The sequence below is a fragment of the Curtobacterium sp. MCBA15_009 genome, assembly GCF_001864895.1.
Lineage (GTDB): Bacteria > Actinomycetota > Actinomycetes > Actinomycetales > Microbacteriaceae > Curtobacterium.
In genome coordinates this window covers 395,730-505,711 of record NZ_MJGO01000037.1, presented here as the reverse complement: position 1 = coordinate 505,711, position 109,982 = coordinate 395,730, and the positions used below count along the sequence as shown (strand labels likewise).

Below are 109,982 nucleotides of genomic sequence, written 5' to 3'. Positions count from 1 at the left end.
CGCGCTCGACCTCGGCGACGACCTGCTCGGCGAGCACCCCGTAGTGCACGGTGGCGTCGAGGTCGTCGCTGCCGGAGGCGGCTCGGGCGTCGAGCTCCACGGCGACGTCGACGACGAAGTCCTGGCCGTCGGTGCGTTCGTGGTCGAAGACGCCGTGGTTGCCGCGGGCGCGGACCCCGACGAGGCGGATGGTGTCGTTCACGAGCGAGCTGCCCTCCAGGCGTCCCAGACGTCGAGCACGGCACGGGTCGGTGCCGGGTCGTGCACGCGCACCCCCCACGCGCCCCGTTCGGCGGCGAGCAGGCTGATGGCGGCGGTGGCGAGGTCGCGCTCGCGCGGAGCTGCTCCCTCGGGGCTCCCGACTCCGTCGAGGAACCGCTTGCGCGACGCGGCGACGAGCACCGGCAGGCCGATCGAGGCGAACCGCTCGTAGCCGGCCAGGATCTCCCAGTTCTGCGCGCCCTGCTTCGCGAAGCCGAGGCCCGGGTCGATGACGACCTGCTCCTGGCGGACCCCGAGGACGATGAGCTCGGCGACGCGCATCTCGACCTCACGCCGGACCTCGTCCACCGCGTGCGTGTACTCGGCGTTCCGGTACATCCGGTCGCTGTGCCCGCGCCAGTGCATCACGACGAACCGGGTGCCGGTGTCCCGCACCACGCGGACCATCTCCGGGTCGGCGAGTCCGCCGGAGACGTCGTTCACGATCGCCGCGCCGGCCTCGACCGCGCGTTCGGCGGTGGCGGCGTTCATCGTGTCGATGCTCACCGGGATGCCCTCGGCCACGAGCTGCCGCACCACCGGCAGCACGCGTTCCTGCTCGACCGCCAGCGGCACCCGTTCGGAGCCCGGACGGGTGGACTCGCCACCGACGTCGACGATGTCGGCACCGGCGGCCACGAGGTCACGGGCGTGGGCCACCGCGGCGTCGTACGCCTGGTGCAGCCCGCCGTCGCTGAACGAGTCGGGGGTGACGTTGAGGATGCCCATCACCCGGGTGCCGGCCGCGCTCGGCACCCGGGTCACGGGTGCCGAGCGCGGACGGCTCACCTCGGCGAGCCGACGTGCGCGTCGCGTCGGGAGGTCGGACATGCCGGCCGCCTAGGCGGGTGCGATGCCCGGGTTGCCGAACGGACGGTGACGCGGGGCCTTCGACGGCTCGCGGTCATCCGGCTCGACGGCGGTGTTCGCCGCCTTGCCGGAGGCGATGGCGGGCAGGTCGCTCACCGGGCGCTTGTCGCTGGAGAGCCACTGCGGGCGCTCCGGCAGCTTGCGGACGTCCTTGAAGATCTCGACGAGCTCGGGGGCGTCGAGCGTCTCCTTCTCGAGGAGCTCACCCGCCAGGCGGTCGAGGATGTCGCGGTTGTCGTTGAGCACCTGGTAGGCCTCGTCGTGCGCGGCCTCGAGCAGGGCACGGGTCTCGGCGTCGACCGTCTCGGCGATGTTCTCCGAGTAGTCGCGACCGGTCCCGCCGCTCATGTCGCGGCCGACGAACGGCTCGCTCGACCCGGAACCGAGCTTGACGGACCCGACCGCACGGCTCATGCCGTACTCGGTGACCATCTTGCGTGCGGTGCCGGTGGCCTTCTCGATGTCGTTCGAGGCCCCCGTCGTCGGGTCGTGGAAGACGATCTCCTCTGCGACGCGACCACCCATGGCGTAGGTGAGCTGGTCGAGCAGCTCGTTGCGGGTGACCGAGTACTTGTCCTCGAGCGGCAGCACCATCGTGTAGCCGAGGGCACGGCCGCGCGGCAGGATCGTGATCTTCGTGACCGGGTCCGTGTGCCGCATGGCTGCGGCCGCCAGGGCGTGTCCGCCCTCGTGGTACGCCGTGATGAGGCGTTCCTGGTCGGACATGATCCGGGTGCGGCGCTGCGGGCCGGCCATCACGCGGTCGACGGCCTCGTCGAGGGCACGGTTGTCGATGAGCTGCGCGTTCGAGCGGGCGGTCAGCAGCGCGCCCTCGTTGAGGACGTTCGCCAGGTCGGCACCGGTGAAGCCCGGCGTCTTGCGGGCGAGCAGCTCGAGGTCGACGCTCGCGGCGAGCGGCTTGCCCTTCGCGTGCACCTCGAGGATCTGCTTGCGGCCGGCCAGGCTCGGTGCGTCGACGCCGATCTGACGGTCGAAGCGGCCCGGGCGGAGCAGGGCGGGGTCGAGCACGTCGGGACGGTTCGTCGCGGCGATGAGGATGACGTTCGTCTTGCCGTCGAAGCCGTCCATCTCGACGAGCAGCTGGTTGAGCGTCTGCTCGCGCTCGTCGTTGCCACCGCCGATGCCGGCACCGCGGTGGCGGCCGACGGCGTCGATCTCGTCGATGAAGACGATGGCCGGCGAGTTCGCCTTGGCCTGCTCGAAGAGGTCACGGACACGGCTCGCACCGACACCGACGAACATCTCGACGAAGTCCGAACCGGAGATCGAGTAGAACGGCACGCCCGCCTCGCCGGCGACGGCGCGCGCGAGCAGGGTCTTGCCGGTGCCGGGAGGGCCGTACAGCAGCACGCCCTTCGGGATCTTCGCGCCGACGGCCTGGAACTTGGCCGGCTCCTTGAGGAACTCCTTGATCTCCTGGAGCTCCTCGATCGCCTCGTCCGAGCCGGCGACGTCCGAGAAGGAGACCTGCGGGTTCTCCTTGTTGTTCATCTTCGCCTTGGACTTGCCGAACTGCATGACCTTCGAGCCGCCGCCCTGGGCACTCGAGAGCAGGAACCAGAACAGGGCACCGATGATCAGGAAGGGCAGCAGGATGCTGATCAGCGACAGGAACCAGTTGCCCTGGGACACGTGGTCGTTGTAGCCCTTGGGCAGGTCGGCGTCGTTGACGGCGGTGACGACCTCGTCGCCGCGCGGCGTGGAGTAGTAGAACTGCTCCTGCTTGTCGCCGTCCTTCAGGGTGAGGTCGACGCGCTGCTCGGTCGAGTTGATGACTGCGGACGAGACCTTGCCGTCGGCGAGCTGCTCGAGCCCCTTCTGGGTCTCGATCTGCGACGTGCCGGCCTGGCTGAGCAGACTCCAGCCGATGAAGATGCCCGCCAGCGCGATCAGCACGTAGAGGTACGGGCCGCGGAAGATGCGCTTGAAGTTCATGTGATCCGGGCTGAGATGCCCGACACCTTTCTCTGCCGAAGTTGCGTGCTGATCAGCATACGGCTGCGATTCTGTGGCGAGAATGGGTGTCCTCTGCGGGCGAACTCACCGTTCGGCGAGTGTCCGCGGCGCGAGACCGCGCGGCCCGGACCCGCTCAGCTGTAGACGTGCGGGGCGAGGACGCCGACGCCGCGCAGGTTCCGGTAGCGCTCGTCGTAGTCGAGGCCGTACCCCACCACGAAGGCGTCCGGGATGTCGAAGCCGACGTACTTCACGTCGACCTCGACCTTGGCGGCCTCGGGCTTGCGCAGCAGCGCGACGATCTCGACGCTCGCGGCCCCGCGGGACTGCAGGTTCTGCTTGAGCCACGACAGGGTCAGCCCCGAGTCGATGATGTCCTCGACGATGAGGACGTCGCGCCCGTGCAGGTCGGTGTCGAGGTCCTTGAGGATCCGCACCACACCCGACGACTTCGTGCCGGAGCCGTACGACGACACCGCCATCCAGTCCATCCGCGCCTGCATCTTCAGGTGTCGCGAGAAGTCCGCCATCACCATGACGGCCCCCTTGAGGACCCCGACGAGCAGCGGGTCGCGCCCCGCGTAGTCGGCGTCGACGACCGCCGCGAGCTCGGCGAGCTTCTCGTCGATCTGCTCGGGGGTGAAGAGCACTTCGGACAGGTCTGCCTGGACGTCGGAGAGTTCCACCGCCCCAGCCTAACCGGCGCTGAACGCGATGCGGTCGCCGATCCGCGCCGCACGGACGCCCGGCAGGTCGATCGGCCCCTGGCCGCTCCAGTCCGTCACGAGCCGGCAGACCTCGAGCGTCTGCACGCGGGACAGCGTCACCCCGAACTCGCTCCGCACCGCGAGCCGGACCAGCCGCTGCCGCAGCGCCGGCGGGTTCGCGGCGAGTCCCGGCACGGACAGCGAGATGCCCGCCTCGGAGTGCTCGGCCAGGTCCTCGGCGATCTCCTCCGCGAAGTGGTCGAGCGCCGCGGCGTCCTCGCGCAGTTGGTCGGCCGTCCGGGCGAGCGCCTCGGGCACCCCGGCGCCGAGCTCCCGTTCGAGCACCGGCATGAGCACCTGCCGCACCCGCACCCGGGCGAACGCCGGGTCGTCGTTCTGCGGGTCCTGCCAGGGCGCGAGGCCCGCGGCGGCGCACGCCTGCCGGGTGGTGTGGCGCCGCACCGCGAGCAGCGGCCGGCCGTAGGCCGGGCCCTCAGCACGCCGGACGAGCGGCTGCATGCCGGACAGGCTGTCCGGCCCGCTGCCGCGCACCAGGCCGAGCAGCACCGTCTCGGCCTGGTCGTCGAGCGTGTGCCCGAACAGCACGAGGGGTGCGCCGACGGCGGACGCGACCTGCGCGATCGACGCGTGACGGGCCTCCCGGGCGGCGGCTTCCGGACCGCCGTCGGAGCCGACGGCGACCCGACGGACCGTCACCGGGTCGAGTCCCAGCTCCGCGGCCTGTCGGGAGGCACGGGTCGCCACCGCCTCGGAGTCCGCCTGGAGCGCGTGGTCGACGACCACCGCCCCGGACCGGAGCCCCTGCTTCGTCGCCTCGAACGCGGTGGCCGCGGCGAGCGCGAGCGAGTCCGGTCCGCCGCTCAGCGCGACGAGCACCAGGTCGCCGTCGGCGACGACACCCTGGTCGCGGGCGTCGGCGAGCAGCGTGCGCACCGCTCGACGGGTGTCGGCGACCGCGGGGTCCAGCCGGGGGCGCGGAGAGTTCACCCGGTAACGTTAGCCGCGCTTTCGGAACCACCGACAGCCCGTTCGACAAACCAGGAGTGCAGACATGGCCGCGTACGACGTCGTCGTCGAGATCCCCAAGGGCAGCCGCAACAAGTACGAGGTGGACCACGAGACCGGTCGCGTCTACCTCGACCGCGTGCTGTTCACGTCGTTCGTCTACCCGACCGACTACGGCTTCTTCGAGAAGACCCTGGCCGACGACGGCGACCCCGTGGACGCACTGCTGCTGCTCGAGTTCCCGACGTTCCCCGGTGTGGGCGTCAAGGTCCGTCCGGTCGGCGTCTTCAAGATGAGCGACGAGGCCGGCAAGGACGAGAAGGTCCTCGTGGTCCCCGCGAAGGACCCGCGCTGGGCGCACATCCAGGACATCTCCGACGTCGACGAGCAGACGAAGGCCGAGATCGCGCACTTCTTCGAGCGCTACAAGGACCTCGAGCCGAACAAGTGGGTCAAGGCCGAGGGCTGGGGCGACGCCGCCGAGGCCGAGGCGATCGTGCAGGCCGGCCAGGCCGCGTACGTGCCCGCCGGTCACTGACGCGCCGGTGACGCTTCCCTGACGACGAACGGCGCCCGCTCTCCATCCGGAGGGCGGGCGCCGTTCTGCGTCGTGCTGCGTCTACAGGGCGCCGCTCGGACGGGCGACGTAGGGCAGGAGCTGGCTCGGGGTCCAGACCGCCCGCTCGACCACGCCGACGCCCGGACGGGCCGCCTCGACCATCATCCCGTTGCCGGTGTAGATCGAGTCGTGGTAACCGCCTGAAGCGGTTCCGTTCGACGAGTAGAACAGGATGTCACCGGGCTGGCGCTGCGACAGCGGCACGAGCCGTCCGATCGAGGCGAAGTGGTTGTACTGCCAGACCACGTTGTGACCGCCGGTCGGGATGCCCTGCGAGCCGTAGGCCATCATCACGAGACCGGAGCAGTCCCAGGTGTTCGGCCCGGCGCCGTTCAGCACGTACGGCTTGCCGAGCTGGGCCCGCGCGTAGGCGATGGCGCCGGCGGCCTTCGACGGGCCGCTCGGGACGGTGGGCGTCGGAGCGGGGGCGGGGGCCGGTGCGGGCTTCGGCTTGCTCGGTGCTGGGGCCGGTGCCGGGTTCGCTGGGGAGGGCTTCGGCTTGCTCGGCGCCGGCTGCGCGGGTGCCGGGTTCGCCGGGGTGCTCGTCGAGGGGGTGCTCGTGGACGGCCTGCTCGTGGACGGCGTGCTCGTCGACGGGTCGGAGGTGCCGGTGGACGCGCCCGGGCGGGTGCCCGTCGCTCGTCCGTCACCGTCGTCGTCGCGTGCGGTCTGCGCCGCCAGGGCGACCTCGGCGGCCTTCGCCTGTTGTGCCGTCCAGTACGCGGTCTCCGTCGCGACGCTCGTGCCCTTGAGGTAGGCGAGCTGGCGCAGGACCTCGTCCTGCTGCTCCTGCTGCTCCTGCACCCGGGACTGCGCGTCGGCGGACACGTCGTTCGCCGTCGTGAGCGCCGTCTCGGACGTCCGGGTCGCCGCGCGGAGCGCCGTGGTCGCGGCGTCCTGCTGGTCGGCGAGGGAGTCGACGGTCTTCTGGTCCGCCCGCGCCTCGGCGAGGACGGTCGCCGACCGCTCGGACAGGTGCGACATCGTGCCGACGCGGTAGAGCAGGTCCTCGGAGTCGGACGCGTCGACGAGCATCGCGGTGGACAGGTCGCCGCCGCCGGTGCGCGACAGCTCGACCACGAGGCCGGCGACCTGCCCGGCGGAGTCGTCGGCCTTCGCCTTCGCCCGCTTCGACTGCGCGGCGAGGTCGTCGAGGGTGTCCTGCGCCTGCTGCTGCTGCGACACCGCCATGGCGTACGCCTGTCCCGCCTGCTGCTCGACGACACCGGCGCGGTCGGCGGCCTCCTGCAGCGTCGTGAGCCGCGAGCTGAGCTCGTCGACGGTCTGCTGGGCGTCGGCGGCGTCCGACTTGGCGGCCTTGACGTCGTCCCACGAGGGGCCCGACGGGGCAGCCTGGGCCGGGCCGGCGACGACGAGCGACAGCCCGAGGCCGAGCACGGCGACGGTCGCGATCCCGCAGGACAGGGAGCGGGCGGACAGGTTCATGACGTGGGCCGGGGCCTTCCGACGGCGCTGATGCTCAAACCGAGATCCCCCGCGCTGCCATGAAGGGGACCGGGTCGACGGCGGCACCGTTGATCCGGGTCTCGAAGTGCAGGTGGCAGCCGGTCGACCAGCCGGTCGAGCCGATCTTCGCGATCTGCTGCCCAGCGGTGACGTGTTGCCCGCTCGTGACGAGGATGCCCCCGTCGACGACGTGCCCGTAGGCCGTCGAGATGCCGCCGCCGTTGTCGAGCACGACCTCGTTGCCGTAGCCGCCGCCGTTGCCGGCGAAGGTCACGGTGCCGTCGTGCGCCGCGTAGATCGGCGCGTAGCAGGCGGGGGCCAGGTCCACCCCGGCGTGCAGTGCCGTGTAGTGCGTGTACGGGTCGACGCGGTACCCGTAGCCGCTCGTCTGGAAGCCGCCGGACGGCCGCACCCAGCCGGCCGAGTTCGCCGTGCCACCGCCGGTGCCGCCCTGGCTCGTCGCCGCGGCCTTCGCCGCCGCCCGGGCCGCCGCGGCCGCGATGCGCTCCTGCCGCGCCTTCTCGGCGGCCACGCCCCGCTTGTACGCCGACTCGACGCCGCGTTGCTTCGTCGTGAGCGCGGTGAGCTGCGCCTCGAGCCGGGTCTCGTTGTCGTTCTGCGCGTCGACGGCCGTCTGCGCCGCGTCCGCCGCGCCCTGCGCTTCCTGCATCGTCGACTGCGCGGCGTCGGCGAGGTCGCCGAGGGCGTCCTTCGCGGAGTCGGCCTTGTCCGCCTGGGCCTGGGCCGTCCCGCGGTCCTGCGTGGCCTGCGAGTAGATGCCGTCGGCCTGCTCGCTGAGCTTCGACATCGCGCCGAGCTCGTACAGCAGGTCGCCGGAGTTCGACGGGTGGGTGAGGATGTCCGTCGTCACGTCGTTGGCGCTCGCCCGCCCGAGCTGCGCGGCGAGCTGGCCCGCCTGCTCCTCGGACTGCGTCGCGGTCTTCGCCGCGTCGTCGGCCTGCGCCTGCAGCTTGTGCTGCGCGAGCGCGGCGGCGTCGTACTTGGTCTGGGCGGCCTGGTACGCCTCGCCGGCGGCCTGCGCGGCCTTCTGCTTCGCGGCGGCCTCGGTCTGCAGCGACGAGATGAGCGACTTGATCTCGGAGACCTTCGCCTGCTGGGCGCTGGTCGACTTCTTCGCCTGCTGCACCTCGCTCCACGACGGGTAGGACGCAGCACTGGCCGACGTGGTGGGCGCCAGCGCGGCGAGCGTGCCGGCCGTGAGCACGACGGCGACCGCAGCGGCGACGAGGCGGCTGCGGGAGCGGAGGGAGGACTGGGCTGAGGTCGACATGTATCTCGATTTCGTAACAGCGCGGCAAGGCTCACGCACGTAACACTGTTAACAGAGGCAACAGTAACAACAGGAGACGCAGGCTCGACAGCCCCTCGGACGAGGGATGCCGGCCGCCGACGATGCTCGCACCACGGCCTCCGACGAGCCTGCGGCGACGGCGCGACACGCCGGGGATCACGGGCGAACAGGCCTCGATTTGTGAAACCCGCGGGGCATCCGTATGCTTGTCCATCGGTAGCGCGATGCACTGCTTGCGGCCCTATCGTTTAGTGGCCTAGGACACCGCCCTTTCACGGCGGCAGCACGGGTTCGAATCCCGTTGGGGTCACTCTCCGAGTGAGCGAGCAAGTAGTACTGAACAACACCACAGCAATTCAACATGGCCCTGTAGCGCAGCTGGTTAGCGTGCCGCCCTGTCACGGCGGAGGTCGCGGGTTCAAGTCCCGTCAGGGTCGCCACGGCTGGATAGCTCAGTTGGTAGAGCGTTCGACTGAAAATCGAAAGGTCCACGGATCGATGCCGTGTCCAGCCACCGGTGAAGGCCCCCTGCTTCGGCAGGGGGCCTTTTCGGTTGTCTGAGGGGTGTTCCTTCGGGGGCCTTCGGCGGCGGGCCGGTTCGGTCACGCGCCGGTTCGCTTCCGCCTCGCACAACGGCAGTCACCCCGAACCACGCGAGTGTGCGGTTCGGGGTGACCCCGGTTGTGCGGACCGATCGGGCGATCAGGCCTCGCGGGTCTTCGGGCTGCTGTCGTTCGTCTTCGCCGGGTCGCGCTCGACCACGGAGCCGAGCACGTCGTCGATCCGGGTCAGCAACTCGGCCGGGATCGTCACACCGGCGGCGCCGGCGTTGTCGTGCACCTGCTCCGGACGCGAGGCGCCGATGATCGCGCTCGCGACGTTCTCGTTCTGCAGCACCCACGCGACGGCGAGCTGCGCCATCGACAGGTCGAGCTCGTCGGCGATCGGCTTGAGCTCCTGGACGGCCGAGAGCACCTCGTCGTTCATGAAGCGCTCGATCATCTTCGCGCCGCCCTTGTCGTCCGTGGCCCGCGAACCCTCGGGCAGGGGCTGACCGGGCTGGTACTTGCCGGTGAGCACGCCCTGGGCGATCGGCGACCAGACGATCTGCGAGATGCCGAGCTCCTTCGAGGTCGGCACCACCTCGTCCTCGATGACGCGCCACAGCGCCGAGTACTGCGGCTGGTTCGAGATGAGCTGGAAGCCGAGGTCCTTCGCGAGCGCCGCACCCGCACGGAGCTGGTCGGCGGTCCACTCGCTCACGCCGACGTACAGGACCTTGCCCTGCCGCACGATGTCGGCGAAGGCCTGCATGGTCTCTTCGAGGGGGGTCTCGTGGTCGAACCGGTGCGCTTGGTACAGGTCGACGTAGTCCGTCTGCAGCCGCTCGAGCGAACCGTCGATCGACTCGAGGATGTGCTTGCGGGACAGGCCGGTGTCGTTGTGCCCCTTCGGCCCGGTCGGCCCGAACACCTTCGTCGCGATCTCGAGGGACTGGCGCCGCTCCCCCTTGAGCGCCTCGCCCAGGACGGTCTCGGCGCCGGTGTTGGCGTAGACGTCGGCGGTGTCGAACGTCGAGATGCCGACCTCGAGCGCTGCCTTGACGCAGGCGATCGCCGCGTCGTTCTCGACCTGTGAGGCGTGGGTGAGCCAGTTGCCGTAGGTGATCTCGGAGACCTTGAGGCCCGAGTTGCCGAGGTAGCGGTACTCCATGTGCGTGTCACTCCTGTCGTGGCCGCGTCGGTGCGGCTCGACCCGTGACGGTAGTCCTCGGGTCGGTGCCAGAGCACAGCGGCCGAAGTCGTCCACACGACGAAACCCCGGCGATGTGGCCTGAGCCAGGGATCGTTCCGGGGTCTTCGCTGTCCATCCTCGCATGTCTCCGTCGGCGCGTGCGATTGCGGACGAGCGCGGCGCACAGGCACTCACATGAACCAGTTGTTCCTTCAGTCGTTCGTCCAGCTGCTGTCCGACGAGGTGCCGTCTGCGCTGATCCAAGCCGTGGTCTTCACAGGCGTATCGATCGCCGCAGACTTCGTCCGTGGTCGAAGGCTCCGTGAGCGGTCCGGTCACGGAGGCAGGATGCCCCTGCGCCGCACTGTCCGCTCGGGCCACGGTCGCGCCCGGTCCGTCGATGAGGTGCAGGATCGAGGAAGCGCGGCACGGAGCGGTGCCGCCAGGAGCGAGGGAGCACCCATGACCGGAGCGAGCGTGTTGTTCATCGGCGGGAGCGGCGTCATCAGCGCCGCCTGCGTGCGGGAAGCCGTCGAGCAGGGGTTCGACGTGACCGTGCTCAACCGGGGGACCACCGGGGGCAGGCCGATCCCGGAGGGTGTGACGCGCCTCCAGGCCGACGTGTCCGACCGCGGCGCACTGGCGGACGCACTCGGCGACCAGCGCTTCGACGTGGTCGTGAACTGGATCGCCTTCACGCCGGACCAGGTGCAGGCGGACGTCGACTTCTTCGCGGGGCGGACGCGGCAGTACGTGTTCATCAGCTCGGCCTCGGCGTACCAGACGCCGGCGACGCACCTGCCGATCACGGAGTCGACGCCGCTGAAGAACCCGTACTGGCAGTACTCGCGCGACAAGATCGCGTGCGAGGAGCTGCTGGTGCAGGCGTACCGGGAGCAGGACTTCCCGGTGACGATCGTGCGGCCGTCGCACACCTACGACGAGACGAAGCTGCCGCTGACCGGCGGGTGGACCGCGGTGGCGCGGATGCGGGCCGGCAAGCCGATCATCATCACGGGTGACGGGACCTCGCTGTGGACCCTGACGCACAGCCGAGACTTTGCGGTCGGGTTCACGGGGCTGCTCGACCGGGCTGCAGCCATCGGGGAGGCGTTCACGATCACGAGCGACGAGGCGCCGACGTGGAACGCCATCGCGCACGAGATCGCGGCGGCGGCCGGGGTCGAGGACCTGCGGATCGTGCACGTGCCGGCGGACGCCATCAACGCGGTGGACCCGGAGTGGGGTGCGGCGCTGCTCGGGGACAAGGCGAACAGCTCGGTGTTCGACAACAGCAAGGTCCGGTCGCTCGTGCCGTGGTACCGGCCGCGCACGACCTACCGGCAGGGGGTGCGCGAGGTCATCGCCTGGTACGAGGCCCACCCCGAGGAGCAGGTCGTGGACGAGCGACTCGACGCGCTGATGGACGAGTTGGCGGCGCGCTGGGCGGTGTGAGCCGCACTGGGTGAGCAGAAATGGTCGGGTGCCGTGTGGCGACCCGACCATTTCTGCTCACGAAGCGAACGCGTGGAGCGAACCCGTCAGGCGCGCGCGGCCAGGACGTCCGACAGCGTCCCGATCGCGGTGCGCACCTCGTCGTCGGTGACGACCAGGGGCGGCGCGAAGCGGATCGTCGACCCGTGGGTGTCCTTCACCAGGAGCCCGCGGTCGGCGAGGTCCTTCGCGATCGCCTTGCCGGTGCCGAGCGCGGGGTCGATGTCGATCCCGGCCCAGAGTCCGGCCACGCGGTGCGACACGACGCCGTGCCCGACGAGCTCGTCGAGCAGGCCGCGCAGCAGCGGTTCGCCCTCGAGGGCCCGCTGCTGGAACGTGCCCTCACCGAGCATCGCCACGACCTCGGCGCCGACGGCCGCGGCGAGCGGGTTGCCGCCGAAGGTGGACCCGTGCTCACCGGGGCGCAGGACGCCGAGGACGTCGCGCGAACCCACGACCGCCGACACCGGCACGATGCCGCCGCCGAGGGCCTTGCCGAGCGTGATGAGGTCGGGGCGCACTCCGACGCGCTGCACCGCGAGCGTGTGCCCGGTGCGACCGAGGCCGGACTGGATCTCGTCGGCGACGAACAGCGCACCGAACTCGTCGCAGACCTGCCGGACGGACGGGAGGTACGACTCCGGCGGGATGACCACGCCGCCCTCGCCCTGGATCGGCTCGAGCAGCACGGCGACGACGGTCTCGTCCATCGCCGCGCGCAGGGCCGCAGCGTCGCCGTACGGCACCGTGCGGAAGCCCGGGGTGTACGGGCCGAAGTCGTCGCGGGCCGAGGGGTCGTCGGAGAACGAGATGATCGTCGTGGTGCGGCCGTGGAAGTTCCCGGACGCGACGATGATCGTCGCCCGCTCGGCCGGGACGCCCTTGACGCGGTAGCCCCAGGCGCGGGACACCTTGATCGCGGACTCGACGGCCTCGGCTCCGGTGTTCATCGGCAGGACCATCTCGGTCTCCGTCAACGCCGCCAGTGCCGTGGCGAACGGGCCGAGCTGGTCGTTCACGAACGCGCGGCTCGTGAGCGTCACGCGGTCGAGCTGTGCCCGTGCGGCGGCGAGCAGCCGCGGGTTGCCGTGGCCGAAGTTCACCGCCGAGTACGCGGCGAGGCCGTCCAGGTACTGCTTGCCGTCGACGTCGGTGACGGTCGCTCCGGCACCCGACGCGATGACGACGGGCAGCGGGCTGTAGTTGTGCGCGAGGGCGCGGTCCTCGACGGCGAGCGCCGCCGCGGTGTTGACCCCGAGCGACGCTGCCGCCGACATCAGCTGACCCCGAGGGAACGCGCGACCGAGGTGCCGGTGCCGACCGGGTGCAGGTCGAGCGTGCAGCACTTCACACCGCCACCGCCGAGCAGCAGCTCGGACAGGTCGACGCCGATCGGGTTGTAGCCCTTCTCACGCAGCTGCGACGCGAACGTGGTCGCGCGCGACGCGATCACGACGTTGTACCCGTCCGAGTACGAGTTCAGGCCGAGGATCGCGGCGTCCTCCTCGGTCGCGATGATCGCGTCGGGGAAGCGCTCGCGCAGGATCGCCAGCGACGGCTCGTCGAAGGCGCTCTCGAGGTAGGCGATGTTCGACCGACCCGAAGCGTCGGGCTCCGGGTCGAGCACGGCGATGGCGGTGTCGAGGTGGTAGAAGCTCGGGTTGATGAGCTTGAGCGTGACGACCTCGCGGCCGTAGATCGTCGCGAGCTCGTCGTGCGAGGTGCTGTCCGACCGGAAGCCGGTGCCGGCGAAGATGGTGTCCCCGATGAGCAGGAAGTCGCCCTCGCCCTCGTTGGTCTGCTCCGGCTCGGCGACGGTCAGGCCGGCCTGGCGGAACCAGTCCATGTACGCCGGGCCCTCAGGCTGGCGCTCCGGGTACTGGAACTTCGCGCCGTAGGCGATGCCGTCGAGGACGAACCCGCCGTTGGCTGCGTAGACCATGTCCGGCAGGCCGTCGATGGGGTCGATGTACGAGATGTCGAAGCCGAGCTGCTCATAGACGGCGACGAGCGACTCCCACTGCTCGACGGCCTTCGACGTGTCGGTCGGCTCCTCCGGGTGCATCCAGGGGTTGATCCGGTAGCTCACCGTGTAGAAGTCCGGCTTGCACATCAGGATCGTGCGCTTCGTGGCGACACGGGCCGGAGCGGTGGGAGTGGCGGGTGCGGTGTTCGACATCAGTCCTCCGAGGACCGGGGTCCGAGCCTGCCAGGAACCACCACTGAAGAGATGCTCCGGCGAGATGCAGGCTCACTCGCCGTAGCGGACCAGGTCGACGCCGCTCCGATCCTCGCACAGACCGTCCGAGCCGTGCAGTGCTCCGTGCCGAACCGCGTGGCACCCGTTCGGGTGACGCACGATTCGTGCGTGGAACCCGTCGGGCTCGCAACGACCCCGCGTACGATGGGAGTCGATGGACACACTCGATCACCGCATCCTGGACCAGCTCCGGGACAACGCCCGTGCCGGCTACGGCGACATCGGGTCGGTGGTCGGACTCTCCGCGTCGGCCGTCAAGCGCCGGGTGGACCGACTCGTGGGCGACGGGGTGATCCAGGGCTTCACGATCAAGGTCGACCCGGCGGTCGAGGACCGCGGCACCGAGGCCTGGGTCGAGCTCTACTGCCGCGGCACCGTCTCGCCCGACGAGCTGCGGGCGCTGCTCGACACCGTCCCCGAGGTCGTCGACGCCGGCACAGTGACCGGCAGCGCCGACGCCGTCGTGCACATGCGCTCGAAGGACCTGTCCGCGCTCGAAGAGGCGCTCGACCGCGTCCGCCTCGCGCCCCAGGTCGACCACACGCGCTCGGCGATCGTGCTCTCCAAGCTCGTCAGTCGCGAATCCGCGTAACGTCCCACGCATGGGACGGATGACGACGGCCAGGAGGCCCGGATCACCGCCCACGGGATCGCGTCCCGCCCGTCGGCTGGTCGCCGCTGCGAGCGTCGCCTACCTCGCGAACTGCCTCTGGGGCACCGCGGTCGCCGTGCGGCTCATCCGCACGAAGAAGCTCCGCGTCGTGCACCACGGGCTGTTCGTCGTCACCGCGACCCTGACCGGCGTCGCCGCGACCACCCCCGTCTGGACGCGCGACCGGACGGCGCTGTTCCTGCTGCCGGCACTCGTGCCCCTGGCGGTCGCTCCGCGCACGGACCCGCGCTCCCGAGCACACTGGAGGGTCGCGGTCGCCGCCGCACCGTCCTACCTGGCAGCGGTGCTCGCCGGCCGACGACGAGAGAGGTGAGCGGTGGAGCTGTTCGAGGCCATCCGACGACGACGCACGACGAACGGGGCGTTCCTGCCCGATCCGGTGTCCGAAGAGCACCAGCGGCTGCTCCTGGAGCTCGCCGGGCGGGCACCCTCGCAGCTCAACAGCCAGCCGTGGCGGTTCGTGGTGATCGAGGAACGCGCCACGATCGACCGCGTCGCCGAGATCAGCGGGCGCTCGATGACCCGGACCATGGCCGAGGGCACGTTCTTCGAGCGGTACAAGCCGTACTTCCGGTTCTCGCAGGCCGAGATGGACTCCCGGCGCGACGGCATGCTGTTCGACAAGCTGCCCGCACCGCTCCGGCCCTTCACGAAGCAGGTGTTCACCAAGCGTGGGCAGGTGCTCATGAACGCCCTCCGGGTGCCGCAGACGCTCGGGGCGGAGAACCGGAAGCTCGTCGCCGGGTCGCCGCTGCTGCTCGGCGTGCTGCTCGACCGCGACGAGTACCGCAAGGAGGCGCGGAACGCGTTCTACTCGGTGTTCAGCATGGGCGCGGCGATGGAGAACGTCTGGCTCGCCACCACCGAGCTCGGCCTCGGGATCCAGTTCGTGTCGTTCCCGATGGAGATCGAGGAGGCGTGGGCCGAGGTCGAGTCCCTGCTCGAGGTGCCGCCGGAGCTCGAGCTGATGGCCGTGTACCGGATCGGGTACCTGCCACCCGAGCGTCGTCGCCCCGCGATCGACTGGGTGTCGAACGAGCGGAAGCGACCGTCGCAGTACGTGTTCCGCGGCACGTGCGCGACCCCGCAGACCGGGTGGGACGACCTGCCCGCCGTGAGCACCGAACCGGAGGCGACCACCCCGTGACCGACACCCGACCCGCTCAGAGCACCCCGGGCCTCCAACCCGTCGCCCCCGGCCTGACCGGCCGCCCCTGGATCTCGCAGGACTGGCTCGACGTCGTCTTCGTGCACTGGCGCGTCGACGTGTCGGCGGTGGCCCCGCTGCTGCCGACCGGCACGCGACCCGACACGATGGCGCCCGACGGCTCCGACGACGGGGCGACCACCTGGGTGGGCCTCATCGCGTTCCGGTTCGAGGACACCCGGTTCCCGCCGTTCTCGACCGGCAGCATCGGCGACTTCGTCGAGCTGAACGTCCGCGTCTACACGGTCGACGAGCAGGGGCAGCACGGGGTCGTGTTCCTGTCGCTCGACGCCGGCAAGCTCCTGCCGACCCTCGGCGCACGCGTCGCGACCGGCCTGCCGTACCGGTGGGCGGTGGCCGAGGCGCGGAGCGGTGACGGTCGCGTCGGGTACGCGATGCGGCGGCACGGCACCCACCTGCGGTCGATGGTCGACGTCCGTGTCGGCGACGCCGTCGCCGAACCGACGGCGCTCGAGACGTTCCTGACGGCGCGGTGGGGCATGCACGTCCGGCGGGGTGGGCGCACCCGGTTCTGGCCGAACGAGCACGAGCCGTGGCCGTTGCACCGCGCCTCGGTGGTGTCGCTGCGCGACGACCTGGTCGGGGCGGCCGGACTGCCGTTCGGGCTCACCGAGCTCGAGCCGGACTCGGTGCTCTACTCGCCGGGGGTCACGACGCGGTTCGGTCGGGGGCGCTGACGGCGCACCGCTCGGGGGACACCCGCTGAGTGGCCGGCACGGCGCGGTGGGTACAAGGGAGCCATGACTCGAGTGGCAGTGGTGACCGGTGGATCCGCAGGACTGGGACGGGCGACCGTCCGCGAGCTGGCCGCCCGGGGGTGGGACGTCGCAGTCCTGGCCCGGGGGGAGGACGGCGTCGACGCCGCCGTCGCCGAGGTCGAGGCGGCCGGCCGCCGCGGGCTCGCCCTGGTGGCGGACGTGTCCGACCGGGACGCCGTCGAGGCGGCGGCCGACCGGGTCGAGCAGGAGCTCGGTCCGATCGACCTGTGGGTGAACGGCGTGATGGTCGGGGTCTTCGGCCGGTTCATGGACACGGCGCCGGAGGACTTCGAGCGCGCACTGCACGTCACGTACCTCGGCTTCGTGAACGGCACCAGGGCCGCGCTCTCGCGGATGGTGCCGCGCGACCGCGGTCAGGTCATCCAGGTCGGCTCGGCACTGGGCTTCCGGGGCATCCCCCTGCAGTCGGCCTACTGCGGCGCGAAGCACGCCATCGTCGGGTTCACCGAGTCGGTCGTCTCGGAACTCCTGCAGCAGGGCAGCAAGGTGAAGGTGTCGCGGGTCGACATGCCGGCGCTCAACACCATCCAGTTCAGCTGGGTGAAGTCGAAGCTCCCGCACCACCCGCAGCCGGTCGCGCCGATCTACCAGCCCGAGGTCGGCGCGCGGGCGATCGCCGCCGTCGCGGAGCACCCGCGCCCCCGCACCTGGGTCGGCGAGTCGACGGTGTACACGATCATCGGCAACCGGATCGGCGGCCGCTTCGCCGATTGGTACGCGGCGAAGACCCTGGTGTCCGGGCAGCAGGCCGAGGCGAAGGACGGCGAGGAGATCGGCGTCAACCTGTACGAGCCCGTCCCCGGCGACCACGGTGCGCACGGGGTGTTCGACGAGAGCGCGCACGCCTGGTCGCCGCAGACGTGGTGGATCGAGCACCGCCGGCTCGGCCGGTCGATCGTCGGCACGGTCCTCGGCGCCGCCGGTGCCGTAGCGCTCGTGGCGGGACGACGACGATGACCCGGCGTCGCGGGGACACGACCGCGTCGACGGTCGTCGAGGTCGGTCGCGCGGTGCTCGGGGTCTGGCACCTCGGTCGTGCGCTGCGCGGGCGTGACCAGCGGGTGCTGCACGCGGTGCTCGGCGTGCGGCAGCTCGCGCAGGCCGGCGTCGTCAAGCGCGCCGGCGGGCCGGACGCGCACACCGCCAGTGCCGTCGTCGACGCCCTGCACGGCACGACGATGGTGCCGCTCGCCCTGCTCGACCCCCGCCGCCGCCGGTTCGCCGTCGAGCAGCTGTGGATCGCGGCGGTGCTGACGATCGCCGAGGTCGGGCTCGTCGGGCGCGGACGACACTGAGTCCCGGCCCCCGTCCGCCCGCTGAGGTCGCACTTCCGCCCGTGTCGCCGATGCCGTCGCGGGCCGGAGTGCGATCTCAGCACCGCGCCGCCGCCCGCCCGCTGCCCGCCGGGCGGTGCGCAGCGTCCGCGGCGTAGCTTCCTGGACATGAGCGACAACGAACAGACCGAGCCCGTCATGGACGGCGCCACCGAGGCCACCAACCACGAGAAGCTGCACGGCCTCATCGAGCAGGTCGACAACGACCACCGCGGCGAGGGCGCCGGCGCGATGGCCGACCACCTGCGCGACCGCATGGACGAGACCGGTGTCGAATCCGAGGACGGCGGCGACGTCGAGGACTGAGTCCTCCGGGGGCGGGGCGCTGCGCGCGCGGCCTTCCGACGACGCGCTGCGCTGCGCGCGGCCGATCGTGAGCAGAAGAGGTCGGGTCGCCGTCGGGCACTCGACCCTTTCTGCTCACGAAGTGCGGCCCCGCCGCCCCGCCGGCCCCGCCAGGCCCGGACCCGGCCGGGCGCGCTAGACCCGCAGCTCGGCGAAGTCGCTGTCGAGGTCGCCGAAGCGGTGCGCGGTGATCGTCACCGTCTGCTCCCGCAGGTAGGGGAGCATCTCGATCAGACCGGCCTCGACCACCGGGGCGTCGTGGACGGCGACGTCGATGCTCGCCCCGAGGGCTTCCTCGAGGGCGGACGCGTCGCCGCCGATGAGCCGGATGCGCGCTCCGGGTCCCCCGAACGCCGTCGGCGCCGGACGGTCCTGTCCCTGGGACAGCACGGCCTCGAGCGCGTCGACCGGGGCGTCCTCGCCGTTCGACCAGTCCGGCCGGAACACCGCCCCGGACGACGCCCGGGCGTGGAAGTCCTGGTCGGACTCCACCAGGTGGTCGACGACGTGCAGCGGTGACCGGCTCGACGCGAGCAGCTGCGTCAACGGCCCCGGCAGCGGGCGCGCGGTGCTCAGCAGCACGTGGGCGCGGGCGGCCGTGGCGGCGGCGAGGCTGCGCACGAGGTCGCCCATCGAGGCGTCCTCGGCCTGGCGGACGACGACGGACTGCGGCCGGTAGCGCAGGACGTTCCGCTGCACGACGAGTCCGGACGGGTCGTGCGACCGGCCGTACTGGTCCTCGCGGGCGCGGACGTCGCTCAGGGCGCCGGCGCGCACCTGGTCGAACTCCTCGAACGACAGGCCGCTCCGAGCCGCTTCGATCAGGGCGGTCACGCGCGGCGGCAGCCCGTGCAGCTGGATGCTCTTGTGCACGGTGCGGGGCACCGGCTCCCAGCGGCCGAGCGTCGCGACGTACAGCGGTCCGCCGGCCTTCGTGCCGGTGCCCACCGACGAGCGCTTCCAGCCGCCGAACGGCTGGCGACCGACGACGGCGCCGGTGGTCGCGCTGTTCACGAACAGGTTGCCGGCGCGGACCTGAGCGAGCCAGTCGGCGACCTCGTCGGCGTCGAGCGAGTGGATGCCCGCGGACAGCCCGTGGTCGGTGCCGTCCTGGATCGCGACGGCCTGCTCGAGCGTCTCGGCGCGCATGATCCCGAGCACCGGACCCGGGTACTCGGTCTGGTGGAAGTCGCTGCCGGGCCGGACCCCGTCGCGGATGCCGGGCGACCAGAGCCGACCGGAGTCGTCGAGCGGCGTCGGCTGCACCAGCCAGGACTCCCCCGGGCCGAGCTCCGTCAGGCCCCGGCGAGCCGCCCCCGCGGGTTCCGAGGTGACCGGGCCGACCTGTGCGCTGGGGTCGTCGGGCCACGCGACCCGGAGCGTCCGGGTGGCGTCGACGAGCTGCCGACGGAAGCGCTCGCTCTCGCCGACGGAGCCCACGAGCACCACGAGCGACGCCGTCGAGCACGGCTGCCCGGCCTGCCCGAAGGCGGACCGCACGACATCCTGCACCGCCAGGTCGAGGTCGGCGCTCGGCGTGACGACGATCGCGTTCTTGCCGCCCGTCTCGGCGGTGAGCGGGAGGCCCGCACGCCACCAGCGGAACGAGCGCGCGGTCTCGGCGGAGCCCGTCAGGATGATGCGGTCGACCGCGGGGTGGCCGATGAGGTCGCGGCCGAGTTCGTCCTCGTCGAGGTCGACGAGCTGCAGCAACGAGTGCGGGACGCCCGCGTCCCAGAGGACGTCGGCGAGCAGCGCACCGCTCCGACGTGCCTGCGGAGCGGGCTTCAGCACCACACCGCTGCCTGCGGCGAGCGCCGCCAGGACACCACCCGCGGGCACCGCGACGGGCGAGCTCTGCGGGGGGACGACGACCGTCAGGCGCGGCGGGACGAACCGCGCGCCCTGGACGTCGCCGAGTCGTCGGGCGCTCTCGGCGTACCGGTGCGCGGCGTCGACGGCCGCGGTGACCTCGGCGTCGGCCTCGGCGAAGGTGGCGCCGGTCTCCGAGGCGGTGACCTCGATCAGGTCGGCACGCCGGGTCTCGAGCTCGTGGCCGATGAGGTCGAGCAGCTCGGCCCGGTCGCCCGGGTCCTGCCGACCCCAGTTCACGCCGGCCTGGGCGGTCCGGGCCGTGATGCGTTCGAGCTGCGAGCGGTCGGTGACCCGTGCACCGCGGATGGTCTGCGCGCCGAGTTGCGAACGCGGGACCCGGCGGAGCACGTCGAGGGCCCAGGAGCGGTTCGCGGCCACGGACGGGTCGGTGTCGGGAGCGTTCCGGAAGGCGTCGCGCAGGACGGGCTCGCCGAGGGCGCGGTGGCGGTCCTGGGTTCGGTGCGTCGGCACGACCGGCTCGTCGAGCGCGGCGACGGACGCCAGGTACCGACCGTGCTCGCGGTCGAAGACGCTCGCGTCGCGGTCGATCTCGGACGCGGCGGCGGCGAACCCCTCGGGGTTCGCGCTCTCCTGCAGCCGACGGGCCAGGTACGCGGTCGCGGAGTCGGGGTCGTCGGGGTGCACGACCGGGGTGTACAGCACGACGGAGCCGACGTCGGCGCGGACGGCGTCGACGTGCCCGGCCGCCGTGCCGAGGAGCATCTCGACGTCGACCGCGTCGGTGACACCGCGGCGCTGCGCGAGGGTCCACGCCGTCGCGAGGTCGAACAGGTTCTGACCGGCGACGCCGATCCGGACGGCGTCGGTGCGCTCCGGGGTGAGCGCGGCGTCGAGCAGTCGCAGGTGGGCGGTGTCGGTCTCGCGCTTGCTGCCCCACGTGGCGAGCGGCCACCCGTGCAGGACGGCGTCGACGTGCTCGGTGGCGAGGTACGCGCCCTTGACGAGCCGCACGGTGATCGGTGCTCCACCCGCCGCACGACGCTGCTGCGCCCACCCGGTCAGCGCGTCGAGCGCACCGGCGGTGTCGGGCAGGGCGGTCTGCAGCGTCACGCCCGCCGGCAGCGCGACGAACTCGTCGCGGTCGAGCAGCGCCCGGAACACGGCGAGCGTGCGGTCGAGGTCGCCGGACGCCTCGGCGTCGAGGGTGATCGTCTTCGCCGGACGGCCGGCAGCCGTCGGGGCCGCCGCCAGTCGGTAGAGCGGGAGGAGCCGCTCGACGGCGCGCTCGACCGCCTGGTCGAGACCCCACGGGGACGCCGGCGGGACGACCGAACTGAGCTTGACGGACACGCGCTCGACGTCGTCGCGCGCGAGCAGGTCCGTGATCCGCTGCAGGCGTCGGTCGGCCTCGGCAGTGCCCTGGACGGCTTCGCCCAGCAGGCTGAGGTCGAGCCGCGTTCCCGGGCCGCCGAGCTTGGCGAGCGCCTGACCGGTCTTCGCCGGGGCGGCGTCGACGACCAGGTGCCCGGTCATCCGACGCAGGATCCGGCGCGCGGTGGGGACCACGGCCCACGGGGCCATGGTCGCGAAGCCGCCGCCGAGCGTCACCGCGCCGCGGAGGTACCAGGCGAGGAAGTCGGGGACGTCGCGGCTGGCCCGCTCGAGGTTGCGTGCGGCCACCCGGGGGTCCTCGGGGCGGACGACCTTGTCGACGAAGCCGCGGGCGAAGTCGAGACCGCGCTCGTCGCGCAGGGTCCGGGCGAGACGCGCGGCGCCGGGGTCCGGCTTCACGCCGGCGGACGCCGCCAGCCACCGACGGACCAGCGCAACGGCGTCGTCGGTGCAGTCCTGGAGGCGGGCGCTCGGCATGGTCCGATCGTATGCCGCACCCCCGACGCCACCTCGGAGCGCGCCGAGCGTCAGCCAGGAGTCATCCGGACGGATGAAACCCGTGCACCGACGGCCCCGGAACCCGGCCGGTCGGTACGCTGGGCCGCATGTCGACGCAGGGCAACGACGGCCACGACTGGGCCACGTGGGACGCCTTCCACGACGCCTGGCGCCGGCTCGACCGGGCCCTCGACCGCGCGGTGCAGTCGGGTGCCGGCATCTCCGTCCCGGAGTTCGAGATCCTGATCGGCCTGCACCGCGACCCGGAGCACCGGCTCCGCGTCCGGGACATCGCGAGCGGCATCGGGTGGGAGAAGTCGCGCGTCAGCCACCAGGTCACGCGCATGGTCTCCCGCGGCCTGGTGGAGCGCGCCGACTGCCCGACCGACGGCCGCGGCAGCTGGGTCGTGATGACGACCGACGGTCGCCGCGCGGTGCTCGCCGGCATCCGCGCGCACACGGCGGCACTGGAGGACCTGTTCTGGAGGCCCGTGGGGACCGACGCGGCCACGCTGCGGTCCGTCAGCGGCCGGATGGACGACGCGATCGGCCCGGACGAGCACGAGACGGAGCGCGCCGGAGCATGACGCGACCAGAGCGAGGACAGCGCCGCACACCGGTCTGGCTGTGGGTGCTGTTCGGGGTGGGCATGGCGGTGTTCAGCACCGGCTCGTACATCGGTCGGGTGGAGCACCAGCTCGTCGGCGTGCCGATCCTCGCCGTGGGCCTGGCCATCGTGGTGACCTTCGTCGCGCTGCGCGGTCGGATCACGCGGGACGACCGGAACGGCGACGGTCCGGACGGAGGCAGCTCCCGCTGACGCCTCCGCTCAGGCAGCGAGGTCGGCGAGCACCTGCTCGGCCGTCCGTGGCGCGTGCCCGAGCAGCTCCGTGAGGACCGGGTCGGTGCCCGCGAACCAGCCCTGACCGGCAGCCTGGTACATGCCGAGCAGGAAGCGCACCATCGGTTCCTGCTGCCCGGCGGCGACGGCGCGGTCCACCCACTCGTCCTCGTCGACCACCTCGAGACCGACGGTGGTGCCGGTGATCGCGGACGCCGACCGTGCGAGCTCCGCGAAGGTCGGCGCCTGCTCGGCGGTGATCGTGACGGGACCGTCGATCGGCTCGTCACGCAGCAGGATCGCCGCGGCACCGGCAGCGGCGTCCTCGCGGGCGGTCCACGACACCGGGCCGTCCGCCGGCACGGCGACGACCCCGGTCTGCTGCCACGGTCCCATCAGCCACTGCAGGCTGTGGGCGTAGAAGCCGTTCCGCAGCGAGGTCCAGGGCAGGCCCGACGCCGCGAGCATCGCCTCGGTGGCCGCGTGGTGCTGCGCCGGCACGAAGGGCGACGCTGCTCCGGCACCCTGGTGGCTCGTGTAGAGCACACGCCCCACCCCGACGGCCGCCGCTGCATGCACGGCGTTCCGGTGCTGCGTGACCGTGTCGCCGTGCGGGTCGTTCGAGGACACGAGCAGCAGCTGGTCGGCGCCCTCGAACGCCGCCCGGAGCCCGTCGGGGTCGTCGTAGCTGCCGGTGCGAACGGTGACGCCGCGGTCCGCGAACCGGGACGCCCGCGCCGGGTCGCGAGTGACGACGGTCAGCTCCGAGGCCGGCAGTCGTCGGAGCAGGTGGTCGGCGGTCGCGCCGTTGAGGGCGCCCGTCGCGCCGGTGATCGTGATCATGGGTCTGACCTCTCTGTTATCAGTGGTAACAACTGGACAGTATCACCGGAAAATCGGTGGTAGCAACGGGTTGTTATCGTTGTTCCGTGACCGAACCGATCGCGCCCCTCGCCGCCGACGTCCGCCTCCGCGTGGTGGAGGCCGCCGCCGCCCTGCTGCACGACGACGGCGCGGCCGCGGTGACGACCCGGGCGGTCGCGCAGCGCGCCGGGGTGCAGGCACCCACGATCTACCGGCTCTTCGGGGACAAGGACGGCCTGCTCGACGCCGTCGCCGAGCACACGATGGCCTCGTTCACCGTCACGAAGGCCGCTGCCGTGCAGGCCTCGGCCGACGACGACCCCGTGACCGACCTGCGGAGCGGGTGGGACGCGACGATCGGGTTCGGGCTCGCCAACCCCGACCTCTTCGTCATCATGAGCGACCCCCGACGCGGTCGAGGGTCACCGGCCGTCGCCGTCGGGCTCGAGCTCCTCGCAGCCCGACTCCGCCGCGTCGCGGCTGCCGGCAGGCTCGCGGTCCCCGAGCACGAGGCGATCCGGCTCGTGCACGCCGCCGGCACCGGAGCCGTCCTCGCCCTGCTCGACGAGCCGGAGGACGAACGGGACACGCACCTCGCCGACGTGGTCCTGGAGACCGTGCTCGCCCGCATCCTCACGCCGGGCCCGTCGGACGGCGCCGGGGACGACTCGTCGGCACTGCGAGCCGCGGCGGTGACCCTGGCGGCGGCCGCACCGGACCTCGACGTCCTGTCGCCGGGGGAACGCGCGGTGCTCGGCGAGTGGCTCGGTCGCATCGTCGACCACCCGAGCGGCGCGGCAGCAGGGCGAACGCCGACTCCCTGAACGCCTGCGGGCGCATCCGCGGTGCGTCCCTGCGGACCGGAGGCGACCCGTCGGGGCCGAGCCGGGCCTCCTGTCCGGGGCTGCACCGGGACCGACGCGCGAGACTGGACAGGTCTTGTACATGTATGCTCGCTGCCATGCCCGTCTCATCGAAGCGACGCCTCGTCGCCGACGCCCTGCGCGACGCGATCGCGACCGGGCGGCTGCTGCCCGGGCAGCGCCTGCCCGGTGAGCACGAGCTCGCCGATCGGTTCGCCGTCAGTCGCGGCACCGTCCGCGCCGCACTCGCCGACCTGGCCGACGAGGAGTACATCGCGACGCACGGCGGCGTCGGATCCGTCGTGACCTTCGACGGCGCGGCCCTCGACCCCCGCGGCGGCTGGGCCCGCTCGATCGCCGCCACCGGCGTGCAGGTCGCCACCCGCGTGCTCCGCATCGCCCGCATCGAGGACGTCGACCTCGCCGAGCGCGTCGGCGCCAACTCGGCGGCCTTCATCGCCGTCGACCGGGTCCGCCACGTCGTCGGCGGCACGCCGGTCTCGCTCGAGCGCAGCCGGGTGCCGCGCACCGGCGCGCTCGACCGCGCGGTCGACGACGGTCTCGTCGACGACTCCCTGAGCGCCACCCTGGCGGCGGCCGGTCTCGTGCCGGCGGTCGCCGAGCAGTGGGTCGACGTGACCCCACTCGACGCCGAGGACGCCGCCGTGCTCGGACAGCCGGTCGGTGCCACCTTCCTGCACAGCCGACGGATCTCGCGCACGGTCCACAACGGCTTCGTCGAGCAGGTCGACAGCCTCCTCGCACCGGACCGGTTCCGGCTGCACATGCGATTCGGAACGACGGAGCAGGCACGATGACCACCACCACCATGCACGCACTCGCCGCCCTGCACGGCCTGGCGATCGGCGACGCCCTCGGGATGCCGACCCAGTCGCTGACCCTCGCGCAGATCCGGCAGGACCACGGCGTGATCACCGACTTCGTCGACGCCGGGCCGCACCAACGGATCGCCGCCGGGATGCCCGCCGGCAGCATCACGGACGACACCGAGCAGGCGGTCCTGGTCGGCGAGCTGCTCGTCGAGGGCGGCGGCCGACTCGACCCGGTGCGCTTCGCCGAGGCGATCATCGCCTGGGAGCGCACGATGGAGGCGAAGGGGTCCCTCGACCTGCTCGGACCGAGCACGAAGACCGCCGTCGAGCGGATCCTGGCGGGCGTGCCCGCGGCCGAGGCCGGGTCCACCGGCACGACGAACGGCGCCGCGATGCGGATCGCCCCCGTCGGCATCGCGACCCGAGCGACGGACCTCGACGCCCTCGTCGACGCCGTGCAGGACGCCTGCCGGGTCACCCACGACACCGGGCTCGGCATCGCGGGGGCCAGCGCCGTCGCCGCCGCGGTCAGCGTCGGCCTCGACGGCGCGACCCGCGCAGAGGCCCTGGACGCCGCGGTCGCGGCCGCCGCCATCGGTGCGACCCGCGGCCACTGGGTCGCCGGTGCCGACATCGCCGAGAAGACCCGCTGGGCGCGGGCGTACCTGCCGACGGTGCCGGCCGACGACCGGATCGACGTCGTGGCGCAGGTGATCGGCACCTCGGTCGCCTCGCAGGAGTCCGTCGTCGCCGCCCTGGCACTCGTCTCGCTCGACCTCGACCCGTGGGAGACCGTCGGCATCGCGGCGAGCATCGGCGGCGACACCGACACCATCGCCGCGATGGCCGGGGCCGTCCTCGGCGCCGTGCACGGCCCGGACGCCTGGCCCGACCACGCCGTCCGCACGGTCGTCGAGGTCAACGGGCTCGAGCTGCCGCCGCTCGTGGACGGCCTGCTCGCCATCCGCGCCGGTGCGGACCACTAGTCCGCACCCCACACTCCCCCACCCCACTCCCGCACTCCATCCCACTTCCGAGGACGCAAGAGGACATGAGCACGACACCCGACCCCACCACGCCCGCGTCGAGCGCGACCACCGCGACCACCGCTCGGAGCGAGGGCACGCTGACCACCATCGAGCAACGCGGCATCGAGCCCGTCCCCGCCGAGGAACGCACCGGTCGCCCCGGCGCCCTGTTCTGGGTGTGGTTCGCCGCGAACATCTCGATCCTCGGGCTCCCCCTCGGGGCCACGCTCGTCGCGTTCCAGCGGCTCACCATCTGGCAGGCGCTCCTCGTCGCGGTCATCGGCGCCGCCGGGTCCTTCGCCGTCGTCGGCGTCATCTCGATCGCCGGGCGTCGCGGCGGGGCCCCCGGCCTGACGCTGTCCCGAGCCGTGTTCGGCGTGCGGGGCAACATCGGCCCGACGCTCGTGTCCCTGCTGTCGCGACTCGGCTGGGAGACGGTGAACACCACCACCGCCGCGTTCGTGCTGCTGTCGCTCTTCACGATCGTGTTCGGCACCGACGGCGACGCCAAGCGCATCCCCGTGCTCACCGTCGTCGCGATCCTGGTGTTCGTGCTCTGCACCGTCCTGGTCTCCGGGCTCGGGCACGCCGCCATCGTCGCCATCCAGCGGTGGGCGACGTGGGTGTTCGGCGCCCTCAACGTCTTCGTCGCGGTCTTCCTGGTGATCCGTGTCGACTGGGACACCGTGACGAGCGCCCCGGCGGGACCGATCAGCGCGATGGTGATCGGCATCGGCACCATCGCCGCGGGCACCGGCATCGGCTGGGCGACCGCCGGCGCGGACATCGCCCGCTACAGCAAGGTCTCGGTCCGCGGTAGCCGGCTCGTCCTCGCCAGCGCCGTCGGCGCGGGCACGCCGCTCGTCGTCCTCGTCGGCCTCGGCGCGCTGCTGTCCGCCGGGGACCCCACCCTCGCCGAGGCCGGTGACCCGGTCGCCGCGATCCGCGACCTGCTGCCGAGCTGGATGGCCGTGCCGTACCTCGTCGCCGCGTTCGGCGGCCTGCTGCTGTCGAACCACCTGTCCGTGTACTCCGCCAGTCTGACCACCCTGACCCTCGGCGTGAAGGTGCCCCGGGTGTGGGCGGTCGCGGTCGACGTCGTCATCACGTTCCTCGGCGCCGTCTACTTCATGCTCATCGCGGACGGCTTCTACGCGCCGTTCATCACGTTCATCTCCGTCCTCGCCGTCCCGATCACCGCCTGGCTCGGCGTCTTCATCGCGGACATGCTCCGCCGCCGCTGGTACGACCCGGTGGCGCTGCTCGACCTCCGCCCCGGCTCGGGGTACTGGTACCGCGGCGGCTTCGCCTGGGGCGCGTTCACCGCCTGGGCGGTCGCCATCGTGGTCGGCTTCCTGTTCACCGTCGTGTCGGTCGGCGACGCGGACCCGGTGTTCGTCGGCCCGCTGTCCGGCAGCTGGATCGGCGCGAACGGCCTCGGCTGGGTCGTCACCTTCGTCGTCGCCGCCGGGGCGTACCTGGCGTTCGGCGGTGCGCGCGGCACCCTCGAGGAGCCGACCGTGGTCCGCGACACCGCGTCGGCCCGCTGATGCCGCGGCTCGTCTCCGTCGGCAACGTCATCGTCGACATCGTCATGCGCATCGACGCGATCCCCGAACCCGGCGGCGACACGATCGCCGAGGGGTCCGAGATCACGGCCGGCGGCGGCCTCAACACGATGGTCGCCGCCCGCCGCGACGGCATGGAGGTCGTGTTCGCCGGACAGTACGGCACCGGACCGTTCGCCGACGTCGTGCGCGCGGCCCTCGCCGCCGAGGACATCGACGTCGTCCAGCCCGGGCTGCCCGACGTCGACAGCGGCTACTGCGTCGCCCTGGTCGACGCCACCACGGAACGCACCTTCGTCACGAGCGTCGGCGCCGAGGGCCGCCTGACCGCCGCCGACCTGGACCGCGTCGCGGTCCGCGACGACGACGTCGTCTTCGTCTCCGGGTACGGGCTCGCCCACCCGTCGAACGCGGACGCGATCGTCGCGTGGCTCGGGCGCCTGCCGGAGCCGACGACGGTCGTCCTCGACCCGTCGCCGCTCGTCGACACGCTCCGTCCCGACGTGCTCGCCGCCGTCCTGCGACGCGCGGACGTCGTCAGCACGAACGGCCGGGAGGCACGGCTCATGTCCGCCACGTCGCCCGACCTGGCCGACGCAGCGGTCCGGATCGCGGAGCGTTCCCGCGGGGCGGCCGTGGTTCGCGACGGCGCCGCGGGCTGCTGGGTGGCCGACACCGGACGGCGCACCGAGCTCGTGGAGGGCTTCCGGGTGGCGGCCGTCGACACGAACGGCGCCGGCGACGCCCACGACGGGGTGCTCGCCGCGGCGCTCTCCCGTGGCGACGACCTCGTCACGGCGGCGCGACGGGCGAACGCGGCGGCGGCCATCGCCGTCACCCGACGCGGGCCGGCGACCGCACCGACCGCGGCCGAGATCGAGGCGCTGCTGCAGGGCGCGGGCGGCGCGGTCAGCGGCTGAGCACGGCCGCGAGCTCGGCGACCACCAGGTCCGGGCGGGAGACGAACGGGTGGTGCCCCGTCGCGACGTCCACCGACCGGCTCGCCCGCGCGGCGTGGGCGCGTTGCAGCCCCACCGTGGTGCTCCGGTCCTCGGTGCAGACCCGGTACGTCGAGTCGACGCCCTGCCAGCCCACGGCGGTCGTCCGCGGCGGGTCACGGTGCGCACGACGGAGACCGGTCAGTCGGTGCCCTTCGAGCACGTCTGCTCGGCGGCGCTCTGCCCGGTGATCGTGGAGGGCAGCGCCGTCGGCTTCCGGGTCGCGGCGGTCCCCGGCGAGCGCGACGCCTGGCCCGCTGCCCGGCTGCTGCTCGGCGACGGGGTGTCGGCGGGTCGCTCCGCGGCGGGCGCGCGGGACGCCGACGGCGCCTGCACCGCGCCTCGGCCGATGGCACCGGAGGCGACCCGGGTCCGCTGGTCCTGCTGCAGTGCCACGTTCAGGCTGTGCGCCGCGGCCTGGTCGACCACGACGCGGTTGCTGTCCTCCGGGTCGGCATCGGTCGGGTACTGCACCAGGAGCATGTGGGCGGTGTCCGTGTTGCGGACGGCTGCCGCGAGGGCGACGAGGGTGCGGGTGTCGTTCAGCCCCTCCGACAGGGCCATGTTCGAGGTCGCAGCCTTCGCGAACCGGTACAGGGTGATCGGGTTGCCGAGCGCGCCGTCGCTGGTGAGCTTGCGCAGCATCGCGGAGAGGAACACCTGCTGGTTGCTGATGCGGGCGATGTCGCTGCCGTCGTCGACGCCGTGGCGCGTCCGCAGGAAGCCGAGCGCCTCCTTGCCCTGCAGCGGGACCTCGCCGGCGGGCAGGTCGAGGAAGCTGCCGTCGTGGATCGGTTTCGCGATGCAGACGGTGACGCCGCCGAGGGCGTTGCTCATGGCGGTGACGCCGTCGAAGGTGATGAGTCCCGCGTACGGGATGCTCAGCCCGGTCAGGTTCTCGACGGTCTGCACGACGCAGGCGACGCCGCCGTTCGGGCCGCCCCGGAGGAGCGCTGAGTTGAACATCGCCTTGCTCTCGGCCGGGCTCGACGTGCCGGCGTCCGGGTCCGCGCAGGACGGGATCGGCACCATCGCGTCGCGGGGGAAGGACACCACCGTCACCTGGGAGTGGTCCTCGCTGAGGTGCACGAGCATCGTGACGTCGTTGCGTGCTCCGTCGGCGTCCTGTTCCTCCGCCCGCTGCCCGACACGGGTGTCCGACCCGATCAGCAGGATGTTCGCGCCGCCCTTGATCGCGTTGATGTCCTGGCTCCGCGCCTGCCCCTCGTCCGACGGACTGAGCGAGATGGTCGTGATGTCGTCCTTGACGTCCCGCGCGGCGATGGCACCGACGCTGCCGACACTGACGACCGCGACCACGGCGGCCGTGCCGATCAGCCCCGCGAGCGTCGCGAGTGGTCGGCGCCGCCGCAGCTTGCCGTGCCGCGCGATCCCCCGCGCGCTCCGCCGTCCACCTGGTCGTCGGCCCTCGTCGGTCATGACTGCTCCCCCTCCGGAGTCTCCTCGACGCTAGTGGCCCTGCGACGAACGCTCACCTCGGATGTGCTGGGGGTTCCTTCAGGGTCGGTTCACGGGGCTGTCAGGCGCTCGCGCAGACGGGTGCGCAGGGCGTCGTCGGCCCCGATGACCGCGAAGGCGCCGTCGACGTCGGCGGCGACGTCCTCGACGATCGGGGCGGTCTGCGCGATCCACCGGTCCACCTCGTCCTGCCCCCACGTGGCCTGCCGGTCGTGGGTCGGCGCGTGGGAGTTCGCTCCCGCCATCGCCCGGACCGACTCCGCGTAGTCCGCGGCGACCGCCTCGGGCGCCACGCCGGCGTTGCCGAGGAGCAGGGCGCTGACCATGCCGGTGCGGTCCCGGCCGGCACTGCAGTGCACGAGCACGCCGGACGGGGCGTCGGCGATCGCGGTGAGCGCGCCGAGGACGAGCTGCGGCAGGATGCGGAAGTTGTGCCGCCAGTACTCCGGCGAGTCGAGGATCGGGAAGCAGACCTCGCGGAACTCGGGGTCGTCCTGGTCCTCGGTCGGGGCGTTCACGATCCGCACGCCCTCGGACGCTCCGTCTGCGACGACCGGGTCGCCGTCGCGGGCACCCACCTCGTCCGCGCACCGGAGGTCGACGACCCCGGCGAGACCCCAGCCGCGGGCGTCCCGCCAGCCCTGCTCGGTGAGGAACTCGCGACGCGGTCCCCGGGCGATCCGGCCCGGCACCGTCGCCCCCGTCGGTGAGGCGGACGTCGGCAGCCCGCCGAGGTCACGCGCGTTCAGGTACCCGTCCCAGTCGAGGTTCCGCATCGGGACACCCTAGGTCACGGCCGTCCGGCACCGGGGTGTCACCGCGCGACGATGCCCAGCGTGCCGACGAAGGGGACGACGCCGACCGCTGCGGACAGTGCGGCGAACCAGATCGCGGGCGTCCTGCCCCGCAGCCCGCGCAGGCCGATCGCCGCGACGAGCGCCCCGACCGCGAACGGGAACGTGCCGAGGGTCGCGTAGACCGGCCACGAGACCGGTGCCCAGGACGCCGCGCTCTCGCCCGACGACCCGATCGAGACCAGCGAGCCGGCGACGACGAGTCCGACCTCGACGACCGGCGGCAGGCCGATCGCCACGTCACGCACCACTCGGCGGTGCCGCTGCCCCCGCTGCCCCCGCTGCACCATGCGCCGAGGGTAGCGGTCACCGGTGGGCGGTACCCGTCGTGACCGCACCCCCAGCCGCCCGTGCCAGGGTCGATCCGTGCTGAACACCTCCACCGTCGTCATCGCCGGCTGCGGCGACCTCGGAGCCGAGGCCGGCCTGCGGTTCGCCGGGCAGGGCCACCGCGTGCTCGGGCTCCGTCGCCGCGCCGAGCTGGTCCCCGCCCCGATCACCGGACGGAGCGTCGACCTGCGCCACGAGGTCCCGGACGTCCCCGCCGACACCAGCGTCGTCGTCGTGGCGTTCGCGGCCCGCTCGCGGGACGTCGACGAGTACCGGGCGACCTACGTCGACGGCCTGCGGAACGTGCTCGACGGCATCGACGCGTCGGCGGCCGACCCCCGCCTGCTCGTCGTGTCGTCGACCGCGGTGTACGACGTCGACGACGGCAGCATCGTCACCGAGGACACCCCCGCGCACGCCGGCGCCCCGACCGCCGGGGTGCTGGTCGAGGCCGAGGCACTCCTGCGCGAGCGCGCTCCCGGTGCCGTGCTCGTCCGGCTCTCCGGCGTCTACGGGCCCGGACGCGAGCGCCTGGTCGACCAGGTCCGCTCGGGCTCGGCGCGGCTCGCCCCCGGCACCTCGCCGCACACGAACCGCATCCACCGCGACGACGCCGCCGCCGCGCTGGTGCACCTGGCGGGCCTGCCCGACCCCGCACCGCTCTACCTCGGCACGGACGACGAACCGGTCCGCCTGGACGACGTGCTGCGGTTCCTCGCCGACGAGCTCGGGGTCCGGGAACCGGTGGTCGGCGACGGCGGGGCACGGCAGGCCGGCGGCGACAAGCGGCTGTCGAACGCGCTGCTCCGGTCGACCGGGTGGACGCCGCGGTTCCCGACGTTCCGCGAGGGCTACCGCGCCGTGCTCGCGGGCGAGGGCACCCGCCACCCGTAGTCGTCCGGCACCGGCACGGGCACCGGCCTCAGTGGAACCGGTGGTCCTGGATCGTGAGTCGCGGACCGAACGCCGGCTTGCGGAAACCCGAGCCGCCGATGAGCCGGACGATGCGCTCCCGGTGCCCCGACCACGGTTCGAGCAGCTCGAGCATGCCGTCGTCGTCGACCGGCGCCCCGGTCAGCGCCCACCCGACCAGTGCCGGCACGTGGAAGTCGCCGACGCTCGGCGAGTCCGGGTCGCCGTGGGATCGCTGCGCGGTCTCGGCGGCGGTCCACCGGCCGATCCCGGGCACCGACTGCAGCCGCGCGGACACGACCGCGCCGCCGCGGCCGAGCGCGAGCGTCCGCTCGAGCGCCGGCGCGACCCGCACCGCGCGCATGACGGTGGCGGAGCGCCCGGGCTCGATGCCGGCGCGGTGCCACTCCCAGCTCGGGATCGCCGCCCACTCCTCGGCGGTCGGCGGCACGGCCATGCCGTCGGGCGCGGGACCGGGAGCGGGGGTGCCGTGGCGCCGGAGCAGGTACCGCCAGGCGCGCCAGGCCTGCCGCGAGGTCACCTTCTGCTCCATGATCGCCGGCACGAGCATCGCGACGACGGTGTTCGTGCGGAGCAGGCGGAGCCCGGGCTGCCGGTGGCGGGCGGCCGCCAGGAACGCGTGCCCGGAGACGTCGAGGTCGGACCAGTCGTCGCCGCGTCCGAGCAGGTCCGGGGCGTGCTCGACCGCCCACGCGGACCCGGCGCCCCACGCGGACACCGCGATCGTGCCGCCGGCCTGCCGGATCGCCACGGACGCCGGGCCCCGCGGCGTGCGGAGCGCGAGCCAGACGACGGGCCCGACCACCTGGAAGGCGGGGTCGCCGGTGCCGCGCTGCAGGGGCCGCAGGGTCGACGCGACGTCCACCGGGCCTCCCGGCCGGTACACGGTGTCGACGCGGGTCGCGTCGTCGGACGCACCGGCCGGCGTCGGACCGGACGCACCGGACGGGGCGGAAGCGAGCAGGGACACACCGGGATGGTAATCCGCAACCACCGTCAGTCATGATGGGGACGTCCCCGCACCCGACGACGGAGTTCCCCATGCGCATCGGCATCCTCACCTCCGGAGGCGACTGCCCCGGCCTGAACGCGGTCATCCGCGCGATCGTCCTGAAGGGCATCGCCATCTACGGACACGACTTCGTCGGCTTCCGGGACGGCTGGCGCGGCGTCGTCGACGGCGACATCGTCCCGCTCGGTCGCAAGGACATCCAGGGCATCGCGAAGCAGGGCGGCACCATCCTCGGCACGAGCCGCACGAACCCCTTCGAGGGCGAGCACGGCGGGGTCGAGAACATCGAACGCACCCTGGAGCGGCACGGCATCGACGCCATCGTCGCGATCGGCGGCGAGGGCACCCTGGCCGCTGCGAAGCGCCTGAGCGACGCGGGACTCAAGATCGTCGGCGTGCCGAAGACCGTGGACAACGACCTCGGCGCCACCGACTACACGTTCGGCTTCGACACCGCCGTCGCGATCGCGACCGAGGCGATGGACCGCCTGCGCACCACCGGCGACTCCCACTCGCGCTGCATGGTCGCCGAGGTGATGGGCCGGCACGTCGGGTGGATCGCGCTGCACTCCGGCATGGCCGCCGGCGCGCACGCCATCCTCATCCCGGAGCAGAAGACGAGCATGGAGCAGATCGCGAAGTGGGTGCGCGCCGCCTACGACCGTGGTCGCGCGCCGCTCGTCGTGGTCGCCGAGGGCTTCGTGCCGGACCACGAGGACAACGCGCACACCGAGCGCGGTCTGGACGCCTTCGGCCGTCCGCGGCTCGGCGGCATCGGCGAGCGCCTCGCGCCGCTCATCGAGGAGATGACGGGCATCGAGACCCGCGCGACGACCCTGGGCCACATCCAGCGCGGCGGGACGCCGACCGCGTACGACCGCGTGCTGTCGACGCGGCTCGGCCTGGCGGCCATCGACTCGGTGGTCGAGGAGCGCTGGGGCCGGATGGTCGCCCTGAAGGGCACGGACATCGTGCACGTGTCGTTCGACGAGGCGCTCGGCGAACTGAAGACGGTGCCGCAGGCGCGCTTCGACGAAGCCGCCATCATGTTCGGGTGAACACTGCCGGATGAGCGCTGCCGGGTGAACGCTGCCGGGTGGCACGGCGCGCCGTCACCCGACCGGGAGGCCCGGGGTAGCGTCCGGCGCATGACCCGCGCCGTCCTCGTGTCCAGTGCCGCCCCGCCCACCGTCACCGACGTCGACCTGCCCGAGCCGACCGAGGGCGAGGCCCTCGTCGACGTCTCGTACTCGAGCGTCAACTACAAGGACGGACTGGCCCTGGCCGGGGACCCCGGGGTCGCCCGCCTCGACCCGCTCGTGCCGGGCATCGACGTCGTGGGCACCGTCTCGGCGCTCGGGCCCGGGGTGCACGAGGTCGCGATCGGCGACCGGGTGGTGGTGACCGGCGCCGGTCTCGGCGAGCGCCGGCACGGCGGGTGGGCGCGGCGGGCGGTCGTGCCGTCGGGGTCCGCGGTCGTGCTGCCGGACACGATCGACGACGCCTTCGCGGCCGCCATCGGCACCGCGGGCTTCACGGCGATGCTCAGCGTCCTCGCGCTCGAACGGTTCGTCGCGCCGGAGGACGGACCCGTGCTCGTGACGGGCGCGTCCGGGGGCGTGGGGACGGTGGCGATCGCGCTGCTCACGGCACGGGGGTACCGGGTGACCGCGTCGACCGGCCGACCGGCGAACGCGGAGTCCCTGCGGCGGCTCGGCGCGGTCGACGTCGTCGACCGCGCGACCCTGTCCGAGCCGGGTCGGCCGATGCAACGCACGGTGTGGGCGGGGGCGGTCGACAGCGTGGGCGGCACGACGCTGGCGAACGTGCTCGCCTCGACGCAGTACGGCGGCGCCGTGACGGCGTGCGGGCTGGCGCAGGACGCCGCCCTGTCGACGACGGTGCTGCCGTTCATCCTGCGCGGGGTGTCGCTGCTCGGCATCGACTCGGTGCAGGCGCCGCTCGCGCTGCGGCGCCGGGCGTGGGAGCGCCTGGCGACCGACCTCGACTCGGGGCTGCTCGCCGGGGTCACCCGCACCGTCTCGCCGGACGAAGCGATCACGATCGGGGCCGAGGTCGTGGCCGGGCGCGTGCACGGGCGCACGGTCGTCGCGATGCAGTGAACCGGTGTGCCAGCATTTCACAAACGCTTGCCATTTGACACGTTAGGATTCCAGCGTCGAGTCCCAGGCACGAGGAGATGGCATGCCGGTCCCCAAGTCGACGGTGGAGAACTCACCGCGGAAGCTGTTGCGCGACGTCGTCTACGAGAAGATGCTCGCCGCCCTGCGCGACGGCACCCTGCAGCACGGTGAACGCCTCAACGACGACGAGCTGGTCCAGTGGCTCGGTGTCAGTCGCACGCCCATCCGCGAGGCCATCGCGAAGCTCGTCGACATCGGCCTGGTCGAGATGGAGGCGAACCGCTACACGCGCGTCGCCACCCCGACCTTCGACGACTGGGTGACCGCCACCCGCGCCATGACCGGGTTCTTCGAGCTCAGCCTGCGCTGGGGCGTCCCCGAGTACGCCGACGAGGACGTGGAGGCCCTGTCCGCGCTGCTCGACAAGGCCGACGCAGCACGCAAGGTGCGGGACTACGGCTTCAGCGGCGCCGTCACCGACGTCATCGAGTTCGCCGTCGCGCACTCCGGCAACCCGCTCGTGCAGAACGCGGCGGTCGGGGCGATCGAACGCGTGCGGTTCACGCTGAACCCGACCCCGCCGTTCGAGCAGTACGGCTCCGAGGCGTTCTTCTCGATCCTGCGCGACGCGCTGGACGAGCGCGACGGCGAGACCGCCGCCGAGGCCGGGCGTGCCCTGACCCGCAACTTCGAGCAGCACATCGAGGCGGTCCGCGCCGACCGCGGCTGACCCCGGTGGACGGCGAGTGGGGTGACCCGTGGGCGTCGCGCAACGACGACGCCTACGCCGCCCTGCTCGCGCACGTCCGCTCGGGGCCGCCCGGCCCGGTGACGCTCGACGTCGACCACCTCGGGTGGGACTGGGGCATGCCGGCCGCCCGGGTGCGATCGGCAGCGCTGCGCCTCGAAGACCTCGGCATCGTGACCCGTGGGGCCGGCGGCTCGTGGGAGTACGCAGTCCTGTCAGACGCGGACCTGTCGGACGCCTTCGACGCGTGGGTCGCGCTGTTCGGTCCGGCCGTCCGCGCCACGACCACCGTGCTCACCCCCCACCTGCGCGACGAGCTCGACCGGCTCGTCGCCGCCGCCGAACGGACCGCGGCGCTCCGGCTCCCCGACTTCCCGACCGCGTTCTCCGCATCGGTGCAGTTCTGGTTCACCCGGTGCCCGGACACGCTCCTCCGGGACCTCGGTACCCGCGCCTACGAACGCCTGCGGTGGGCCCGGGTGCCGACCGTGCCGTGGTCGGTGCACGACCTGCACGGATGGTCGCGCACGGTCGCGAGGGTGGCGGCCACCGGCGATCCGGACGATGCGACCGCCGCCGCCGAGCGCATGGAGGGCCTGATCGAGAGCCACCGTCGACACCTCGGGATCGTGCGCACGACCGACCGGGAGCCGCTCCCTGCCGGACCCCACCCGAGCGTGCTCGACCGTGGCCTCCTCCGTCACCTGCGATCAGGAGCGCTGCCGACGGGTTCGACCCACACCGTCGCGGGACTGGTCGCGCTGACGGGCGCCCGGCCGGACGACGTGCTCGACACCCTCCGGTGGCTGGTCGACCTGGGCCTCGTCGTCGACGCCCCGGGCGGCGTCCGCGTCGCTGCGCCGTCGATCGACACCTGGCGGGAGGCGATGGAACTGCTCACCGGCGTCTTCGGGAACGCTGCCCTCCACGTGCTCCCCGACCTGCGGGAGCCGGCGCTCGAGGAGTTCCTCCGCCTGGTCGACCGCGCGCGGGACGACGGCCACGTGCGGGACCACCGCTACACCGAGAGCGCCTTCGCCGTCACCCGGTTCCTGTCCGAACAGACCGAGAACCGGTGGGTCCGCGAGGCCCTGCGCCTCGCGATGGCCCGGCTCGCCTACGCGCTGCCGGAGGCACCGCCGTTCCGCCAGTGGGAGACCGACGCCCTGTGGATGGCACTCGAGGCGGCAGCCGGCCGCGGAGACGTCCGGGCAGCCAGGGCCGCGGGCCGCGAGTTCACCGACGTCGCCCGGGCCCACATCGACGACGTCACCACGCGGTACGGCACGATGGGGACGTGACCGACGTCCTCATCCACGCCACCGGGGTCCGCGTCACGCGCTCCGGCCGCGACCTGCTGCACGACATCGACCTGACCGTCCGACGCGGCGAGCACTGGGCGCTGCTCGGCCCGAACGGTGCCGGCAAGTCCACGCTGCTCGCCGTGCTCGGCGCGACCGCGCACCCGACCGCCGGGCACGTCGAGGTGCTCGGCAGCCGGCTCGGCCGCACCGACGTCCGGGAACTCCGGCAGCGCATCGGGCACGTCGATCCCCGCCACCGGATGCTCTCGCCGCTCACCGTGTTCGAGACCGTCCTGACCGGCCTGACCGGGACGACGGACCTGATGCTGCGGTGGGAGCCGTCCGCCGAGCAGCTCGCACGGGCCGAGCAGCACGTGGCGGACGTCGGGCTCGCCGCTCGCCGTGACGCCCGCTGGCCGGTGCTCTCGCAGGGCGAGCGCGGTCGGGCCCTCATCGCCCGTGCGCTCATGGCGGAGCCGCAGCTCCTGCTGCTCGACGAACCCGCCACCGGCCTCGACGTCGCCGCGCGCGAGCACCTGCTCGAGACCGTCGACGCGCTCCGGCAGCGGCACCCCCAGCTCGGCAGCGTCATGGTGACCCACCACCTCGAGGACCTGCCCGCGTCGACGTCGCACGCCGTGCTGCTGCGCGACGGTGCCGCGGTGGCACAGGGCACGTCGGACGAGGTCATCACGTCGTCGGCGGTGTCGCACGCGTTCGACTTCCCGCTCGCCATCGTGCGCTCGGAGGGGCGCTGGGCCGCCCGCCGCGCCGCCTAGGGGTGCAGGCCCCCGGCCGGCCGCACCGCAACGGAGCACGTGCCTCGGCTGCGTGCTTGAATGGGCCTTCAGGTGTCCGCGGCCCGTGTCGGGGAGGGCTCCGGCACCGCAGCAGGTGCGTCGCCGCGGGCCGCGATCCAGGGGGAACCACCATGTCGAACACGCCGCCGTCCCACCCGGGGTCGGACCCGCAGCCGGATCCGCAGCAGCAGCCCGGGTACGGACAGCAGCAGCCCGGCCACGGCCAGCAGCCGGACGGGCAGCAGCCCGGCGCGCAGCAGCCCGGCTACGGCCAGCAGCCGGACGGGCAGCAGCCCGGCACGCAGCAACCCGGCTTCGGACAGCAGCAGCCCGGCCAGTACCCGGACCAGCAGCCGGCGTACGGCCAGCAGCCCGGTCAGCAGCCGGGCTACGGCCAGCAGCCGGGTCAGCAGCCCGGCTACGGCCAGCAGCCCGGACAGCCGCCGTACGGACCGGGTGCCGGCGCTGCGCCGTACGCCCCGCCGCCCAAGCAGTCGCGGGGCAAGCGGGTCCTCATCTCGGTCCTCGGTGTCGTCGTCTTCCTGGCCGTCGGGTTCGGCGTCCGACAGGGGCTGCACGCTGCGTTCGACGACTCCACCGAGGAGACCGTGTCGAAGGCCGTCGCGCAGATCCGCGAGGACACGAAGCTGCCGCAGCAGGTCGACTCGGTGACCACCTGGACCGGTGTCGAGGCCGAGGGCACCGCGATCCACTACGACTACACGGTGTCGTCGAGCGTCGACCCCGCATCGCTCAGCGAGAGCGCGCTCCGCGACTCGCTCGGGGACACGGTCTGCACGAACAGCGACACGAAGAAGCTGTTCGCCGAGGACATCGACGTGCGCTTCAGCTACTCCTTCGAGGGCTCGTCGAAGAAGCTCGACGTGTCCTTCACGAAGTCCGACTGCGACTGAACGACGACGCCCCCGTGACCGACGGAGACGTCGGGCACGGGGGCGTCCCCTTGTTCGGATCCGCGGCTACGCCGTGGCGGCGGCAGCGGCCTTCGCGGCGGCGGGCAGCGCGTCGAGCACGCGGCCCACGGCCCGGTCGTCGTGCGCAGCCGTGACGAACCACGCCTCGAACACGCTCGGCGGCAGGGTGACCCCGGCGTCGAGCATGGCGTGGAAGAACGGCGCGTAGCGGAAGACGTCCTGCGCCCGCACGTCGTCGTAGTTCCGCGGTGCCTGCTCGGTGAACGCGAACGAGAACAGGTTGCCGGCGTGCTGCACGGTGTGGGCCACGCCCTCGGCGGACAGCGCCTCGCTCGTCGCGGTGGCGATGGTCGAGGCCGTGCGGTCGAGGTGCTCGTAGACCTCGGCGGTGGCGGCGCGGAGCGTCGCGGTGCCGGCGGCGACGGCGAGCGGGTTCCCGGACAGCGTGCCCGCCTGGTACACCGGGCCGAGCGGGGCGAGGAAGTCCATGACCTCGCGTCGGCCGCCGAGCGCGGCGAGCGGCATGCCGCCGCCGATGACCTTGCCGAACGTGATGATGTCGGGCTTCCACCCGGCACCGTCGGGGACGACCTTCGACGCCTCAAGGCCCCACCAGCCGGCGGAGCCGACGCGGAACCCGGTCAGGACCTCGTCGACGATGAGCAGCGCGCCGTGCGACTGCGTGATCTGCGCCAGCGCCCGGTTGAAGCCGCGCTCCGGGGCGAGCACGCCCATGTTCGCGGCGGCCGACTCGACGATGACGGCGGCGATGCGCTCGGAGTGCTCGTCGAACGCCCGGCGCACCGCGTCGAGGTCGTTGTACGGCAGCACGAGCGTCTGCGCGGCGGTCTCGGCGGTGATGCCCGCGCTGCCCGGCATCGCCAGGGTCGCGACGCCCGAGCCGGCCTCGGCCAGCAGGGAGTCCGAGTGGCCGTGGTAGTGCCCGGCGAACTTCACGAGCAGGTCGCGGCCGGTGTAGCCGCGGGCGAGCCGGATCGCGGTCATCGTGGCCTCGGTGCCGGTCGACACCATGCGGAGCTTCTCGATCGGGCCGTCGCCGTCCACCGACACCCGCTGCTTCACGAGCTCGGCCAGCTCGGTCTCGCCCGGCGTCGACGCCCCGAAGGACAGCCCGCGCGCGGCGGCCTGCTGCACGGCCTCGACCGTGCCGGGGTGGGCGTGCCCGAGGATCGCGGGGCCCCACGACGCGACGAGGTCGACGTACTCGCGACCCTCGGCGTCGGTGACGTAGGCGCCCTTCGCCGACACGAGGAAGCGCGGGGTGCCGCCGACCGAACCGTAGGCACGGACCGGCGAGTTCACGCCGCCGGGGATCGCGTTCTTCGCGCGGCCGAACAGCTGGTCGTTCGAGGTCATTCGGGGGCCTTCCCGGTCGAGGCGATGCCGGCGACGGCCGCGGTGCTGCCCGAGGTGCGGAGGCCCGCTTCCTCGTTGAGCTTCCGCGCGACGTCGACGGCGAAGTAGGTCAGGATCGCGTCGGCACCGGCGCGCTTGATGCCGACGAGCGACTCCATCGCGGCGGCGTCGCGGTCGATCCACCCGTTCTGCGCTGCTGCGGTGATCATCGCGTACTCGCCGGAGATCTGGTACGCCCAGACCGGCACGGGCGAGGTCGCTGCGGTCTCCGCGAGCACGTCGAGGTAGCTCATCGCGGGCTTCACCATCACGATGTCGGCGCCCTCGTCGACGTCGAGCGCGACCTCGCGGAGGCCCTGGCGACCGTTCGCGGCGTCGATCTGGTACGTCCGGCGGTCGCCGACGAGTGACGACGAGACGGCTTCGCGGAAGGGACCGTAGAACGCCGATGCGTACTTGGCGGCGTAGGCGAGCAGCGCGGTGCCGCTGTGCCCGGCGACGTCGAGGGCGTCGCGCGCGGCGGCGATCTGGCCGTCCATCATGCCGCTCATGCAGACGAGCTCGGCGCCGGCCTCGGCCTGGGCGACCGCCATGTCGCGGTAGCGCAGCAGGGTGGCGTCGTTGTCGACCGAGCCGTCGGACGCCAGAACCCCGCAGTGCCCGTGGTCGGTGAACTCGTCGAGGCACAGGTCGGACTGCACGACCAACGCGTCGCCGACCTCTTCCTTCGCCACGCGGATCGCCACGTTGAGGATGCCGTCCGGGTCGGTGGCGCCGGAGCCCTCGGCGTCCTTCGTGGTGGGGACGCCGAACAGGTTCACGCCGCCGACCCCGACCTCTGCAGCGGACACGAGGGCGCGGCGGAACGAGTCGAGGGAGTGCTGCTGCACGCCCGGCATGCTCGAGATGTCGACGGCGTCGGTCGCGCCCTCGCGGATGAACATCGGCAGCACGAGCTCGGCGGGGTGGAGCCGGGTCTCGGCCACCAGCCGTCGCATCGCGGGGGTGGCGCGGAGTCGACGGGGGCGGACCTGGGGGAAACGACCGGTCACGGGTGACCTTCCTGGTGTGGGGTGGTGGGGTTCAGGGCCTCGACGACGGCGTCGAGCAGGGCTTCTGCGGACCGCGTGGGTCCGACGACGTGGACCGGCAGCCCGGCCGCGCGCGCTTCGGCGGCGGTCCCGGGGCCGATGCAGGCCACGAGGGTGTGCGGGGCGAGCGGGGTCATCCGGCGGGCGATCTCGCGGGCGACGCTGCCGCTCGTCACGAGCACCGCGTCGGGCGTCGCGTCGAGGACGACCGGCTCGTCGCCGGTCCCCACGGTACGGTACGCCACCACGTCGTCGACGTCGATGCCGCGGGCGCGGAGCCCGTCGACCAGGGTGGGTGCGGCGATCTCCGACCGCGGGAACAGGACCGTGCCGTCGGTGTCCGGGAACGCCGCGACGAGGCCGGCAGCGGACGACTCCGGCGGGACCAGGTCGACGACCCACCCGGCAGCACGCGCGGCCCGGGCGGTCGGCGTGCCGACCGCGGCGACCCGGACACCGGCCGGGAGGCCCGCCACGCGTCCGGCGAGCACCCGCACGGCCGTCGCACTGGTCACCACCACCCACGCGTACCCGGCCGCGCGTGTCCGCGCGCCGACCGCGGGTGGCGATCCGGGCCTCCCCACCGTGTCGGCCAAGCGGCGGACCGCCGCGTCGAACGCGGACGGGTCCGACGGCGGCGCGTCGGTGATGAGCGGGACGACCACGGGGGCGAGGCCGCGGTCGCGCGCCTCGTCGGCGACGCGCGCACCCCACGCACCGCCGCGCGGGACGAGCACGACCGGGGGTCGCGCCGCGTTCCGGACGGTGGTGGTGGGGTGCGTGGTGACCGCCTACTCCGCCGGGGTCGCCAGGCCGGGGCCCGCGGTGTATGGCCCGTCCGTGGTGTCCTCGGCGACCGTGGTCGCCAGGTCGGCGAGGTCGGCCGCGCCGTTCTCGAGCAGCTCGGCGGCGACACGACCGCCGACCTCGAGCGCCTCGTCGAGGCGGTCCTGCGCGGAACCGTCGAGCACCGCCGCGTGCGACGCGGTGCGGTACTCGCTGCCGTCGGGACGGTAGACCGTCGCCGAGACGAGGAGCATCTCGGCGTCCACGACCGCGGTCGCGCCGATCGGTGCGGAGCAGCCGGCCTCGAGCTTGGCGAGGACCTCGCGCTCGGCCGTCACGGTCAGGCGGGTCGGTGCGTGCTCGATCTTGCGGAGCGCGGCGAGCAGCCCGCGGTCGGTCTCGTCCGACCGGATCTCGACGGCCAGGGCACCCTGTCCGGGCGCGCTCGGCCAGAAGCCGAGGTCGAGCAGCTCCGTCGCCTCGGACAGGCGATCGATGCGCCCGAGGCCGGCGGCGGCGAGCACCACGGCGTCGAGGTCGTCCTGCACCCGGCCGAGCCGCGTGTCGATGTTGCCGCGGATGTCCACGACGTCGAGGTCGGGACGCTGCGCGCGGAGCTGGGCGACGCGACGTGGTGAACCGGTGCCGACCTTCGCGCCCTCGGGCAGGGTGTCGACGGTGGCTCCGTTCCGGGCGACGAGGACGTCACGGGCGTCCGCGCGCTTCGGCACGGCACCGATGGTCAGGCCCGGGTACGGCGCGGTCGGCAGGTCCTTCAGGGAGTGCACGAGCACGTCGACCTCGCCGGCGACCAGCGCTTCGCGCAGCGCGCTGGCGAAGACGCCGGTACCGCCGAGCGACGCCAGGGACGCACGGTTCGTGTCGCCCTCGCTCGTGACGGTGACGAGCTCGACCGGGCGGCCGGCCGCCTTCGCCAGGCGGTCGGCGACGTCCTGCGACTGGGCGACGGCGAGCCGGCTGGCACGCGTGCCGAGCCGGATCGGCGCCGGACCGTCCGCCGTGCCGTCGGTCACGGGGCGACGCCGGCGGCGGCGGGCTTGAACCCGGCGCGGACGTTCTCGCAGCAGCCCGGACGGCACACGTCGTACCAGGGGCCGATGTCGGTCAGGTGCGGACGCTCGGCGGTCGGCGTGCCGTTGACGCGCTCGAGCACGAGGTCGACGAGCCCGGACACGTAGGCCGGGTCGACGCCGGGCGTCTGCGTGCGGAGCGACCAGAAGCCGAGCTCACCCGCGGTCTCGGTGGCTTCCTCGTCGAGGTCCCACATGACCTCCATGTGGTCGCTGACGAAGCCGAGCGGGACGATCAGCACGGCACGGGTCGGGCCGCCCTTGAGGTCCTCGTTCATGTAGTCGTTGATGTCGGGCTCGAGCCACGGCTGCGTCGGGGGGCCGGAGCGCGACTGGTACACGAGCTTCCAGGCGGGCTTCGACGTGCCCTGCAGGTGCGCGTGCTCGGGCTGCTCGAGCAGCTCGGCCCAGGCCTGGTCGAGGACGACCTGGCCGACGGCGAGGTGCTGGGCCTCGTACGCGCCGTGGTCGTCGAAGTGACGGTAGTCGGGGCCGGACTTGGCGGCGTCGGTCGAGGGGATCGAGTGCGTCGAGAACAGCACGTGCAGCTCGGTGGCGACGTCGAGGCCCTCGTTCTCGGCGATCGCACGGGCCATGCCGTCGCGGACGCCGTCGACGAACGGGCGGACGAAGCCCGGGTGGTCGAAGAACTGGCGGACCTTGTCGACCTGGATCGTGTCGACCAGGCCGGTCTCGGTCAGGACGCGGGCGTAGTCCTCGCGGTACTGGCGGCAGCTCGAGAACGACGAGTAGGCGCTCGTGGCGATCGCGATGAGCTTCGTGTAGCCCTTGTCAGCGGCCTCGGTGAAGGCGCCCTCGAGGTACGGCTCCCAGTTGCGGTTGCCCCAGAGCACGGGCATGTCGATGCCGCGCGACGCGAGCTCGGCTTCGAGGGCCGCCTTGAGCGCGCGGTTCTGCGCGTTGATCGGGCTGACGCCGCCGAAGTGGCGGTAGTGGTGCGCGACCTCTTCGAGGCGTTCGTCGGGGATGCCACGGCCGCGGGTCACGTTGCGGAGGAACGGGATGACGTCGTCCTGGCCCTCGGGGCCACCGAAGCCGGCGAGCAGGATCGCGTCGTACGCGGTCGGGACCTCGACGTGCTCCGGACCCGACGCGGCCGCAGGGGTGGCGGCGAGGACGGGCTGGCCGTTCGTGATCATGCTGGTGTCGGTCATGACAGCACCTCCGGGAGTTCGGCGGTCGTCACGCGACGACCCGTGAAGAAGGGGACCTCTTCGCGCACGTGCATGCGCGCCTCGGTGTACCGCAGGTCGCGCATGAGGTCGACGAGGTCCACCAGGTCGGGGCTCTCGAGCGGCAGGATCCACTCGTAGTCGCTCAGGGCGAAGGTCGCGATGGTGTTCGTGAGGACGCGGCGGTACTTCGCGCCGGCGACGCCGTGGTCGCGGAGCATCTTCGAGCGCTCGTCCTCTGGGAGCAGGTACCACTCGTAGGAACGGACGAACGGGTACACCGTGATCCACGCCTCGGGGTCCTTGCCGCGCAGGAAGGCGGGGGTGTGCCGCTTGTTGAACTCGGCCTCGCGGTGCATGGCCATCGCGTGCCACACCGGCTCGGCGTCCTGGAACAGCCCGGTGCGTCGGAGCTCGCGCAGCACGGCCTGGATCGCCTGGGCGTCGTCGCCGTGCAGCCACACCATGACGTCGGCGTCGGCACGGAAGCCGGAGACGTCGTAGAAGCCGCGGATGGTCACGCCGCGGTCGGCGGCGGACGCGATCACGGCGTCGAGCTCGGCCACGGCGTCGTCACCGACGCGGTGGACCGGGCCGAGCGGCCGACGGAAGACGGCCCAGAGGGCGTACGCGGTCAGCAGGTTCGGGTCGATCCCGGTGGCGGGGTCGACCGCAGGAGAGGAGTCGTGCTCGTGCGCGGATGCGGGCGCGGTGGAACTCATGGATCCGTTGTCCTATCGGTTGCCAGGGGTGATGGCCGCCCCGACCGGGTGGACCGCGCTCGGAGCGGTCTACCGCCGTCGGAGCACCATCACGACGATACCCCCGACCACCGCCACTCCGGCTGCGAGGCCGGCCAGGTACGGGACGGGCTGCTCGTCGATCCCCCGCTTGACCTTCGCGGCCGCGATGCCGATCTGCTTCGGCACGTTGAGCTTGTCCTCGATCGCGTCGAGGGTGTCGAACAACTGCGCGCGGGTCGCGGCGACGCGGTCGGCCAGGTCGTCGTGCGAGTCGGTCACGGTTCCTCCGTCGGTGGGGCGGCTGTCGGGGCTCAGAACCGGCCGCCGACGTCCGGCTTGCGGCTGCCGTACTGCGTCGGCGGGGTCGGCTTCTTGCCCAGCCCCTTCACCGCGTTGATGTCGTTCTTGACGCTGTCGATCGTGCGCTTCGGCGTGATCGGCAGGCCCTTCTTCAGGCGCTTCCAGCCAAGCAGGCCGAGGACCGCGGCGACGATCAGCATGACGACGGCGATGACGATCGCGGCCAGCCAGGCCGGCATCACGGTCGCCAGGCCCATCACGGCGGCGGTCAGCAGCACGCCGATCGCGTAGAGCACGATGACGAGCGCGCCGACCAACAGTCCGGCGGCGAGCCCGAAGATCTTCGCCTTCGCGAGCATCTCGGCCTTGAGCAGGTCGATCTCGCCCTTGACCAGGCCCTTGACGAGCTTGGGGACGTCCCCAACCAGGCCGAACAGCGAACGCGACCGGCGATCGCGGGTGTCGGTCATGAGGTGGTGGAGTCCTTCTTCTGACCGACCTTGCGGACGGCCTTCTTCGTGGTCTCACCGATGAACTCGGCGACGTCCGGGGTCTTGTCGGCGACGAAGTCCTCAGCGACGTGCACGCCCTTCTGGACGCCGTTGCTGTTCCAGATCTTGCCGCTCACGGTCTTGATCTGCTCGTACCGCGCCCGTCCGGCTCGCGATCCCAGGACGTACCCGAGTGCTGCGCCGGCGACGAACAGGAGCTTTCCTCGCATGTGCGATTCCTCCGTTGGGTCAGTGTGCGTGGTCATGCGCCGAACGGAATACGTCCCGCGCTCTCGCCAACAGTAGCCCTCGGTCGCCGGGTGGTCCGCTCAGGATTCCAGGATGCGCCCAGCTGCGGCCCGTGCGGCGCCGACGATGCCGGCCAGGCCCCGGCCGGACGAGGCCTCGCCGATGCCGACGACGCCCTCCGCGAGACCCGCGGCGGTCAGGTCGGGACCGTGCCACCGGACGCGGGCGGCGCCGACGACGCGGTCGGCCGCCAGCGGCACACCGAGCAGCGTCGACGCGTCCTCGAGCGCGCGGCTGCCGACGGGTCCGGACGGGTCGACCGGGAGGCTCGTGGCGACGTCCGCCGCGTCGGTCGCGCCCCCGGGACCGGTCGCGACCGGCGTCGCGTAGCTGAGGCGCAGCACGTGGCGGCCACCCGCCGCCTCGGCCAACCACGGCCACTTGACGGTCGCGTGCGTGAGCGCCTTCGTCCCGACCTGCGCGGCGTCGGGGTGGACGAGCATGCCGGTCCCCCGCGGCGCCGCGTCGAGCTCGGGCTGGTCGACGACGAGCGTGACGAGCTCGATCCCCGTGCGGTCGGCCGGGTCGGTGCGCTCCGGGTCCGGCACGGACGCCAGGGTTTGCTGGGCGGCCAGTCGCTCGACGACGCCGTCCGCGGAGACGACCTCGACCGCGTGCGCCTCGATGCGCGTCGCACGGGTGTGCAGCCGGACGTCCACGCGGTACGTCTCCATGTCGGCCACGAGTTCGTCGACCAGCCGGACGATGCCGCCGCGGATGCCCTGCACCGGCGTGCCGGCGGCGGCGCGGGCACGCAGCGCGACCACGGCACGCGCCAGGGAGCCCTCGCGGAGCAGCGCGGCGCGCAGGCCGGGCGCCACCCGGTCGGGGTCGAGCTGGTCCGGGTGGGTGGAGTGCACGCCGCCGGCGATCGGCACGACCAGGTCGTCGAGCACGCGCTCGCCCATGCGCCGGCGCACGAGCTCGCCGAGCGACGACGCCTTCGCCCCCACCGGGGCGGGCAGCAGCGAGTCCATCTGGGCACGCAGACCGCCCGCCTGCCCGACGACGGCCAGCACGTCGGCCGCCATCGGGGTGCTCGGGATGCCGAGCAGCCCGGTCGCGGGGATCGGTGCCGTGCGACCGTCGCGGGTCATCAGCCAGGCGCCGCGCGGGTCCGGGGTGACGACGTCGCCGCCGAGGCCGAGTTCGATCGCCAGGCCGCCGACGGCGTCGGTCCTGGTGGCGAACGAGTCGGCCGCCATGTCGAGGTCGAGCCCGCCGACGGTGTGCCGTCGGATCATCCCGCCCAGGACACCGGACGCCTCGACCAGGACGACGTGCGCCCCGCCCTTCGCCAGGTCGCGCGCCGTGACGAGCCCGGCGACGCCACCGCCGACCACGACGACGTCGGTCATGCGGTGGCTCCGGTCGCCCCGTCGGTGCCGTCGCCGAGCGAGTGGACGAGCTCGACGACGCGGGTCAGCACGGTCGGGTCGGTCTCCGGCGGCACGCCGTGCCCGAGGTTCACGACGTGCGCACGGGCCGCACCGCCGCGGCGGACGACGTCGCGCACGTGGTCCTCGAGCACCTGCCACGGTGCCGCGAGCATCGCCGGGTCGATGTTGCCCTGCACCGTGACGCCGGTGCCGACGCGGCGGACGGCCTCGTCGAGGGGCAGTCGCCAGTCGACCCCGACCGCGTCGACCGCGACGGAGTCCGTGCCGAGCGTCGTCATGTCCGCGAGGACCTCGCCGCTGCCGACGCCGAAGTGCGTGCGCGGGACCCCGAGGTCGGCGACGTGCGCCAACGCCCGGGCCGAGTGCGGTGCCACCGAGCGCACGTAGTCGGCGCGGGAGAGCGAACCGACCCACGAGTCGAAGAGCTGCGCGGCCGAGGCCCCGGCGAGCACCTGCGCGCGCAGGAAGGCGCCGGACACCTCGGCGGCCCAGGCGAGCAGGCGCGACCAGGTCTCCGGGTCGGCGTGCATGAGGGTGCGGGCACGGATGTGGTCCTTCGAGGGACCGCCCTCGACCAGGTACGCGGCGAGGGTGAACGGCGCCCCCGCGAAGCCGATCAGCGGGGTGTCGCCGAGCTGCTCCACCGTGCGGGCGACGGCCTGCTCGATCGGGGCGAGCGCCGCGGGGTCGAGCGTCTCGAGGGCGTCCACGTCCGCAGCGGTGCGGATCGGCGACGCGAGCACCGGGCCGCGACCGGGCACGATCTCGACGTCGACGCCGGCGAGCTTGATCGGGACGACGATGTCGCTGAAGAAGATGCCGGCGTCGACCCCGTGCCGACGGACCGGCTGCAGGGTGATCTCCGACGCCATCTCCGGGTCGAGGCACGCGTCGAGCATGGCCGTGCCGACCCGCAGCTCGCGGTACTCCGGCAGCGAACGGCCCGCCTGGCGCATGAACCACACCGGGAGGCCCTCGGGGCGGTCGCCGCGCAGCGCACGGACGAGCCGCGAGCCGCTCGTGCGCCCGTCGGCGAGGGGGTGCGAGGCGGGAAGGGCGTCGGTCGGTGCTTCGGTCACCGGATGATTCTCCCATCGACGGCGTTACCATTGTCTCCGTGCTCATCTGTCTCACGGCGTCGCATCGCAACGCCAGCTTCGATCTCCTGGAGCGACTGAGCATCGGTGCACCGGCTGCGGCCGGCCGACTCGTGACGGACTCCGACGTCCTCGACGGGGCCGTCGTCCTCGCCACCTGCAACCGCTTCGAGGCCTACCTCGACATCGCCGGTGACGACCGTGACTCCGCCGTCGCCGCGACCGTCGACGCCGTCTCGGCGGCCAGCGACCTCGACGCCTCCGAGGTCCTCGAATCGGTGAACGTGCTCGGTGGCAAGGACGTCGTCCAGCACCTCTTCGCGGTCTCCAGCGGACTCGAGTCCGTCGTCGTCGGCGAGACCGAGATCTCCGGCCAGGTCCGCCGCTCCCTCGAGGACGCCCGCACCAACGGCACGACGACCTCGGCGCTCGAGCGGCTCTTCCAGGAGGCCGCGCACACCTCGCGCGGCGTCAAGACCCGCACGCGCATCGGTGCTGCCGGACGGTCGCTCGTCCGCCTCGGCCTCGAGCTCGCGTCGTCGCGCATCACCGACTGGGCGCACACCCGCGTGCTGCTCGTCGGCACCGGCAGCTACGCCGCCACCACGATCGCCGCCCTGCGTGACCGCGGGGCCGAGACCATCCAGGTGTTCTCGCCGTCGGGCCGCGCACCGTGGTTCGCCGCCAAGCACGACCTCGTCGCCGCCCGTGACCTGCGCCGGGCGATCGCCGCGAGCGACGTCGTCATCACCTGCACCTCGAGCGAGGTCCCGGTCGTCGCGCCGGACGACCTCGACGACGGTGTCCGCCGGATCGTCATCGACCTCGGCCTGCCGCGCAACGTCGACCCGGCCGCCGCCGACGTCGACGGCGTCGAGCTGCTCGACCTCGAGACGATCAGCATCCACGCCCCGATCGCCGAGCTGAACGCCGAGTCCGAGGCCCGCGCGATGGTCGACGACGCGGTGTCCCGGTTCCGCACGCAGGCGCTCGAGCAGTCGACCACCCCGGCCCTCGTCGCCTTCCGCACCCACGTCTTCGACATCCTCGACGACGAGATCGACCGGGCGAAGCGCCGCGGCGGCGCGGACGGCGAGTCGGCCGAGCACACCGAGCGGGCGCTCCGGCACCTGGTCGGCGTGCTGCTGCACCGTCCGTCGGTCCGTGCTCGCGAGCTCGGCCGTGCCGGGCGGGGCGACGAGTTCGTCGCGGCGATCGACTCGCTCTTCGGCGTGCGACCCGAGCCCCAGGCCCAGCTGCCGACGCCCGTCGTGCCGCTCGCGGAGCGCACCGCGCCCGACCGGCCCACGACGGACCGCAGCGACCAGGCGGACGCGAGCTGAGCCTCCAGCCCGATCCGGTGACCCTGCGCGTGAGTGCGCTGGTCCTGGTGCGCGACCGGCGCGTGCTCATGGTGCGCGCACGCGGACGCGACGTGCTCTACCTGCCCGGCGGCAAGGCGGAGGCACACGAGACCGACGTCGAGGCCGCCGTCCGTGAGGCCTTCGAGGAGACCGGTCTGCGGTGCACCCCCGACGACCTCGAGGAGTTCGGGGTGGTGCTCGAACCCGCGCACGGGCAGGCGCCCGGCACGATGGTCGCGATGACCCTGTTCACGGTCCGACCAGGAGGCCCGCTCGACTCCGCCACGCCCGTCGCCTCCGCAGAGGTCGACGAGGTCGAGTGGGTCACCTCGGCGGACGCCGACCGCTGTCCGCCGGCGGGCGTGGAGACGCTCCGCCGCCTGGTGGCGACGGAGCGCATCGACTAGCCGTCAGGCGTGGTCCTTGTCGACGTAGTGGCCGGTCTCGCCGTCCTGGGTCGGCTCGGCCTCGCCGGGGATGTCCGACTCGACGTACTCGCCGTCCGGGCCGCTCGAGTCCGGTCGCACCTCGCCGGGGATGTCGCTCGAGACGAACTCCCCCGCCGGCTCGGTGGACGCCGCGTGGTGCTCGCCCGGGATCTCGCTGTCGGTGAAGGCACCAGCGGTGGGTTCGACCCCGTCCGCCCGGCCGTCGTCGCCGCGTGCCTGCTCGTGCTTGCCGGTCATGTCCGACCTCCAGTGCTCGGTTGTCCTGCCGGGGAGTGAACACGCGGTCCCTGGACGCCGACCGAACCGCGAGCGCCCGGTGGTGGTTGCCTGTGGTCCATGCACCGCAGCAGCCGATCGAAGTCCCTGCTCGCCGTCACCGGTCTCGTCGCGATCGGGGCGTTGGCGGGCTGCGCCTCCGGCGGGACCCCCACCGCCACGGACACCGTGACCGTGCCCGCCCCGTCGTCGTCCTCGTCGTCCTCGTCCTCGTCCTCGTCCTCGTCCTCGGACGCTGCGTCCGGGGTGCCCTCGACGGGGACCACCTCGTCGTCCGCTCCGGGATCGTCGTCGGCGTCGGCTCCCGCCGGGACCGCCGCCGCCGGTCGGTGTGCTGCGTCGTCGCTCGCGGCGTCGATCGAACCGGGCAGCGGCGGCGCGGCCGGCAGTGTCATCGTGCACCTGGCCCTCCGGAATACCGGCTCGACGGCCTGCACGCTGCAGGGCTGGCCGGGGGTCTCGTTCGTCGGGGGCGGGAACGGCACCCAGATCGGTGCCGCCGCCGCGCAGGAGAAGAGCTCGCCGCATCCCACCGTGACCCTCGCCCCGGGGAAGACCGCGGTCGCCCCGCTCAAGATCACCCGCGCCGAGGACTACCGGAAGGCGGACTGCTCCCCGAGGACCCCGGACGGCTTCCGTGTCTACCCGCCCGGCTCGAAGCAGTCCCTGTTCGTGAAGACGTCGGACTACACCGCGTGCTCGTCCGCCGACGCACGCCTGCTGGCCGTGCAGGCGCTCGTCCCCGACGGCCAGGCGACGTCGTAGGCGGCCCGCCAGCGCGCGTCGACCCGGCAGCGCTGCGCACGGCAGGAGTGACGCGACACCGCGCGATCGCACGGTGCGGGAGCGACGGTGGCCCGGACTCGGGCACGATGGCACCGTGACGTTCACGATCGAGCATGAGCACCCGGGGACCGACGAGCTCACGGCGCTGTACGACGCCGTCGGCTGGACGACCTACACGGCGGACCCGGCGGCACTGGGCGCCGCGGTCGCCGGCTCGCACACCGTCCTGACCGCCCGCGGCGACGACGGGCGGCTGCTCGGCCTGCTGCGGACGATCTCGGACGGCATCACCGTCGTGTACGTGCAGGACGTGCTCGTCGTGCCGGACGCCCACCGGAGCGGCATCGGCGGGGCACTGCTCGACGAAGCCCTGCGCCGGTACGCGGGCGTGCGCCAGACGGTCCTGCTCACCGACGCCGAGGACGGCCAGCGGGCCTTCTACGAGTCGCGCGGCTTCGTCGAGGTGCACGACGTCGAGCCGGCACCGCTGCGGTCGTTCGTGCTGCTGCGCTGAACGCAGCTCAGCGACGCGCGGGTGCGTGCACGGCCTCGAGCACCTCGGTGCCCATGGTGCGCAGCGCCTCGACGACCGCGAGGCGTCGCTGCAGCGACGCGTCGTCGAAGGTCACCGTGACGGCGTAACTCACCGACGACCCCGGCCCCCGCAGGATCCCGGCCTCGGCGCGCACGCCCGTGCTCGACCCCGTCACCGCGACCGCCTGCAGCCCGTGGTCGAGCGCTCGGTGCGACAGCGGGTCGAGTCCGAACGAGCCGGCGACCAGGCTGAGGTCACTCGCCAGCGACAGCCAGCCGAGCACCCGGTTCGAGACGGCCTCGTCCACGACCTCGCCGAGGGCCAGGCCACGCATCACCCACGCCAGCTCCCCGGTCGGCGCGACCGAGGTGTCCGGGGCGTCGTCCGGTCCGCGGCGGTCGCGCACCCGGTCGATGAGCGCCGTCCGCTCGAAGCCCAGGGAGTCGGCGCGCTCGCGCACGGCGTCAATGCCGACGGTGGAGAGCAGGGCGTTCGTCGCCCAGGCGTCGCCGGTGGCACCGACGAGGGTCGCCAGGTCGGGCACCTGCATCGTCGGCTCCTGCAGGAACTGCCACAGGCCGGCACCGGTCGCGGTGTCCCGCGCCATGCGCTGCAGCCGGTCGCCGTGCAGTCGGCCGTCCTCGAGCCGGGCGGCGACCTCGACGAGCAGGAGCACGCGGCCGAGGCTCGCGACCGGCTGGACGAGGGTGTCGTCCACCGAGAGCAGCGACTTGCCCGACGACGTGTCGATGACGGAGGCGCTCACGGCGGCACCGTCGACCGCGAGCGCGCCGAGCGCCTCGGTCGTCGCCACGAAGCGGTCGGCGCCCCCGCCGCGGTGCTTGCCGCGGTCGCGTCCGCCGCCCGCCGCCCGGCCGTCCGGTCGCCGACGGCGGGACGACCGAGCCGCGTCCGGCTCCGCCATCACCAGATGGCGACGCGCTCGGCGGGGTCGAGGTACATCGCGTCCCGCTCCGTCACACCGAACGTGTCGTACCAGACGTCGATGTTGCGGACCACCTGGTTGCAGCGGAACTCGTTCGGCGAGTGCGGGTCGATCGAGAGCAGGCGGGCTGCCTCCTCCGGACGGATGGCCATCCGCCAGGCCTGCGCCCAGCTGAGGAAGAAGCGCTCGGCGCCGGTCATCCCGTCGACGACGGGCGGCTCCTGCCCGTCGAGCGACAGCAGGTACGCCTTCCACGCGATCGACAGGCCGCCGAGGTCGCCGATGTTCTCGCCGATCGTCAGGGCGCCGTTGACGTGCCCGTCCGGCACCTCGGTCGGCACGAGGGCGTCGTACTGCGCGATGAGGGCCTTCGTGCGCTCCTCGAACGCGGCGCGGTCCGCCTCGGTCCACCAGTTCTGCAGGCGACCGTCGCCGTCGTACTGCGACCCCTGGTCGTCGAAGCCGTGGCCGATCTCGTGGCCGATGACGGCCCCGATCGCTCCGTAGTTGGCGGCGGCGTCGCGGTTCGCGTCGAAGAACGGGAACTGCAGGATCGCCGCCGGGAACACGATCTCGTTGAAGCCCGGGTTGTAGTACGCGTTGATCGTCTGCGGGGTCATGAACCACTCGTCGCGGTCGATCGGCTTGCCGATCTTGCCGAGCTCGCGGTCGACCTGGAACGAGGCCACGGCGCGGACGTTCGCGACCAGGTCGTCGGCGGTCACGGGGAGTGCCGAGTAGTCGCGCCACTGCACCGGGTAGCCGATCTTCGGCGTGAACTTGTCGAGCTTGTCGAGCGCGCGGGCCCGGGTCTCGTCGGTCATCCAGTCGAGCGCCGTGATGCTCTGCCGGTACGCCTCGACCAGGTGGGCGACGAGGTCGTCCATCGTCGCCTTCGAGGTCTCGTCGAAGTGCTCCTGCACGTAGATCCGGCCGACGGCCTCGCCCATCGCGCCCTCGACCAGGGAGACGCCGCGCTTCCAGCGCTCGCGCTGCTTCGGTGCCCCGGTGAGCGCGGTGCCGTAGAACGAGAAGTTCGTGGCCGAGAAGGCGCTCGTCAGGTACGCGGCCGAGCCGCGGATGACCTGCCAGCGGAGCCAGTCCTTCCACGCCTCGAGCGGCTGCTCGCGCAGCAGTGCGGCCAGGCCGGTGACGAACGAGGGTTCACGCACGACGACGGTCTCGAAGGCCCCGGCCGGTGCGTCGATGGCCTGCCACCAGGTCTGCAGGTCGATGCCCTCGGCGAGCGCCGCGACCTCGGACCAGGGCAGCTTGTTGTAGGTCTTCTGGCTGTCGCGGGTGGTCACGTTGTCCCAGTGCACCGCGGCGAGCGCGGTCTCGAGGGCGATGACGTGCTCGGTGCGGTCGGCGCCGTCCTCGAACCCGGCGAGCGGGAACATCGCGGCGACGAACTCGCGGTACTTCGTGCGGATGTCGGCGAAGCGTTCCTCGCGGTAGTACGACTCGTCGGGCAGCCCGAGGCCGGACTGCTCGAGGAAGACGACGTAGGACTCGGGGTCGCCCGGGTCGTTGTCGACGAAGAGCTGCAGGAAGCTCGGCAGACCGAGCCGCTCGAAGCGCCCGACGGCGGCGACGACCTCGGGCACGGACGTGATGGCGGTGATCTCGGCGAGCAGCGGCTCGATCGGCGCCGTCGCGAGTTCCTCGAGCCGCGCCTCGTCGGTGAACGAGGTGAACAGGTCGCCGACCTTGCGCTCCTCGGTGCCGGGCGCCGCCTGCTGCGAGCGCTCGATGATGGCGCGGACCGCGAGTTCGGCCGCCTCGGCGAGGACGGTGAACGAGCCGTAGCGCGCCTTGTCGTCGGGGATCGGCGTCGCGTCGACCCACGAGCCGTTCACGTGGCGGTACAGGTCGTCCTGGGGGCGCACAGCGGGGTCGAGTTCGTCAGTGTGGATGCCGGAGGCACGTGCGACGTCGGTCATGCGCTCCACGATAGCCATGCCCCCACGGGAGCAGGCAGGAACGGGTCGTCGATGTGGACGGCTGCCGGTACGGTCATCGCATGGGACTTCCGTGGAAGCTGCACGGGGACGGCAAGACCGTCTCCTCGACGACCATCGTCGCACCGGACGAACGGCTCACCTGGGGGCGCACGATCGGCCTCGGCGTGCAGCACGTCGTCGCGATGTTCGGCGCCACGTTCCTCGTGCCGCTCATCACCGGCTTCCCGCCGGCGACCACGCTGCTCTTCAGCGGCATCGGCACGATCCTGTTCCTGCTCATCACCGGCAACCGGCTGCCGAGCTACCTCGGCTCGTCGTTCGCGTTCCTCGCCCCGATCGGTGCCGCGACGAAGATCGGCGGCATCCCGCTGGCGCTGTCCGGCATCATCGTCGTCGGCGCGCTCCTCGCGGTCGTCGGCCTCGTCGTGCACCTGGCCGGTGCCGGGTGGATCGACCGGCTGATGCCCCCGGTGGTGTCCGGCGCGATCGTCGCCCTCATCGGCTTCAACCTGGCGCCGTCCGCCCGGACGAACTTCGCCGAGGCGCCGGTGACCGCGCTCGTGACGCTCGCGGTCATCGTCCTGGTCACGGTGCTGTTCAAGGGCCTGATCGGGCGGTTGTCCATCGTGATCGGCGTCGTCGTCGGCTACCTCGTGGCACTCGCCGCCGGCCAGGTCGACCTGTCGAGGGTCGCCGATGCGAAGTGGTTCGGCCTGCCCGACTTCCACGCTCCGGCGTTCGACCCGAACCAGCTCGCCGTGTACCTGGCGTTCATCCCGGTCGTCCTCGCCCTGGTCGCCGAGAACGTCGGCCACGTGAAGGGGGTCGGACAGCTCACCGGCCGTGACCTCACGCCGCTCACCGGTCGCGCGCTCGTCGCCGACGGCGTCTCGACCGTGATCGCGGGCCTCGGCGGCGGTTCGGCGACCACCACGTACGGCGAGAACATCGGCGTGATGGCGGCCACCCGCGTCTTCTCCACCGCGGCGTACTGGGTGGCGGCGATCGTCGCCGTGCTGCTCGGCCTGTCCCCGAAGGTCGGCGAGGTCATCTCCTCGGTGCCGCACGGCGTGCTGGGCGGCGCCACCACCGCCCTCTACGGGCTCATCGGCATCATCGGCATCCGGATCTGGGTCGAGAACCGCGTCGACTTCGCCAAGCCGAAGAACCAGCTGACCGCGGGCATCGCGCTCATCATGGGCATCGCGGACTTCACGTTCGACTTCGGCCAGGCGTCCTTCGGCGGGATCATCGTCGGCACCGTCGCAGCGATCGTCGTCTTCCACGTCATGGACCTGATCGGTCGCGCACGCGGCACCGACGAGTCCACCCCCGTGGCGTCGGACCAGGCGCACGCCGCCACGGGCGGCGTGCCCGCCGAACCGCGCCGCGACTGACGCACGTGCACAGCCAGTCCGGGCCACGTGCCTGACGACGTGGGACCGCCGGACGGGAGGCCCGTGGCGACGCCGCCACGGGCCTCCCGTCCGGCACGGCACCCGTCCACGGCGCGGGACGGCCAGAATGGGCCGGTGCCCCGACCGACGCGACCCGCTGCGACCACCGAGCGACGCGCGGTCGACCGCGACATCGTGCGGCTCGCGGTGCCCGCGCTCGGCGCGCTCGTCGTCGAGCCGCTGTTCCTGCTGACCGACACCGCGCTCGTCGGCCACCTCGGGGCGACGCCACTGGCGGCCGTCGGGCTCGCGAGTGCCGTGCTGTCGACGGTGACCGGGCTGCTCGTGTTCCTGGCGTACTCGACGACGCCGGCGGTGGCGCGGGCGCTCGGCGGTGGCGACCGTCGCGGCGCCGTGCACGCGGGCATCGACGGGATGTGGCTCGCGCTCGTGCTCGGCGTGGTGCTGGCGCTGGTCGGGTGGCCGCTCGCCGGGCCGCTCGTCGACCTGTTCGGTGCCTCGGCCGAGGTGTCCGCTGCGGCGACCGCCTACCTGACCGTGTCGCTCGTCGGCCTGCCCGGCATCCTGGTCGTGACCGCCTCGACCGGACTGCTGCGCGGGCTGCAGGACACCCGGACCCCGCTCGTCGTCGCCACCGTCGGGTTCGTCGCGAACGGCCTGCTGAACGCCCTGCTCATCTACGGGGCCGGCTGGGGCGTCGAGGGCTCCGCCGCCGGCACGGTCATCGTGCAGTGGGCGATGGCCGTCGTCTACGTCCGCATCGCGGTGCGGGCCGCGCGGTCGTCGGGGGCACCGCTCCGGCCGGGTGCCTCGGGCGTCGCGCGGGCGCTGCGGTCGGGCGCCTGGCTGTTCCTGCGGACCGCGTCGCTGCGGATCGCGATGCTCGCGACCGTCGGGGCCGCGGCCGGGCTCGGGACCACCGGGCTGGCGACCACACAGGTCGGGCTGACCGTGTTCTCCACTCTCGCGTTCGCGCTCGACGCCCTGGCGATCGCCGGGCAGGCGCTCGTCGGGCACGGACTCGGTGCACGCGACCCGGAGCGGGTGCGGCTCGTGACGCGGCGGCTCGTGCTGCTCGGGATCGCCGGCGGGGTGCTCCTCGGCCTGCTGACCCTGGCCGTGAGCGGACTGCTCGGACCGGTGTTCTCGGACTCGCAGGCGGTGCGCGCCGCGCTGCCCGTCGTCCTGGTGCTCATCGCCGTCGGGATGCCCGTCGCCGGCTACGTCTTCGTGCTCGACGGCGTGCTGATCGGTGCCGGCGACGCGCGGTACCTGGCCGTCGCCGGAGGCGTGAACCTGGTCGTGTACCTGCCGCTGCTGTGGTGGGCCGGCGGGACGCTCGCGGGGTTGTGGGCGGCCTTCGCCCTCGGGTACATCGGGGTCCGGGCGGTGACGCTCGGGGTGCGAGCGCACCGGCGCGGGTGGGTCGAACAGGCGTCGGCACGGTGAGCGGGTCCGCTGCTGCGTCGTCGTCCGTGGCGTCGTCGGCCGCACTCGCCACGGTCGGCATCGGGGTGCAGGGTGTCGCGAAGCTGCTCGTGACCGTCGTCGTCGGGCGGGTGTTCGGCACCGAGACCCTCGGGCAGACCACCGCCCTGCTGTCGCTCTCGGTGTTCGTCGCGCTGCTCTGGCCGAACGCGTCGGGCAACACCGCCTCGCGGTTCCTGGCGATCGCGCTGCGGGGACGACGCTCGGACGCCGCGGTGAACCGGCTGCTCGGGATGTCGATGCTGGTGTCGAGCGTGGTGCTCGCCGCGGTCACCGTGCCGGTCGCGCTCGCCTGGGGCAACGGCCCCGGGACGGTGCTCGGCGGGGTCGCGGTCGTCGTCGGCTACGGGCTCTACTGCCACGCGCGCGGCGCACAGCTCGGCTACGGCCGGGCACCCCGGATCGCGCTCTGGGACTCCGTGACGAGCGTGCTGGCACTCGCCTTGCTCGTGGTGGCGTGCGTCGCGCGGCTCGAGCCGTTCGTGCTGCTCCCCCTGGCGATCGGGTACACGGTGTTCGCGATCGCGTGCTGGCCGCGGGGCAACGGCCTGTCGGGTCCGGCGGAGCCGACCGCCGGAGTGCTCGGGTTCGCGGCGTGGAACGTGCTTGCGGTGGTGACGTCGAACGGGTTGCTGCAGCTGACGATGATCTCGGCACAGGTGACGTCGTCGGCCCACGACGCCGGCGTCTACGCGGCGGCGTTCACCCTGGCGACGCCGGCCTCGATGCTCGGGCAGGCGCTGGGGCAGGTGCTCGTGCCGGCCTTCGCGCACCGGACGGACGGCGGGTCGCTGCGGTCCCGCGGGGCGGTGCTGCTCGTCGGCGGGTTCGCCGCCGCTTCAGCCGTCGTGTTCGGCTTGGTGGCGCTGCTCGCCGGGTGGTTCCTGCCGATCGTCTACCCCGCCGAGGGCACCGCCGCCGTCGCCGACCTGCGGTACCTGATGGTCGCGGTGTGGGTGTTCACCATCGGGCTCGTACCGGCCGCGCTGCTGCTCGCCGCCGGACGGTCCCGCCAGGTCGCCCTGGCGTCCGTCGCCGGGTTCGTCGTGGGCGCCGGGCTCATGGCGGTGCTCGGACCGGTCGCGGGAGTGGCCGGGGGGACGACGGGGTTCCTCGTGGGGAGTGCGGTCAACCTGGTCGCGGTGGTGGGGCTCGGGGTGCGGCGGGGCTGAGGCGCGTGCTGTCGCGGCGAGGTCGGGCCGCCTACCCGGAACGCAGCCCGTCGACGACGAGGTCGAGCAGGTGCGGCACCCGATCGGCGGCCGATGCCCCGAGCCGCCAGAGGAACGCGACGAGCGCCAGGAGGTCCGCCGGCTCGACGTCCGGGCGCAGGACGTCGGCACGCGCCCCGGCCTGCAGCAGGGCGCCGATCGCGTCGGCGATCTCGTCGTACTGCTCGTCGTGGAGCTGCTGCCGGGTCGCAGCGTCGAGCACGTCCGCCAGCGCGTGCTTCTGGTACCCGAAGGCGGCGAGCTCGTCGAGCCACGAGCGGAGCGCGCCGCTCTGCGACGGTCGGGCGGCCAGCGCCCGCGCCGAGGCGACCAGTCCCTGGAAGTCGGCGCGGTAGACCTCGGCGAGCAGCGCCTCCCGGGTGGGGAAGTGCCGGTAGAGCGTCCCTTGGCCGACCCCCGCGAGTCGGGCCAGCGACTGCATCGTCGTGGCGGCGTCGGAGCGCAGCGCGTCGCGCGCGACGTCGACGAGGCGGGCGCGGTTGCGCTCGGCGTCGGCGCGACGGGGTGATTGTGAAACGGACATGTGTCCGATAACCTCCTCGAAGAATCGGACGGGTGTCCGTTTCAGACTACAGGAGGCAGGTCGATGGACGGCATCGCAGGGAAGGTCATCGCGATCACCGGCGCGTCGAGCGGGATCGGCGAGGCGACGGCACTGCACCTCGCGGTGCGCGGCGCGAAGGTCGTCCTGGCCGCGCGTCGCGTGGAGCGGCTGTCGTCCGTCGTCGCACAGATCACGGGCGCGGGCGGCGAAGCGATCGCGGTCGAGACCGACGTGCGCAGCCGGGAGGCGCTGCACGCGTTGGTCGCGTCGGCGCGGTCGCGCTTCGGTCGCCTCGACGTGCTGCACCAGAACGCGGGCAGCATGGCGGTCTCGCCGTTCGACGCCCTCGACGTCGACGGGTGGCAGCAGATGGTCGACGTGAACCTGGTCGGTGTGCTCAACGGGATCGCTGCCGCCCTCCCGGTGTTCCGGGAGCAGGGCTCGGGGCACTTCGTGCACACGGCGTCGACCTCGGCGCACCGCATCGTCCCCGCACAGGGCGTCTACGCGGCGACGAAGACGGCGGTGCGGGTGCTCAGCGAGGCACTGCGGCAGGAAGCGGGCCCGGGGCTGCGCGTGACCGTCGTCTCGCCGGGGTTCACCGCGACCGAGGGAGTCACCAAGACCGACGACCCCGAGCAGCGCGCGGCGCTCGAGGCTCGTCGTGACGCGATCGCGATGCCCGCCGACGCCGTCGCGGCCGCGGTGGCGTACGCGATCGCGCAGCCGGCCGGCGTGGACGTCGGCGAGGTCGTCGTCCGGCCGACCGCACAGGACTGACGCGTCCCCGCACCGGCTCCGACACCGCCGACCCCGAGGACGGATCTCCGGCCGTCAGTCCCGGTCGGCGTCACGATCTGCTTCGCGGGCCGCGTCGCGAGCCGCACGCCCGGCAGCGCGACGTGCTCGCGCCTCGGCATCCTGTTGCTCCTGGGTCGGACTCTTCTGCATCGATCCCCGCGCTGCGAGCACGATCATCACGACGACCAGCACGAGCACGACCGGGACCAGGAAGGTCAAGAACACGCAGAATCCCCACTCGATCACGAGGCCCGTGGTCGTGCCTCCTGCGCAGCGTAGCCCGACCGTGCCTCGGGGAGGGATCCTGTCGAGGAACACCAAGACACCGTTGTCGCGCAGTCGTCCGAGGGTGGGTGCATCACCGACAACGACACGGCGAATCAGGTGTCCGAGAACCCGTCCTCAGTGGCGTGCTGCTCGAAGTTCCCGCTCGAGACGCAGCCGCCGCCGGTTGAGCCGGGCCAGTCCGGGAAGGCCCGTGACCAACGTCCACGTCTGACGCGTCATGCTCGGGAGTCCTTGCTCTCGCAACTCGGCCGAGACCTGCTGCTGCGCGGCACCGTCGCTGTTCTTGACGAGCATCCGAGCGCGCTCCATCTCGGGGTCGTTGAGGGGATGCGCTGCGATCCGTGCCTGGACGCCGCGGTGCCGCGCGCGGAGTGCGGCTTCGGTCTTCGTTCGCATGGAGTTGCCTCTCTGTGGTGGACACGGCCAGCTGCAACAGTACGAAGACCGACGAACGGCCACCTCAACCGAACGGTTGACAGAACAGGTGACGTCGTCGGCCCACGACGCCGACGTCGATGCTCGGGCAGGCACTGGGGCAGGTGCTCGTACCGGCGTTCGCGCACCGGACGGACGGCGGATCGCTGCGGTCCCGCGGCGCGGTGCTGCTCGTCGGCGGGTTCGCCGCCGCCTCGGCCGTGGTGTTCGGGCTGGTCGGGCTGCTCGCAGGATGGTTCCTGCCGATCGTCCACCCCGCCGAAGGCACGGCCGCCGCCACCGACCTGCGGTACCTGATGGTCGCGGTGTGGGTGTTCACCGTCGGCCTCGTGCCGGCCGCGCTGCTGCTCGCCGCCGGACGGTCCCGCCAGGTCGCCCTGGCGTCGGTCGCCGGGTTCGTCCTCGGCGCCGAGCCCATGGCGGTGCTCGGACCGGTCGCAGGGGTCGCCGGGGGGACGACGGGGTTCCTGGTGGGAAGCGCGGTGAACCTGGTCGCGGTGGTCGGGATCGGGATGCGGCGGGACTGAGCGGCGAGCACGGTCGCAGTGCGCCGAGCAGACAGTCGGCCCAGCCGGTGTTCGTGAAAGGAAAGCGACATTTCTCTGGACAGCTTCGGCTCCTCGTGGAACACTCTGTCCACGGTGCCGCTCAGCACCGGATCGTCAACAATGACGGTCATTCCGTGGAAGAGGGGATAGTCCATGAACGGCGCAACGAAGACCGAGCAGAACGACAACGCAACGATCGACATCGAGGACATCGTCATCACCGACGAGGACCTGATGGACGTGCAGTTGCGGAACCGGATGGACGTCGGGCACTGACGCTCATGCGGTATTGAACGAGCGGGGCCGGCTCGGGGGGAATCCGGGCCGGCCCCTACACTTCGGGGGGCACATTGAACGTCATCGACAACGCGGTCTGGATGCGATTCGCAACGGACCACGGACCTGGTTTCCGCGAGGTCACGCACATCAGGGGTCTGGTGCAGCGGCCTGAGATCATCCTGTCCGCACTCCGGTCAGCACTGGCGAACGCGACCGATCCCCGTGTCCAGTCCGTGGCAGGGCTACCGCGGATACGGGTCTTCGGCCCGGAGCAGCTCGACTACCGCGCGAGTGAGGCGGTCACGCACACCGCGTACGACGGCTCCGACGTGATCGACTGGCTCAGCACCGCGACAGGTCGGCACGACGTCTGCGCCGCCTTCAACGCGGTGGAGACGTGGTCTCCGTGGGCACGTTCCGTGTTGCACGAAGAGATCGTCGCGCCCATGGTCGAGGCCAGCGGCATCCCGCCACGCGGCCTCGACTTCTACTCGTTCATCGCTTCGTCCGGCTTCACACCGTTCGGTGTCCACTCCGATCTCGAACCCTCCTTCATATTCCACCTCGGTCCCGCCACCAAATCGGTGTGGGTCTGGGAACCGGAGACGCTCGGAGCACTTCCCGGGCAGCGCGAGGTGACATTGGACATCGATCGTCATCTCGCTTCCGCTGATCACCACTTCGTGTTGGAACCGGGCGATTTCTTGAGCATCCCCGGTCATCACTTCCACGTCTTCAAGAATGACGGGCCAGCCGTCTTCCTGGGGATGTCCTACTACGAGCCGGACGAAGCCGAAGAATTGCTCCAGGCGGCATCGGTCCTTCTCCGACGTTCCTCGAATTCCCTGGACAGCCTCGGAGCGGAAGCCCTCGCCGGGCAGCTCCGACAACGACAGAACCAGCGAGCCAACAGAGGCTTCGTGGGAGCGCATCGCCTGTTGCCGGCCGGGGTGTTCGCAGACGTCGACAGCGCCGAGGTCACCAGTCTTCCGATCGCCGTCGACTCCGGTCGCCTGTCCGTGCTCGGCAGGACCATCGACCTGCCCGACGATGTCAGCGACGCAGCAGTCCGCGCGCTCCTCGACCCTCGGCGTGCATCGATCACCACGGCGGACGTGCGAGAAGTCGTCCCGGGCGAGCGTCCCGCCCGGAACTTCTTCGTCGCCCTGCTGCGCATCGGCGCCCTGGTGACGAGAGAGTCGGTGCGAGCGTGACGCTCTGGGGTGAGGTGCAAGCAGCCCTCGGCGGCGCCTCCGTCCGCTTCGGCGAGCTCGTGCTCGGCCGGATCGACGGCAGGGCTGTCGATCGGGTCGGCTGGCGAGCAGTCGATCGCGCGATGGCGCAGTCGACGTTCGAGCACGGTCTGATCAAGGTCGTACCCGCCGTGGACATCGACCAGACGACACTGGTCGAGACCCGGATCGGAGCCGGCGACATCGTCGAGCGGCGCCCACGCCGGAAGCCGTTCATCGCGCTCCTCCGGGACGGCGCGACCTTGGTCGTCAACAAGGCCGAACGCGTCGTCCCCGAGCTCCGCGACGTCGTCGAGTGCCTCGAGTACGCGATGCACGAAGCGGCCTGGGTCAACGGCTACTCGTGCTGGGCGTCGGAGTCGGCGTTCGGCCGGCACAGCGACAGCCACGACACCGTGATCCTGCAAGCGGAGGGCGAGAAGCACTGGCGCGTCCACCGCGGAGGCGGTGCCGCAGACGAGGTCGCACTGGACGCCGTCCTGCGCCCTGGCGATGTCATGCACGTCCCCATCGGCTGGGATCACGAGGTGACCGGCGTCGGAGGAGAGACCCTGCACTGGACGTTCGGCGTCGTCCGCACATCGCCGACGGAAGCCATCCGCGAGATCTTGCAGCTCGGCGTGCCCCTGCACGACATCACGACCGATGACGATGATCGGCTCCGTCGCGAGCTGTTCATCGCTCGGAGCGAGCGGTCCCCCGAGCGGCGCCGCGGTCTGTCCTTGCCGTGGTCGGTTCGTGATGACGACCTCAGCGGCGCGTCCTTCCGCTGGGCAGCCCGGTTCCCTCCGACGTTCGAGTCGGCCGGCGATCGCGTCAGCCTCCGCAGCCTGGGGAAGTCGGTCAAGGTCGCGAGCGAGTTCACAGCCGTCATCGAGGCGTGGGTCTCGGGCGGACGGGTCGCTCACGCTCAGATCCACGAGATGGTCCAGCTCTCGACTGACGACGTCGACCGAACGCTCCGCGCGCTCCTCCGAGCCGATCTCCTGCTCGCTGATCACGATGACCGTTGAGGGCGTCGGCAGGCGGACCAGATGGGTCTGGCACCCCACGTTGCGGCTCGAGGGAGACCAGGTCGTCAACGAGATCGAGGGAACGGCCGCCCGGCTCACCCCGGAACTCAGACGGTTGTGGGAGACGCCGAGCCTCATCGCCTCGATGCTGACTCCGGAGGCCCATGCGATGTTGGCGCGGAAGCACTTGCTCCTTCCCGAAGGCGTCGCCGACCACGCGGATCGTGGTCTCCTCCGTCGCTCTGCCGAGCCGATCGTCTCCGCGGATCCTGCTGTTGCCCGATGGGGTTTCATCGGTGCGCCCGTCTGGCAGCAACCGGAGCCGGATCTGTCGGTGCAGGAGATCGTGCCCGGCCTCCGGCGCGGGCTGCGCAGGCTGCTCGACACCGAAGCGACCACCACCGCCTGGGACTGGACGAGCCGGACGGAACTCGGACAGCGGAGCACGGCGGTGCTCGACCACGGCGACATCGTCCTGGACCCGCCCAACGACACCGCACGATCGGTGTCCGATCGTCTGTTCGCCGCCGTGACGACCGTGATCGAGCAAGGGCAACTGCCCCTCGTCGTCGGCGGCGACCACTCGATCGGCTACCCGGTGATCTCGGCCCAGGCGGCAGGACACCGTGATCTGGTCGTGGTCCACCTCGATGCACATGCGGATCGCCGACCGATCCCGGCACGGCAGACGACCGCCGACTGTGGCAACTTCGTCACCTGGTGCCTCGACGACCGACCGGATCTGCGCTGGTTGACGATCGGGGTGCGTGGGATCGACACGAACCTCGCTCGCGGGACCACGGGTGCCGACGATCCGGTCTCCTACCTCACCGCTGCCGAGGTCGGCGCCGCCGGGTGGCAGGACGTGGTCGCCGCGCACTGCCACGGCCGGCCCGTCCACGTGAGCGTGGACATCGACGTGCTCGACCCCTCGATCGCTCCCGAGGTCGCCTACCCCGCCCTCGACGGCCTCGATCCGACGCAAGTGCGCGCTGTGCTCGACGTGGTCGCGGCCTCGGGCACGATCGTCGGGCTCGACCTCTCCGAGGTGTGCGGGCCGATGACACGTCGCAACCAGGCCGCGATGCTCGCGGTGGACCTGATCCACAGGACGATCTCGAAGGGAACGCAGTGAGCACCCAACAACGCGCACGTGAATCGCCCACGTCCCCGTTCCGATCGCACGGCTTCCCCACCTACTACCTCGGACAGTCGATCTCCTTCTTCGGCGACGGGGTCGTGCCCCTGACCTTCGCGTTCGCTGCCCTCGAGGTCTCCCGCTCCGGCTGGGGCATGCCGATCATCCTGCTGTCGCTCTGGGGTGCCCGGATGCTCTTCATCGGGTTGGGGGGCTCGGTCTCCGATCGCCGCGACCGGGTCGCGGTGATGTGGATCGCTGACGCCGTGCGCCTCCTCGCACAGGTCGTGCCGATCGTCGCCTTCGTCAGCGGGAGCGCCACGTTGTGGCACCTCGGGGTCTCCGCGGCGCTCTACGGAGTCGCCACGTCGTTCTACATCCCCGCCAGCATCGGGTTGGTCCCACAACTCGTCCCGGAGCGAGCGCTCCAGAAGGCGAACTCCTGGATCGACGTCACGTTGAACACGGGTCTCCTCGTCGGCCCTGCGCTCGCAACGCTGCTCGTCACGCTCGGCGGTGTCCCGCTGGCGCTGCTGTTCGACGTCGTGACGTTCGCCGTCTCCCTCGCCTGCCTGACCTTCCTGTGGAGGCTCCGACGGACAGCCGCCCCGCTGGAGGACGGCGATCCATCTCGCGCGACGTCCGAGGACGAACCACCCGGAGAGGAAGCCGACAACGGAGGGTTCTGGCAGGGCGTCGCGGTCCTCCGACGGCACCCCGACATCCTGACGCTGATCCTCCTCCGTTGCCCTGTGCAGCTGAGCATCGCTGCCATCAGCGTCCTCGGGCCCATCGTGGCCAGGGATGCACTCGGCGGGATCGCGTTCTGGGCTGCCCTCGCGACGGCACTCGCTGCTGGCGGCCTCGTGGGCTCCGTCGCGGCCGGATGGGTACGACTCAGCAGACCGAAGTTCTTCGTGCTCTGGACCTTGATGGTGTGCCAGCCCGTGCAGCTCGTGCTGTTCGCGTTCGGGGTCGACATCATCGCGCTGACCGCCGCGTTCGCGGTGACCGCAGTACTGATCTCGATGGAAGGTGTCGTCTTCGACACGTACCTGCAGACGACCGTGCCGAACGCTGCGCTCTCACGGATCGGGTCGGTCGAGCAGACGCTGATCTCGGTCATGGTTCCCGTCGGCCTCGCGATCAGCCTTCCGCTGGCGAAGGTCCTGGGAACCCAGACCTACTTGCTCGGCCTCGCCGCACTGATCGTCGCCAGCGCCGTCGCTGCGTCCTGCGTCATGCACCTGCGCCCGGCGCCCGCCACCAAGAGGAGTTGAACGCGTGGACATGCAGCAGCACCTGACCGCCCTCGGTATGCCCGACGGCATGGACCTGACCTGGACGACAGCCGCCGAAGGTCGGGCCGGACGAGTCACCGTCGTCCACGGCGCACAAGCGGAGGTTCTCCTCGCGAAGGATTCCGGGGAGCTCGAGGAGGTCCTCCTCCCCCTGTCCCGGTCGCTCGCGACGACACCGGTGGCCGGGGACTGGGTACTCGCCGACGGATCGCGGATCACCGCGTTGGGACCGCGCACGACGAACCTGTCACGACCCGACCCGAGCGGCGTCGGCGCGCAGGTCCTCGCCGCGAACATCGACCACGTCTTGATGGTCCTCCCGCTGGAGCGAGGACTCAACGTGGGGGCCCTCGAACGCCTCACGGTCATGGCCTGGGACAGCGGAGCGACCCCCCTGACAGTCCTGACGAAGGCCGACCTCGCAACCGACCTCGGCGGCGCAACAGACGCCGCGGCCCAGGCGGCCCCGGGAGTCGAAGTGGTCCTCACCAGTTCGGTCACCGGCACCGGACTGGATCGGCTGCGGGAGATCATGGTCAGCGGAACGACGACCACGATGCTCGGCGCGAGTGGCGCCGGGAAGACATCGCTGCTGAACGCCATCGACGGACGATCCGAGAAGGTACTCGGGGTGAGCCCCGCCGGCGAAGGGCGGCATGCCACCACGTCTCGCCGCCTGTACCGGCTGTCGACCGGCGGCGTCCTCCTCGACGTGCCGGGCATCCGCTCACTCGACCTCATCGCGAGTGACCACGGGGTGGACGAGACGTTCGCCGAGATCCACGATGCCTCGCAACGCTGTCGGTTCCGCGACTGCAGCCACACCACGGAGCCGGACTGTGCCGTCCTCGCAGCGGTGGTCGACGGAACCATCGAAGCACGCCGCCTCGCGAACTGGCGCAAGATCCACCGCGAGATGGCCTACCAAGAGCGGCGCGGTGACGCCGCCGCGATGTCCGAGCAACGAGCGGAATGGAAGTCCATGACCAAGCTCTGGCGGAAGAAGTCCTCGTGATGGCCGCGGGCGGGGGCATGCAGCTCCGCGAGGAGTGGCCGGAGTCCGTGACACCGCTGTCAGGTCCGGTGTGCGTCCGCGGAGCAACGGAGCACTGGCCGGTCCACGAGATCGTGTCGAGCGGGACGCTCCAACGTCGGTGGCGTGACGAGGCGGTGAGCCTCGTGACCGCGGTCGGCGCGACGGAACGGACGACGGTCGGTTCGTACTTCGCACAGCTCGCAGAGGGCCGCGCCGGAGGCACGTACCTCAAGGAGTGGCACGTGTCCACCTACCTGGATGAGTTCGCCGAGCTTCCCCTGCCGAGCGCGCTCACGAGTTGGTTCGATCGACTCCCGGAGCAGTCTCGGCCCGACTGGGCCTGGATCTTCGTCGGGCCCGCCGGCAGCGGATCACCGACACACGTCGACGTCATGTGCAGTTCCGCGTGGAACCTGCTCGTCACGGGTACCAAGGAGTGGACCCTCCACTCGCCGGTGACCGCCGCAGCGATGGGACACCTCGAGCCGGAGCTGGTCGCGGTCACCGGTCGTGACGATGCCTCCACGTTCACGTTCGTCCAGCGTCCCGGCGATGTCGTCATCGTGCCGGGCGGTTGGGCGCACGCGGTCCGGAACCGGGAGGACACCGTGTCGCTCACCGGGAACTGGGTCAGCGGATCCAACGTCGATCTCGTACTCGCCTCGTTGCGCTCCTCGGGACAGCGCTCATGGACGCAGATCGTCGAGGCGCTCCGCGACCACCACGGAGGGCTCGGGAGCGATTGACCCAGCGCAGGCGATGGTGCGTCCCGTCACCTGAGGTCACGCTCCGACGGACGTGGACTCGCGTCAGTCGCGGCGTGACGCGGCCGGCGGCCCCGTCGTGTCCCCCACCCGCAACGCCGACGTGAACGACGCCGGCTCCGGCTCCGCCCCCTCGAGCATGGCGAGGGCAGCGCGCGCGGCGGCCTGGCCCTTCTGCACGAAGGGCTGCACCAGGGTCGTCAGCTGCCGGATCGGCGACCGGTGCAGCAGGCTGTCGTCGACCGTGATGCCGTCGAAGCCGACGACGCTGACGTCCTCCGGCACCCGGAGTCCGGCGTCGAGGGCCGCCGCGATGACGCCGACGGCGAGCAGGTCGCTCTGCGCGACGACGGCGGTGGGGCGGGGGCCGTCGGCCGCGAACAGGGCGGTTCCGGCGAGGCGCCCCTCCTCGACCGCACTGCCGGCGGCCTCGATCGCGACGGCCGACGGGAAGACCTCGCGCACCCCGCGGAGGCGTTCGAGCGTGGTGAACGCGGTGCCCGAGGACAGCCGGTCGTCGGCGATCGGTCCTCGGCGACGTGCCGCGTCGAGGGGCAGGGTCACCACCGTGACGGCGGCGTGCCCGAGCTCCTGCAGGTAAGCGGCAGCCCGGCGTGAGGCATCGCGGTTGTCGAGCTGCACGGGGACGGCACCCTCGATGTCGTCGGCCTCGATCGCCACGACGGGGATCTGGCGTCGGCGCAGCACGGCGACGGCGGGGTCGATCCGGACGTTGCAGCCGACGAGCACGACGGCGTCCATCGGGGCGTCGACCAGCGGCCCGGTCCCCTGCTCGTCGTCGAGGGGGCTGCGGACGAGCAGCAGCGAAGCACCCGCCTCGCCGGCGACCTCGGCGATGCCGTCGAGCGTCAGGACGTTGACCGGGTCGCGGAACGCGTCGCTCAGGCGTTCGTCCATCACGACGCCGATGACGCCGGACCGTCCGCGGCGCAGGGACCGGGCACGGGGATCGGGGCCGCCGTAGCCGAGGTCGGCCGCGGCGGCGAGCACGCGGGCCTTGGCGTCCTCGGACACCGGGCCGAGGCCGCTGAAGGCGAGCGACGCGGTGGACGGCGCCACCCCGGCGGCGCGGGCGACCGCGGCGAGCGTCGGGCGCGACCGACGAGCAGCGCCGCCGCCCGAGGGCGACGCGCCGGGTCCTGTTGCCGGTTCGTCCATCGCCCGTTAGCGTATCCGGAACGAGCGGTCGAATCGATTCGACCGATGCAGGACACGCAGCAGCACCCGCACCGCAGCACGATGGGACCACCATGACGACGACGTCCACCCGCACCACCCCGAGCACCAGGGCCTGGATCACCGCGGTGTTCGTGACGTTCACCCTGTCCGGGCTCGACATCGCGACGTGGCTCGGCCGGATCCCGAGCGTGCGCGACTCCCTCGGCGCCAGCACGCTCGAGATGGGCCTGCTCGTGCTCGGCATGGCGGTCGGCTCGATCGGCGGGCTGACGTTCGCCGGGCACATCGTCGCGAAGCTCGGCGCACGCCGGGGCGTGCAGGTCGCCGCCGTCTGCCTGCTCGTCGGCATGGTCGCCGCCGGGGTCGCGGTGACGCTCGGCTGGGGCTTCGCCGCCATCTGGATCGCGCTCATCGCCTTCGGGTTCGGCAACGGCCTGGTCGACGTGTCGATGAACGTGTCCGGCGCCGCCGCCGAGAAGGCCGGTGGGCGGACGATCATGCCCCTGTTCCACGCGGCGTTCAGCCTCGGCACCCTGGCCGGCGCCGGGCTCGCGGCCGTGACGGAGCGCTTCGCGGTGCCGGTCGTCTGGCACTTCACGGTCCTGGTCGTCCTGACGAGCATCGCGATGTTCGTCGCCGTGCGCGGGTTCCAGGACGAGCACCGGTTCGAGGCGCCGGTCTCCACCGACACGAGCCCGATCGCCGCGCCGCTCACCCGCTGGCAGGTCTGGGCGCAGCCCTCCACCATCCTGATCGGCGTCATCGTGCTCGGCATGGCGCTGGCCGAGGGGTCGGCGAACGACTGGCTGCCCCTCGCCATGATCGACGGCCACGGGCTCGACAACGCCGCCGGTGCCGCCGTGCTCACGGTCTTCCTCGCCGCGATGACCGCCGGCCGGGTCGCCGGCAGCCCCCTCATCGACAAGTTCGGACGCGTCCCGGTCCTGCGCACCAGCGCGGCGGTCGCGGTGGTGGGGCTCGGCATGCTCATCTTCATCGACAGCGTGCCGATCGCGATCGTCGGCGTGGTGCTCTGGGGTCTCGGCGCGAGCCTCGGCTTCCCGATGGGCATGTCCGCCGCTGCCGACGACCCGCGCACCGCGGCCGCGCGCGTCAGCGCCGTCGCGACGATCGGGTACGTGGCGTTCCTCGCCGGGCCGCCCCTCATCGGGTTCCTCGGCGAGCACGTCGGCCTGCTCGGTGCGCTCCTGGTGGTCTTCGTGTTCATCATCGCGGCGGGACTGGCGTCGGGCGCCGCCCGCGAGCGCGGCGCCGCCGCCCGGCCGACCCGCAGCGGTGGCGACGTGGACGGCGGGGGCGAGCCGCGCCTCCAGGCCGAGCGCAGCGACAGCACCGCAGGCGGTCGCGACGCCCGTTAGGCTCTCCGCGTGCGTCTCGTCATCGCCCGCTGCTCCGTCGACTACGCCGGACGGCTCTCCGCCCACCTGCCGCTCGCGACCCGTCTGCTCATGCTCAAGGCCGACGGCTCCCTGCTCGTGCACTCCGACGGCGGCAGCTACAAGCCGCTGAACTGGATGAGCCCGCCGTGCTCGATCGAGATCACCGAGCCCGACGACGACCAGTCGGCCGCCGGGATCACGCAGGTGTGGACGGTGACGCAGAAGAAGACGCAGGACAAGCTCATCGTGTCCCTGTACGACGTGGTCGCCGACGAGACCCACGACCTCGGCGTCGACCCCGGGCTGGTGAAGGACGGCGTCGAGGCGCACCTGCAGCAGCTCCTGTCCGAGCAGATCGAGCTGCTCGGCGACGGCCACACCCTGGTGCGTCGCGAGTACATGACCGCCATCGGACCGGTGGACATCCTGGCGCGCGACGACGCCGGAGCGAGCGTCGCGGTCGAGATGAAGCGGAACGCCAACATCGACGCGGTGGAGCAGCTCACGCGCTACCTCGAGCTCATGAACCGCGACCCGCACCTGCGCCCGGTGCAGGGCGTGCTCGCCGCGCAGACGGTCGCACCGCAGGCACGCACCCTCGCCGAGGACCGCGGCATCCGCGTCCTCGTGCTCGACTACGACGCGATGCGCGGCATCGAGGGCGGGCACACCCGCCTGTTCTGACCGCCGGCCGACCCCCGGGAACCAGGTTCCGGACACGGAACCGCGCACCAGCGTGGTGCGGTGTCCGGAACTCGGTTCCTCAGGCCGCGGGCGGGCGACGGACGGGAGGCACGGGCCGCGCCCGCCACGTCGGTCGCCGCCACCGCCCGGCTAGGGTGGGCAGGACATGACCAGCCCGTTCTCCGCCATCCTGTTCGACCTCGACGGCACCATCAGCGACTCCGCGCCGGGCATCCTCGAGAGCCTGACGCACACCTTCCGCACCGTCGGGGTCCCGGTGCCGGACCACGACACCCTGATGTCGTTCGTCGGTCCGCCGATCATGGACACGTTCCGGGTCGCGATGGGCATGGACGCCGAGCAGGCCGAGCGCACCCTCGCCGTCTACCGCGAGCACTACTTCTCGCACGGCGCCCTCGACTCGGCGATGTTCCCGGGCATCGACGTGGTGCTCCGCACCCTGCACGACGCCGGACTGCCGATCTCCACGGCGACGAGCAAGCCGGAGACCCCGGCGACGTACATCCTCGAGCACTACGGGCTCACCGGGGACATCGACATCATCACCGGCGCGAGCGACGACGAGGTCCGGTCGAGCAAGGCCGACGTCGTCGAGGAGGCGCTCCGCCGCCTCGACGCCCACGGCTTCGACGTCTCGCGCCCCGTGCTCGTCGGCGACCGGAAGCACGACGTCGAGGGCGCCACGGTGCACGGCGTCCCCGTGGTCTTCGCGGAGTGGGGCTACGGCTCCCCCGACGAGGCCGCCGGCACCGTCGCGAGCGCGGCCACCCCGCTCGACCTGCTGCCGATCCTGCTGCCGTGACCGGCCCCGTCGCGAAGGGGCTGCGCGGTGCCGCGTGGGCGCTGCCCGCCGCCATCGTCCTGGTCGCGCTGAACTTCCGCGGTCCGATCGTCGCCCCGGCTCCGGTCATCGGCGACATCCGGGTGGACCTCGGCCTGACCGCCACGATCGCCGGGCTGCTCACGACGATTCCGGTGCTCTGCTTCGCGCTGGCCACGCCGTTCGCGAGCTGGGTGATCGCGAAGGCGGACCCGGAGCGGGCGGTGTCGCTGTCCCTCGTCATCGTGCTGGTCGGCACCGTGGTGCGCTCGCTCCCGTCCGCAGCGGCGCTGCTCGTCGGCACCGCCGTGATCGGCATCGGCATCACGATCGGCAACGTCGTCGTGCCGGTGGTCATCCGGCGGGACACCTCGCCGGAGCGGGTCGGGCTCGTCACCGGCGTGTACACGTCGGCGCTCAACGTCGGGTCGATGACCACCTCGCTCGGCACCGCGCCCCTGGCCGCGCTGTGGGGCTGGCCGGTCGCGATCGCCGCGTGGGCGGTCTTCGTGCTCGTCGCCGGCGTCGCGTGGACCACCGCGGTGGGTGCCCGGGCAGCGTGGCGCCGCCCGGCGCCCACCGCCGCCGCCGAGCCGCTGCCCGTCACCGGTCCGATCGACCAGGTGCTCGACACCGGGGCGGTCCGTACCGCGCGGGCGGCACCGGCCGAACCGGTCCGTCCGGCACGACGATGGATCACCTGGGGGCTCACGCTCGCGTTCGGCGGCCAGGCGTTCTCGTACTACGCCCTGACCGCGTGGATCCCGACCCTGCTGCACGACGAGATCGGGTTCTCGAAGGCGTCCTCGGGCGCGAGCTCGTCGGTGTTCCAGATCCTGGCCGTGGTCGGGGCGCTCGGGGTGCCGCTGCTCGCGACGCGGTGGCGACCGCGTGCGATCATCGCGCTCGTCGGGTTCCTGTGGTTGGCGATGCCGCTCGGACTGCTCTTCGCCCCGCAGCTCTGGCTGCTGTGGTCGGTGCTCGGCGGTGCGGCCCAGGGCGGCGGCATCACGGTGATCTTCATCGTGATCGTGCGGATCGTGTCGAGCGACGCCGACGCCCGACGCATGTCCGCATTCGTGCAGGGCGGCGGGTACCTGATCGGGTCGGCCGGGCCGCTCGTCGCCGGGGCGCTGCACGGTGCGACCGGGGACTGGACGGTCCCGCTGCTCGTCGTGCTCGCGTCGGTGCTCACCCTCGGGGTCGCCGGCACGATCGCCGCCCGCCGCGTGGCGTGACCGGCACCGGTCGGCCGACTTCCTGAGCAGGGACGGTCAGGTGGCCACGCACGACCCGACACCGCGTGCTCACGGAGCGGGGCGGGCGCGCCACCCCGCACGCCACTCCACGCGCCACCCCGCGCGTCAGTCGGCCGTCAGGACCTCGCGCAGGGACACCGGACGCCGGCCCGTCACCCGTTCGACGTCGCCGGAGACGTGCGACAGGGCCCCCTCGGCGATCGCCGTGTAGGTGCTCACCCACGCGTCGGCCTGCCACGGCTCGGGCTGCCACCGCGCCCGCGAGGCGTAGGCCTCGTCCACGGTCTCCGGGTGGTAGGACACCGGGCGGCCGCGGACCTCGGACACGGTGGCGGCGGCCTCGGCGAGGGTGATCGCCGCGGGGCCGGTCAGCTCGTACGTGCGGTCGAGGTGCGCCGCCGGGTCACGGAGCACGGCGGTCGCGACACGTGCGACGTCGGCACGGGCCACCGCGGCCATCGCCCCGTCGCCCGCCGGGCCCCGGATCACGCCGTCCTCGCCGACCAGGTCCTCGACGAAGTCCAGGTAGAACGAGTCCCGCAGGAACGTGTGACCGAGGTCGGTCGCCCGGATCGCCGCCTCGGTCGCCCAGTGGTCGCGGCCCAGGGTGAAGGTGGCGTCGGCCGCCGCGCCGACGAACGACGTGTACACGACGTGCCGCACCCCGGCCGTCGCGGCGGCCGCCACGAAGGTGCGGTGCTGGTCGAGGCGGTCCTGCGCCTCGGCGCCGGACACCATGAGGAGCACGTCGACGCCCTCGAGCGCCGTGCGGGCCGCCTCGGCGTCGGCGTAGGTCGCGACGGCGACCTCGGTGCCGGGCAGCTGTGGGGCACGCGCGGCGTCGCGCACGATCATCCGGAACGGGATGCCGTCCGCGGCGAGCGCGCGGGCGACCGCACCCCCGATGTTGCCGGTCGCGCCGGTGATGGCGATGGTCATGGTCGCTCCTTCGGTCGGGGTCGGGTCGGTCGCCCGGTCACGTCCACACCGTCCGGGAGGCACGGTGCACCGTGGGCGCGACCCTCGCCGCGTTCACGCCGTCGACCTCCACCGCCCAGGTGCGGGCCGCGTCGTGGTCGCGACCGTGCCGCATGTGGCGTCCGACGAGCCGGTCCACCCGGACGGCGTCGTCGACGACGCAGAACCAGGTCTCGGTCAGCAGGCCGCCGAGCGCGGGCCAGGGCTCGGCGTCGTCGAGCAGGTAGTTGCCCTCGGTGACCACGAGCCGGGTCGCGGCGGGGACGGCGATGCTGCCGGCGACGGGTTCGTCGACGCGACGGTCGAAGTCGGGTGCCCACACGACGGGCTCGGTGGGGTCAGCCAGCCGACGCACGAGCGCGACGTAGCCGTCGGCGTCGAAGGTGTCGACGGCGCCCTTGCGGTCGTGCCGACCGAGGGCGTCGAGCGCCGCGTTCGACAGGTGGAAGCCGTCCATCGGCACCTGCACCGCGGTGCCGACACCGAGGCGCTCGTCGACCGCGCCCACGATCCGGCGGGCGAGCGTCGACTTGCCGGCACCCGGAGCCCCGGCGATGCCGAGCACCGTGCGGCGGCGGCCACGGGCGAGCTCGACGGCGCGTTCGACGGCGTCGTCGGGGCGCATGCCGGGTCGGTCCACGGCATCATCCTGGCAGAGCGCGCCGACGTGCGGCGGCGGTGGTTCACTTGCCGCATGGTCGAAGCGGCGAAGGCGTTCAGCGGGTTCTCGGTGCGCGACGTCGCCGAGGCGAGGGCGTTCTACGAGGGGGTCCTCGGCTTCTCGGTGACCGAGGAGCACGGCATGCTCGTCCTGCGGCTCGACGGCGGGCACGGGGTGCTCGTCTACCCGAAGGGCGACGCGCACGAACCGGCGTCCTTCACGGTGCTCAACCTGCCCGTGCCGGACGTCGACGCGGCGGTGGCCGAGCTCACCGCTGCGGGCGTGACGTTCCTGCGGTACGAGGGGCTGACCGACGAGCACGGCGTCAACCGGCGGGGCGGGCCGCTCATCGCGTGGTTCACCGACCCGTCGGGCAACGTGCTCAGCGTCCTCGAGCAGGAGCAGCCGCCGCAGTCGCAGTAGCGCGCGTCAGCGGGCCAGCGCGCCCGCCCAGCCGAGGGCGATCGGCACGAGCAGCCCGTGCCGGTGGTGCGGCAGGTCGGCGATCGGGATCCAGCGCGCCTCGTCCGTCGACCCGTCGACCTCGTCGCGCAGGTCCCCGCCGACGACGGTGACCCGGAAGACGACCTGCACGGCCTTCATCGGCCGGCCGTTGGCGTGCATCCGGCGTTCCGCGGGCACGACGTGGTGCCGGATCCCGAGCAGGGCGCCGACCTCGGACTCGTAGCCGGTCTCCTCGCGGACCTCGCGCACGACCCCCTGTTCGACGGTCTCGTCGAACTCGACGCCGCCGCCCGGCAGCGACCACGTGCCGGCGTCGGGCCAGCGCAGCCGTGCCAGGAGCACGCGGTCGCGGTCGGTGATCACGCCGTAGGCGGCGAGCCGCGTGTCGTAGTCCGTGTACTCCATCAGCCGACCCTGTCAGGGACGTGGGCCGTCGTCGGTGTGCCGCGCCGCGCCTCCCGACCGTCTCGCCGACACGTCCCGGGGACGGTGGCCGTCAGACGGCGACCCGCGCCTCGGCCCAGCCGACGCGCATCCGGGTGACGGCGCGGTCGAAGCCGGCCAGGGGTTCCGCGTCCTCGCGGAGCAGGGACTGCAGCTGCAGGCCCTCGTAGAGTGCCATCAATTGCTCCGCGGCGTGCCGGGGCGACGCGCCGCGGGGTTCGCGGCCGGCGACGACGTCCCGCACCAGGGCGAGGGTGACGTCCTCGAACGACTGGGTGTACTGCGCGTGGAACCAGCCGGCGGCCGGGTGACCGGGGTTCGACGCGGCGCTGAGCACGGCGATCCGGAGCCGGACGAGCGCCGGTTCGGCGAGGCCGGCCTCCAACAGTGCACGCAGGTAGGCGGCGGCGCCGTCGCGCTCGGCGACGGCCCAGGCCGCTCGGCGGCTGCCGTTCAGCCAGCGGTCGATGACCGCGACGACGAGCAGCTCCCACGTCGGGTAGACACGGTGCAGCTCCGCGACCAGGACGTCGGCGCGCACCGCGACCTCGGCCGGCCCGACGCGGTGGAAGTCGGCGGCGCGGTACGCCTCGACAGCGGCCGCGACGATCCGTGCGCGGAGTTCGGAGTCGGGCGTCGGCATGGACACGATTGTCCGCGGCGGGTCCGAGGGGCGCGACCCGCCAGTCCGGGGGGTGCGGCGGAGCGAATCGACCCCGTGACGACCCGGACGGACCCGGTGCCGACCGGCCGACGAAGCGCCGAGCAGCAAAACTACACACCGGGTGGTTTTTGGGGTAGCGTCGGTGACGATCTCGCCGTGGAGCATCGCTCCTCGTCGGGTCGCGACACCGCCAGGCAGTCAGGACCGAAGGAGCCTCCCGCAATGCCCACCACCTCTGTGCAGCTCTACTCGCTGCGCGACGCCATCGCCGACGACCTCGACAAGGCGATCGCCCGTGTCGCCGAGATCGGGTACGAGAACGTCGAGCCCTACGCGTTCGTCGAGCGCGCCGCCGACCTCGAGCGCGCCTTCGCGGCCACCGGCCTGCGCGCCCCGTCCGGTCACGTCGCCGTGATCGACGCCGAGGACACCGCGCCGATCTGGGACGCCGCCGAGCGTCTCGGCATCCGCACCGTCATCGACCCCTTCATCCCGACCGACCGCTGGCAGACCGCCGACGACGTCGCGAGGATCGCCGAGCGCGTCAACGAGCTGACCGCCGAGGCCGCCGCCCGCGGCCTGCAGTTCGGGTACCACAACCACCAGTGGGAGTTCACGAACAAGGTCGACGGCCGCACCGTCTACGACCTCTTCGTGTCGCAGCTGTCGCCGGAGACCGTCCTCGAGGTCGACACCTTCTGGGCCACCGTCGGCGGCGCCGACGCCCCCGCCGTCCTGCGGTCCCTCGGCGACCGCGTCGTCGCGATCCACGTCAAGGACGGCAAGGTCGACGGTGACATCCGCACCGCACTGCCGTCGTCCGAGAGCGCCCTGATCGTCCCCGAGGCCCTGCAGCGCGCCTTCGAGAACCAGACCCCGGCCGGCCAGGGCGACGTCGACGTGGCGGGCATCCTCGCCGCGGCGCCGCAGGCCATCCGCGTCGTCGAGTTCGACGCGTACAAGGGCGACGTCTTCGAGGGCATCACCGAGTCCCTCACCTGGCTCCGCGCCAACGACGACGCCGGGGACGCCGCGTGAGCCGCGTCGGGATCGGCATCATCGGTGCCGGCAACATCTCCACGCAGTACCTCGAGAACCTGACGCAGTTCGCCGACGTCGAGGTCCGCTTCGTCGCCGACGTCCTGCTCGACCGGGCCGCCGCCCAGGCCGCGGCGTACGGGGTCGCGGCGTCCGGCAGCGTCGAGGAGCTCCTGGCCCGCGACGACATCAGCATCGTCATCAACCTGACGATCCCGGCGGCGCACGCCGAGGTCGACCAGCAGATCGTCGACGCCGGCAAGCACGTCTGGAGCGAGAAGCCGATCGCCACCGACCACGAGTCGGCCGCAGCGGTCCTCGCGTCGGCGCAGGCGAAGGGGCTGCGCGTCGCGACCGCGCCGGACACCGTGCTCGGCGCGGGCATCCAGACGGCGCTCCGCGCCATCGCCCGCGGCGACATCGGCGAGCCGCTCTCCGCGACGACGCTGTTCCACGTGCCCGGACCAGAGGCGTGGCACCCGAACCCGGACTTCCTGTTCGCGAAGGGTGCCGGCCCCCTGTTCGACATGGGCCCGTACTACGTCACCACCCTGGTGCACGCGTTCGGCACCGCGTCGCGCGTGCAGGCGGTGTCCTCGAAGTCGCTCGACCGCCGCACGATCGCGTCCGGTGACCGTGCCGGCGAGACGTTCCCCGTCGAGGTGCCGACCCACCACGCCGCGCTCATCGAGTTCGCCGGCGGGCAGTCCGCGCAGTCGACGTTCTCGTTCCAGCACGCCCTGCCCCGCATGGGCTTCGTCGAGATCAACGGCACCCTCGGCACGATCTCGCTGCCGGACCCGAACACCTTCGAGGGCTCGTCGCAGCTGTGGCGCTACGGCCAGGACGAGCCGGAGACCCTCGAGGCCGTCGGTTCCACCTGGGGCCGCGGCACCGGCGTCGTCGAGCTCGCCCGCGCGATCGCCGAGGACCGCCCCGAGCGCGCCTCGGGTGCGGTCGCGCTGCACGTCCTCGACGTGCTGCTCGGCATCCGCGACGCGGCCGAGTCGGGTTCCGCGGTCGAGATCACGTCGAGCGTGGACGCGATCCCGCCGCTGCCCGAGGACTTCGACCCCGCGGCCGCGGTCCTGACGGCGGGCGTCGACGCGTAGCCACGGCGCCGCACGAACAGGAACGGTCGGGTCCCCAGCTGGGGGCCCGACCGTTCCTGTTCCTCACACCGGCGACGCGGGCGGCGCCGGCGGCACCAGCGACTCGAGCAGGCGCAGCACCCGCTCGCTGTCGACGGCCTCCGGGTCGAGCAACCACTGCACCTGCAGCCCGTCCGAGGCGGCGATGCTCAGGGACGCCAGGTCGACGGGGTCCAGGTCCGCGCGGATGCGGCCCCGCGCCTGGTCGGCCTCGATGAGGGCGGCGAGGTCGGCCCGGAGTCCGGTGAAGCGCTGCCGCATGAACTCCCGGGTCGCCGGGTGGCCCTCCTGCACGGCGTCGGCCCCGAGGGTCGTGTACAGCTGCACGAGCCCCGGCACGGCCCGGTTGCGCAGGGCGCTGTCCCGCATGTCCCCGATCGCGGACAGCAGGCGGTCGGGTGCCTGCTGCTCCCGCACCTCGTGCTCGCGGTAGACCGCGAGCAGCAGTTCGTCCCGGCTCGGGAAGTAGTGGCGGAGTGCGGCGTGCGTGATCCCGAGGGCGTCGGCGACGGACCGCAGCGACGACGCGTCGACGCCCTGCTCCGCGACCATGCGGATCATCTCGTCGAGGATCTGCGCCCGGCGCTCGGCTCCCTTGCGGTAGCCGCCCCGCCGCGGCGGGGCCGCGTCGTCGTCGGCGTGCGTCATGCACCCAACTTACCGCTGGAAGGTTTTCCCGCCACCGTCGGACGGGAGGCCCGTGCCGACGCCGCCACGGGCCTCCCGTCCGGCAGCCGGTCGCGTCAGCCCTGCGGGTCGGGTCGGTCCTGCTCGTCGACCGTGTACTCGTCGACCGGTGCCGGCGTGCCGGCGGCGAGCGCCTCGACCACCCGCGTGAGGGAGCGCGCGAGGACCTCGTTGTCGGCGTCGGAGAGCTCGTCGACGACCCCGACCACGGCCTCGTGGAAGCGGGCGTACGAGGCGTCGATCTTCGCGGCGGCGTGGTCGGTGGGTCCGAGCAGCTGCGCGCGGCGGTCGCTGGGGTGGGCGGTGCGCAGCAGCAGCCCCTTCTCGACGAGGGCGTCGACGATCTTCGTCACCGAGGCGTTCGACACGGCGAGCATCACGGCGAGGTCCTTCGGACCCATCGTCCGGCCGTCACGGTGTGCCTGGAGCAGGTAGCGGACCGCCAGGAACTCGTTCTTCGTCAGGTCGCTCTCGACGCGGGCCGACTCGATCTGCTGCTCCTCGGCGTGCTGCAGCTGCAGCAGGGCGTCGACGGCGGTCCTCGCGGCCCGGCTCCGGGGCTCGCGCGTGTAGAGGTGGGCGTGCTCTCGGCGGACGACGGTCAACGGCATGTGCGCACGTGCTCCTGGTCAGGCGGTGGGGACGGCGAAGAAGTCACCGTAGGACGGCTCGACGTGGCCGGCGAGCAGCGACGGGTCGGCGATGCGGCGCTCGACGTACGCGTCGATCACGGCGGGGTCGGTCAGGCCGACGCGGGTGTGGCTGCTCCCGATCCGTGCGACCCGAGGCATCCCGGAGTACGTGCTGTGCATGTGTGGTCCCGCCCTTCTGCCGTGCGTCCCCTGCGGACGAGGTGACTCTTTCACAAGGTGAACGTTCTTCGCAACGAAACAGTTGTCGGCATGTACGTTTCGCGAAGTGAACGACCTGCGCCGGGCTCCGGACGGGCCTACGGTGGCGGCATGGACCTCGAACTGCAGCACCGCGTCGCCCTCGTCGTCGGCGGCAAGGGGTACGTCGGCGCCGCGGTCGCCGACCGCCTCCGGACCGAGGGCGCGACCGTCGTCGTCGCCTCGCGCTCCGCGGGGGACGACGACGCCTCGGTGACGATGGACACCGCCTCGCAGGCGTCCGTCGACGCGGCGGTCGCGGCCGTCCTCGAGCGGTACGGGCGCATCGACGTCCTCGTGGTCACCGCCGCGCCGAGTGCCGGGACGCTCGACCCGGCGAAGCGGTCCGACCCCACCCAGGTGCTCGACGCGATCGACGGCAAGGCGATCGGGTTCCTCCGCGTCGCCACCGCGGTGCTGCCCGGCCAGCGGGACGCCGGTCACGGCCGGGTCGTCGTGGTGAGCGGGCAGAACGCCTACCTGTCGGGCAACATCACCGCCTCGTTGCGGAACGCGGCCGTCGGCGTGATCGCGAAGAACCTCGCCGACGAGAACGCTGGCACCGGGGTGACGGTGAACGTCGTCAACCCCGGCACGGTGACGGACACCCCGTCCGCCGCGGTGCGGCCGGGTGCCGGCGGCGAGTCGAGCCCCGAGCAGATCGCCGACCTCGTGGCGTTCCTGTCGTCACCACGGTCGGTGGTGTCCGGCGAGTCGATCTCGATCGCGCACCGGGTGCTCGGCACCGTCACGTACTGAGCCCCGGGGCCGAGGCAGCGGCCTGCCGGTTCACCCTGCGGGACGAACGCCCTTCCGCCCCTGGCCCGATGCCGTCGTGCCCGCGGTCCGTCAGGCTCGACGGCATGGACACCTCCACGAAGCACACGATCGCCACGCTGCTGCTCTGCGCCGCCATCGTCGTCGTGACCGTCGTCACGCTCGTCGCCATGTCGCCCACGCCGTGACCCCCGGGTGCGCCGCCGGCACGCTGCCGTGCGGGCCCCGTGCGAAGATCGTGCCGTGACCGAACGGGGCAGGTTCATCCGGCCGCTCGCCACGCGTTCGATCGCCGTCGACGTGGCCTGGGCGGCCCTCGCGGCGTTCGTCTTCCTGCTCCCGATCGATCTCGCACTCGAACAGGCCAGCCTGGCCGCGGTGCTGACGGCATCGGGCGCGATCGCCCTGCGGCGGATCTCGCCGTCGGCGTCGATGTTCATGATGGTCGTGCTCGGCATCGTCCAGGTCGGCGGCAGCGAGCGCCCCTCGCTCGTCGACCTCGCGATGTTCGTCGTCATCGGCACCGTCGCGGTGGTCGGCACCCGCACCGAGGTCATCGTCGCCGGCGTCCTCGCGTTCCTGGCCGGGGTCGGGGCGACGTTCTACCTCGCGGCGACCGGCTTCCGCTTCCTCGTCCTCATCAACGGCCCGCGCGACCAGGCGTTCCTGGCGCTGGCCGCACCCGTGACGGCGCTCCTCGGGGTGTGGGCCGGCGGCCTCGCCCTCCGCGCGTTCCGGTCCCGCGACCGCGAGTCGGAGCGACGGGCCGACGCCGAGGCCGCCGCGTCCCGCGCCGAGGCCGTCGCCACCCGGGCCGAGGCGACGGCCACCCGCGCGATCGACGTCGCCGAGTCGGAGCGCATCCGCGTCGACATCGCCCGCGACGTGCACGACGTCGTCGGGCACTCGCTCGCGGTGATCATCGCGCAGGCCGACTCGGTGCCGTTCCTCGACGACGAAGCGCGCATCCGCGAGGTGAGCGCGACCATCGCGAGCACCGCCCGCAGCTCACTGGTCGAGGTGCGGCAGGTCCTCGGCCAGATCGACGGGTCGTCGACGACCACCGACCCGGGGTCGCTCGACGCGATCGTGCAGGGCATCCGCGAGGCCGGCGTCCACGTCGACCACACCGTCCGCGGCACCCCGGTCATCCTCGGCCCGGAGCCCGGCACCGCCGCGCGCCGGGTCCTGCAGGAGATGCTCACGAACGCGCTCCGCCACGGTGCCCCCGGCGCCACCGTGGTCGTGCGCGAGACCTGGCGGGGCGCCGACCTGGTGTTCGAGGTCGAGAACCCCGTCGGCGACGGCTCGACCGGCGGCTCCGGCCGCGGCACGGCCGGCATGGAGTCCCGACTCACCGCACTCGGCGGGTCCTTCGACGCCGCCGTGCTCGACGGCGTGTTCACCGCACGCGCCCGCATCCCGTACGACGTCCAAGGGGGACCAGTCCGATGACCGAACCGATCAGGATCCTGCTCACCGACGACCAGGCGCTGTTCCGCGCCGGGTTGCGGGTGGTGCTCGACGCCCAGGACGACATGCAGGTGGTGGGCGAGGCGTCGGACGGGGCCGAGGCACTCGCGCGCATCCCGGAGCTCCGCCCCGACGTGGTGCTGCTCGACATGCGGATGGCCGGCGTGGACGGCGTCGAGACGGTCCGGCGGTTGTTCTCCGGTGCCGTCGAGGGGCCGCTCCCCCGCGTCGTCGTGCTCACCACCTTCGGGCTCGACCCGGCGGCGGCGACCGCGATCCGGCTCGGCGCGAGCGGCTTCCTGCTGAAGGACACCACCCCGACGTTCCTGTTCGCCGCCGTGCGGGCGGTGCACGAGGGCAGCTCGGTGATCGCGCCGAACGACCTGGCGCAGCTCTTCGGCGCCGACGTCGCGCGCGCCCCGGCACCGCAGCCGCCGGAGTTCGCGGCCCTGACCGAGCGGGAGCGCGTCGTGTTCGGCTGGGCGTCCCGCGGCCTGTCGAACGCCGAGATCGCGACGAAGGAGTTCGTCACCGAGTCCACGGTGAAGACGCAGATCTCGAGCATCCTCGGCAAGCTCGCGCTGCGCGACCGGGTGCAGCTCGTCGTGTACGCGCACGACCACGGGCTCGCCGGCGCCCGGGGCGAGGCCTAGCGCCCGGCAGTGCCGGAGCGACGCCGGTCAGCCCGGCTGCGCCGGTCAGCCCCGGGAGAGTGCGGCGAGTCCCCGCAGGTCGCCGAGGCCGAGCGTCCGCTGCGCCGTGTCGCACACCGGCGACGCCGGCTTCATCACGAGCCCGGACCGCTGCGCCGTGTGCCCGAGCCCGACGGTGTGCCCCCACTCGTGCGTGGCGATCCCGCGCAGGTCGTACCGGGGCCCCGAGCACGTCGCGGTCGACGACCAGCGCTGCGTGGTCGAGTACCGCTGGTCCGACTCGAGCGCGACCCCGTCGGTGGTCGACCACGTGCAGGTCAGGGCGAGCGTCGCCCCGGGCAGCGACCCCCACCCGACGACGCTCGTGCCGTTCGACGCACCGCACCCACCGTCGGCGGTGACGGCCGGCCGCTGCTTCGCCGTACCCAGGTAGCGCTGGGTCACCGCGGAGCGGACGGTCTCGCCGCACACCGAGACCGTGCCGGTCCAGGCCTGCGCCCCCGCCTGCACGGCCGTCGGCTTCGTGACCTTCGCCCCCGAGGGGTTGTACCGCCAGCGGATCGTGGACGTCCAGTGCGCGCCGGTCAGCGTGTACGCGGTGCTCCCGCAGCTCGCCGTGGTGGTGGTGCCGGGCGCCGCCCCCGGGGTGCCGAGCGTGGCGACGAGCGTCCGCCGCTGGACGGCCGCGCGTTCCTGTCGGACGGCGGTCGGCGACCCCTGCCAGACGTCGTCGACCAGGACGGCGACCCCGGCACGACCGCGGTTGGCGACCACGACGTCACTGGGGTCGACGTCGGCGGCGGCCACCGGGTCGGCGGCCACGCGGACACCGGTCGGCGGCACGGCGAACGTCCGGCCGTCGTCGAGCCGGAGCGTCCCGCCGTCGACGTCGCAGCCGCTCGCGAGGTCGTGCACCGACAGGTCGGCACCGTGGCACGGCACGGCCGCCCGCACCGCTCCGACGTCCCAGGTGCTCGCCGTCCCCGGCACGGCGACGACCGCCGTCAGCAGGGACCCGAGCACGACGGCGCCCACGGTGGTGGTCGAAGCGCGCATGGTGTCCCTTCCGGCGCGGGAGGAGCCCCCACCCCGGCAGCGGAGGACTGCAACAGTGTGCGGAGCGGCCGTGGACCCGACAAGCCCCCAGAACGGCCGGTCCGCTGCCCGGACGTCGGGTACGGTGCCGTGGTGCAGTGGGGGCGGACCGGACTCGACGACCAGCAGGCGGCGTTCGTGCGCGCCGTGCTCCCGGGGGCCGAGGTGGTCGGCGACGACTCCTGGGGCCTCCTCGACACGATCGTCCTGCACGTCGTCGCCGAGGGGCGTGCCTACACGGTCAAGGCCTGCGGTCCGGACAACACGCACTTCCCCCGGGAACTCGAGGCGCACCGGCACTGGACGGGTCCCCTGCTCGCGACCGGGGACACCAACGCCCTCGTCGCGGTCGACCAGGAGCACCGCGTGCTCGTGGTCACGCGCGTCCCGGGGCACCTGGCACTGGACACCCCCGACGCCACCGACCCGGACGTGCACCGGCAGGCGGGCGTGCTGCTGCGCCGGCTGCACGACCAGGGCACCCGGCACGACCCCGACCACCGGGTCCGCGAGCACGCGAAGGCGGTGGCGGCGCTCGACGCCCCGCACCGCATCGCCCCGGGGACGGTCGACCGGGTCCGCGCGGTCCTCGGCGAGCGCCCCGGCGGCGGTGTCGTCGAGCCGCTCGTCCCGACGCACGGCGACTGGCACCCCCGCAACTGGGTCGTCGACGACGGGCACCTGCGGGCGATCGACTTCGGGCGCTTCGCCTGGCGGCCGGCGACGGCCGACCTCACCCGGCTCGCGGTGCACCACTGGCAGCACGACCCCGTGCTCGAGGCCGCGTTCCTGGCGGGCTACGGCCGCGATCCGCGCGACCCGGAGCAGTGGCGTCTGCTGCAGCTCCGCGAGGCCGTCGGCACCGCGGTCTGGGCACACGCGGTGGGCGACGAGGACTTCGAGGCGCAGGGGCACGACATGCTCCGCGACGCCCTCGCGGCCTTCTGACGCCCAGCCGGCACCGGTCACCCGGCGAGCCGCACCCCCGTGAGCTCCGCGGTCACGTCCCACAGCCGCGCCGCGTCGGCGTCCCGTCGCATCGGTGCCCACGGCTCCTGCCGACCGGCGGGACCACCGACGCCACCGGGTCCGGTCGGCCCGACGAACGCGTCGGCGAGGTCCTCGCGCGTGGCCGCGAGCACCGCCGGGTCGGCGGCGGTCTCGGGCGTCCCCACCAGCAGCCCGTGCGCCGACAGCCACCGGATGAGCCGCACCTGCGGGGTGTCCCGCGTGCGGCCCAGCTCGGGGCGTGCGGCGAGGAGCGACGTCGGTGCGACGCCGGGGTGGCTCACGGCGCTCGTGACGCCCCACCCGCCGGCGCGGCTGCGCCGACCGAGCTCGAAGGCGAAGAGGGCACCCGCGAGCTTCGACTGCCCGTACGCCCGCCCGCCGTGGTACCGCCGCTCGAACTGCAGGTCGTCCCACTGCACGGACGCCCCGCGCGCCGCGACGCTCGACTGCACCACCACCCGGCCACCGGCGGCGCGGAGCAGCGGCAGCACCCCGCCGACGAGCGCGGCGTGCCCGAGGTGGTTCGTGCCGAACTGCAGCTCGAACCCGTCCGCGGTCGTCGCACGCTCGGGCGGCGTCATCACGCCGGCGTTCGCGACGAGCACGTCGATCGGTGCTCCGTCCGCGCGCAGCCGGTCGGTGAGCGCGGCGACCGAGGCGAGGGACGACAGATCGGCGTCCTCGAGCACGAGCGCGGCGTCGGGGTGCCGGTCGCGCACCCGGGCGATCGCCGCCGCCCCCTTCTCGCGGTTGCGCACCGGCAGGACGACCTCGGCGCCGGCGGCGGCGAACCGTCCGGCGAGCACGAGGCCGATGCCGTCGCTGCCGCCGGTCACCAGGACACGGCGACCGGTCAGGTCGGGGACGGACGGGTGGTCGTGGTGCTGCGGCATGGTCTGGTCCTCTCGCGGTCGGGCACCGCGCTCGGTGCCCCACGTCGATGCTCGCCAGACCGCCGCCGCCGAGCCACGGCCTGACGATCCGTGGCTCCGGGGACCGCGTCGCGAGAGGATGTGCCCATGATCGATCGACCAGGCCTGGCGGAGTTCCTGCGCGGCCGTCGGGCAGCGCTGCAGCCGGAGGACGTCGGACTGCCGCGCGGGCAGCGCCGCCGCACCGACGGCCTGCGCCGCGAAGAGGCCGCGATGCTCGCCAACATGTCCGTCGACTACTACGCGCGGCTCGAGCGTGAGCGGGGTCCGCAGCCCTCGGACCAGATGCTCGCCTCGATCGCACAGGGGCTCCGCCTGAGCCTCGACGAGCGCGACCACCTGTTCCGGCTCGCGGGGCACCAGCCGCCGGCCGCGGGTCCCGGGGGCGACCACGTCGACCCGGGGATGATGCGGATCCTCGACCAGCTCGCCGAGACCCCGGCCGAGGTCGTCTCCGAGCTCGGTGAGACGCTGCAGCAGACCCCGCTGGCGGCGGCGATCGCCGGTGACGCCCGCGAGCGCCGCGGCGATGCCAGGAGTGCGGGGTTCCGGTGGTTCACCGACCCTGCCGAGCGCGACCGCCGCCCGGCCGACGAACACGACTTCACGTCGCGCATGTACGCCGCGGGGCTCCGCGACGTCGTGGCCCGACGCGGGCCGCGGTCACGGGCCGCGCAGCTGGCCGACCGCCTGCTCGAGCAGAGCGAGGAGTTCCGCACCGTGTGGGCGGCGCACGAGGTCGGCGTCCGTCCGGAGGCGGTCAAGCGGTACCTCCACCCGGAGGTGGGCGAGCTGACCCTGCACTGCCAGGTCCTGCAGGACGTCCGCCGATCGCACACGCTGCTCGTGCACACGGCCGAGCCGGGGAGTGTGAGCGCCGAACGCCTGCGCCTGCTCGGCGTCGTCGGCGCCGACGCCCACCGCGTCCACTGACCCGGCCGCGACCGGGACCCCGGCGTCAGGCGCCGTGCGCCTCCTCGGACACCGGCTGCCACGCACGCCACGTGGCGAGCCGGGACTCGTAGTCCCGCTCCGCGATGCCGAGGGGCGCCTTGCCGAAGAACACGCGCAGCGGCGGCTCCTCGGCGTCGACGACCTGCAGGATCGCCGACCGCGTCGCCTCGGGCTTGCCCGGGTCGGCGGCCGACGGACGCTTCGAGGCGGCCTCGCGGACGTCGACGTAGGCCGGGATCTCCTCGCTGCGCTTCGCCGAGGGGCCGGACCAGTCGGTCGAGTACCCGCCCGGCTCGACGAGCGTGACCGAGATGCCGAAGCCGGCGACCTCCTGCGCGAGCGACTGGGACAGCCCCTCGAGCGCCCACTTCGACGCGTGGTACGCGCCGACGGTCGGGAACGCGCTGATCCCGCCGATGCTCGACACCTGCACGATGTGCCCGGAGCCCTGCTCGCGCATGACCGGGAGCGCCGCCTGGGTGACCCAGAGCGCGCCGAACAGGTTCGTCTCGAGCTGGGCGCGGACCTCGTCCTCGGTGAGCTCCTCGACCATGCCGAAGTGGCCGAAGCCGGCGTTGTTGACGACGACGTCGAGCGAGCCGAAGTGCTCGGCGGCGCGCTGCACCGCGGCGAAGTCGGCGTCGCGGTCGGTGACGTCGAGCTGCAGCGCGAGGAACGTGTCCGGGTACTGCGTGACGAGTTCCTGCACGTCGTCGGGGTTCCGGGCCGTGCCGGCGACGGAGTCGCCGCGTTCCAGGGCGGCCTCCGCCCACTCGCGGCCGAAGCCCTTGGACGCTCCGGTGATGAACCAGGTCTTGCTCATGTGTCCTCCTCGGTCTGCCGCCGGACCTCCGACGCCGTCGGACAGCCAACGCCGCGACGTCCAGGACGACCCGCAGGATCCCGGTCCGGCGTGCGGCAAGCGGACACCACGGGCCGCACGCGCCGGGCCTTCACGGTCGGGGCGCGGCGAACTCCAGGTTGACGTCGTCCGGGTCCTGCACGGACAGGACCACCAGGCCGAACGGGGGCAGGTCGGTGACCTCGCCGTGCTCGATGCCGGCGGCGTCGAGCCGGGCCACGGCTGCGTGCAGGTCGTCGACCGAGGCGACCCGGAACGACACGTGGTCGAGCCCCACCCGGTCCGGGTCGAAGCGGTCCCCCGCCGGCGCCACCGGCCGCAGCCCGAGCGTCTGCCCGCCGAAGGTGAAGGAACAGCCCCCGTACGTCCGCCAGGGGTCGTCGCGCACGGTGGGGTCGTCGGCCTGGTCGCTGAAGTCGCTCCCCGGCGGCATGCCGAACAGCTGCTCGTAGAACGCCTTGCTCCGGTGGACGTCGGTGACGGTGAGCCGCACGTGCGAGAAGCCGAGCGGCGTGACGATGGGATCGGCCATGACGCCAGCGTCGTCCCCTGCGGCCTGGACCACCTCCGGGCCGAACCCCCCGTCCGGGGGACGGACTGGTCCACCGATGCGCCGACTGCCTGAACCGACGGACAGGTCTACCGTCTGTTGCGTGCGGCAACGGAGCCGTACGCGGACGAATCGAGCATCATGCAACGACGGATGAGCACGCTCCTCGCGATGGCCGTGAGCGTCGGGATCGTCGGGGTCGTGGCCCCCGCGGGCCCGGCCCAGGCGGTGACCACGAGCGACACCCCGGACTTCGGGAGCAGCGTCACGATCTACGATCCATCGGTACCGGCGTCGACCATCCAGGCCGACGTCGACGCCGCGTTAAACGCCCAACTCCGCAACCCGAGCGCACAGTTCGGGCAGCAGCGGCACGCCTTCCTGTTCAAGCCGGGCTCCTACGGGCGCGTCTGGGCGAACCTCGGCTTCTACACCTCGGTGGTGGGGCTCGGGAAGAACCCCGACGACGTCACGATCAACGGCGCCGTCAACGTCGACTCCGGCTGGAACGCCGGCGACGAGAAGAACGCGACGCAGAACTTCTGGCGCTCGGTGGAGAACCTGGCGATCGTGCCGGAGGGCGGCACGGACCGCTGGGCGGTGTCGCAGGCCGCGCCGATGCGCCGCGTGCACGTCAAGGGCAACCTGACGATGGGGCCGTCGAACCAGGACGGCGGCCAGGGCTACTCGTCCGGCGGCTACATCGCCGACTCGAAGGTCGACGGCACGGTGACCTCCGGGTCGCAGCAGCAGTGGTACACCCGCAACTCCACGATAGGCTCATGGCAGGGCGGCAACTGGAACATGACGTTCTCGGGTGTGCAGGGCGCCCCCGCGAACGACTTCTCGAAGAGCTACACGACGCTGGCCACCACGCCGACCACGCGTGAGAAGCCGTACCTGTACGTCGACTCGTCGAACAAGTACCACGTGTTCGTCCCGTCGCTGAAGCAGAACTCGTCCGGCGTCACGTGGCCGAACACCGGCGGCACCGACATCCCGATGCGGAACTTCTACGTCGCCCACCCCGGTGACTCGGCGGCGACGATCAACAGCGCGCTGTCGCAGGGGCTCAACCTGTTCTTCACCCCGGGCACCTACCAGCTCGACGCCCCCATCGCCGTCACCCGTGCCGACACCGTCGTCACCGGCATCGGCTTCCCGACCCTCGTGCCGACGAAGGGCAACGCGGTCCTGACCTCGACGGACGTCGCCGGGGTGAACGTCTCGAACCTCGTCGTCGACGCCGGCACGCAGAACAGCGCCCAGCTCGTCCGGCTCGGCACGAGCGGCTCGCACGTCGACCACGCCGCCGACCCGCAGAGCATCCAGGACGTGTTCTTCCGCGTCGGCTCGAGCATCCAGGGCAAGGCCACCACGACGCTGCAGATCAACGCCGACGACACCCTCGTCGACCACATCTGGGCCTGGCGCGCCGACCACGGCGGTGCGGCCACGGGCTGGACGGTGAACACCGGCGCGACCGGTGTCGAGGTGAACGGCAACGACGTCCTGGCCACCGGCCTCTTCGTCGAGCACTACCAGAAGTACGAAGTGCAGTGGAACGGCAACAACGGCCGGACGATCTTCTTCCAGAACGAGATGCCGTACGACGTGCCGGACAACGCCTCGTGGCAGAGCCCGACCGGTGCCGGCTACGCGGCGTACCAGGTCGCGTCGAACGTCACGAACCACGAGGTCTGGGGCGGCGGCGTCTACTGCTTCTTCAACACGAACCCGTCGGTGCACGCCGACCGGGCGTTCGAGTTCCCGCAGACGGCCGGCGTGAAGGCGCACGGGCTCGTCACGGTCTCCCTCGGCGACACCGGGACCATCTCGAGCGTCGTGAACGGCGTCGGCGGTGCCGTGCCGACCCCCGCGGGCAACACCGCTCCGAACCGACTCGCCTCGTACAACTGATCCCGGGAGGGACGATGACGAACACCAGCAGCAGGACGCGACGTCTGGTCGCACTCACGGTCGCCGGCGCGGCGGCCCTCGCACTCGGCGTCACCCCGGCTCTGCAGGCGGCGTCGCCGGCGAGCGCGGCCGCAGGCGACGTCGTGTGGTCCCAGGACTTCGACGGCCCGGCGGGCAGCGCCCCGGACCGGTCGGCGTGGACGAACGAGACCGGCGCCGGCGGGTGGGGCAACAACGAGCTCGAGAACTACACCGACTCGCGCGACAACTCGGCGCTCGACGGCCAGGGCAACCTGGTCATCACGGCGAAGCGCGAGTCGGACGGCTCGTACACGAGCGCCCGCCTCACCACGCAGGGCAAGTACACGCCGCAGTACGGCCGGGTCGAGGCCCGCATCCAGATCCCGCGCGGGCAGGGCATCTGGCCCGCGTTCTGGATGCTCGGCGCCGACCTGCCCCAGGTGGGCTGGCCGAACTCGGGCGAGGTCGACGTGATGGAGAACGTCGGGTACGAGCCCGCGACGGTGCACGGCACCGTCCACGGCCCCGGGTACTCCGGCGGCGCGGGGCTCACGTCGTCCTACCAGCACCCCCAGGGCTGGTCGTTCGCGGACACCTTCCACACCTTCGCGGTCGACTGGAAGCCCGGGTCGATCACCTGGTCCGTCGACGGCGTGGCGTACAAGACGGTGACCCCGGCCGACACCCGCGGCAACCCGTGGGTGTTCGACAAGCCCTTCTTCATCGTGCTGAACCTGGCGGTGGGCGGCAACTGGCCCGGCTACCCGGACGGGTCGACGCAGTTCCCGCAGCAGATGAAGGTCGACTACGTCCGCGTGATCGACAACTCCTGACCGCACACGGTCCACGGAACGGGACAGGAGGCGCGGTGCCGTCGGGCACCGCGCCTCCTGTCCGTCGGGTGGTCGCCGCTACTGCGGGGCAGCGCTACTGCGGGTCGGCGGGCTCGCCGCCGGAGTCCGTGTCGCTGTCCTGCGCGGGGTCCTTGGTCGCGTCGCCCGTCGGCGACCCGTCCGGCAGGTCCTCGGTGTACTGCTGCTGTGCGTCGGTGGGGTCGCTCGAACCGTCCGGTGTCGTGTCGCTCATGCGGCGCACGCTACGCGGACCCGCACGACCGCCGTTCAGCAGGCCGTCCGGTCGGGCGGCGAGCGGGCGGTCGAGACCAGCCACACGGCGGACGGGAGGCACGGCGCGGCGCCGCCACGGGCCTCCCGTCCGGAACGGGTCGCGTCCTCGACGCGAGTCGGCCGGGAACGGAGAAGGCCCCCGGATTCCTCCGGGGGCCTTCTCCGTTCTGCCTGGTGCGCGAGGGGGGACTTGAACCCCCACGCCGTTTCCAGCACACGGACCTGAACCGTGCGCGTCTACCAATTCCGCCACTCGCGCCAGCCCCGAAACACTATCACGCACAGACGGTGCCCGACGCCAACCACTACCATGCAGTGGTCAGACGACCGAGACACTGGAGACGCATGGGCCTGTTGGACAACTTCGAGCGGGGGTTGGAGCGTGCCGTCAACGGCGCCTTCGCGAAGACCTTCCGCTCCGGTGTGCAACCCGTCGAGATCTCCAGCGCACTCCGTCGCGAGCTCGACACCAAGGCCGCGGTGGTCTCCCGCGAGCGGATCCTCGTGCCGAACGAGTTCACGGTCCGCCTCGCCCCGCCGGACTTCACCCGGATGCACGACGTCGGCCAGCCGCTCGTCGACGAGCTCACGCAACTCGCCCACCAGCACGCCGTCGCCCAGAACTACTCGTTCTCCGGGCCCGTCACGATCCGGCTGCAGCAGGACGGCACCCTGTCGACCGGCATCCTGCAGATCGACTCCACGACCGTGCAGCGCGACGTCGCCTGGATCGCCGTGCTCGACATCGGCTCACAGCGGCACCGGCTGCAGCGCGGCCGCACGGTGATCGGCCGCGGCAGCGACGCCGACATCACGATCGCCGACACCGGGACCAGCCGGAAGCACGTCGAGGTGCTCTGGGACGGCAAGCACGCGCAGGCCACCGACCTCGGCTCGACGAACGGCTCGAAGCTGAACGGGCAGCACTTCCAGCAGGCGATCGTGGAGCCGGACTCCACCATCGAGATCGGTCGTACCCGTATGGTGTTCCGGGTGATCCCCGAGAACGACGGAGGTAGTCGATGACAACAGGGCTGACCCTGCTCGTCCTGCGCTTCGCGTTCCTCGCGGTGCTCTGGCTGTTCGTCTTCGTGATCGTCTTCGCGCTCCGCAGCGACCTCTTCGGTCAGCGCGTGCGCACGATCCCCACCGACCCCAAGGCCGCCCCGTCGGGGCCGACCACCCCCACCATCCCCGCCGCGGCCGCTCCCGGCCCCGTCTCCAGCGGTGCGTTCACCGACCTGATCGGCCAGCCCGGCACCGCGCAGCAGTCGTCCGCGCCGGCCGCGACCCGGCTCGTCATCACCGAGGGCGCCCGCGAGGGCATGGAGATGCCGCTCGGCGGCGGACCGATCACCATCGGCCGCTCCAGCGAGTCGAACGTCGTCATCCGCGACGACTACACGTCCACCAACCACGCCCGCCTCGACCTCCGGGCCGACGGCTGGCTCCTGACGGACCTCGAGTCCACGAACGGCACCTTCGTCAACGGTCAGCAGGTGAGCGCTCCCGTCGTCGTGCCGGAGCGCACGCCGATCACGATCGGGACGACGACGTTCGAGCTGCGGCGGTAACCCGGCATGACCGCTCGGACGCTGAGCGCCGCTGTGTCCCACGTCGGGCGCATCCGCGCGAACAACCAGGACTCCGGCTACGCCGGCGCCCACCTGTTCGCGGTCGCCGACGGCATGGGCGGGCACGCCGGCGGCGACGTCGCCTCGGCCATCGCCATCCGGCGCATCCGTGAGGTCGACCGCGAGTTCCCCTCGGCGCACGACGCCGAGTTCGCCCTGCAGTCGGCCCTCATCGCGGCCAACCAGCTCATCACCGAGACGGTGTTCGAGCACCAGGAGCTCACCGGGATGGGCACCACCGTCTCCGCGATGATCCGGGTCGGGGACCAGATCGCGATCGCGCACATCGGCGACTCCCGCATCTACCGGCTCCGCGACGGCGAGCTGCAGCAGATCACCTCGGACCACACCTTCGTGCAGCGGCTCGTCGACAGCGGCCGCATCACGCCGGAGGAAGCCGCCGTGCACCCCCGCCGCTCCGTCCTCATGCGCGTGCTCGGCGACGTCGACGCCGCGCCCGAGGTCGACACGGCGATCATGGACATCCAGCCGGGCGACCGCTGGCTGCTCTGCTCGGACGGGCTCTCGTCCTACCTCGCCGAGGAGCGCATCCGTCACGCGCTCGCCTCGACGATGGACGCCAACCAGGTGACGCAGCGCCTCGTCAAGGAGACGCTCGACCACGGCGCACCGGACAACGTCACCGTCGTCGTGATGGACGTCACCGCCGAGGACGTCGACGACGAGGACGACGCCGCGACCACCGTCGGCTCGGCCGCCGCACCGCTGACCTTCGAGGCGTCGACCGGCCGCAAGCCGATCCGCCTCCCCACGATCCTGCTGCACCCGCTCAAGGTCACCACCGCCCCCGAGGACTCGCACTTCGAGCCGGAGTCCGACCAGTTCTTCGCCGAGCTCATCGCGGAGGACCGCCGGCGGCGCATCCGTCGTCGGGTCTCGTGGACCATCGCCCTCGTGCTCGCCGTCGCCGTCCTGGTCGGCGCGGTCTTCGTCGGGTGGCGGATCACGCAGGACCACTACTACGTCGGCACCGACCGCGGGACCGTCGCCATCTACAAGGGCGTCCAGCAGTCGATCGGCCCGATCGCGTTGTCCGACGTCTACGAGGACACCGACATCACGGTGTCGTCGCTGCCCGACTACACCCGCGAGAACGTCCGCTCCACGATCAACGCCCAGTCGCTCACCGACGCCCGCGACATCGTCGACCGCCTGCGGAAGGCAGCCGAGACCGGCCAGGACCAGGCCGGCACCGGTGGTGACGGGAACGAGACGGCGTCGCCCACCCCCACGTCGTCGCCGACGTCGACCCGGACCCCGCGGCCGACCTCGACCCGGAGCCCGCGATGAGCGCCGCGACCGCGCAGTCCTTCACGCAGGCGATCACGATCAAGCTCCGCGAACCGGCACGCGCCCGCAACCTCGAGCTCGTGCTCCTGGTCATCGCGTGCGGCATCTGCGCCGGTGCGATGGTGCTCGTGCAGCTCGGCACCAAGGGCGAGCTGTTCGACACGTCCGTGCTCTGGGTCGGCGCCGGGATCCTCGGACTCGGACTCGTGATGCACGTCGTGCTCCGGGTCGTGGCGAAGAACGCCGACCCGTTCATCCTGCCGATCGCCCTCGTGCTCAACGGCATCGGCATCGCCGAGATCTACCGCATCGACGTCCACAACGGCCTGTCCGGCTGGGACGCCATCGGCGTCAAGCAGATCGTCTGGACGATGCTCGCGATGGTCCTCGCGATCGCCACCCTGCTCCTCGTCCGGAACCACCGGTTCCTGCAGCGGTACCGCTACATCTTCATGGCGCTGACGATCGTCCTGCTGCTCCTGCCGATGCTGCCCGGCATCGGGACGAACATCGGTGGCGCCCGCGTCTGGATCAGGATCGGCCCGTTCTCGTTCCAGCCCGGTGAGCTCGCGAAGATCACCATGGCGCTGTTCTTCGCCGGCTACCTCGTCACCGCACGCGACTCGCTGTCGATCGTCGGCAAGAAGTTCGCCGGCATGACGTTCCCCCGCGCCCGCGACCTCGGCCCGATCCTGGTGATGTGGGGCGCCGCGATGGCCGTCCTGGTGTTCCAGCGCGACCTCGGCACCGCCCTGCTGTACTTCGGCCTGTTCCTCGTCATGATCTACGTCGCCACGGCCCGGTTGAGCTGGGTGCTCATCGGTCTGACGCTGTTCATCGGCGGTGCCCTCGTCGCGCAGAGCGTGCTCGAGTACGTGCACGGCCGGTTCGAGCAGTGGCTCGACCCCTTCGACCAGGAGATCTTCGACCGGCAGACGCAGGGCAGCTACCAGCTCGTGCAGGGCCTGTTCGGCTTCGCGAACGGCGGGATCACCGGCACCGGGCTCGGGCAGGGCCGGCCCTACATCACGCCGGTCGCCAACGCCGACTACATCGTCGCCTCGCTCGGCGAGGAACTCGGGTTGATCGGTGTCTTCGCGATCCTCGCGCTCTTCATCGTGCTGGCCTCGCGCGGCATCCGGGTCGGCTTCATGGCCCAGGACGACTTCGGCAAGCTGCTCGGCGTCGGCTTCGGCTTCATCATCGCCCTGCAGGTGTTCGTCGTCGTGGGCGGCATCACCCGGATCATCCCGGTGACGGGTCTGACCACGCCGTTCATGGCCGCGGGTGGTTCCTCCCTCATCGCGAACTGGATCATCGCGGCGATGCTGCTGCGCCTGACCGATTCCATCCCAGCCGAACAACGCGTCCAGCAGGGCGCGATCCCCGCCGCGAGCGGGCGGACCAGGAAGGAGCGTCGTCGATGAACCGGCAGCTCCGCGGTGTCTCGACCGTCATCGTGCTCATGTTCGTCGCGCTCTTCGTGTCGACGACGTCCATCCAGTTCTTCTCGGCCGAGCAGCTCCGCGCCGACTCCCGCAACTCCCGAACCATCCTGGCCAGTTACTCGACGAAGCGCGGGGCGATCCTCGTCGACGGCAGCCCGATCGCCGAGTCGACCCCGGTGGACGACCAGTACCAGTACCAGCGGAAGTACACGAACGGTGCGCTGTACTCGGCCGTCACCGGCTACTTCACGATCGGCCAGGGCAACACCGGCATCGAGAGCGCCGAGAACACCGTGCTCTCCGGCAACTCGGACGCCTCGTTCTTCCAGAACCTCAACTCGATCCTCACCGGCCAGGACGTCCAGGGCGACAACGTCAACCTGACCATCGACCCCGACGTGCAGCAGGCCGCCTACGACGCGCTCGGGGACAACACCGGTGCCGTGGTCGCGATCCAGCCGAAGACCGGCAAGATCCTCGCCATGGTCTCGAAGCCGGCGTACGACCCCAACGCGCTCACCTCGCACGACACCGCGAAGGTCAAGGAGCAGTACGACGCCCTGCTCGGCGCCGAGACCGCGCCGCTGCAGAACCGCGCCATCGGCGGCGACCTGTACACGCCCGGATCGGTCTTCAAGCTCGTCGTCGCGTCGGCCGCGCTCAAGGACGGCAAGTACGACCTCGACTCCGAGTTCCCGAACCCGTCGCGGCTGCAGCTGCCCGGCACGAGCACGTACATCAACAACGCCGAGGGCGGCACCTGCGGCGGCGGCGACAAGGTGAAGCTGCGGACCGCCATCCAGTACTCGTGCAACATCCCGTTCGCCGAGCTCGGCCAGAAGCTCGGGTACGACGCCATCAAGAGCATGGCCGACGAGTACGGCTTCGGCGACGCCATCGAGGTCCCGATGCGTGCGACGGCCAGCCAGTACCCGGACGTCGACTCGACCGCGACCCTCATGCTCAGCGCCTTCGGCCAGGCGAGCGTCCGCGTCTCGCCGCTGCAGATGGCCATGGTCTCGGCCGGCATCGCGAACGGTGGCACGGTGATGCAGCCGTCCCTGGTGGACTCGATCACCACGAGCGACCTGAAGACGGTCGAGTCCTTCTCGCCGAGGCAGTACAGTGATCCGCTGTCGTCCTCCGAGTCGGCCGACCTGACCGAGGCGATGCAGAGCGTCGTCAGCGGCGGGACCGGGACCAATGCGAAGATCGACGGTGTCGACGTCGCAGGGAAGACGGGTACGGCCGAAGGTGGCACGGGTGCCCCCTACACACTCTGGTTCACGGGGTTCGCGCCCGCCAAGGACCCCGAGGTGGCCGTCGCGGTCGTCGTCGGGAACGGGGGCGGGCTCGGGCAGTCCGGAGTCGGCAACACGGTCGCGGCCCCGGTCGCGAAGAAAGTCATGGAGGCGGTGCTGAACAAATGAGACCCACCAGCGGACTCACCTTCGGTGGGCGGTACCAGCTCTCGTCCCGGGTCGCCATCGGCGGCATGGGAGAGGTGTGGCAGGCGACCGACCTCGTCATCGGCCGGACCGTCGCACTCAAGATCCTCAAGGACGAGTACCTCGGTGACCCCGGGTTCCTCGAGCGCTTCCGCGCCGAGGCCCGGCACGCCGCCCTCGTCAACCACGAGGGCATCGCCAACGTCTTCGACTACGGCGAGGAGGACGGCAGCGCCTACCTGGTGATGGAGCTCGTCCCCGGCGAAGCGCTCTCGACCATGATCGAGCGCGAGCACACGCTGCCGGTCGACAAGGTGCTCGACATCGTGGCGCAGACCGCGAACGCCCTGCAGGCCGCCCACGCCGTCGGGCTCGTCCACCGTGACATCAAGCCCGGCAACCTGCTCATCACGCCGGACGGCCGCGTCAAGATCACCGACTTCGGCATCGCCCGCATCGCCGACCAGGTCCCGCTCACCGCGACCGGTCAGGTCATGGGCACCGTGCAGTACCTGTCGCCCGAGCAGGCGAGCGGCCACCCCGCCTCGCCCTCGACGGACATCTACTCGCTCGGCATCGTCGCGTACGAGGCGCTGGCCGGCCGTCGTCCCTTCACGGGCGAGTCGCAGGTCGCGATCGCGATGGCGCACATCAACGAGCAGCCGCCGGCACTGCCCGGCGACATCCCGGCGCCCGTCTCCGCCCTCGTGCTGTCGTGCATCGCGAAGAAGCCCGCGGACCGCCCCGCGACCGCGGCGAACCTCGCCCGTGCCGCGCAGGCGCTCCGCCGCGGTGACGTCGCGGCCGCCACGGTGGCCGTGCCGGCGATCGCCCAGGACGGCACGGTGGCGTTCAACCCGCCGCCCGCCCAGGGGAACGACGCCGCGACCGCGCTCATCGGCACCCAGGCGGGTGCGATGGTCGGCGGCCCCGGGACTCCCCGGTCGCCCGTCACCGACGACGCCGAGGAACCGAAGAAGAAGCGCGCCTGGATCTGGTGGCTCGTCGGCATCGTGGTCCTGCTCGCCATCGCCGGCGGCATCGCCTACGCGGTGACGAGCTCGGAACCGGAGCCGGAGCCCACCCGGTCGTCGGCGGCGTCCCGTCCGCCCAAGCCGACGCCCACGCCGTCGGAGACCCCGTCCCAGACGCCCGTCGACACCCGGATCACGGTGAACGCCGCCGACTACACCGGCCAGAACGCCCAGGACGTCGCGAACCAGCTGCGCGCCAAGGGCCTGCAGGCCGACGTGGTCGACGGTTCGAACGCCACCTCGTCCGACCAGGTCGGCACCGTCGAGTCGCTCGGTCCGGAGGGCAGCCTCGAACCCGGCACGACGGTCACCATCAAGGCCTTCGGCGAGGTACTGACCGCCGAGACGCCCGAGCGGGCGAGCGGCGGCGACGTCAGCGCCTCCGGCCGCACGACCTTCAGCTGGCCCTCGTACGACAAGTGCCCCGCCGGGTACACCGACGTGACGTACACGTACACGATCGACAACGGCACGGTCCCGTCGACCGGCAGCAGCTCCGGCACGACGTCGGGCACGGCCGTGACGGTCGCCGCTGCCCAGCCCGGCACGGTGACCCTGTCGTACAAGGTGACCTGCAAGTCGCCGCAGTCGAGCACCACCGTGGTCTCGGAGTCGTCGCCGGGAGCACAGGTCGACTGGACCCAGGCGACCGAGGAGCCGGCACCGACGGACCCCGAGGAGGGGACCAACCCGAGCCAGGGCGGCCCGATGGACGGCAACTGACCGACCCCCGTTCGGGGCTGTTGACACTGTTCGGTAACGGTTCGGCCGACCCCTCGGTGGCCAGGGTTCGACCAGGTTCGGCTGCCGTACACTGGCTCGGACCGACAGACGGAGGAGTACGTGCCAGAAGGTGTGACCGCGGGGATCACGCTCCTCGCCAACCGCTACGAGATCGGTGACGTCATCGGTCGTGGCGGCATGGCCACGGTGCACCTGGGCAACGACACGCGCCTCGGGCGCAAGGTCGCGGTGAAGCTGTTGAAGCCGAGCCTCGCCAACGACCCGGCCTTCCGCACCCGCTTCCGGCAAGAGGCCCAGGCGGCCGCGCGCATGGCACACCCCACCGTCGTCCGCGTGTACGACGCGGGCGAGGAGACCGTGCGCGAGTCCTCCGGCGCCGAGGTGCAGGTCCCCTTCATCGTCATGGAGTACGTCGAGGGCCGTCCGGTCTCCGACATCATCGCCGAGGGTGCCGTCGCGCCGGCCGAGGCCGTGCGCATCACCGAGGGCATCCTCACCGCGCTCGAGTACTCCCACCGCGCCGGCGTCGTGCACCGCGACATCAAGCCCGCCAACGTCATGGTCACGCACAGCGGCCAGGTCAAGGTCATGGACTTCGGCATCGCCCGGGCCATCACCGACACCTCGGCCACCGTCGCGCAGACCACCTCGATCCTCGGGACGGCGTCGTACTTCTCGCCCGAGCAGGCCCGCGGCGAGACCGTCGACGCCCGCACCGACCTGTACTCGACCGGTGTGGTCCTGTTCGAGCTGCTCACCGGGCGCGCGCCGTTCCAGGGCGACACCCCGGTGGCCGTCGCCTACCAGCACGTCAGCGAGCAGCCCGTCGCACCGTCGACCATCTCGCCCGAGGTGTCGCCCGCGCTCGACGCCGTGACCCTGCACGCGCTCGTGAAGGACCGGACGCGCCGGTTCCAGAACGCCGCCGAGTTCCGCACCGACCTGCAGCAGGCCGCCGCCGGTCGGATCCCGACCTCGACGAAGAAGCTGCAGCAGAACGCGGCGAACGACGCGTCCACGATGCTGTTCGGCGTTGACCCCCGGACGACGACCAACGCCGCGTCCGCCTTCCGCGAGCTCGACGACGACACGGCGGAGCACCGGCCGCAGCGCACGCAGAACCGCCCGCCGGTCGCGTGGATCTGGGTCGGCATCCTGCTCACCGTCGCGGTCATCGTTGCGGTCGTCTTCTTCGTCGCCAACCTGCAGCCCGGCAAGCCGCCCGTCTCCTCGTCGGTGAGCGTGCCGAGCGTGGCCGGCCAGACGTTCGACGGAGCGAAGGCCGCACTCGCGAAGAAGGAGCTCACCGCCGTCCGCGTCGAGGAGAACTCCGACGACGTCGACAAGGGCCGCGTCATCAGGACCGATCCCGGTTCCGGTGTCAACGTCGGGCGGCGCACCAACGTCAACGTCGTCATCTCGATCGGGCCGGAGCGGATCGCCGTGCCGTCCGTCGACGGGCAGTCACAGGCCGACGCCGAGCAGGCGCTGACGGCTGCCGGGTTCCGCGTCGGTGCCATCACCACCGACTACTCGAAGGACTCGCCCGCGGGCACGGTCCTCAGCGCCGACCCCGGGTCCGGCACGCTGCACAGCAAGGGCCTCGTGATCGACCTGACGGTGTCGAACGGCAAGGTCCAGTTGACCGACGTCCGGCAGAAGCCGTTCCCCGACGCCCAGAGCGAGCTGCAGCAGCTCGGGCTGACGGTGAACCCGGCCCCGGACACCTCGTGCGCGGGCAACCTGGTCACCCAGCAGGACACCCCGGCGGGCGATGTGCCGCAGGGCAGCTCCGTGACCCTGACCTACTGCGCGGCACCGGACGAGCCAGCGCAGGCGCCCACCTCGGACGGCGGGTCGGGCAACGACCGCGGCCAGGGGAACGGGCAGGGGAACAACAACAACGGTCCTGGCGACCGTGGCGGCGACGACGACTGACCCGACCACCCGTGGGACGGTGTTCGCTCGCCGGGCGCAGGGCGGGCCTCCCGTCCTGAATCCGCCGGACCGGGTCCCACGGTGAGACGGAGCGGCGACCGAGCCTGACGCAGGCCGTCGCCGTCCCCGTCGGCTCGTCAGCCGCGGTGTGCGGCGATGAGCGGACCGAGTCCGTCTGCACGCTCGACGGCACCGTCGAGGCCGGCCGTCTCGAGCCAGTTGCCGACCATGCGGTAACCACCCTCGGTGAGGACCGACTCCGGGTGGAACTGCACGCCGTAGACCGGGTGGTCCCGGTGCTGGACGCCCATGATGACGCCGCCGCCGGTGCGGGCCGTGACGGTGAGCTCCTCCGGCACGGTGCCGTCCACGATCGCCAGCGAGTGGTAGCGCGTGGCGGTGAAGGGGTGCGGGACCCCGGCGAACAGCACGCTGTCGTCGTGGTCGACCTGCGACGTCTTGCCGTGCATGAGTTCCTCGGCATGCGTGACCGTGGCGCCGAGCGCCTCCGCGATGGCCTGGTGGCCGAGGCAGACACCGAGCAGCGGCGTCTCGGCCTCGATCGCGGCGTGGACCGTCGCGATGGACACCCCGGCGTCGGCCGGCGTGCCCGGACCCGGGGAGAGCAGGACGCCGTCGTACTCGGCGAGGCGGTCGGCGATCTCGGACTCCGGGAACGCGTCGTTCCGCACCACGTCGGTCTCTGCGCCGAGTTGCTGGACGTACCCGTTCAGCGTGTAGACGAAGCTGTCGTAGTTGTCGACGACGAGGATCCTGGTCATGGTCGATCACCGTACTCGTGGGGGAATGGGTGGTCCGTCCGCGGATGGACCACGGACGCCGTCACGGTAGGATACCGGCCATGGCCAAGGACAAGGACCGCACCAAGCCCGCCCGGAGGACCCGAGCCGACTCGGTCGACACCGCGGGGGACGCCCCCAACCCGGTGTGGTTCAAGCCGGTCATGTTCGGCTTCATGCTCCTCGGGCTCATCTGGGTGATCGTCTTCTACATCTCGAACGCGATGCTGCCCGTCCCGAGCCTCGGCTCGTGGAACATCCTCATCGGCTTCGGCATCATGTTCATCGGCTTCCTCATGACCACTCGGTGGCGCTGACACCGAAGCACCACACCTCCGACGCCCGTCGCACCGCAAGGTGCGGCGGGCGTCGTCGTTGTCCACAGCTTCACGAACGCTCGTCCGCCAAGTTCCGTGCCGAACGGCTGGTTGTCCCCATCTGTCCACAGTTGTGCACACTGTCCACAGCTCCCTCCACACCCGAGCCCGGGAGTTATCCACACCCGATTCCACAGTGGGGATAATCACACCGGTGTAACTCACCGGGTTGTCCCCAGTTGTGGATAACTCTGTTGGGACGTGTGGAAAGTGAGTCCGACGTGCCGCTGACGACTCTGCACGCCGCCGACCGCGGCGGGAACGACAAGCGCCGCAGCCGCTCTCTTGAGGTGAGTCACCGCTGTCCGCGGTGCCGGCGACGCAGAGGGCGCCCGGAGCGCGCTGCGGCACCGACGGACGCCCGTGGACGACGAACGCCCCGTCGCGCGGAGCGACGGGGCGTTCGATGGACTCGCGGTGCGCGGCTCGGTGGCCGGTCAGCCGACCGTGACGGCGTACCCCACGACGGTCAGGGCGACCGCCACGACGGCCGCAGCGACGAGCAGTGCGATCTGCAGCGGTCGCTGGCGGATGTTCCGGGTCTGCGCGAAGACGAACCCGACGACGAAGCCGCCGATGATGCCGCCGACGTGCGCCTGCCACGAGATGTTCGTACCCGGGATGAACCCGATCAGCAGGTTCAGCCCCATGATCACGAGGAGCTGGACGGCGTTCTGCCCGAGACTGCGCTGCAGGACGAAGAACGCCGCGAACAGGCCGAAGATCGCACCGGAGGCGCCCACGACCCACGTGCCGGGAGCCAGGAACGTGACGAGCATCGTGCCGAAGACCCCGGTGATGAAGTACAGCGCGACGAACCGCCAGGTACCGAGCATGTTCTCGAGGATCCGACCGAAGATCCACAGCGCCCACATGTTGAACAGGATGTGGAGGAAGCCCGAGTGCACGAACAGCACCGTCACCGCCCGCCACGGCTGCACCGGCAGCAGCAGCGAGTTGTAGGCGAGCAGGTTCGTCAAGGCACCGCGACTGAGCTCGTCGAACAGCCAGACGAGCACCGAGATCGCCACGAGGACGACCGTGCCCTTCTGGTCGAGCATCGCGAAGCGCCGTCGGGCGACCGTCAGGCCGCTCGGGCCTCCGGACGCCCGACGGTTCGCCGCGAACAGTGCGCGCTGTTCGCGCACGCACTCCGGGCAGTGCACCCCGACCGCCGCCGGCGTCTGGCACTCCGGGCAGATCGTCCGCCCACATCGCTGGCACAGCACGAAGCTCTGCCGGTCGGGGTGCCGGTAGCAGGTGTTGTTCGGGTTGTACGCCTGGTCGGTCACGTGCGGATCAGACGTCCTCGACGTCGATGCTCTGGATGACGACGTCCTCGAGGGGCTTGTCGCGGCCGTCGGTGGCCACGCCCTCGATCCCGTCGACGACCGCGCGCGACTCGTCGTCGGCGACCTCACCGAAGATGGTGTGCTTGCCCTGCAGCCACGGCGTCGCCACCGTGGTGATGAAGAACTGCGAGCCGTTCGTGCCACGGCCGCCCTGGATGCCGGCGTTCGCCATGGCGAAGATGTAGGGGTTCTGGAACGTGAGCTCGGGCGAGATCTCGTCGTCGAAGCGGTAGCCCGGGCCACCGATGCCCTGACCGAGGGGGTCGCCGCCCTGGATCATGAAGTCCTTGATGATGCGGTGGAAGATGACGCCGTCGTACAGCTTGTCGGTCGACACCTTGCCCGTGCCCGGGTGGGTCCACTCCTGCTGGCCCGTGGCGAGGTCGACGAAGTTCTTGACGGTCTTCGGAGCGTGGTTGCCGAACAGGTTGACGCGGATGTCGCCCTTGTTGGTGTGGATCGTTGCGACAGCGGTGTGCAGAGACATGTTCCGATTCTCGCATGTACTCCTGACATGCAGACGGATCCCACAGCGGAGGTTCCGTGACCTGTCAGGGAGTGTGGTGGCAGGATGGGGTCACGCCGATCCGATGGAGGAACCAGATGACGACGATCGAGATCCCGCGCAAGCGTCGGAAGCAGATCAAGAAGCTCAAGGGCCAGACCGCCACGCTCCTCGGAGAGCAGCGCAAGGTCCTCGAGCACGCGAACGCGATCCTGGCCGAGGCCCGGTCGAACGCAGCAGACGCAGCCCGCAAGGACATCGCCCCCCGCGTGCAGAACGCGATCGACAACGGCATCCGCCCGGCCGTCGCGACGGGGGTGCACGCAGCGACCTCGGCAGCGCAGAGTGCATCGCACCGCTTCCAGTCGGAGGTCGTGCCCGGCCTGGTCTCAACCGCCGGTTCGGTGCTGAGCATCGGTGACCTCGCGAAGGACCCGCGGGTGAAGAAGATCGTGAAGAACGCCCAGAAGAAGGGCAAGCAGGCCAAGAAGGCCGCGGGCAAGTACGTGCCGCAGCAGAAGAAGGGCCTCGGCTTCGGTGGCGTCGCGCTCATCGTCGTCGGCGTGGTCGCCGTCGCCGGTGCCGCGTACGCCGCGTACCAGACGCTCCGTGCGGACGACGACCTCTGGGTCGCCGACGACACGGACTCGGCGGAGAAGCCCGCCGCCTGACCTCCCGGTTCGTACGAAGGGCCCCGGCGCTGCGCCGGGGCCCTTCGTCGTCCCCGGGTACTGGCGTTCGTGCACCCGCCCGCCGCGTGCTCTGGACGCACCCGTCCATCTGCCTGGAGGCACGCGCCGGCCCGCCACCGCGCGCCTCCCGTCCGCCACGCGGTCCTGCGGTCGTGCGGTCGTGCGGTCGTGCGGTCGTGCGGTCACGCAACGCGCCACGGGAACACCGCCGAGCGGCCGCAACCTGTCGCCCAGACAGCGCGCAAACGACAGTTCCTGCCACCTCGGCGAACCGCACGCGGCATGTCGTGACCACTCGACGAAGACGATGCGGAGTGGCGAGAGCCGGACCCGGCCACCGCGGAGCGGCGCCGAAGGCGCGCAGACGAACACGGCGACCGAGACCGGCGGACGAGGAACGAGCGAAGCAGCGTTCGCCCTGAGGGAGTGGAGCCTGGGAGAATCGAACTCCCGACATCCTGCTTGCAAAGCAGGCGCTCTACCAACTGAGCTAAGGCCCCTGGACACCTGTGGTGCAGGTGTTGGAGGGAAGTGGTGGGGCTACAAGGACTTGAACCTTGGACCTCTTCGTTATCAGCGAAGCGCTCTAACCGCCTGAGCTATAGCCCCTCAGACCGGATGAAAGCCTACCGCACGATCCCGCCGGAACGAAATCGAGCACTGGCGCCATCCGGCCCGGGTGTGTCAGTTGTTCGTGAAGCCGACGAGCAGGCCGCCGGTGATCCGCACACTGAGGTTGTAGAGCACGCTCACGATCGCGCCGAGCACGGTGCCGACGACGACGTTGAGGATGCCCACGACGATCGAGAACCCGAGGACCTGGCCCAGTGAGAACTGGTCCATGATCGAGTAGCTGTTCTGCCCGGTGACGTCCTTGAGCAGGGCGTCGACCTGCGTGAACACGCCCGTCTGGTTGAGGATGACCCACACCAGGGCGGTGGCGACCACGATCACGATGCTGCCCGCAAGGGCGATGAGGAAGCTCAGCTTCACCATCGACCAGAAGTCGAGGTAGACCAGCCGCAGGCGGACCTGGCGGGTGCCGACGGGACGCTTCGCCTTCTTCTGGAGCTTCTCGGCGACACTACTCATTGCTTGACTGGTCCTCTCCGGCCTCGTCGTCGACGGGCGCGGGGTTGGTGGGCGCGTTGTCGATGGGGTCAGTGGGTTCCGGCGCCGCTTCGGCCGGGCTGACCGTCTCGACCGGGCCCGCTGGCTCGATCTCGGCGTCGTCCTGGTCGACCAGGTTCCGCTCGGTGTTCTGGGCCACGGCGATGATCCGGTCGTTCTCCGCGAACCTCGCGAAGACCACGCCCATCGTGTCTCGGCCCTTGGCGGGGACCTCGGCCACGGCAGACCTTACCACCTTGCCCGATTGCAGCACGACGAGCACCTCGTCGTCCTCGCCGACGATGAGCGCGCCCACGAGGTCGCCACGGTCGAGCGCCAGCTTGGCCACCTTGATGCCCAGACCGCCACGGCCCTGCACCCGGTACTGGTCGACGGAGGTGCGCTTGGCGTAGCCGCCCTCGGTCATCACCCAGACGAACCCGTCGTCGGACACGACCCGGGCTGCGAGCAGCGAGTCGCCGTCGCGGAAGGACATGCCCTTCACACCCGAGGTCGACCGACCCATGGGACGCAGGGTGTCGTTGGTCGCGGTGAAGCGGAGCGACATGCCCTGGCGGGAGACGAGCAGCAGGTCGTCGTGCTCGTCGACGAGGAGCGCCTGCCGGAGCTTGTCGCCGTCGCGCAGGTTGATCGCGATGATGCCGCCGGTGCGGTTCGTGTCGTACTCGGTGAGCGCGGTCTTCTTCACCAGGCCGTGCTCGGTGGCGAGGACGAGGTACTGCGCGACCTCGTAGTCGCGGATGTCGAGCACCTGCTGGATCTGCTCGTCGGGCTGCATGGCGAGCAGGTTCGCGACGTGCTGGCCCTTCGCGTCGCGGCCGGCCTCCTGGAGCTCGTACGCCTTGGCGCGGTAGACGCGGCCCTGGTCGGTGAGGAACAGGAGCCAGTGGTGCGTCGTCGTCACGAAGAAGTGCTCGACGATGTCGTCGGCGCGGAGCTGGGCGCCACGGACGCCGCGGCCACCGCGGTGCTGCGACCGGTACTGGTCACTGCGGGTGCGCTTGACGTACCCGCCGCGGGTGATGGTGACGACCATCTCCTCTTCGGGGATGAGGTCCTCGATGGACATGTCGCCGTCGTACCCGAGCATGATCTCGGTCCGGCGATCGTCGCCGAAGCGGTCGACGATCTCCTCGAGCTCGTCGCGGATGATCGTGCGCTGCCGGGTCTCGGACGCCAGGATGTCCTGGAAGTCGGCGATCTTGCGCTCGAGTTCCTCGGCCTCGTCGTGGATCTTCTGCCGCTCGAGGGCGGCGAGCCGGCGGAGCTGCAGCTCGAGGATCGCGCGCGCCTGGATCTCGTCGACGGACAGCAGGTCCATCAGGCCGGTCCGGGCTTCCTCCACGTCGGGCGAGCGACGGATGAGGGCGATGACCTCGTCGAGGGCGTCGAGCGCCGCCAGGTAGCCGCGCAGGATGTGCGCCCGCTTCTCGGCCTCGCGCAGACGGAACTGCGTGCGGCGCACGATGACGTCGATCTGGTGGGCGACCCACGCCGAGATGAAGCCGTCGAGCGGCAGGGTGCGGGGCACGCCGTCGACGATCGCGAGCATGTTCGCGCCGAAGTTCTCCTGCAGCTGCGTGTGCTTGTACAGGTTGTTCAGCACGACCTTGGCCACGGCGTCGCGCTTGAGCACGATGACCAGGCGCTGGCCGGTGCGCCCGGAGGTCTCGTCGCGGATGTCGGCGACGCCCGCGAGCTTGCCGTCCTTGACGAGCTCGGCGATCTTGATCGCCAGGTTGTCCGGGTTCACCTGGTACGGCAGCTCGGTGACGACGAGGCAGGTGCGGCCCTGGATCTCCTCGACCGCGACGACCGCGCGCATCGTGATCGACCCGCGACCCGTGCGGTAGGCGTCCTGGATGCCCTTCGTGCCGAGCACCTGCGCGCCGGTCGGGAAGTCCGGCCCCTTGATGCGCTGCATGAGCGCGGCGAGGAGCTCTTCACGCGTGGCGTCGGGGTTGTCGAGCGACCACTTGGCGCCCTCGGCGACCTCGCGCAGGTTGTGCGGCGGGATGTTCGTCGCCATGCCGACCGCGATGCCGACCGAACCGTTGACGAGCAGGTTCGGGAACCGGGCCGGCAGGATCGCCGGCTCCTGCGTGCGGCCGTCGTAGTTGTCCTGGAAGTCGACGGTGTCCTCGTCGATGTCCCGGACCATCTCGAGCGCGAGCGGCGCCATCTTCGTCTCGGTGTACCGCGGGGCGGCGGCGCCGTCGTTGCCGGGCGAGCCGAAGTTGCCCTGCCCGAGCGCGAGCGGGTAGCGGAGCGACCACGGCTGCACCAGGCGGACCAGGGCGTCGTAGATCGCCGAGTCACCGTGCGGGTGGAACTGACCCATCACGTCGCCGACGACACGGGAGCACTTCGAGAACGCGCGGTCCGGGCGGTACCCGCCGTCGAACATGGCGTAGATCACGCGGCGGTGCACCGGCTTGAGGCCGTCGCGGACCTCCGGCAGGGCACGGCCGACGATGACCGACATCGCGTAGTCGAGGTACGACCGCTGCATCTCGAGCTGCAGGTCGACCTGCGAGATGCGGTCACCGGAGACGACGATGTCCCCGCTGTCGCCGTGGACGATCTCGGGCTGCTCGTCGGCGCCGTTCTCGTTGTCGTCAGCCATGTGGCTTCGTTCCCTTTCTGGACAGCCCGGAGGCTGTGGTTCCGTTGGTCGCGCCGGGCGCGACCACAGGTGGTCAGGACTGGTCGACGCGGCGTGCGCCGCGCCTCCTGGCCGTTAGATGTC

General features: G+C 72.1%; 115 protein-coding genes and 6 tRNA genes (2 of these 121 cut by a window edge). 65 read left to right on the top strand and 56 right to left on the bottom strand.

Annotated features, from left to right (window positions below; genetic code table 11):
- The 5 genes from folB to tilS all read right to left on the bottom strand — a co-directional run.
- Window positions 1-202: the 5' portion of a dihydroneopterin aldolase gene (gene folB / locus BIU97_RS10820; protein WP_071258176.1), read on the bottom strand. It extends 188 nt beyond the left edge of the window; the window shows 202 of its 390 coding nt (coding positions 1-202); it begins with the start codon at window positions 200-202; the stop codon falls past the left edge of the window.
- Window positions 199-1,092: a dihydropteroate synthase gene (gene folP, locus BIU97_RS10815; RefSeq protein ID WP_083404728.1), complete on the bottom strand. Its 894-nt coding sequence runs from the start codon at window positions 1,090-1,092 to the stop codon at window positions 199-201. The genes folB and folP overlap by 4 nt, the downstream gene beginning before the upstream one ends.
- A 9-nt stretch (window positions 1,093-1,101) precedes the next feature.
- On the bottom strand, window positions 1,102-3,087 hold the full coding sequence (gene ftsH / locus BIU97_RS10810; RefSeq protein ID WP_071258178.1) for an ATP-dependent zinc metalloprotease FtsH: 1,986 nt from the start codon (window positions 3,085-3,087) through the stop codon (window positions 1,102-1,104).
- A gap of 155 nt (window positions 3,088-3,242) precedes the next feature.
- Window positions 3,243-3,794, bottom strand: coding sequence for a hypoxanthine phosphoribosyltransferase (hpt, locus tag BIU97_RS10805; RefSeq protein ID WP_017887686.1), 552 nt, complete (start codon window positions 3,792-3,794; stop codon window positions 3,243-3,245).
- A gap of 9 nt (window positions 3,795-3,803) precedes the next feature.
- Window positions 3,804-4,823: a tRNA lysidine(34) synthetase TilS gene (gene tilS, locus BIU97_RS10800; RefSeq protein ID WP_071258181.1), complete on the bottom strand. Its 1,020-nt coding sequence runs from the start codon at window positions 4,821-4,823 to the stop codon at window positions 3,804-3,806.
- 64 nt (window positions 4,824-4,887) lie between these two features.
- Here tilS and BIU97_RS10795 point away from each other — a divergent pair, with 64 nt between their 5' ends.
- On the top strand, window positions 4,888-5,379 hold the full coding sequence (locus BIU97_RS10795; RefSeq protein WP_071258184.1) for an inorganic diphosphatase: 492 nt from the start codon (window positions 4,888-4,890) through the stop codon (window positions 5,377-5,379).
- An 81-nt stretch (window positions 5,380-5,460) separates the two neighbouring features.
- Here BIU97_RS10795 and BIU97_RS10790 read toward each other — a convergent pair whose 3' ends face one another.
- Both BIU97_RS10790 and BIU97_RS10785 read right to left on the bottom strand, forming a co-directional pair.
- The gene (locus BIU97_RS10790) at window positions 5,461-6,906 is read right to left on the bottom strand and encodes a C40 family peptidase (protein WP_071297622.1); all 1,446 of its coding nucleotides are present in this window, start codon (window positions 6,904-6,906) and stop codon (window positions 5,461-5,463) included.
- Window positions 6,907-6,940: 34 nt separating this feature from the next.
- Entirely contained in the window at window positions 6,941-8,218 is a 1,278-nt protein-coding gene (locus tag BIU97_RS10785) for a M23 family metallopeptidase (RefSeq protein ID WP_071258219.1), read from the bottom strand.
- A 258-nt stretch (window positions 8,219-8,476) separates the two neighbouring features.
- On the opposite strand from BIU97_RS10785, the gene BIU97_RS10780 reads away from it, so the two are divergent.
- The 3 genes from BIU97_RS10780 to BIU97_RS10770 all read left to right on the top strand — a co-directional run bounded on the left by BIU97_RS10780 (window position 8,477) and on the right by BIU97_RS10770 (window position 8,753).
- Window positions 8,477-8,549: transfer RNA gene (locus BIU97_RS10780), tRNA-Glu, on the top strand.
- A 53-nt stretch (window positions 8,550-8,602) separates the two neighbouring features.
- Window positions 8,603-8,679: transfer RNA gene (locus tag BIU97_RS10775), tRNA-Asp, on the top strand.
- A 1-nt stretch (window position 8,680) separates the two neighbouring features.
- A tRNA-Phe gene (locus BIU97_RS10770) sits at window positions 8,681-8,753 on the top strand.
- A 188-nt stretch (window positions 8,754-8,941) separates the two neighbouring features.
- Here BIU97_RS10770 and BIU97_RS10765 read toward each other — a convergent pair.
- Entirely contained in the window at window positions 8,942-9,952 is a 1,011-nt protein-coding gene (locus BIU97_RS10765) for an aldo/keto reductase family protein (protein WP_071258221.1), read from the bottom strand.
- Between the two features lie 483 nt (window positions 9,953-10,435).
- Here BIU97_RS10765 and BIU97_RS10760 point away from each other — a divergent pair, with 483 nt between their 5' ends.
- Window positions 10,436-11,428, top strand: a complete 993-nt coding sequence (locus BIU97_RS10760; RefSeq protein ID WP_071258223.1) for an NAD-dependent epimerase/dehydratase family protein — start codon at window positions 10,436-10,438, stop codon at window positions 11,426-11,428.
- A gap of 86 nt (window positions 11,429-11,514) precedes the next feature.
- Here BIU97_RS10760 and rocD read toward each other — a convergent pair whose 3' ends face one another.
- Window positions 11,515-12,744, bottom strand: coding sequence for an ornithine--oxo-acid transaminase (gene rocD / locus BIU97_RS10755; RefSeq protein WP_071258225.1), 1,230 nt, complete (start codon window positions 12,742-12,744; stop codon window positions 11,515-11,517).
- Window positions 12,744-13,646 carry a dimethylargininase gene (gene ddaH, locus BIU97_RS10750; RefSeq protein WP_071258228.1) on the bottom strand — a complete coding sequence of 301 codons (903 nt, stop codon included), beginning with the start codon at window positions 13,644-13,646 and terminating at the stop codon, window positions 12,744-12,746. Before ddaH ends, rocD begins: the two co-directional genes overlap by 1 nt.
- A 235-nt stretch (window positions 13,647-13,881) precedes the next feature.
- On the opposite strand from ddaH, the gene BIU97_RS10745 reads away from it, so the two are divergent.
- The 7 genes from BIU97_RS10745 to BIU97_RS10715 all read left to right on the top strand — a co-directional run bounded on the left by BIU97_RS10745 (window position 13,882) and on the right by BIU97_RS10715 (window position 18,047).
- On the top strand, window positions 13,882-14,319 hold the full coding sequence (locus tag BIU97_RS10745) for an Lrp/AsnC family transcriptional regulator (protein WP_071258236.1): 438 nt from the start codon (window positions 13,882-13,884) through the stop codon (window positions 14,317-14,319).
- 10 nt (window positions 14,320-14,329) lie between these two features.
- A complete protein-coding gene (locus BIU97_RS10740; protein WP_083404729.1) occupies window positions 14,330-14,713 on the top strand; it encodes a hypothetical protein in 384 nt (127 codons plus the stop codon).
- A gap of 3 nt (window positions 14,714-14,716) precedes the next feature.
- A complete protein-coding gene (locus BIU97_RS10735) occupies window positions 14,717-15,547 on the top strand; it encodes a nitroreductase family protein (protein WP_071258237.1) in 831 nt (276 codons plus the stop codon).
- The gene (locus tag BIU97_RS10730; protein ID WP_071258239.1) at window positions 15,544-16,305 is read left to right on the top strand and encodes a YqjF family protein; all 762 of its coding nucleotides are present in this window, start codon (window positions 15,544-15,546) and stop codon (window positions 16,303-16,305) included. Before BIU97_RS10735 ends, BIU97_RS10730 begins: the two co-directional genes overlap by 4 nt.
- A gap of 63 nt (window positions 16,306-16,368) precedes the next feature.
- Window positions 16,369-17,364: an SDR family oxidoreductase gene (locus BIU97_RS10725; protein ID WP_071258241.1), complete on the top strand. Its 996-nt coding sequence runs from the start codon at window positions 16,369-16,371 to the stop codon at window positions 17,362-17,364.
- On the top strand, window positions 17,361-17,702 hold the full coding sequence (locus tag BIU97_RS10720; RefSeq protein ID WP_071258249.1) for a hypothetical protein: 342 nt from the start codon (window positions 17,361-17,363) through the stop codon (window positions 17,700-17,702). The genes BIU97_RS10725 and BIU97_RS10720 overlap by 4 nt, the downstream gene beginning before the upstream one ends.
- A 147-nt stretch (window positions 17,703-17,849) precedes the next feature.
- Window positions 17,850-18,047, top strand: a complete 198-nt coding sequence (locus tag BIU97_RS10715) for a hypothetical protein (protein ID WP_071258252.1) — start codon at window positions 17,850-17,852, stop codon at window positions 18,045-18,047.
- 174 nt (window positions 18,048-18,221) lie between these two features.
- On the opposite strand, the gene BIU97_RS10710 is transcribed toward BIU97_RS10715, so the two are convergent.
- A complete protein-coding gene (locus tag BIU97_RS10710; RefSeq protein WP_071297621.1) occupies window positions 18,222-21,791 on the bottom strand; it encodes a proline dehydrogenase family protein in 3,570 nt (1,189 codons plus the stop codon).
- A gap of 128 nt (window positions 21,792-21,919) precedes the next feature.
- On the opposite strand from BIU97_RS10710, the gene BIU97_RS10705 reads away from it, so the two are divergent.
- Both BIU97_RS10705 and BIU97_RS10700 read left to right on the top strand, forming a co-directional pair.
- Window positions 21,920-22,399: a MarR family winged helix-turn-helix transcriptional regulator gene (locus tag BIU97_RS10705; protein WP_071297620.1), complete on the top strand. Its 480-nt coding sequence runs from the start codon at window positions 21,920-21,922 to the stop codon at window positions 22,397-22,399.
- Entirely contained in the window at window positions 22,396-22,632 is a 237-nt protein-coding gene (locus tag BIU97_RS10700) for a hypothetical protein (RefSeq protein ID WP_139195996.1), read from the top strand. Before BIU97_RS10705 ends, BIU97_RS10700 begins: the two co-directional genes overlap by 4 nt.
- A gap of 9 nt (window positions 22,633-22,641) precedes the next feature.
- Here the strand turns inward: BIU97_RS10700 and BIU97_RS10695 are convergent, their stop codons facing one another.
- Window positions 22,642-23,496, bottom strand: coding sequence for an NAD(P)H-binding protein (locus BIU97_RS10695; RefSeq protein ID WP_071297618.1), 855 nt, complete (start codon window positions 23,494-23,496; stop codon window positions 22,642-22,644).
- An 86-nt stretch (window positions 23,497-23,582) separates the two neighbouring features.
- Between BIU97_RS10695 and BIU97_RS10690 the strand changes: the two genes are divergently transcribed.
- The 5 genes from BIU97_RS10690 to BIU97_RS10670 all read left to right on the top strand — a co-directional run bounded on the left by BIU97_RS10690 (window position 23,583) and on the right by BIU97_RS10670 (window position 28,729).
- Window positions 23,583-24,341: a TetR/AcrR family transcriptional regulator gene (locus BIU97_RS10690; protein ID WP_071297617.1), complete on the top strand. Its 759-nt coding sequence runs from the start codon at window positions 23,583-23,585 to the stop codon at window positions 24,339-24,341.
- Between the two features lie 137 nt (window positions 24,342-24,478).
- Window positions 24,479-25,198: a GntR family transcriptional regulator gene (locus tag BIU97_RS10685; RefSeq protein ID WP_071297728.1), complete on the top strand. Its 720-nt coding sequence runs from the start codon at window positions 24,479-24,481 to the stop codon at window positions 25,196-25,198.
- On the top strand, window positions 25,195-26,199 hold the full coding sequence (locus BIU97_RS10680; RefSeq protein ID WP_071297616.1) for an ADP-ribosylglycohydrolase family protein: 1,005 nt from the start codon (window positions 25,195-25,197) through the stop codon (window positions 26,197-26,199). Before BIU97_RS10685 ends, BIU97_RS10680 begins: the two co-directional genes overlap by 4 nt.
- A 65-nt stretch (window positions 26,200-26,264) precedes the next feature.
- Window positions 26,265-27,791 (top strand): purine-cytosine permease family protein, encoded by a 1,527-nt coding sequence (locus tag BIU97_RS10675; RefSeq protein ID WP_071297615.1) that lies wholly within the window; start codon window positions 26,265-26,267, stop codon window positions 27,789-27,791.
- Window positions 27,791-28,729 (top strand): PfkB family carbohydrate kinase, encoded by a 939-nt coding sequence (locus tag BIU97_RS10670; RefSeq protein ID WP_071297614.1) that lies wholly within the window; start codon window positions 27,791-27,793, stop codon window positions 28,727-28,729. The genes BIU97_RS10675 and BIU97_RS10670 overlap by 1 nt, the downstream gene beginning before the upstream one ends.
- Here the strand turns inward: BIU97_RS10670 and BIU97_RS10665 are convergent.
- The 4 genes from BIU97_RS10665 to BIU97_RS10650 all read right to left on the bottom strand — a co-directional run bounded on the left by BIU97_RS10665 (window position 28,719) and on the right by BIU97_RS10650 (window position 31,430).
- Complete coding sequence (locus tag BIU97_RS10665) at window positions 28,719-28,904, bottom strand: hypothetical protein (RefSeq protein ID WP_175472432.1); 186 nt, start codon at window positions 28,902-28,904, stop codon at window positions 28,719-28,721. The two genes, BIU97_RS10670 and BIU97_RS10665, sit on opposite strands and share 11 nt — an antisense overlap.
- Before the next feature lie 44 nt (window positions 28,905-28,948).
- Window positions 28,949-30,247, bottom strand: coding sequence for an LCP family protein (locus tag BIU97_RS10660; protein ID WP_071297612.1), 1,299 nt, complete (start codon window positions 30,245-30,247; stop codon window positions 28,949-28,951).
- Window positions 30,248-30,336: 89 nt separating this feature from the next.
- Window positions 30,337-31,062 carry a tyrosine-protein phosphatase gene (locus BIU97_RS10655; RefSeq protein WP_071297611.1) on the bottom strand — a complete coding sequence of 242 codons (726 nt, stop codon included), beginning with the start codon at window positions 31,060-31,062 and terminating at the stop codon, window positions 30,337-30,339.
- A 38-nt stretch (window positions 31,063-31,100) separates the two neighbouring features.
- The gene (locus tag BIU97_RS10650; protein WP_139195995.1) at window positions 31,101-31,430 is read right to left on the bottom strand and encodes a hypothetical protein; all 330 of its coding nucleotides are present in this window, start codon (window positions 31,428-31,430) and stop codon (window positions 31,101-31,103) included.
- Between the two features lie 76 nt (window positions 31,431-31,506).
- Between BIU97_RS10650 and BIU97_RS10645 the strand changes: the two genes are divergently transcribed.
- Window positions 31,507-32,364: an NAD-dependent epimerase/dehydratase family protein gene (locus tag BIU97_RS10645; RefSeq protein ID WP_071297609.1), complete on the top strand. Its 858-nt coding sequence runs from the start codon at window positions 31,507-31,509 to the stop codon at window positions 32,362-32,364.
- 28 nt (window positions 32,365-32,392) lie between these two features.
- Here the strand turns inward: BIU97_RS10645 and BIU97_RS10640 are convergent, their stop codons facing one another.
- Complete coding sequence (locus tag BIU97_RS10640) at window positions 32,393-33,373, bottom strand: DNA-3-methyladenine glycosylase family protein (RefSeq protein WP_175472084.1); 981 nt, start codon at window positions 33,371-33,373, stop codon at window positions 32,393-32,395.
- Window positions 33,374-33,444: 71 nt separating this feature from the next.
- Here BIU97_RS10640 and BIU97_RS10635 point away from each other — a divergent pair, with 71 nt between their 5' ends.
- The 6 genes from BIU97_RS10635 to BIU97_RS18080 all read left to right on the top strand — a co-directional run bounded on the left by BIU97_RS10635 (window position 33,445) and on the right by BIU97_RS18080 (window position 39,325).
- Entirely contained in the window at window positions 33,445-34,473 is a 1,029-nt protein-coding gene (locus BIU97_RS10635; RefSeq protein WP_071297727.1) for a 6-phosphofructokinase, read from the top strand.
- Between the two features lie 90 nt (window positions 34,474-34,563).
- A complete protein-coding gene (locus tag BIU97_RS10630; RefSeq protein WP_071297608.1) occupies window positions 34,564-35,538 on the top strand; it encodes an MDR family oxidoreductase in 975 nt (324 codons plus the stop codon).
- An 82-nt stretch (window positions 35,539-35,620) separates the two neighbouring features.
- Window positions 35,621-36,289 (top strand): GntR family transcriptional regulator, encoded by a 669-nt coding sequence (locus BIU97_RS10625; protein WP_071297607.1) that lies wholly within the window; start codon window positions 35,621-35,623, stop codon window positions 36,287-36,289.
- A 5-nt stretch (window positions 36,290-36,294) separates the two neighbouring features.
- Window positions 36,295-37,608 (top strand): hypothetical protein, encoded by a 1,314-nt coding sequence (locus BIU97_RS10620; RefSeq protein WP_071297606.1) that lies wholly within the window; start codon window positions 36,295-36,297, stop codon window positions 37,606-37,608.
- Window positions 37,605-38,390, top strand: a complete 786-nt coding sequence (locus BIU97_RS10615) for an ABC transporter ATP-binding protein (protein WP_071297605.1) — start codon at window positions 37,605-37,607, stop codon at window positions 38,388-38,390. Before BIU97_RS10620 ends, BIU97_RS10615 begins: the two co-directional genes overlap by 4 nt.
- Window positions 38,391-38,542: 152 nt before the next feature.
- A complete protein-coding gene (locus tag BIU97_RS18080) occupies window positions 38,543-39,325 on the top strand; it encodes a hypothetical protein (protein ID WP_071297604.1) in 783 nt (260 codons plus the stop codon).
- Window positions 39,326-39,391: 66 nt separating this feature from the next.
- Here BIU97_RS18080 and hemL read toward each other — a convergent pair whose 3' ends face one another.
- From hemL to hemE, 11 genes are all read right to left on the bottom strand, one after another.
- Entirely contained in the window at window positions 39,392-40,723 is a 1,332-nt protein-coding gene (gene hemL, locus BIU97_RS10605) for a glutamate-1-semialdehyde 2,1-aminomutase (protein ID WP_071297603.1), read from the bottom strand.
- Complete coding sequence (gene hemB / locus BIU97_RS10600) at window positions 40,720-41,775, bottom strand: porphobilinogen synthase (protein WP_302846702.1); 1,056 nt, start codon at window positions 41,773-41,775, stop codon at window positions 40,720-40,722. The genes hemL and hemB overlap by 4 nt, the downstream gene beginning before the upstream one ends.
- The gene (locus BIU97_RS10595) at window positions 41,772-42,551 is read right to left on the bottom strand and encodes a uroporphyrinogen-III synthase (RefSeq protein WP_071297602.1); all 780 of its coding nucleotides are present in this window, start codon (window positions 42,549-42,551) and stop codon (window positions 41,772-41,774) included. The genes hemB and BIU97_RS10595 overlap by 4 nt, the downstream gene beginning before the upstream one ends.
- Window positions 42,552-42,605: 54 nt before the next feature.
- Window positions 42,606-43,634 carry a hydroxymethylbilane synthase gene (gene hemC, locus BIU97_RS10590; RefSeq protein WP_071258332.1) on the bottom strand — a complete coding sequence of 343 codons (1,029 nt, stop codon included), beginning with the start codon at window positions 43,632-43,634 and terminating at the stop codon, window positions 42,606-42,608.
- Window positions 43,631-44,866 carry a ferrochelatase gene (locus BIU97_RS10585; RefSeq protein ID WP_071297601.1) on the bottom strand — a complete coding sequence of 412 codons (1,236 nt, stop codon included), beginning with the start codon at window positions 44,864-44,866 and terminating at the stop codon, window positions 43,631-43,633. The genes hemC and BIU97_RS10585 overlap by 4 nt, the downstream gene beginning before the upstream one ends.
- Window positions 44,863-45,606, bottom strand: coding sequence for a hydrogen peroxide-dependent heme synthase (gene hemQ / locus BIU97_RS10580; RefSeq protein WP_071297600.1), 744 nt, complete (start codon window positions 45,604-45,606; stop codon window positions 44,863-44,865). Before hemQ ends, BIU97_RS10585 begins: the two co-directional genes overlap by 4 nt.
- 69 nt (window positions 45,607-45,675) lie before the next feature.
- Complete coding sequence (locus tag BIU97_RS10575) at window positions 45,676-45,906, bottom strand: DUF3618 domain-containing protein (protein ID WP_071258340.1); 231 nt, start codon at window positions 45,904-45,906, stop codon at window positions 45,676-45,678.
- Between the two features lie 32 nt (window positions 45,907-45,938).
- On the bottom strand, window positions 45,939-46,397 hold the full coding sequence (locus tag BIU97_RS10570; RefSeq protein ID WP_071258368.1) for a phage holin family protein: 459 nt from the start codon (window positions 46,395-46,397) through the stop codon (window positions 45,939-45,941).
- Window positions 46,394-46,648, bottom strand: a complete 255-nt coding sequence (locus BIU97_RS10565; protein WP_071258371.1) for a hypothetical protein — start codon at window positions 46,646-46,648, stop codon at window positions 46,394-46,396. Before BIU97_RS10565 ends, BIU97_RS10570 begins: the two co-directional genes overlap by 4 nt.
- Window positions 46,649-46,747: 99 nt before the next feature.
- Window positions 46,748-48,085 carry a protoporphyrinogen/coproporphyrinogen oxidase gene (locus BIU97_RS10560; protein ID WP_071297599.1) on the bottom strand — a complete coding sequence of 446 codons (1,338 nt, stop codon included), beginning with the start codon at window positions 48,083-48,085 and terminating at the stop codon, window positions 46,748-46,750.
- Complete coding sequence (gene hemE / locus BIU97_RS10555; RefSeq protein WP_071297598.1) at window positions 48,082-49,206, bottom strand: uroporphyrinogen decarboxylase; 1,125 nt, start codon at window positions 49,204-49,206, stop codon at window positions 48,082-48,084. The genes BIU97_RS10560 and hemE overlap by 4 nt, the downstream gene beginning before the upstream one ends.
- Window positions 49,207-49,244: 38 nt before the next feature.
- Between hemE and BIU97_RS10550 the strand changes: the two genes are divergently transcribed.
- Together BIU97_RS10550 and BIU97_RS10545 are read left to right on the top strand one after the other, a co-directional pair.
- A complete protein-coding gene (locus tag BIU97_RS10550; protein WP_071258380.1) occupies window positions 49,245-50,567 on the top strand; it encodes a glutamyl-tRNA reductase in 1,323 nt (440 codons plus the stop codon).
- A 29-nt stretch (window positions 50,568-50,596) separates the two neighbouring features.
- Complete coding sequence (locus tag BIU97_RS10545; protein WP_139195994.1) at window positions 50,597-50,995, top strand: NUDIX hydrolase; 399 nt, start codon at window positions 50,597-50,599, stop codon at window positions 50,993-50,995.
- A 3-nt stretch (window positions 50,996-50,998) separates the two neighbouring features.
- Here BIU97_RS10545 and BIU97_RS10540 read toward each other — a convergent pair whose 3' ends face one another.
- Complete coding sequence (locus BIU97_RS10540) at window positions 50,999-51,274, bottom strand: hypothetical protein (RefSeq protein WP_071258383.1); 276 nt, start codon at window positions 51,272-51,274, stop codon at window positions 50,999-51,001.
- A gap of 99 nt (window positions 51,275-51,373) precedes the next feature.
- Between BIU97_RS10540 and BIU97_RS10535 the strand changes: the two genes are divergently transcribed.
- Window positions 51,374-52,078 (top strand): DUF4232 domain-containing protein, encoded by a 705-nt coding sequence (locus BIU97_RS10535; protein WP_083420885.1) that lies wholly within the window; start codon window positions 51,374-51,376, stop codon window positions 52,076-52,078.
- Window positions 52,079-52,193: 115 nt separating this feature from the next.
- The gene (locus BIU97_RS10530; protein ID WP_071297596.1) at window positions 52,194-52,613 is read left to right on the top strand and encodes a GNAT family N-acetyltransferase; all 420 of its coding nucleotides are present in this window, start codon (window positions 52,194-52,196) and stop codon (window positions 52,611-52,613) included.
- 7 nt (window positions 52,614-52,620) lie between these two features.
- Here the strand turns inward: BIU97_RS10530 and BIU97_RS10525 are convergent, their stop codons facing one another.
- Entirely contained in the window at window positions 52,621-53,559 is a 939-nt protein-coding gene (locus tag BIU97_RS10525) for a serine hydrolase (RefSeq protein WP_071258388.1), read from the bottom strand.
- A complete protein-coding gene (locus BIU97_RS10520; RefSeq protein ID WP_071297595.1) occupies window positions 53,559-55,523 on the bottom strand; it encodes a M13 family metallopeptidase in 1,965 nt (654 codons plus the stop codon). The genes BIU97_RS10525 and BIU97_RS10520 overlap by 1 nt, the downstream gene beginning before the upstream one ends.
- Before the next feature lie 80 nt (window positions 55,524-55,603).
- Here BIU97_RS10520 and BIU97_RS10515 point away from each other — a divergent pair, with 80 nt between their 5' ends.
- From BIU97_RS10515 to BIU97_RS10505, 3 genes are all read left to right on the top strand, one after another.
- Window positions 55,604-56,941 (top strand): uracil-xanthine permease family protein, encoded by a 1,338-nt coding sequence (locus BIU97_RS10515; protein WP_071297594.1) that lies wholly within the window; start codon window positions 55,604-55,606, stop codon window positions 56,939-56,941.
- Window positions 56,942-57,076: 135 nt separating this feature from the next.
- On the top strand, window positions 57,077-58,411 hold the full coding sequence (locus tag BIU97_RS10510; RefSeq protein ID WP_071297593.1) for an MATE family efflux transporter: 1,335 nt from the start codon (window positions 57,077-57,079) through the stop codon (window positions 58,409-58,411).
- Window positions 58,408-59,622: a lipopolysaccharide biosynthesis protein gene (locus BIU97_RS10505; protein WP_071297592.1), complete on the top strand. Its 1,215-nt coding sequence runs from the start codon at window positions 58,408-58,410 to the stop codon at window positions 59,620-59,622. Before BIU97_RS10510 ends, BIU97_RS10505 begins: the two co-directional genes overlap by 4 nt.
- 31 nt (window positions 59,623-59,653) lie before the next feature.
- On the opposite strand, the gene BIU97_RS10500 is transcribed toward BIU97_RS10505, so the two are convergent.
- A complete protein-coding gene (locus BIU97_RS10500; protein WP_071297591.1) occupies window positions 59,654-60,205 on the bottom strand; it encodes a TetR/AcrR family transcriptional regulator in 552 nt (183 codons plus the stop codon).
- A gap of 63 nt (window positions 60,206-60,268) precedes the next feature.
- Between BIU97_RS10500 and BIU97_RS10495 the strand changes: the two genes are divergently transcribed.
- Complete coding sequence (locus tag BIU97_RS10495; RefSeq protein ID WP_071258419.1) at window positions 60,269-61,006, top strand: SDR family oxidoreductase; 738 nt, start codon at window positions 60,269-60,271, stop codon at window positions 61,004-61,006.
- 54 nt (window positions 61,007-61,060) lie between these two features.
- On the opposite strand, the gene BIU97_RS10490 is transcribed toward BIU97_RS10495, so the two are convergent.
- On the bottom strand, window positions 61,061-61,348 hold the full coding sequence (locus BIU97_RS10490; RefSeq protein ID WP_139195993.1) for a hypothetical protein: 288 nt from the start codon (window positions 61,346-61,348) through the stop codon (window positions 61,061-61,063).
- An 81-nt stretch (window positions 61,349-61,429) separates the two neighbouring features.
- Window positions 61,430-61,711 (bottom strand): hypothetical protein, encoded by a 282-nt coding sequence (locus BIU97_RS10485; protein ID WP_139195992.1) that lies wholly within the window; start codon window positions 61,709-61,711, stop codon window positions 61,430-61,432.
- Window positions 61,712-61,830: 119 nt separating this feature from the next.
- Between BIU97_RS10485 and BIU97_RS10480 the strand changes: the two genes are divergently transcribed.
- The 8 genes from BIU97_RS10480 (at window position 61,831) to BIU97_RS10450 (ending at window position 69,064) form a co-directional block, all read left to right on the top strand.
- On the top strand, window positions 61,831-62,277 hold the full coding sequence (locus BIU97_RS10480; protein WP_071258430.1) for a hypothetical protein: 447 nt from the start codon (window positions 61,831-61,833) through the stop codon (window positions 62,275-62,277).
- A gap of 174 nt (window positions 62,278-62,451) precedes the next feature.
- Entirely contained in the window at window positions 62,452-62,574 is a 123-nt protein-coding gene (locus BIU97_RS18470) for a hypothetical protein (protein WP_302846701.1), read from the top strand.
- Between the two features lie 74 nt (window positions 62,575-62,648).
- On the top strand, window positions 62,649-63,791 hold the full coding sequence (locus BIU97_RS10475; protein ID WP_139195991.1) for a hypothetical protein: 1,143 nt from the start codon (window positions 62,649-62,651) through the stop codon (window positions 63,789-63,791).
- The gene (locus BIU97_RS10470; RefSeq protein ID WP_071297589.1) at window positions 63,788-64,843 is read left to right on the top strand and encodes a JmjC domain-containing protein; all 1,056 of its coding nucleotides are present in this window, start codon (window positions 63,788-63,790) and stop codon (window positions 64,841-64,843) included. The genes BIU97_RS10475 and BIU97_RS10470 overlap by 4 nt, the downstream gene beginning before the upstream one ends.
- Window positions 64,833-65,978 (top strand): arginase family protein, encoded by a 1,146-nt coding sequence (locus BIU97_RS17310; RefSeq protein WP_175472083.1) that lies wholly within the window; start codon window positions 64,833-64,835, stop codon window positions 65,976-65,978. The genes BIU97_RS10470 and BIU97_RS17310 overlap by 11 nt, the downstream gene beginning before the upstream one ends.
- On the top strand, window positions 65,975-67,261 hold the full coding sequence (locus tag BIU97_RS10460; RefSeq protein ID WP_071258447.1) for an MFS transporter: 1,287 nt from the start codon (window positions 65,975-65,977) through the stop codon (window positions 67,259-67,261). Before BIU97_RS17310 ends, BIU97_RS10460 begins: the two co-directional genes overlap by 4 nt.
- Window positions 67,262-67,271: 10 nt before the next feature.
- On the top strand, window positions 67,272-68,297 hold the full coding sequence (gene rsgA, locus BIU97_RS10455; RefSeq protein WP_071260290.1) for a ribosome small subunit-dependent GTPase A: 1,026 nt from the start codon (window positions 67,272-67,274) through the stop codon (window positions 68,295-68,297).
- Complete coding sequence (locus BIU97_RS10450; protein WP_071258453.1) at window positions 68,297-69,064, top strand: cupin-like domain-containing protein; 768 nt, start codon at window positions 68,297-68,299, stop codon at window positions 69,062-69,064. Before rsgA ends, BIU97_RS10450 begins: the two co-directional genes overlap by 1 nt.
- Window positions 69,065-69,127: 63 nt before the next feature.
- On the opposite strand, the gene BIU97_RS10445 is transcribed toward BIU97_RS10450, so the two are convergent.
- Window positions 69,128-70,261: a substrate-binding domain-containing protein gene (locus BIU97_RS10445; protein ID WP_071297587.1), complete on the bottom strand. Its 1,134-nt coding sequence runs from the start codon at window positions 70,259-70,261 to the stop codon at window positions 69,128-69,130.
- Between the two features lie 92 nt (window positions 70,262-70,353).
- Between BIU97_RS10445 and BIU97_RS10440 the strand changes: the two genes are divergently transcribed.
- From BIU97_RS10440 to BIU97_RS10425, 4 genes are all read left to right on the top strand, one after another.
- On the top strand, window positions 70,354-71,661 hold the full coding sequence (locus tag BIU97_RS10440) for an MFS transporter (protein ID WP_083420884.1): 1,308 nt from the start codon (window positions 70,354-70,356) through the stop codon (window positions 71,659-71,661).
- A 9-nt stretch (window positions 71,662-71,670) separates the two neighbouring features.
- Window positions 71,671-72,366, top strand: coding sequence for an endonuclease NucS (nucS, locus tag BIU97_RS10435; RefSeq protein ID WP_071258460.1), 696 nt, complete (start codon window positions 71,671-71,673; stop codon window positions 72,364-72,366).
- A 166-nt stretch (window positions 72,367-72,532) separates the two neighbouring features.
- On the top strand, window positions 72,533-73,189 hold the full coding sequence (locus BIU97_RS10430) for an HAD hydrolase-like protein (protein WP_071297586.1): 657 nt from the start codon (window positions 72,533-72,535) through the stop codon (window positions 73,187-73,189).
- Window positions 73,186-74,445 (top strand): MFS transporter, encoded by a 1,260-nt coding sequence (locus BIU97_RS10425; RefSeq protein WP_071297585.1) that lies wholly within the window; start codon window positions 73,186-73,188, stop codon window positions 74,443-74,445. The genes BIU97_RS10430 and BIU97_RS10425 overlap by 4 nt, the downstream gene beginning before the upstream one ends.
- A gap of 126 nt (window positions 74,446-74,571) precedes the next feature.
- Here BIU97_RS10425 and BIU97_RS10420 read toward each other — a convergent pair whose 3' ends face one another.
- The gene (locus tag BIU97_RS10420; protein ID WP_071297584.1) at window positions 74,572-75,405 is read right to left on the bottom strand and encodes an SDR family oxidoreductase; all 834 of its coding nucleotides are present in this window, start codon (window positions 75,403-75,405) and stop codon (window positions 74,572-74,574) included.
- A gap of 37 nt (window positions 75,406-75,442) precedes the next feature.
- Window positions 75,443-76,084, bottom strand: coding sequence for a nucleoside/nucleotide kinase family protein (locus BIU97_RS10415; protein WP_254782958.1), 642 nt, complete (start codon window positions 76,082-76,084; stop codon window positions 75,443-75,445).
- A 54-nt stretch (window positions 76,085-76,138) separates the two neighbouring features.
- Between BIU97_RS10415 and BIU97_RS10410 the strand changes: the two genes are divergently transcribed.
- Window positions 76,139-76,528 carry a VOC family protein gene (locus BIU97_RS10410; protein ID WP_071297583.1) on the top strand — a complete coding sequence of 130 codons (390 nt, stop codon included), beginning with the start codon at window positions 76,139-76,141 and terminating at the stop codon, window positions 76,526-76,528.
- A gap of 6 nt (window positions 76,529-76,534) precedes the next feature.
- Here BIU97_RS10410 and BIU97_RS10405 read toward each other — a convergent pair whose 3' ends face one another.
- Both BIU97_RS10405 and BIU97_RS10400 read right to left on the bottom strand, forming a co-directional pair.
- A complete protein-coding gene (locus BIU97_RS10405) occupies window positions 76,535-76,975 on the bottom strand; it encodes an NUDIX hydrolase (RefSeq protein ID WP_071258477.1) in 441 nt (146 codons plus the stop codon).
- Between the two features lie 91 nt (window positions 76,976-77,066).
- The gene (locus BIU97_RS10400; RefSeq protein WP_071297582.1) at window positions 77,067-77,657 is read right to left on the bottom strand and encodes a TetR/AcrR family transcriptional regulator; all 591 of its coding nucleotides are present in this window, start codon (window positions 77,655-77,657) and stop codon (window positions 77,067-77,069) included.
- Between the two features lie 243 nt (window positions 77,658-77,900).
- On the opposite strand from BIU97_RS10400, the gene BIU97_RS10395 reads away from it, so the two are divergent.
- A complete protein-coding gene (locus BIU97_RS10395) occupies window positions 77,901-78,716 on the top strand; it encodes a sugar phosphate isomerase/epimerase family protein (RefSeq protein ID WP_071297581.1) in 816 nt (271 codons plus the stop codon).
- Entirely contained in the window at window positions 78,713-79,828 is a 1,116-nt protein-coding gene (locus BIU97_RS10390) for a Gfo/Idh/MocA family protein (RefSeq protein WP_071297580.1), read from the top strand. The genes BIU97_RS10395 and BIU97_RS10390 overlap by 4 nt, the downstream gene beginning before the upstream one ends.
- A 63-nt stretch (window positions 79,829-79,891) precedes the next feature.
- Here BIU97_RS10390 and BIU97_RS10385 read toward each other — a convergent pair whose 3' ends face one another.
- From BIU97_RS10385 to BIU97_RS10375, 3 genes are all read right to left on the bottom strand, one after another.
- Window positions 79,892-80,515, bottom strand: coding sequence for a TetR/AcrR family transcriptional regulator (locus tag BIU97_RS10385; protein WP_071297579.1), 624 nt, complete (start codon window positions 80,513-80,515; stop codon window positions 79,892-79,894).
- A 95-nt stretch (window positions 80,516-80,610) separates the two neighbouring features.
- Entirely contained in the window at window positions 80,611-81,165 is a 555-nt protein-coding gene (locus BIU97_RS10380) for a MarR family winged helix-turn-helix transcriptional regulator (RefSeq protein ID WP_071258506.1), read from the bottom strand.
- Between the two features lie 18 nt (window positions 81,166-81,183).
- Window positions 81,184-81,366, bottom strand: a complete 183-nt coding sequence (locus BIU97_RS10375) for a hypothetical protein (protein ID WP_071258509.1) — start codon at window positions 81,364-81,366, stop codon at window positions 81,184-81,186.
- Window positions 81,367-81,516: 150 nt separating this feature from the next.
- On the opposite strand from BIU97_RS10375, the gene BIU97_RS10370 reads away from it, so the two are divergent.
- The 3 genes from BIU97_RS10370 to BIU97_RS10360 all read left to right on the top strand — a co-directional run bounded on the left by BIU97_RS10370 (window position 81,517) and on the right by BIU97_RS10360 (window position 84,347).
- On the top strand, window positions 81,517-82,203 hold the full coding sequence (locus tag BIU97_RS10370) for an SDR family NAD(P)-dependent oxidoreductase (RefSeq protein ID WP_071297578.1): 687 nt from the start codon (window positions 81,517-81,519) through the stop codon (window positions 82,201-82,203).
- Between the two features lie 261 nt (window positions 82,204-82,464).
- Window positions 82,465-83,676 (top strand): sensor histidine kinase, encoded by a 1,212-nt coding sequence (locus tag BIU97_RS10365; RefSeq protein WP_083420882.1) that lies wholly within the window; start codon window positions 82,465-82,467, stop codon window positions 83,674-83,676.
- A complete protein-coding gene (locus BIU97_RS10360; protein WP_071258515.1) occupies window positions 83,673-84,347 on the top strand; it encodes a response regulator in 675 nt (224 codons plus the stop codon). Before BIU97_RS10365 ends, BIU97_RS10360 begins: the two co-directional genes overlap by 4 nt.
- A gap of 45 nt (window positions 84,348-84,392) precedes the next feature.
- On the opposite strand, the gene BIU97_RS17305 is transcribed toward BIU97_RS10360, so the two are convergent.
- Window positions 84,393-85,403 carry a matrixin family metalloprotease gene (locus tag BIU97_RS17305; protein WP_083420881.1) on the bottom strand — a complete coding sequence of 337 codons (1,011 nt, stop codon included), beginning with the start codon at window positions 85,401-85,403 and terminating at the stop codon, window positions 84,393-84,395.
- Between the two features lie 132 nt (window positions 85,404-85,535).
- Between BIU97_RS17305 and BIU97_RS10350 the strand changes: the two genes are divergently transcribed.
- Window positions 85,536-86,390 (top strand): phosphotransferase, encoded by an 855-nt coding sequence (locus BIU97_RS10350; RefSeq protein ID WP_071297723.1) that lies wholly within the window; start codon window positions 85,536-85,538, stop codon window positions 86,388-86,390.
- Between the two features lie 17 nt (window positions 86,391-86,407).
- Here the strand turns inward: BIU97_RS10350 and BIU97_RS10345 are convergent, their stop codons facing one another.
- Entirely contained in the window at window positions 86,408-87,346 is a 939-nt protein-coding gene (locus BIU97_RS10345; protein WP_071297577.1) for an SDR family oxidoreductase, read from the bottom strand.
- Window positions 87,347-87,472: 126 nt separating this feature from the next.
- Here BIU97_RS10345 and BIU97_RS10340 point away from each other — a divergent pair, with 126 nt between their 5' ends.
- Window positions 87,473-88,318 carry a helix-turn-helix transcriptional regulator gene (locus BIU97_RS10340; RefSeq protein WP_071297576.1) on the top strand — a complete coding sequence of 282 codons (846 nt, stop codon included), beginning with the start codon at window positions 87,473-87,475 and terminating at the stop codon, window positions 88,316-88,318.
- A 25-nt stretch (window positions 88,319-88,343) separates the two neighbouring features.
- On the opposite strand, the gene BIU97_RS10335 is transcribed toward BIU97_RS10340, so the two are convergent.
- Together BIU97_RS10335 and BIU97_RS10330 are read right to left on the bottom strand one after the other, a co-directional pair.
- Complete coding sequence (locus BIU97_RS10335; RefSeq protein WP_071297575.1) at window positions 88,344-89,162, bottom strand: SDR family oxidoreductase; 819 nt, start codon at window positions 89,160-89,162, stop codon at window positions 88,344-88,346.
- Window positions 89,163-89,292: 130 nt separating this feature from the next.
- Window positions 89,293-89,733 (bottom strand): VOC family protein, encoded by a 441-nt coding sequence (locus BIU97_RS10330; RefSeq protein WP_071258528.1) that lies wholly within the window; start codon window positions 89,731-89,733, stop codon window positions 89,293-89,295.
- 171 nt (window positions 89,734-89,904) lie between these two features.
- Between BIU97_RS10330 and BIU97_RS10325 the strand changes: the two genes are divergently transcribed.
- Both BIU97_RS10325 and BIU97_RS10320 read left to right on the top strand, forming a co-directional pair.
- Complete coding sequence (locus tag BIU97_RS10325; RefSeq protein WP_071297574.1) at window positions 89,905-91,671, top strand: hypothetical protein; 1,767 nt, start codon at window positions 89,905-89,907, stop codon at window positions 91,669-91,671.
- A 14-nt stretch (window positions 91,672-91,685) separates the two neighbouring features.
- Window positions 91,686-92,525 (top strand): glycoside hydrolase family 16 protein, encoded by an 840-nt coding sequence (locus BIU97_RS10320; RefSeq protein ID WP_071258534.1) that lies wholly within the window; start codon window positions 91,686-91,688, stop codon window positions 92,523-92,525.
- 94 nt (window positions 92,526-92,619) lie between these two features.
- On the opposite strand, the gene BIU97_RS18075 is transcribed toward BIU97_RS10320, so the two are convergent.
- Complete coding sequence (locus BIU97_RS18075) at window positions 92,620-92,778, bottom strand: hypothetical protein (RefSeq protein WP_175472081.1); 159 nt, start codon at window positions 92,776-92,778, stop codon at window positions 92,620-92,622.
- 213 nt (window positions 92,779-92,991) lie between these two features.
- A tRNA-Leu gene (locus BIU97_RS10310) sits at window positions 92,992-93,078 on the bottom strand.
- A gap of 86 nt (window positions 93,079-93,164) precedes the next feature.
- Between BIU97_RS10310 and BIU97_RS10305 the strand changes: the two genes are divergently transcribed.
- From BIU97_RS10305 to pknB, 7 genes are all read left to right on the top strand, one after another.
- Entirely contained in the window at window positions 93,165-93,845 is a 681-nt protein-coding gene (locus BIU97_RS10305; RefSeq protein WP_071258547.1) for an FhaA domain-containing protein, read from the top strand.
- Window positions 93,842-94,393, top strand: a complete 552-nt coding sequence (locus BIU97_RS10300; protein ID WP_071297573.1) for an FHA domain-containing protein FhaB/FipA — start codon at window positions 93,842-93,844, stop codon at window positions 94,391-94,393. The genes BIU97_RS10305 and BIU97_RS10300 overlap by 4 nt, the downstream gene beginning before the upstream one ends.
- Window positions 94,394-94,399: 6 nt before the next feature.
- On the top strand, window positions 94,400-95,764 hold the full coding sequence (locus tag BIU97_RS10295) for a Stp1/IreP family PP2C-type Ser/Thr phosphatase (RefSeq protein ID WP_071297572.1): 1,365 nt from the start codon (window positions 94,400-94,402) through the stop codon (window positions 95,762-95,764).
- On the top strand, window positions 95,761-97,191 hold the full coding sequence (locus tag BIU97_RS10290; RefSeq protein ID WP_071297571.1) for an FtsW/RodA/SpoVE family cell cycle protein: 1,431 nt from the start codon (window positions 95,761-95,763) through the stop codon (window positions 97,189-97,191). Before BIU97_RS10295 ends, BIU97_RS10290 begins: the two co-directional genes overlap by 4 nt.
- A complete protein-coding gene (locus tag BIU97_RS10285; protein WP_071258555.1) occupies window positions 97,188-98,642 on the top strand; it encodes a peptidoglycan D,D-transpeptidase FtsI family protein in 1,455 nt (484 codons plus the stop codon). Before BIU97_RS10290 ends, BIU97_RS10285 begins: the two co-directional genes overlap by 4 nt.
- Window positions 98,639-100,417: a protein kinase domain-containing protein gene (locus BIU97_RS10280; RefSeq protein WP_071297570.1), complete on the top strand. Its 1,779-nt coding sequence runs from the start codon at window positions 98,639-98,641 to the stop codon at window positions 100,415-100,417. The genes BIU97_RS10285 and BIU97_RS10280 overlap by 4 nt, the downstream gene beginning before the upstream one ends.
- A gap of 120 nt (window positions 100,418-100,537) precedes the next feature.
- Window positions 100,538-102,376, top strand: a complete 1,839-nt coding sequence (pknB, locus tag BIU97_RS10275) for a Stk1 family PASTA domain-containing Ser/Thr kinase (protein ID WP_302846700.1) — start codon at window positions 100,538-100,540, stop codon at window positions 102,374-102,376.
- A gap of 137 nt (window positions 102,377-102,513) precedes the next feature.
- Here pknB and BIU97_RS10270 read toward each other — a convergent pair whose 3' ends face one another.
- Complete coding sequence (locus tag BIU97_RS10270) at window positions 102,514-103,158, bottom strand: anthranilate synthase component II (protein ID WP_071297568.1); 645 nt, start codon at window positions 103,156-103,158, stop codon at window positions 102,514-102,516.
- A gap of 80 nt (window positions 103,159-103,238) precedes the next feature.
- Here BIU97_RS10270 and BIU97_RS10265 point away from each other — a divergent pair, with 80 nt between their 5' ends.
- Window positions 103,239-103,493 carry a cell division protein CrgA gene (locus BIU97_RS10265; protein ID WP_071258594.1) on the top strand — a complete coding sequence of 85 codons (255 nt, stop codon included), beginning with the start codon at window positions 103,239-103,241 and terminating at the stop codon, window positions 103,491-103,493.
- Between the two features lie 497 nt (window positions 103,494-103,990).
- Here the strand turns inward: BIU97_RS10265 and BIU97_RS10260 are convergent, their stop codons facing one another.
- A complete protein-coding gene (locus tag BIU97_RS10260; protein ID WP_071297567.1) occupies window positions 103,991-104,845 on the bottom strand; it encodes a rhomboid family intramembrane serine protease in 855 nt (284 codons plus the stop codon).
- Between the two features lie 7 nt (window positions 104,846-104,852).
- Entirely contained in the window at window positions 104,853-105,392 is a 540-nt protein-coding gene (locus BIU97_RS10255) for a peptidylprolyl isomerase (protein WP_071258603.1), read from the bottom strand.
- Window positions 105,393-105,508: 116 nt separating this feature from the next.
- Here BIU97_RS10255 and BIU97_RS10250 point away from each other — a divergent pair, with 116 nt between their 5' ends.
- Window positions 105,509-106,081, top strand: coding sequence for a hypothetical protein (locus BIU97_RS10250; protein ID WP_083404737.1), 573 nt, complete (start codon window positions 105,509-105,511; stop codon window positions 106,079-106,081).
- Window positions 106,082-106,529: 448 nt separating this feature from the next.
- Here the strand turns inward: BIU97_RS10250 and BIU97_RS10245 are convergent.
- The 5 genes from BIU97_RS10245 to gyrB form a co-directional block, all read right to left on the bottom strand.
- Window positions 106,530-106,602 (bottom strand) — tRNA-Ala (locus BIU97_RS10245).
- A gap of 32 nt (window positions 106,603-106,634) precedes the next feature.
- Window positions 106,635-106,711: transfer RNA gene (locus BIU97_RS10240), tRNA-Ile, on the bottom strand.
- Between the two features lie 75 nt (window positions 106,712-106,786).
- Complete coding sequence (locus BIU97_RS10235; protein ID WP_071258606.1) at window positions 106,787-107,194, bottom strand: DUF3566 domain-containing protein; 408 nt, start codon at window positions 107,192-107,194, stop codon at window positions 106,787-106,789.
- Window positions 107,187-109,859 (bottom strand): DNA gyrase subunit A, encoded by a 2,673-nt coding sequence (gene gyrA / locus BIU97_RS10230; RefSeq protein ID WP_071297566.1) that lies wholly within the window; start codon window positions 109,857-109,859, stop codon window positions 107,187-107,189. The genes BIU97_RS10235 and gyrA overlap by 8 nt, the downstream gene beginning before the upstream one ends.
- Before the next feature lie 114 nt (window positions 109,860-109,973).
- Window positions 109,974-109,982 carry the end of a DNA topoisomerase (ATP-hydrolyzing) subunit B gene (gene gyrB / locus BIU97_RS10225; protein WP_071258612.1) on the bottom strand. Its footprint extends 1,995 nt past the window's final position, so 9 of the gene's 2,004 nt are visible here — the last part of the coding sequence; the start codon falls outside the window, past its right edge — the gene reads right to left on this strand; the stop codon is at window positions 109,974-109,976.

Excerpts from the sequence above, each read along its gene's own strand:
- BIU97_RS10795 (WP_071258184.1), top strand. The coding sequence starts at position 4,888 with ATGGCCGCGTACGACGTCGTCGTCGAGATCCCCAAGGGCAGCCGCAAC.
- BIU97_RS10560 (WP_071297599.1), bottom strand. The coding sequence starts at position 48,085 with ATGACCGACGTCGTCGTGGTCGGCGGTGGCGTCGCCGGGCTCGTCACG.
- BIU97_RS18075 (WP_175472081.1), bottom strand. The coding sequence starts at position 92,778 with ATGAGCGACACGACACCGGACGGTTCGAGCGACCCCACCGACGCACAG.
- hemL (WP_071297603.1), bottom strand. The coding sequence starts at position 40,723 with ATGACCTCGAACGACCAGCTGTTCGGCCGCGCGAAGAACGCGATCCCC.
- BIU97_RS10440 (WP_083420884.1), top strand. The coding sequence starts at position 70,354 with ATGACGACGACGTCCACCCGCACCACCCCGAGCACCAGGGCCTGGATC.
- BIU97_RS10280 (WP_071297570.1), top strand. The coding sequence starts at position 98,639 with ATGAGACCCACCAGCGGACTCACCTTCGGTGGGCGGTACCAGCTCTCG.
- BIU97_RS10635 (WP_071297727.1), top strand. The coding sequence starts at position 33,445 with ATGCGCATCGGCATCCTCACCTCCGGAGGCGACTGCCCCGGCCTGAAC.
- BIU97_RS10300 (WP_071297573.1), top strand. The coding sequence starts at position 93,842 with ATGACAACAGGGCTGACCCTGCTCGTCCTGCGCTTCGCGTTCCTCGCG.
- ftsH (WP_071258178.1), bottom strand. The coding sequence starts at position 3,087 with ATGAACTTCAAGCGCATCTTCCGCGGCCCGTACCTCTACGTGCTGATC.
- BIU97_RS10335 (WP_071297575.1), bottom strand. The coding sequence starts at position 89,162 with ATGAGCAAGACCTGGTTCATCACCGGAGCGTCCAAGGGCTTCGGCCGC.
- BIU97_RS17310 (WP_175472083.1), top strand. The coding sequence starts at position 64,833 with ATGACCGTTGAGGGCGTCGGCAGGCGGACCAGATGGGTCTGGCACCCC.
- BIU97_RS10360 (WP_071258515.1), top strand. The coding sequence starts at position 83,673 with ATGACCGAACCGATCAGGATCCTGCTCACCGACGACCAGGCGCTGTTC.
- BIU97_RS10305 (WP_071258547.1), top strand. The coding sequence starts at position 93,165 with ATGGGCCTGTTGGACAACTTCGAGCGGGGGTTGGAGCGTGCCGTCAAC.
- ddaH (WP_071258228.1), bottom strand. The coding sequence starts at position 13,646 with ATGTCGAACACCGCACCCGCCACTCCCACCGCTCCGGCCCGTGTCGCC.
- gyrA (WP_071297566.1), bottom strand. The coding sequence starts at position 109,859 with ATGGCTGACGACAACGAGAACGGCGCCGACGAGCAGCCCGAGATCGTC.
- BIU97_RS10385 (WP_071297579.1), bottom strand. The coding sequence starts at position 80,515 with ATGACGCACGCCGACGACGACGCGGCCCCGCCGCGGCGGGGCGGCTAC.
- BIU97_RS10785 (WP_071258219.1), bottom strand. The coding sequence starts at position 8,218 with ATGTCGACCTCAGCCCAGTCCTCCCTCCGCTCCCGCAGCCGCCTCGTC.
- BIU97_RS10295 (WP_071297572.1), top strand. The coding sequence starts at position 94,400 with ATGACCGCTCGGACGCTGAGCGCCGCTGTGTCCCACGTCGGGCGCATC.
- BIU97_RS10400 (WP_071297582.1), bottom strand. The coding sequence starts at position 77,657 with ATGCCGACGCCCGACTCCGAACTCCGCGCACGGATCGTCGCGGCCGCT.
- BIU97_RS10655 (WP_071297611.1), bottom strand. The coding sequence starts at position 31,062 with ATGCGGAACCTCGACTGGGACGGGTACCTGAACGCGCGTGACCTCGGC.
- BIU97_RS10660 (WP_071297612.1), bottom strand. The coding sequence starts at position 30,247 with ATGACCGACGAGGGCCGACGACCAGGTGGACGGCGGAGCGCGCGGGGG.
- BIU97_RS10720 (WP_071258249.1), top strand. The coding sequence starts at position 17,361 with ATGACCCGGCGTCGCGGGGACACGACCGCGTCGACGGTCGTCGAGGTC.
- BIU97_RS10320 (WP_071258534.1), top strand. The coding sequence starts at position 91,686 with ATGACGAACACCAGCAGCAGGACGCGACGTCTGGTCGCACTCACGGTC.
- BIU97_RS10710 (WP_071297621.1), bottom strand. The coding sequence starts at position 21,791 with ATGCCGAGCGCCCGCCTCCAGGACTGCACCGACGACGCCGTTGCGCTG.
- BIU97_RS10650 (WP_139195995.1), bottom strand. The coding sequence starts at position 31,430 with ATGGTGCAGCGGGGGCAGCGGGGGCAGCGGCACCGCCGAGTGGTGCGT.
- BIU97_RS10630 (WP_071297608.1), top strand. The coding sequence starts at position 34,564 with ATGACCCGCGCCGTCCTCGTGTCCAGTGCCGCCCCGCCCACCGTCACC.
- BIU97_RS10480 (WP_071258430.1), top strand. The coding sequence starts at position 61,831 with ATGCTCGGGCAGGCACTGGGGCAGGTGCTCGTACCGGCGTTCGCGCAC.
- BIU97_RS10625 (WP_071297607.1), top strand. The coding sequence starts at position 35,621 with ATGCCGGTCCCCAAGTCGACGGTGGAGAACTCACCGCGGAAGCTGTTG.
- BIU97_RS10565 (WP_071258371.1), bottom strand. The coding sequence starts at position 46,648 with ATGCGAGGAAAGCTCCTGTTCGTCGCCGGCGCAGCACTCGGGTACGTC.
- BIU97_RS10500 (WP_071297591.1), bottom strand. The coding sequence starts at position 60,205 with ATGTCCGTTTCACAATCACCCCGTCGCGCCGACGCCGAGCGCAACCGC.
- BIU97_RS10395 (WP_071297581.1), top strand. The coding sequence starts at position 77,901 with ATGCCCACCACCTCTGTGCAGCTCTACTCGCTGCGCGACGCCATCGCC.
- folP (WP_083404728.1), bottom strand. The coding sequence starts at position 1,092 with ATGTCCGACCTCCCGACGCGACGCGCACGTCGGCTCGCCGAGGTGAGC.
- BIU97_RS10420 (WP_071297584.1), bottom strand. The coding sequence starts at position 75,405 with ATGACCATCGCCATCACCGGCGCGACCGGCAACATCGGGGGTGCGGTC.
- BIU97_RS10705 (WP_071297620.1), top strand. The coding sequence starts at position 21,920 with ATGTCGACGCAGGGCAACGACGGCCACGACTGGGCCACGTGGGACGCC.
- BIU97_RS10340 (WP_071297576.1), top strand. The coding sequence starts at position 87,473 with ATGATCGATCGACCAGGCCTGGCGGAGTTCCTGCGCGGCCGTCGGGCA.
- BIU97_RS10250 (WP_083404737.1), top strand. The coding sequence starts at position 105,509 with ATGACGACGATCGAGATCCCGCGCAAGCGTCGGAAGCAGATCAAGAAG.
- BIU97_RS10700 (WP_139195996.1), top strand. The coding sequence starts at position 22,396 with ATGACGCGACCAGAGCGAGGACAGCGCCGCACACCGGTCTGGCTGTGG.
- hemQ (WP_071297600.1), bottom strand. The coding sequence starts at position 45,606 with ATGAGTTCCACCGCGCCCGCATCCGCGCACGAGCACGACTCCTCTCCT.
- BIU97_RS10535 (WP_083420885.1), top strand. The coding sequence starts at position 51,374 with ATGCACCGCAGCAGCCGATCGAAGTCCCTGCTCGCCGTCACCGGTCTC.
- BIU97_RS10235 (WP_071258606.1), bottom strand. The coding sequence starts at position 107,194 with ATGAGTAGTGTCGCCGAGAAGCTCCAGAAGAAGGCGAAGCGTCCCGTC.
- BIU97_RS17305 (WP_083420881.1), bottom strand. The coding sequence starts at position 85,403 with ATGCGCGCTTCGACCACCACCGTGGGCGCCGTCGTGCTCGGGTCCCTG.
- rocD (WP_071258225.1), bottom strand. The coding sequence starts at position 12,744 with ATGTCGGCGGCAGCGTCGCTCGGGGTCAACACCGCGGCGGCGCTCGCC.
- BIU97_RS10445 (WP_071297587.1), bottom strand. The coding sequence starts at position 70,261 with ATGGACGAACCGGCAACAGGACCCGGCGCGTCGCCCTCGGGCGGCGGC.
- BIU97_RS10255 (WP_071258603.1), bottom strand. The coding sequence starts at position 105,392 with ATGTCTCTGCACACCGCTGTCGCAACGATCCACACCAACAAGGGCGAC.
- BIU97_RS10675 (WP_071297615.1), top strand. The coding sequence starts at position 26,265 with ATGAGCACGACACCCGACCCCACCACGCCCGCGTCGAGCGCGACCACC.
- BIU97_RS10790 (WP_071297622.1), bottom strand. The coding sequence starts at position 6,906 with ATGAACCTGTCCGCCCGCTCCCTGTCCTGCGGGATCGCGACCGTCGCC.
- BIU97_RS10540 (WP_071258383.1), bottom strand. The coding sequence starts at position 51,274 with ATGACCGGCAAGCACGAGCAGGCACGCGGCGACGACGGCCGGGCGGAC.
- BIU97_RS10345 (WP_071297577.1), bottom strand. The coding sequence starts at position 87,346 with ATGCCGCAGCACCACGACCACCCGTCCGTCCCCGACCTGACCGGTCGC.
- BIU97_RS10330 (WP_071258528.1), bottom strand. The coding sequence starts at position 89,733 with ATGGCCGATCCCATCGTCACGCCGCTCGGCTTCTCGCACGTGCGGCTC.
- BIU97_RS10495 (WP_071258419.1), top strand. The coding sequence starts at position 60,269 with ATGGACGGCATCGCAGGGAAGGTCATCGCGATCACCGGCGCGTCGAGC.
- BIU97_RS10670 (WP_071297614.1), top strand. The coding sequence starts at position 27,791 with ATGCCGCGGCTCGTCTCCGTCGGCAACGTCATCGTCGACATCGTCATG.
- BIU97_RS10680 (WP_071297616.1), top strand. The coding sequence starts at position 25,195 with ATGACCACCACCACCATGCACGCACTCGCCGCCCTGCACGGCCTGGCG.
- BIU97_RS10515 (WP_071297594.1), top strand. The coding sequence starts at position 55,604 with ATGGGACTTCCGTGGAAGCTGCACGGGGACGGCAAGACCGTCTCCTCG.
- BIU97_RS10585 (WP_071297601.1), bottom strand. The coding sequence starts at position 44,866 with ATGACCGACACCAGCATGATCACGAACGGCCAGCCCGTCCTCGCCGCC.
- BIU97_RS10380 (WP_071258506.1), bottom strand. The coding sequence starts at position 81,165 with ATGCCGTTGACCGTCGTCCGCCGAGAGCACGCCCACCTCTACACGCGC.
- BIU97_RS10485 (WP_139195992.1), bottom strand. The coding sequence starts at position 61,711 with ATGCGAACGAAGACCGAAGCCGCACTCCGCGCGCGGCACCGCGGCGTC.
- BIU97_RS10430 (WP_071297586.1), top strand. The coding sequence starts at position 72,533 with ATGACCAGCCCGTTCTCCGCCATCCTGTTCGACCTCGACGGCACCATC.
- BIU97_RS10725 (WP_071258241.1), top strand. The coding sequence starts at position 16,369 with ATGACTCGAGTGGCAGTGGTGACCGGTGGATCCGCAGGACTGGGACGG.
- BIU97_RS10525 (WP_071258388.1), bottom strand. The coding sequence starts at position 53,559 with ATGGCGGAGCCGGACGCGGCTCGGTCGTCCCGCCGTCGGCGACCGGAC.
- BIU97_RS10375 (WP_071258509.1), bottom strand. The coding sequence starts at position 81,366 with ATGCACAGCACGTACTCCGGGATGCCTCGGGTCGCACGGATCGGGAGC.
- BIU97_RS18080 (WP_071297604.1), top strand. The coding sequence starts at position 38,543 with ATGTCGAACACGCCGCCGTCCCACCCGGGGTCGGACCCGCAGCCGGAT.
- BIU97_RS10405 (WP_071258477.1), bottom strand. The coding sequence starts at position 76,975 with ATGGAGTACACGGACTACGACACGCGGCTCGCCGCCTACGGCGTGATC.
- BIU97_RS10715 (WP_071258252.1), top strand. The coding sequence starts at position 17,850 with ATGAGCGACAACGAACAGACCGAGCCCGTCATGGACGGCGCCACCGAG.
- BIU97_RS10450 (WP_071258453.1), top strand. The coding sequence starts at position 68,297 with ATGGCCGCGGGCGGGGGCATGCAGCTCCGCGAGGAGTGGCCGGAGTCC.
- BIU97_RS18470 (WP_302846701.1), top strand. The coding sequence starts at position 62,452 with ATGAACGGCGCAACGAAGACCGAGCAGAACGACAACGCAACGATCGAC.
- BIU97_RS10570 (WP_071258368.1), bottom strand. The coding sequence starts at position 46,397 with ATGACCGACACCCGCGATCGCCGGTCGCGTTCGCTGTTCGGCCTGGTT.
- BIU97_RS10765 (WP_071258221.1), bottom strand. The coding sequence starts at position 9,952 with ATGGAGTACCGCTACCTCGGCAACTCGGGCCTCAAGGTCTCCGAGATC.
- BIU97_RS10265 (WP_071258594.1), top strand. The coding sequence starts at position 103,239 with ATGGCCAAGGACAAGGACCGCACCAAGCCCGCCCGGAGGACCCGAGCC.
- BIU97_RS10410 (WP_071297583.1), top strand. The coding sequence starts at position 76,139 with ATGGTCGAAGCGGCGAAGGCGTTCAGCGGGTTCTCGGTGCGCGACGTC.
- BIU97_RS10290 (WP_071297571.1), top strand. The coding sequence starts at position 95,761 with ATGAGCGCCGCGACCGCGCAGTCCTTCACGCAGGCGATCACGATCAAG.
- BIU97_RS10695 (WP_071297618.1), bottom strand. The coding sequence starts at position 23,496 with ATGATCACGATCACCGGCGCGACGGGCGCCCTCAACGGCGCGACCGCC.
- BIU97_RS10520 (WP_071297595.1), bottom strand. The coding sequence starts at position 55,523 with ATGACCGACGTCGCACGTGCCTCCGGCATCCACACTGACGAACTCGAC.
- BIU97_RS10685 (WP_071297728.1), top strand. The coding sequence starts at position 24,479 with ATGCCCGTCTCATCGAAGCGACGCCTCGTCGCCGACGCCCTGCGCGAC.
- BIU97_RS10370 (WP_071297578.1), top strand. The coding sequence starts at position 81,517 with ATGGACCTCGAACTGCAGCACCGCGTCGCCCTCGTCGTCGGCGGCAAG.
- BIU97_RS10270 (WP_071297568.1), bottom strand. The coding sequence starts at position 103,158 with ATGACCAGGATCCTCGTCGTCGACAACTACGACAGCTTCGTCTACACG.
- BIU97_RS10325 (WP_071297574.1), top strand. The coding sequence starts at position 89,905 with ATGAGCACGCTCCTCGCGATGGCCGTGAGCGTCGGGATCGTCGGGGTC.
- BIU97_RS10760 (WP_071258223.1), top strand. The coding sequence starts at position 10,436 with ATGACCGGAGCGAGCGTGTTGTTCATCGGCGGGAGCGGCGTCATCAGC.
- BIU97_RS10745 (WP_071258236.1), top strand. The coding sequence starts at position 13,882 with ATGGACACACTCGATCACCGCATCCTGGACCAGCTCCGGGACAACGCC.
- BIU97_RS10740 (WP_083404729.1), top strand. The coding sequence starts at position 14,330 with ATGGGACGGATGACGACGGCCAGGAGGCCCGGATCACCGCCCACGGGA.
- BIU97_RS10285 (WP_071258555.1), top strand. The coding sequence starts at position 97,188 with ATGAACCGGCAGCTCCGCGGTGTCTCGACCGTCATCGTGCTCATGTTC.
- rsgA (WP_071260290.1), top strand. The coding sequence starts at position 67,272 with ATGCAGCAGCACCTGACCGCCCTCGGTATGCCCGACGGCATGGACCTG.